A 114,931-nucleotide genomic window follows, 5' to 3' on the forward strand; every position below is an offset into this window, starting at 1 on the left:
GCCCGCGGCCGACCTCTTCGACCGCGTCCGGGCGCTGATCGCCGACGGCGACCGCGACGGCGCGGCGGAACTCTTCCTGGTCGAGGGGACGAACACGCCGGCCGAGGTCGTCAAGGGCATGCGGGGCGATGCGTTCTGGGTCTGGTTCGCCGGGCTCGCCCACACATTGCCCTACGACCTCGCCCTGTGCGGGCCCGGCAACGTGCTGCCCGCCGACAGGCTGGCCAAGATCTCCGTCCCCACGCTGGTCATGGACGGCGGGGAGAGCGACGCCTGGATGCGGGCCGGTGCCCGCGCTGTCGCCGACACGATCCCCGGCGCCCGGCACGCCACTGTCGAGGGGCAGGACCACGGCGTCCTTCGTCAGCCGGACGCCCTGCGCGTTCCGCTCACAGAGTTCCTCCGGTAACGACCTTCAGCGGTTCGGCGGGCAGGCCCATCTCGGCGTAGAGGTCCCGTGCGGCACGGGACTGCCCGATCCCGGCCAGCGCGCGGGCTTCCTGCAACCGGTAGCCGATCCGCCTCGCCGTTTCGAGCGCGAGCCGATGCTGCCGCAACCCCTCCGAGGTCTCGCCGAGCGCGAGGCAGGCGGTGCCCAGGCTGTTGGCCGCCATGGCCAGCAGCAGCGGATGGTTCAGCCGGGTGAGGATCTCGCAAGCGCGTTCGGCCTGCTCGCGCGCCTCGCCGGGCCGACGGGCGAGCAGCAGGGCGTCTGCGTGGTCGATCCGGCTCCACGCCTCGCCGAACAGGTAGCCGAGGTCCTGCGAAACGGCGATCGAACGTCCGGTGACCTCGAAGGCCTCCTCGAACCGGCCGAGCCGGGCGAGGACCAGGCCGAGCTGGGCCGAACTCAGGACCATGCCGTGCGGATCCTCGCGCAGCGCCACCGCTTTCCGGGCGGAGACCAGCGCGTCGTCCAGCCTGCCGAGGACCTCCTGAGCGTTGCTGAGATTGGTCCAGAGCGTGGCGGCGGCGGTCTCGTCCGCGACGGCGAGGCCATCGCGATAGAACCGGATCGCCTCGGGATAGTGGCCGAGCATGCCGTGCAGGGCGCCCACCCTGGACAGCGCGATCGCCTCGGCCGCGCGGTCGCCGGAGGCGCGGACGACGTCCAGCCGCTCCAGCGCGCAGTCCATTCCCTCGGTGAGCCGCCCGTTCTCCCAGCAGGCGAGGGTGAGGCTCGCCAGGCTCAGCTGGATCGCGTGCGGGTCGCCGATCCGGCGGGCCGCGGTGATCCCGGTCCGCGCCACGGCGAGCAGTTCGTCGAGGTGCCCGCTTTCCCGGAGGTGGTCCGCGGTGTCCGCGGCGATCCGCCAGGCGTGGTCGTCGCGACCGGTGCCGAGGGCGTGGCGGGTGACCGCGACCAGGTTGGCCCGTTCGGCCGCGTACCAGCCGGAGTCGCCGCCGTCGCGGTAGTGATCGAGCAGCCTGCCCACCGCCGGAACCGATTCTTCGTCGCGTGCGGCGTTGCGGGCGTGCTCGGCGATCAGGTCGTGGAACGAATAGCGGCCGAGCGCGGGCTGCCGGAGCAGGTGGGCATCGAGTAGGTCTTCCAGGAGGCTTTCGGCCTCGTGCTCGCCGATACCGGCCAGCGCCGCCGCGGCGGGCACACCGATGTCGGCACCGGGATTCCGCCCCAGCAAACGGAACATGCGCTGCTGCGCCGCATCGAGTTCCCGATAGGACAGTGCGAACGCCGCGGCCATGTCACGCCCGGCGACCTTGAGCTCGGCCAGCCTGTCGTGTTCGGAACCCAGCCGCTCGACGAGCGTTCGCACGGTCCACTGTGGACGGTTCTGCAGCCGGGCGGCCGCGATCCGGATCGCGAGCGGCAGATTCCCGCACAACGCGGCCACTCCGGAGTCCGGCCTGCCCGACGCCGCCGCGAACAAGGCGCCCGCCTGTTCGTCCGGCAGGACTTCGAGACTGATCGACGCGGCACCGTCGACGGCGGCCAGGCGCCGCCTGCCGGTGACCACGAGGGCGACCGTGGCCGAACCGGGCAGGAGCGGTCGCACCTGTCCGGCGCTCGCGGCGTTGTCGAGAACCACGAGCAGTGAGCGGCCCGCGGTTCTCGTTCGCCAGAGTTCGGCTCGCCGGTCCACACCGCCGGGGAGCCTGCTCGCCGGGATGTCCAGCTGTCCGAGCAGGGCTTCGAGCGCGGCTTCGGGCGTGAGCGGCTCGCGGGCCGGGGAATGGCCGTGCAGGTCCAGGAACAGTTGCCCGTCGGGGAAATCGGCGGCGAGCCGATGCGCGGCGTGGACGGCGAGCGAGGTCTTGCCGACGCCGGCCATCCCGTCGACAGTCACCGGGCGCCCGAGCCGGACGGCGTCGAGGAGACGGCGGATCTCGTCCTCCCGGCCGGTGAAATCCGGGACGTCGTAGGGGAGGAAGCAACGGACCTTGCCGTACTCCGGCTCGTCGCGGAGGATGCGCTCGTACAGTTCGCGCGACTTCGGGCCGGGGTCGATCCCGAGTTCGTCCACCAGCCGCGTCCGCGCCTGCCGGTAGACGTTCAGCGCGTCGGCCTGTCTGCCCTGCTGATGCAGCGCGCGCATGAGCAGTCCGGTGAACGCCTCGCGGAACGGATGCTCGGCGACCAGGGCCGTCAGCTCGGCGACCGGATCCTCCCCGGCGGCGATCTCCTCGTCGAGGCAACGTTCCACAATGGATAGACGGCGCTCGTCGAGTTCGTCGGCCTCGCCGCGCAGAGCCATACTGTCCACACCGGACAGAGCGGGTCCGCGCCAGCATCCGAGCGCCTCGCGGAACTCGCCGCGCGAGACGTGCTCCTCGAACGAACGAAGGTCGAAAATGCCCGGGCGCAGGACGAAACCGGGCCCCTCGGCGGTCAAGACATCCTCGGTGGCGCCCTCGGCGAGGAGGGCGCGCTTCAGCGCCGTGGTGAGGTTGCGGATCTGGCGAATGGCCGTGGCGGGCGGGTCCTCGTCCCAGACGACGTCCACCAGCCGTGACACCGAGACGACGCGATCGGCGCCGAGCAGCAGGGCGGCCAGGATGCGCTCCTGCCGCGAGCCCGCCAGCTTCAGTGGCCGTGCACCGTTCCGGCATTGCACCGGGCCCAAGATCCGGAACTCCATCGCACCCCCTCCCGCGAGGTTAACCGGCCCGGCGCCCGCGCCGGTGCGGAAGTGATGCAGCTGTGATGCGCCGCCCGGGGACTCTTCCGGTGGACGAAGTACGGGACGTGATGAGGAGAACCCTATGCGCAAGCGGTATTACGCGGCGTTGGCCGGGCTGGTCGTGGCGGCGGCGGGAATCGGCGTCCCTGCGGCGGCGGCCGCCGGCGACCAAGGGGCCGAAAACGAGCGCCAGTCCTGCCGGCGCGCGTTCGACCGTGCTGTGTGGGAGGACATGGACAGCTACAACAAACGTGACGAGGCGCGCTACCGGGCGATCATCCACCAGAACATGGTGACCATCGGCCGCAAGGGGCAGCTGTTCATCGGCTACGAGGCCAACGTGGAGCCGGTGGTCGACGTGCAGTTCAAGCTTCCGTACGAGTACAGCATGCCGTGGACGGTGACCCACACCGTCGTCGAGAACTGCGCGATGGGCTACGCGATCCTCGACGCCTACTACAAGGTGCCGTCGCAGAACATCGACAGGCACTACACGATCAGCCTGACGCTGGTGCGCGAGCACGGCAGGTGGCAGGTCATCAAGGACACCGTCACCGACGTGCTGCCCTGATCCCCGGGGGGTGTCATGAAAGGGTCGTTCAGGACGAAATGTGTCCTGAACGACCCTTTCATGACATCCGGGGGAGGGGGCTCAGGGCTTCCGGCCCACCCCGGCGTACGGCAGTGAGTTGATCTCCGGATCGTTGGACATGTCGCCCGCCCCTTGGGGGTTCCACATCGCGCAGCCGACGACGCCGGGCTCGACGACGTCGAAGCCCTCGAAGAACGAAAGCACCTGGTCGTGGGTCCGGGGGATGGGGTCGTTCTGGGTGCTTTTGTACGCCTCGATGGCTTCGTCGAGGCCGATCGAGTCCGCGTCGGCGGCGACGTGCGAGAGGGCGAGGAAGCTGCCGGGGGCGATGCGCTCCCGGTAGCGGGCCAGGATCGAGTGCGGATCCCAGGAGTCGGGCACGAAATGCAGCAGCAGCAACATGAACAGCCCGATCGGCTGGTCGAGGTCCAGCAGTTCCCTGGTTTCGGGCGCGTCGAGGATGTCGTTGGCGTCGCGGAGGTCGGCCTGGATCGCCGCGCACCGGTCGTTGCCGCGCAGCAGCAGTTTGGCGTGCGCCACGGCGACCGATTCGCGGTCGACGTAGACCACCCGGCACGCCGGGTCGATCTGCTGGACGATCTCGTGGAGGTTGCCGACCGTCGGGATCCCGGAGCCGATGTCGAGGAACTGCCGCACCCCCGCCTCCACCATGTGCAGCGCGGCACGCCGCAGGAAGGCGCGGTTGAGCCGGGCCGCGTCGCGGATCCCCGGCATGATCTTCAGGATCTGTTCGCCAAGGTCGCGGTCGGCCTGGAAGTTGTGGTCGCCGTTGAGCCAGTAGTCGTAGACCCGGGCGGGATTCGGCACGGTCGTGTCGACCTCGGGGGGTACCCAGCTCAGGTTCGAAGTCACCGTCGTCGCCGCCGTTCGGTTGGGGGATCCCTTGGGGCACAGGAGTCTAGCGGGCGCTCGGGACCGGGCTGCCATCGTCCGATCGTGTGGATGTGCGGCGACGGAACCCCGTCCGCGGCCCGGTGGTCCTAAGGTGACCGGGTTCAGCGGCCTAGGACCACCGGGAGACGAGCACGATGGCACCAATTCCGGAGGTCGCCGTCGCACCGGGCCGGTGGCCGGTGCTGGGGCACACCGTGCCGATGCTCCGCGACCCGGTGAAACTGCTGTCGTCACTGCGATCGCACGGCGACGTCGTCCGCCTCGACTTCGGCCCGATGCCGGTGTACCTCGTCACCACACCGGAACTGGCCTGGCGGCTGCTCGCCGTCGAGGCGGGGAAGTTCGACAAAGGCATCGTGTTCGACAAGATGCGGCCGCTGTTCGGCGACGGGCTCGCGACCTCCAACGGCGCCTTCAACCAGCGGCAACGGCGGATGATGCTGCCCGCCTTCCAGCGAAGCCGCATCGCGCTCTACGCCGAGACGACGATGACGACGCTCGCCGTGGACCTCGCCGACTCGTGGCTACCGGGCGAGGTGGTCGAATTCGACCGGCGGATGCAGGATCTCGCGCTGACCATCTCCGGGCGCACGCTGTTCTCCACCGAACTCGGCGACGAAGCGCTCGCCGAAATCCAGCGGTCGATCCCGATCATGCTGAAGTACGTCATGGTCCGGGCCTTCTCGCCGAAGTTCGTGGAGCGGCTGCCGATCCCGGCGAACCGCGAGTTCGACGCCGCAGCCGCGCGGCTGCGGCGGGTTATCGGCGACGCCGTCCTCAGAGCGCGTGAGAAGGGCGGCGACCAGGGCGATCTGCTGTCGATGTTGTTGCTGGCCAAGGATGACGAGACCGGCGAGAAGATGACCGACCGTCAGGTGGCGGACGAGGTCATCACGATCCTCACCACCGGCGCCGAGACCACCGCCGTCGCGCTGGCGTGGTTCTTCCACGAGATCGGGGCGCGGCCGGACATCGAACGCAGGTTCCACGCCGAGGTCGACGAGGTGCTGGACGGCGGGCCCGCGCGGTTCGAACACCTGCCGCGCCTGGTCTACACGCAGCGGATCATCAACGAGGTCGTCCGCCGGACCCCGCCGGTGATCCTGATGCGGCGCGCGCGGGAGGACGTCGAACTCGGCGGTGTGCGGATTCCCGCCGGTACCGAAGTCGCGGTCAGTCAGCACACGCTGCATCGCGATCCGCGCTGGTTCCCCGAACCCGAACGGTTCGACCCGGATCGCTGGGAACCGGAGCGCGCCGCCGAGCTGCCGAAAGGCGCCTTCATCCCGTTCGGTGCCGGCGCCCGGCTGTGCCCGGGTCACCAGTTCGCCCCGACGGAGATCGCCTTGGTCGCGGCGACGATCGGTGCGCGGTGGCGGCTGGAACCGCTACCAGGGGTGAAGGTCTTTCCCAAGATCAAAGCGACGATGCAGCCGAACCGATTGCCGATGACCGTGCTGCCGCGAACCCCGGGCGGACGGTGAGCGTTCGGTTACCAGGTGTAGGGTTCGTGCTCCTTCCGAGCGTCCCGATTCCGGAGAGGGTTCTGTGAGAATGCCGCTCAAACTGGCCACCGCGGTGGCCGCCTGCTGCGCGCTCCTCGGTGGTTTCCTGGTCGCCGCCCCGGCGGCGGCCGTCGAGATCCGTTGTTCCGACCTGGATCTGCCGGTCACCGGCGCGCTCGGCGAACCGGCCACGGTGCACGGCCGGTTCTGCCTGCCCGACGGCCCGACACCCGAGGCGATCCAGCTGCTGGTGCACGGCGGCACCTACAACAGCGCCTACTGGGATCTGCCCTACGACCCGGATCGCTACTCGTACCAGCGCGACATGGCCAAGCACGGTTACGCGACGTTCGCCGCGGATCAGCTCGGTTCGGGCGGGAGCAGCAAACCGCTCAGCCTCCCGCTCCTGTTGCCGGTGCTGGCGCGCTCGATGCACGAGGTGATCGGCCATCTGCGCGCGGGCCGGGTCGGTGGCACGCCGTTCGGGAAGGTCGTGATCGTCGGGCATTCGGTCGGTTCGGGCATCGTCGCGGCCGAGGCGTCGACCTATCAGGACGTCGACGGCGTGATCCTCAGCGGGATGACGCATCTGCCGTCGGTGCCCGCCTTGACCCTCGGCGTGCTTTTCGGCCTGCAGCCCGCGTTCGCGGACGACAGGCTCGGCTCGCTCGGCAGTGATCCGCTTTATTTCACGACGAAACCGGGGGCGCGCGCCGGACTGTTCTACGCGACGGAAGATTCCGACCCGCAGGTCATTGCCGCCGACGAGGCGACCAAGGATCAGGTTTCGGTCCCGGGAATGGGGACCGTCGCCGTGTTCGGCATCGTGCTGCCCGCGACGAAAGCGATCCGGGTGCCGGTTTTCCAGGCTGTCGGGGAAAAAGACATCCTGTTCTGCGGTTTGTTCGCGCTCCGGGACTGCTCGAGCGGGGCGGCGCTGCGTCCGGCGGAAGCGCCGTACTACCGGCCCGAGGCCGAACTTTCCACGTATGTTCTGCCCGGTGCCGGACATTCGTTGGCACTACACCGCAACGCGTCCCTGTACCGGGACGCCACGCGCGATTGGCTGAGGGATAAGATCGGTGTTGCAGTACCTTAGGGTTACCACCCGATTGGGTGACCGGTAAACCGTGAGTATGGCCAGAGAATCGTGGAGGATGTTTCTCCACCACGGAATACGAAAACGACCCCAGGACCGGCGGACGTGACTGCCCCACTTCCGAACGGCGATGAGTTCTCGGTATCGCCGGACGCCCCGAAGAGAACTTCATCCTCCGCGTCGCCGAAGCGGAAGAACGCCGCCCCGACCCGGGCCACGCTCGCTCGCAAGTGGGCGTACCTGGTCACCGGTACGGCGTATCTTCCGTATACCCATGCCCAGATCGAAGAGCATTTCTCGGCTCTGCTGGACGAGGTCTTCGCGGCGATGCTGAGTGACGATGCCGAGCCCGTGCAGGCCACCGAGGCCGGCGCGCGGCTCGTCGCGCTCAGGTGCGTCGGGCCGGACAGTCTGCGTCGCACGATGGAGGTACTCGGCAAGGGGCTCTTGCACGAGCCGGAGTTGCGGAGCGTGAAGTCGCTCCCCGAACGGGTGTTGCAGGTGCTCGGCGCGCTCGCGTCCGGCTACGGCGAGGCCTTGCGGGAGAGCATCCAGACGCAGCAAGAGGATCTGAGCCGCACCCTGGTCACCCTCGAACGCGAGACCCGGCGTGAACTGGTGCTCACGCAGGCGCGTTTCGAGCAGCTGTTCACCGGATCGGCGACAGGGGTGGCCGTCACCAGGGTGGACGGCCGCGTCCAGCGGGTGAACCCGGCGTTCGCCGACATGCTCAACCGGCCCGTCGCCGATCTGATCGGGCTCAACCTCTACGAACTCGTTCATCCGGACGACGCCGAAGGCCTGCGCGAGGGCTACCGGAAGCTCCTCGAAGGCAAGAGCCCGCGGCTGGAGATGTCACGAAGACTCGTCACCGACGACGAGGAACCGACGTGGGCCGGGTTCACCGGCGCCGTCATCCGCGATCCGGCGGGCGAAGCCCAGCAGCTGATCACCCTGGTCGACGGCGACACCGACGTCTCCCTGCTCTAGCGGCAACTGAGCCGCCAGGCCCTGCACGATCCGCTGACCGGCCTGCCGAACAGGCAGTTCTTCGGCACCCGCATGGAGCGGGCGCTGCGGCACGCCGACCCGGCCTTCGGCGTCACGGTCTACCACCTCGACCTCGACGGCTTCTCCCTGATCGCCGGCGGTCTCGGCCAGAAGCAGAGCGACGACCTGCTGAAGAACGTCGCCGCGAAACTGCGGGTCGTCGTCGGCGGCGAGGACGCGCTCGTCGCCAGGATCGGCGGCGACGAATTCGGCATCCTCATCCAGAACACCGCCACCAGCCCGGACGTCGCCACCGTCATCGGCATGATCAACCAGGAGCTGTCCGAACCGGTCTACCTCGAAGGCGGCAGCGGGGTCGCGGTCTCGGCGTGCGTCGGGGTCGTGCACCGGCCGCCGAGGGACATCGCGCCGAACGAACTGCTGCGCGTCTCCGACATGACGCTGCGCCGGGCGCAGGCCAACGGCTACCGGCAGTGGGCGCTGTCCGATTCCGCCCTCGACACCAGGGAACGGCACGAGTTCAGCCTGGCCGTCTCCATGGCGGGTGCCTGGGAGACCGGCGAGATCGAGGTCAGCTTCCGGCCGCTGACGTGGCTGGCGGACAGCAGGCCCGCGGGTATCGAGGCGCGGCTCGCGTGGAACCATCCCCGGCACGGCCGGATCGGTCATGACACCTGCGTCCGCTTCGCCAACGAGACCGGTCTCATCGTGCCGCTCGGCGAATGGCTCATCCGCACCGCGTGCGAGGAGTCGGACGACAGGCTCCCGATGGTCGTGGGCCTGAGCCCGCATCAGGCCGCGGATCCCGATCTCGTCGGGTCGGTGCGGAACGTGCTCGCCGCCACCGGCCTCGGGCCGTCCCGGCTGCGGCTGGGCTTCCCCGCCGGCGCGGTGCTCGCCGAACTGGGGGAGACCGTCGACAACCTGCATCTCCTCGCCGAGATCGGGGTGGACGCCGAGCTGCAGGACTTCGGGGTCGCCGGTGACGTCGTCTGTCTCGTGGACGTGCCCGTGCGGATGGTCCGGATCGCTCCCCGGCTGGCCGAGCGGCGGACGGAACCGCTGGCGGAACGTTCGCTGCGGAACCTCATCGAGACCGCGAACATCGCGGGCGCGACGGTGATCGCGGACGGGATCGATTCGACAGGCGACGCCGGCTGGTGGCAGTCGGCCGGTGCCCACATCGGGGCGGGGCGGTACTTCGGTTAGGCCGTTTGCCGTAGCGAGGCGCGCTAAGTTACCCGAGGGTTGACGTGCGCGGGCGGATTGGGCAACATCCCAGGTCCTCACCCCGCACCTCGGAGGCAGGCACATGCAGGTTGGCCCGAGGCGTGGAGGGCGTTTCACCGCGCCCGTCGTCGTCTTGAGCCTGTTGCTGGTGATCGCGCTCGGTGCCTGGTGGGGCGTCGACTATCTCCGGGCCCGGTTGGCCGGCAACGGTTGTGACGCGCTGACGCCGGTCGAGATCACCGCCGCGCCCGACGTGGCGCCGGTGCTCACCCGGCTCGCGGCGACCGTGCCGCAGGAAGAATGCTTCAGTGTCAACGTGACCGCGAGCGAGTCGGCCAAGACCGCCGACCTGCTCGGGACCACCACCTCCGGCGGGCCCGACGTCTGGATCCCCGAGTCGAGCACGATGTTGTCGCAGGCCAGGGACGCGGGTGCGTGGAACCTCCCGGAATCCGGTCAATCGGTGGCGAATTCCCCGGTGGTGCTGGGACTTCCCGACGAGACCGCGCGTCGGTTCGGCTGGCCGGGGAAAACTCCGGCTTGGCAAGAGATCCTCGACGAGTCCCCGGTCGGGATGCCGGACCCGGCCCGGGATCCGCTGGGCATCGCCACGCTGCTCGGCCTCCGGAAGCTGACCGAGAAGGCGCCCGATCCGGCCGCCGCCTTCACCGCCGCCCTGCGGAAGCTGAACCCGGCGCCCGGCCAATTCCCGGCCGCTTTCCCCGCCGCCGAACAGTCCGTCCTCGCCCGGAATCTCGTGGCGGCGTACCCGGGCGTCCCGGTGCAGGGGTTCGACTACCCGTATGTCGTGCTGCCCAAGGCCTCGGAGGCGTCGAGGACAGCGGCGGAACTTTTTCTGCGACTGCTGCTCGACCCGCTCGCCGCCGGGACCTTCGCCGACGCGGGATTCCGCGCGCCCAACGGTCACTTCGCCGTTCCGAGGGCGCAGGACAGCCGGACCGACCCGGCGCCGCATCCGCCCGGTGCCCCGCCCGTGACGGATCTGTACGCCGCTTTGCAGGCTTGGGCGGGGACGAACCTGAGCGCCCGGGTCCAGGTGCTGCTCGACGTCTCCGGCTCGATGGCCGCCGCCGTACCAGGCACGGGGAAGAGCCGGATGGAACTCACCCTGCAGGCCGCGACGCAGGGCCTCGGGCTGTTCAAACCCACCACGGAACTGGGGTTGTGGCTGTTCTCGACCAAATTGGACGGTGACAAGGACTACCGGGTCCTGCTGCCGATGAAGACGATCGCCGAACAGACGACTTCGGGCGGCGTGGAGCAACTGCAGGCGGTGCGGCCGAAACCCGGCGGGGCGACAGGGCTCTACGATTCGATCCTCGCCGCGTACCAGAACGCCAGGCAGAACTGGAAACCCGGCCGGATCAACCTGGTCGTCGTCCTCACCGACGGCCGCAACGAGGACAGCGACACGATCGGGCTGCCGCGGCTGCTGGAAGAGCTGGGCAAGCTCCAGGACCCGAGGAAACCGTTGCCCGTCATCGGGATCGGCATCGGGCCGGACATCGACGCGTCCGAGCTGCGCCAGGTCTCCACCGCCACCGGCGGGGATTCGTTCACCACCCCCGATCCGCGGAAGATCTCGGACGTCTTCTACCAGGCGCTGAGCAAGATCATGTGCCAGCCGCCGACCTGCAAGAATTGAGGAAAGACGTGGTTGTCCGGGGGAAGAGACCTTCGCCGGTCACGATCGCCGCGATCGTCGCCGGCGTGATCCCGTTCGTCCTGCACGCTTGGGCCGCGCTGCGCGGCAGCCTCGCGCAAGACGACTTCGTCATCACCTACCACGCCGCGAAGGCGGGCCCGTTCGACTTCGGCTACTTCTTCCAGGACTACCACGGCCATCTCGCGCCGGGCGGATTCCTGCTCGCCGACCTGCTGACAGCGTGGGCTCCGCTGAACTTCGCCGTGCTGATGGCACCGGTCCTGGCGATGCAGGCGGCGGCCTCGGCGCTGCTGTGGGCGGTCCTGGTGCGCTGTTTCGGGCGCCGTTGGGGGATTCTCGTCCCGTTCACGATGTTCACCACGTCGACGTTGCTGCTCGTCCCGACGTTGTGGTGGGCGTACGCCATCCAGATCGCGCCCGTGCTCCTGGCGGCCACCGCCGCCCTGCACGCGCACGTCCGGTATCTCGCCGACGGTGGTCGCTGGGCGATCGCCACCGTGGCCTGGACCGTCTTCGGGCTCGCCTTCTACGAGAAGGCGGTCTTCATCCCGGTGCTGGTCGCCGGGATCACCGTGCTGCTCGGGGTTTCCCTGCGCCGTCACGCCGTGCTCATGGGTGTCTTCGCCGTCGTCCTCGCGGGCTACGCCGCCGTTTTCCTGGCCTTGACTACGAGCCAGGTCGGGCAGGGCGGCGGTCCGGTCACCGTCGGCACGGTCGCGGACATGACCGGGCGGATGCTCGGCGACACCTTGGTGCCGGGGCTGGCCGGTGGGCCTTGGTCGGGGCCGGGGCCTGGCGCGACTTTCGCGGCTTCCCCTGTCGTGGTGCGGATCCTGCTGCTGCTCGTGGCCGTCGCGGTGCTGGTCGCCGGGGTCCGCGTCGGCGGTCTCCGGGCGAAGAAGGCGTGGGTCCTGCTGGGCCTGGTGTTCGTGGCGGACATCGGGCTTTCCGCGGCCACCCGGCTCACCGAGGTCGGCCCCGAACTGGGCAGCGACCCTCGCTACGTCGCCGATCTGACGCTCGTCGTCGTGCTGTGTCTCGCTTTCGCCTTCCTGGAACCCAAACCGTTCGACAGGCTTTCGGATCCCGTGCCGTCCCCGGCGAAACGCCCGGTGGCGCTGGTGTTGTGTCTCGCTTTGATCGCGAGTTCCGCCGTGGGCTTTTCCCGGCTGGCGCCGGGATTGCGGTTCGAACATTCCCGGGAGTTCCTCGCCAACGCGCGCGCTTCGATCGAGCGGGACCCCGATCTCGTCCTGTACGACACGACGGTGCCGAACGACATCCTGCACGGCTGGTTCGGTGAGAACGCCCGTGCCTCACGGGTGGTGGGCCTGATCCCGGGGTTCCAGTTCGACCAGCCGACCAGCCGGATGTCCCTTTTGGACGATTCGGGCACCGCGAAGACGATCACCGGTGTGGAAACGATTTCCCGCGGCTTGCCCGGCCCGGTGGCGGGCTGCGGGTACACCATTGGCGAGCAGCTGGTCCGGGTTCCGTTGGACACGCCCGTTCTCGGCCGTCACCTGCTGCGGCTCGACTACTTCACCTCGGACGGCGGCGAAGGTGTCGTGGACCGCGACGGGGTGCGCGTGCCGGTGTGGTTCCAGCCCGGCCTGCACACGATGTACCTGCCGATCGAGGGTCTGTTCGACAAGATCGGTTTCCAGCTGTCGGCCAAGGGTTCTCCCGTCTGTCTCGCGAAGGTCGACGTCGGCAGGCCGCTCACTCAGTAAGGGTCGTACGGGCTGTCGTGCCCGAAGATCTTCGCCACGGGCGCCAACCGCAGCCGCAGCAGGATCTTGATCCCGACGTTGCGCAGGAACCACGGCAACTGGGCGATCACGCGCAGTCTGTCCTTCGCCGACGGCGGCGTGAGCCGGAACCGGGCCATCGACGTCGCGCGGTCGAGATAGGTGTAGCGCCGTCCGAAGAGGACTTTCGCGATCGTGCCCAAGGTGACACCGATCGAGGAAAAGCAGTCGTGGACCAGGATTTCCTTACCGTCGTCCAAGTTCGTGGACCAGCGCAGGTCGTCGGTGTAGGTCCAATAGTCGTGCTTGCCGTCGATGTAGAGCAGCTGGATCGGACGGTCCCAGCGCGGCCGGAGCTTCGTGCTGTACTCGGCCACGAGTTCCACGACGTCTTCGACGCCCGCCTTTCTGAGGTTCGCCTCGAACCGTTGGCGTGTCGGGGATCCACCGAACAGCCGCCCGTCGACGAACGGGTCGACCGCGACCACCCGCGCGCCGACCGTGCGGGCGGCACTGGCGAGCACGATCGTCGAACGTCCCTGGTGGCTGCCGATTTCGACGATGAGGTCACCCTTGTCCAGGCGGGACGCCGCGTTCCACAAGGCCAGGCCCTGATCCCGCGTCATCCAGCCTTTGACGGGCTCGGCGTGCGACCACGCTTCTTCGAAACCGTCTGTCATGGGCGCATAGTAGCCACGTTTCCGCCTAGTATCTACCGGATGGTAACCCCCGGCGCGCTCGTGAAGAGGCCGAGCACGTGGATCGTGCTGGCCTTCACCGTGCTGTCCTTTCTGCAGCGTCCGGGCAGGACGACCTTCGACACCAAACTCGACCTGGCCGTGGATCCGCTGGCCTTCCTCGGCCGGGCGCTGCACCTGTGGAATCCCCAGGCGACGGCGGGGGAACTGCAGAACCAGGCGTACGGCTACCTGTTCCCGATGGGACCGTTCTTCGCGGTGTGCCAGGCCGTCGGGATACCCGTGTGGATCGCGCAGCGATTGTGGTGCGCGATCCTGCTCTCGGTCGCCTTCGGGGGCGCGCTGCTGGTGGCCCGCGCGCTCAAGATGGGGAACGAACGGACTCGGCTGATCGGAGCAGCCGGTTACGCCCTCGCGCCGCGGATGGTCACCGAGATCGGTTCGCTGTCCTCGGAAATGCTGCCCGCCGTCCTGCTGCCGTGGGTGCTGCTGCCGCTGATCCTCGCCGATCGCATCGGTTCCCCACGTCGTGCTGCCGGGCTGTCCGCGCTCGCCGTGCTGTGCATGGGCGGGATCAACGGCGCGATGGTCGTGATGGCGCTCGTCCTGCCCGGTTTGTGGTTGCTGACCCGGAAATGGCGGAGCACGCACGTCGAACTCGTCATCTGGTGGTTCGTCTTCGTCGCCGGCGTGATGCTGTGGTGGATCCTGCCGCTGGTGCTGCTCGGCCAGTACAGCCTGCCGTTCCTGGACTACATCGAATCCGCGACGAACACCACGGCGCCGATGTCGCTGTTCGAGGTGCTGCGCGGCACGAACCAGTGGGTCGCCTACGTCGTGCAGGGCACGCCGTGGTGGCCGTCGGGCTGGGCACTGATCGACAATCCCGTGCTGATGGCGGCCACCGGGCTGGTGGCCGCGGTCGGGTTGTTCGGCCTCGCGCGGCGCGGGCTGCCCGAGCGGCGGTTCCTGATGCTCGGTGTCCTGACCGGGCTGACGCTGCTGACCGTCGGCTACGTCGGAACGCTCGACAGCCCGCTGGCGGAGACCGTCCGGCATCTGCTCGACGGCCCGCTCGCGCCACTGCGCAACGTGCACAAGTTCGAGCCGGTGCTGCGGCTGCCGTTGATGCTGGCCTTCGTGCACGGCATCACGAGTGCCGCGCCCGCGGTGCGGCGAAATCTGCGGCCCGCGCTGGGCGTGTTGCTGGTCTTGGTGATGGCGGCGCCGGTCTGGCTGCTGACACTGCGGCCGGGGCCGGGCTGGGACGAGGTGCCGGGATACTGGTACGACGCGATGGGCTACGTCACCAAGACCGACGCGACGGCGCGCACGCTGCTGCTGCCCGCGACCGGGTTCGGCGAGTACGACTGGGGCCGCACGGTGGACGAACCGGCGCAGGCCATCGCGGACAGTCCGTGGGCCGTGCGCAACCAGGTCCCGCTGGGCTCGGAGGGCAACACCCGCCTGATGGACTCAGTCGACGCGGCCCTGGCCGATGGCAGAGGGGATCCCGGGCTCGCCGCATTGCTCGCGCGCTCGGGCTACCGGTTCCTGATGCTGCGTGGCGACATCGACCGCGCCAAGGTCGGCGCCCCCGACTTCACGACGTTGCGCGCCGGGCTGGCGGGATCGCCGGGGATCGAGAAGTCGGCCCAGTTCGGGCCGCTGGAGATCTTCGAGGTGAAGCGTCCGGTTCCGCTGGTCACGGCGACGTCCTCGAAGGATGTCCCGACGGTGAGCGGCGGCCCGGAAAACCTGCTGCCGCTGATGAACTCCGGGCAACTCGACCCCGGCACGCCGACAGTGCTGACCGGGGACGGCGGTTCGCCGACCGGGCCGAGGCTGGTCACCGACGGGCTGCGTCGCGCCGAGCGCAATGTCGGTGGGGTGCGCGATAACCTGAGTCAGACGTTGACCGCGGGGGAATCGCCGAGACAGCAACGTGCCGCGCTGGACGTCCTGCCGTTCCCCGGCGAACAGCACCAGACCGTGGCCGCGTACCGGGGGATCCGTTCGGTGACCGCGTCGACGGCGGCGTCGTTCGCGGACGCTTTCGGCGGTTCGGACCCGAGCCACCAGCCGTTCGCCGCGCTGGACGGGGATCCGCGCACCGCTTGGCATTCCTCGAGTTTCACCGGTCCGATCGGGGAATGGCTCGAAGTCGAACTGGACACCCCGAGGCTGGTGAACACGGTCGATCTCGCGATGGTCGACGACATCCGCGTCGGCTGGCCGCCGACCAGGATCCGGATCACCACGGACAACGGTTCCGTCGATCACCAGGTCGTCCGGGGCGAAGGGGCGCACACCTACCCGGCGCCGGCGGGGGTGACGCGCAAGGTGCGGATCACGCTGCTTTCGCTCGTGGTCGGCAGGCAGGACGGGAACGTCGGCATCTCGGACCTGAAGATCCCCGGCGCGGAACCGCAACGCGCGCTGGAAGTCCCGGCCGATCTGGGGGCCGGCACCGCGCCGGGATTCGCGTTCACGCGGGGCCAGCAGCCGAGGTACGCGTGCGTGCCGGACGGCGGGCGCGTCCGCTGCGACGCTTCCGCCGGACGCGACGGTGAAGAACCGGACGGGATCCGGCGGCTGTTCTCGACGACGTCGCAGAGCGCCTACGAGTTCGGCGGGACCGCGCTGCCGGCCGGGGGCGGCCGTGCCCCGGTGGCGTTGCCGGGGGTGCGGGTGTCGGCGACCTCGCAACTGGGCGGTGATCCGGCGGCGAGCGCGTTCGCCGCGGTGGACGGGAATCCCGCGACCGCCTGGCTGCCCGACGTCACCGATCTGCGGCCGACGTTGACCCTGGACTGGGAAAAACCGCGGACGATCTCCGGGCTCCGCGTCGCCGCCGACCCGGGCGGGACCGCTCGGGCGCCGGCGCGGCTGGAACTGACGACACCGACGTCGAGCCGCTCCGTCGAACTCGACGCGTCCGGCGCGGCGACGTTCCCACCCCTGGACACGTCGCAGCTGAAGATCGCGTTCGCCGGCCTCGACGACGACCAGCGGACCCGGAACTCACTGGGAATCGGGAGCCTGTCCCTGACCGGCGCCGACCTTCCCGCTCCGGCCGCGGAGTTCACGGTGCCCTGCGGATCGGGCCCGAACGTCCACCTGAACGGTCTCGACTACGACACCTCCGTGCGCGGCACGCTCGCCGACTTCACCGCGCACCGGCCGCTGACGCTGGCCGCGTGCCCCGATTCCCAGGGCGGTGTCGACCTGGCGGCGGGCGGGCACGAACTGCGGACGGACCGGTCCGAGTCCTTTGTGGTCCAAGATCTGTGGCTCAAGCCTGTCGGGCAGCCTGCTTCGGCTGCCGGACATCGCGCCGTCTCCGTGGACTCCTGGGACGCGACGTCCCGATCGGTCACCGTCGGGGGCGGCGACGAGTCCATTCTGGCCGTCCCGGAGAACGCCAACGCGGGCTGGACCGCTTCGCTGAACGGGACTCCGCTGGTGAAGACGCGCGTCGACGGCTGGCAGCAGGCCTGGATCCTGCCCGCGGGTTCCGGCGGTTCCGTCCAGCTGGAGTTCACTCCGGACTGGAAGTACCGATCCGGCCTGCTGATCGGCGCTGTCGCGATCCTGGCGGTACTGATCGGCGTGCTGTGGCCGGTCCGCCGTCGTCACGTGTCCGTGGGGGCGGGCTCCGGGCGTGTGGTCCCGGTGGTGCTCATCGGGCTGCTGGCCGTACTGGGCGGAATGCTGCCGATCGTGCTGCTGATCGCCGTCCTGCTGGCCCGCCAGTTCACTGAACGCGCGCCGCGGTACCTCGCTTTCGGCGGGATGGTCGTGGGGACGCTCGTCGCGGTGGCGGGGCGGCTGCTGGGGCACGGTCAGGAGTGGGCTTACGGGCCGGTGACGCAGGCTTCGCTGCTGCTGGCCGCGGCGGCGATGGTGGCGATGTGTGTGCCCTGGTTCGCGGGGCGCGAGGCGGCAGGTGACAGGGAGTGATCGGTGTGTGGAAATAGGGACAGTCAACGTCCCTATTTCCACACACCCCCTCCTGAGCGGACCTGTCACGACGTGGATTCGCGGTTTCTGTCGGTGGCCAGGCTCAAGCTGGTCAGGTGCGAAGAGGGGAGTGGGCGCAGCACCCACTGTTGACGAAGGGCCCGGTCGTGGTCGGGGTCAAGCGACTCGAAGAGCTCGGCGTGCCCAGGAGAACGATCTGGCGCCGTTGCGGGCCCGGCGGTGTCTGGCGGATGCTGCTGCCCGGCGTCGTGTTGCTCGGGGCCGGAGAACCGACCGATGAGCAGCGGATCGAAGCGGGTTTGCTCCATGCCCGTGAGGGCTCGGTGCTCACGGGTGTGTCCGCACTCCGGCGCTACGGCCTGAGAAATCTTCCGGCTTCCGATGACGTGCACCTCCTCGTGCCCGCCGGACGGGCGATCGCCAGTACCGGGTTCGTCCATATCGAACGGACGCGGCGCGTGCCCGTGCCCAGGCTCAGAGCGGGTGTGCCCACCGCTCCCGTACCGCGAGCGGTGATCGACGCGGCACGCCGAACGTCCGACCCGGACGCGATCGTGGCGATGATGGCCGAAGCGGTGCAAACGCGGCATTGCCTGCCGTGGGCGCTCGCCGTCGAAATCGACGAGCGCTCTCGAAGCGACGGGAGGCTGCTGCGGGCGTTGGCACCGATCTCGGGTGGTGCGCATTCAGTCGCCGAGGCCGACGCGTGGAACCTGTGGGCGCGTTCAGGACTGCCGGAGTTCCACTGGAATGTGAAGGTCTTCGATGCGGCGGGCCGGTTCGTCGCGAAGCCGGACGGCTGGTGCGACGAGGTGGCGCTCGCCTGGGAAATCGATTCCCGCGGCTATCACGCCGAAGGTGACCACTTCCGCGCGACCCTCGCGCGAAACGCTCGCTACGCCGCTTCCGGGATCGTGGTCCTCCAGACGTTGCCGTCCCGGCTTCGGTCGGAACCGGACGCCGTCTTGGCCGAACTCAGAGCGGCGTTCGCGAGCGCGCGGCGGCGTCCGCGACCCGGCGTGTCCACACAGTCACCTGCGTGACCGCAGTTCCAGTACGGCACCGGAGAGAGCCAGCGCCCCAGCGCAACAAGCAGCGACAGTGACCACCTGAGCGGCCGACGAGTGCAGCCAAGCAGTCACCAGCACCGTCTCCACGACCACGGTCGCCCACATCAGCACGGTCACCCGCCGGTCGCCGGCGGCGAGGCGGGAGAACAGCAGGATCTGCACCAGCGCGAGCATCGACCCGGCGAGCGCGAACGGCCAGACCGGCATGGTGCTGGCGGCGTAGCCGGAGCCGCCGATGAAGGCGAGCAGACGCGGGCCGACGACAACGGAGACGAGGAGGACGACGGCGTCGAGGGCGGCGCAGACGGCGAGGGCGGCGGGCAGGATGCGGCGGCGGTCGTCGCCGTTCGCGAACCGGGGAAGCACGAGGACACCGACGGCTTGGGGGAGCCAGTAGGCGATTTTCGTGACGATGGCACCGAGCGCGTATTCGCCCGCCTCGTTCGCGGGGAGGGTGTGGCGTGCCAGGACCAGGTCGAGGTTCACCAGCAGGACGAGTGCCAGCATCGCCTGCGCCGCGTGCAGGACGTCGCCCGCTTGCCTGCCCGCTTTCCGCGGTCGCGGCCGTCCACAGAGGATCCATCCGCAGAAGATCACCAGGTACGAGCCGATCGCGGTCCCGGTCAGCGCGCCGGTGGCGTCGCCGCCGATGACGAGTCCGAGCAGCGAGCCGCCGACCTTGCCCACGCCTTCCAGCGCCATGAGCCCGGCCAGCAGCGCGAACCGGCCGCTGCCCTGCAACAGTCCATGGAAGAGGCCGAGCAGCGTCAGCGGGCCGAGGGTGACGGCGAGCAGCAGCGCGGGCACCACGGAGCCGAGGTGCAGCACGAAAACCAGTACCGGCGCCAGGATCAGGCCGATGGCCGCGACGATGGCGCTCGTGGTGAGGCCGAGCGCCAAGAGTGTCCCGCTGTCTTGTGGCTCTTTTGATGAACGCTGCCGCGCGACGCGCAGCGCGACCACGGTCTGCAGGCCCATCGCGGGCACGACGCCGATCACCAGCACCGCCAGCAGTGAGCTCAGCTCACCGAACGCGCCGGGCGCGAGCAGCCGGGCGGCGACGATGCTCAGCGCGTAGGCGCCGGCGTTGTTCGCCGCCAGCGCGAGCGAAACGAGGATCGCCGCGACACGCTTGTCCGTTCTGGCCTGGTCGGCCTCGACGTCTACGCTCAAAGGCGCTCCAAGATTACCGGCGAGTAATCGAGCGACCATAACCGCGATCGAGGCGGAAAGGGAAGAAGCATTTGGACACACGGCGCGAACGTCTCGTCCTGGCCGCGGTGTCGGCGGGACTGGCGTTGCTGGTGTTCCTGCCGGTGCTGGGACGCGGTTTCGTCCTGAGCTACGACATGGTGTTCGCCCAGCGTCAGTCGCTCGTCCCGGACGCGCTCGGCCTCGGCTCGGCCCTGCCGCGTTCGGTCCCCGCCGACGCCGTGATCGCGCTCGCGACAGCGGTCGTTCCCGGTGATGTCGTCCAGAAAATCGTCTTGTTCCTCTCGCTTTTCGGAGCGGCATACGGCGCAGCGCGGCTGGTCCCGACGGAGCAACTCGGTACGCGGATCGTCGCTGCCACCGCCTACGCGTGGACGTCCTACTTCGCGGAGCGGTTGTTCATCGGGCATTGGCCGCTCTTGCTCACCTACGCCTGCCTCCCGTGGATCGTGCGCGCCGCGCTTTCCCTGCGCGGAAGCGAGCCGAGGGCGCTCGCGCGACTGGTGCTCGCCTGCGCCCCCGCGGTGCTCACCCCGCCGGGCGGAGTGCTGGCCGCGCTCACCGCGATCGTCCTGGCCGGACCCCGAAAACTCGGCCATACCGTCGGTATCGCCGTGGTGCTCAACCTGCCGTGGCTCGTGCCGACGCTCCTGCACGACGGCGGCACGCTGTCCGATCCCGCCGGGGTGGCCGCGTTCAGCGCTCGCGCGGAAAGCTGGGGCCCGGCGATCCTGAGCGTGCTGGGGCTCGGCGGCATCTGGAACGGCGACGTCGTCCCCGGCAGCCGCGGCGCGCCGATGGCACCGGTGCTGATCCTCGTCACGGTCGCCGTCGGGCTGGCCGGGCTTCGGCCCCTGGCGCGAAGGTGGGGGACACCTCCGGCGAGAGCGTTGCTGGTGCTGGGAGTTCTCGGTGTCGTGCTCGCCGCGCTGGCGACGATGCCGTTCGGCGAACCCGCGCTGTCCTGGGCGATGGAGCACGTTCCCGGCGCGGGACTGCTGCGCGACGCGCAGAAATGGGTGGCCTGGTGGGCGCTTCCGGTCGCGCTCGGGTTCGCGCTGGCGGTCGAGGCCGCCGCCGCACGACTGCGGACCGGGGCGGCGCGCGGGGCGCTCGTCGTGGCCGCCGCGCTCTTTCCCTTGCTCACCATGCCCGATCTCGCCTGGGGCGGCTGGGGAAGAATCGAGGCGGTGCGTTACCCGGAGGACTGGAACGCCGTCCATCGGGTGCTCGCGGAGGACGACAGACCCGGCGACGTCGTCGCGCTGCCGCTGTCCACGTTCCGCAGGTTCGCCTGGAACGACCATCGGACCCAGTTGGACCCGGCGCCGCGAGCGCTGCCCGAGACCGTCCTCGTCGACGACACGTTGCGGGTCGGCGGCGAGGTGATCGGCGGCGAGGATTCCAGAATGGACCGTGTCCGCGCCGCGAAGTCGCCCCAAGACCTTTCTGCGGCGGGAATCGGGTGGATCCTGGTCGAACACGGGACGCCGGGGCGGGTCGATCAGCGGTTGCTGACCGGCGCGGTACCGGTGTGGTCCGGTGACTGGCTCACGCTTTACCGCACTCCCGGTGCACCTGTCGTGACGGGAAAGCGATCACCGATCCCCGTGGTGCTGGCAAACGGAGTAGCGCTGGTGTCGATCGCGGCCGCACTGTTGTGCCTTAAGTTACCGGTGCGTACATTGAGCCGACGCAGGAATTCCCTGTCGCGGAAGGAGTAGGTCTTGGGCACCCTCATCGGCGCGGCCGCAGCCGTCATCATCGGGCTCGCAACGGCCGCAGGGGGGAGTTACGCGCTGACGAACTCCGCCGATCCGGACGCCGCACCCCAGGTGCAGGCGAAGATCAAGGAACAGTTCAACCCGAACTCCAGCCCCGAGAACGTCATTTACGGCAACCGCTGAGCCGGTGTCCCAGCTCGCCTCCGACCACGCGAGCCGTGTCGTCGGGCTCTACGGCGACCCCACCGTTTCCTGGAGCATCCTGCTGGAAGCGCGGCTGTCTTCGGTCCTGACGCCGGAGAAGGCACGGATGCGGCTGGCGGTCGCGGCCGGGGAACGGCCTTGGCTCGGGGCCGCTCCCGACGTCGAAGCCGTTCCCGGCAAGGAACTTCCGGCGATCCGTGATCGCTTCGCCGAGGCGGCGTACGAACGCGGTGCGCCGCTGCTTCGCGTCGCCGTCGGCACCGACGAACCTGTCGTGCTGATCGCCGCGCATCACGGCGCGCTCGACGGTCTCGGCCTGCTCGCCGTCCTCGGGCTCGCGCTCGACGTCCCGATCTCGTCCGCCGCCAAAGGGATCGGCGCACGGACGGCGGATCGTTCCTTTCTCACGTCTGCGTTCCACAGGCTCGCGGAAGCACTTTTCGCGCCTCCGGCGAGGATCACCCCGGAACGCGCCGAAAGTGGCCCTGGGGACGTGTTCAGCGCCAGGATCCTCCCTCGCTCACGGCTCGGGTCGTCGGCTTTCGCGGCAGCGGCCGCCCGCCTGACCGAAACATGGAACGCCCGGCACGGCAGGAAAACCGCCCGGGTCGTGGCCGCGGTGGGGGCCTCCTGGCGGGGCGGCGCCGCGCCGGAACCCGAGCACGACAGCGCGTTCTTCCGCTTGCGGCTCAGCAGGAATCCCGCCGTGGCCGAAGTCGGCGAGCTGCTGGCCACGCAACCGCCGGAACCCGACTTCCCCGCCCGCAGCAGCAGGATCGCCCGGTGGGGCACGCGGCTGCTGGCGGGCAGGCTCGGTTCGACCTACCTGGTTTCCAATCTCGGCGTCGTTTCGGCGGCGGACGCGGTCACCTCGATCGCGTTCTATCCCGCCGCCAGCGGCCGCTCAGGCGTGGCGTTCGGCGCGGCGACCGTCGGGGAGACGAGCACCGTCACCGTGCGCGCACGCCGCAAGGACTTCGACGACGCCGCCACGGCCGGGCTGGCCGACGGCATCGTCGAAGCCTTGCGGCGTCAGGACCCGGGGGTGGGGGATGGCCACCCCGGCCACGTCGCGCACGAGTGATTCGAAGCGGTTCACGCTGTGCTCCCAGTCGAACAGGCTCGACCAGGTGACGCCGGCCCGGCCCATCTCATTCCGGCGCGTCCGGTCGGCGAGCAGGCCGTCCACCTGGGCGGTGAAATCGGCGAAGTCGTCGGCCAGCAGCCCGGTCCTGCCCTCCACAATGGATTCCGCCACGCCGCCGGCCGCCCGGTAGGCCACCGACGGCACGCCGTGCGCGGCGGCCTCCATGATGACGATTCCCCAGCCCTCCTTGACCGACGGGCACAGGTGCAGCCAGGACCGTTCCAGGATCTCGTGTTTCCCGGCCTCGTCCACCCAGCCGTGCAGCCGGACCCGGTCCTCGACGCCGCGGTCACGGGCGTGCCGGCGCAGGACCTCTTCCCACGGGCCCTGGCCGACCACTTCGAGCCGCAGTGTCGGCCAGCGCCGCGCCAGTTCCGCGACGACGTCGATGGCGTGTTCGATCCGCTTGTGCGGCACCAGCCTGCTGACCGCGACCAGGGTCGGCTCGTTCTCCCGGACGGCCTTGCCGCGCGGGGGCGTGTCCAAACCGTTGGGTACCACGGTGATCCGTGACCCCTCGATACCGAGGCCGGTGAGTTCGCCCTTGGTGATCTCGGAGACCGTGACGTAGCGGCAGTGCCGGAACAGCCACGGCGCCAGCCGGGACTCGATCCACCAGCCGATCCGGCCCAGTGTCTCGCCGAGCGCGCTGATCCACTGTTCACGGTGGACGTGGTGCACCAGCACCAGCACCGGGCAGCCCGCCGCCAGTCTGGCGAAGAACGGCATCCCGTTCTGCACGTCGACCACGAGGTCGGCGTGGGCCTTGCGGATCGCCCGGAGCGCGTGGACGTAGACGCCGAACTTGTTGCCGCGACGGCGATAGCGGACACCGTCGCGCCATTCCCCGGCGTTCGCGCCCGGATAGGCCGCGCACTGGATCTCGACCCGGTACCCGGCCTTGGCGAGTCCCTCGGCCATCCGTTCGACGTATCGCTCGGATCCGCCGCCTTCCGGATGTCCGGTGTCGCGCCAGTTGACGAGCAGCACACGTGGCCGTTCCATCGTGGTTCTCCCAACCTGTTAGCGACAATGCTAGGTTACCGGTGCGTACACGGTAGATGAATCATTCTCGGAAAGCGATGGTTCGATGGTCGGTAATCGGTCGGTGACCCCTGAAACGATCCCGCATCACGCCGGCTTGCGCCGATCGGTGACGTTGTTCCGGGCTTTTCTCACCGAGCAGACGGATCCGGACGGTTTCTATTCGGTGCTGGCCGAGGACTCCGTCCGGCAATTGGCGCAGCACACTCCGTTGAACGGCCGAACCATCGTCGACGTCGGCGGCGGGCCCGGCTATTTCTCCGACGCCTTCCGCGCCGCGGGTGCCGCCTACCTGGGCATAGATCCCGACGTCGGAGAGCTGACGGCGCGGGGCGAGGCCGGGGAGAACATGGTCCGCGGCAGCGGGACGAAACTGCCGGTGCGCACCGGATCCGTGGACGTCTGCTATTCGTCGAACGTCCTCGAACACGTTTCCGAACCCGAGGTGATGCTGGCCGAGATGTGCCGGGTGACCAAACCCGGCGGGACGATTTTCGCCTCGTTCACCCCGTGGTATTCACCGTGGGGCGGGCACGAGACGGCGCCGTGGCATTTCCTCGGCGGTCACTACGCCCGGCGGCGCTATCTCGAAAAGAACGGGAAGGAACCGAAGAACAAATTCGGCGAGAGCCTTTTCGCCTTTTCGGCCGGCGCGGCCATCCGGTGGGGGAAGGCCACGCCGCTCGCCGATCTCCAGGAGGTCTACCCGCGCTACCACCCCTCCTGGGCCCAGTGGATCGTGCGTGTCCCCGGCGTCCGGGAAGTGGCGTCGTGGAACCTGGTGATGGTGCTGCGCAAGCGTTAGTGCCGCGAGGGGGTGGGGCGCCGCTTCACCAGGAGGAAGACGCCGAGCGCGAGGAAGGCCGCGCCGCCGATCCCGAGCACGATCGGCCCGGTGCTCCCGATGAAGTCCAGCTTGCCCTTGTTCTCGTCGACCTGTTTGACCATCTTGTCCACGGTCGCGTCCGTGAAAGCCAGCTTGCCGTCGAAGACCACAGTGGGCGTGGGATTCGCGGCCGACCGGAGTTCCTGGTGCGACTGCTGTTCCTGCTTGACCTGGATCCCGGTCACCGGCTCGATCCAGCTGGTGATGATGCCCTCGTAGAACTGGCCCGCCTCGACCGAGTCCCCGGTGGCGCCGATGAGTGAACCGGGCACCTTCTTCATCGCGATCTTCGTGGCGGGGATCTCCTGGACGAACTTGTAGACCTCGACACCCTTGATCTCGTCGACACCCTTGAACCGGGCCTGGACCGCGCGGCCGGTGTTGTCGTCGTAGACCTGGTAGTCCTTCTGCTCGGTGCCGAAGGGGAACTTGAAGTTCAGGCCTGGCTGCGGCTTGTACTCCTGGATCTCCTCGGGCTTTTCGTTCTCCTTCTCGGCCTTTTCCTTGAGCTTGGTGACGAAGCTGCTGTTGTCGGAGCACTTCGACTCCTGGTCGCCGCCCGGCGGCACGTACCCTTCCGCGGTGCGGCGGTCGAAGCAGACCTGGCGTTTGCTCGCGCTGACCACGGTGTCGTCCTTGGTGTCGACGACCGAGACGGCCATCAGCCACACGGCGACGTCCGTGCCCTCCTGCATCTCCGGCGGCGCGAAGTTCGCCACCACGCGGGCGGTGGCCTTCAGTTTGGCGTCGTCACGGATCTCGGTGACGGTCTTGCCGCCCTCGGTCTTCACCGCGAGGACCTTGGACGCGGTGCCTTCGAGGATCGACGTCGATTCCTGGTTCAGTGGCACCTTGGCGAGTTCGGGTTTCACGTAGGTCGGCAGCAACACCGCGCCGGCGACGGCGAACACCCCTAGGGCCAAGAAGATCAGGCTCAACGCACGTCGCAACGGTCCTCCTGGTGAGACCACGGGAAAATCCACATTACCCATCGGTAATCAGTCGCCAGATACTGGCCTGCGGACCAGTCAGCGTCAAAGGTGTGACCGGCGGTCACAGGCACGCTGTGCGACCGGAAGGCGGTACGGGCGCCGCCATTCGGCGCAAGCAGCCAAACATGTTTGTTCCCGGGAACAACGTGAGCGGGCCCACCATCGGACGACTTCCGGTGCGTGGAAAGGAACTTTGTGCCGCAGGACCCGATCGATCCCCGTGCGCTGGACATCGGCGCCTACTCGGATTCCATCACCGACGTCGAACTCCGTGACGCCGTCGCGGACGTCGCCGCGTTGCTTTCGTTGCACGGCAACGTAATCCGCGACCTGGACGCCAGGAGATCACGGTGGCGCCCCGGACGACGGTCCCCGCACCCCGACATCGTCCTGTCCGCGGCCGGTCGGCGTCCACAGTGGACGAGGTCCGCGAACCCCGAGGTGACCCTGCCGGTCGCCACGACCGCTCGCGGCCGCACGCTCGCGGTGCGGCTCACCGCGCGGCCCGGTCTCGGGCACACCTTGCTGGACCTCGCGAGGATCATCGACGCCGACATGGCGCCGGACAGACGCTCTTAAGTCCTGTCGTCCGCCAGCCGGACCGCCTCCAGCGCGACGTAGAGCTCGCCGACGTCGACCGGGTCGGACAGGTCGCGCCTGGTCAGTTCCTGCACCCGGCGCAGCCGGTACCGGACGGTGTTCGGGTGGACGATCAGCCGGTCCGCGGCCTCCTTCGCCGAGCCGTGCCCGGCGAACCACGCGATCAGCGTGTCGAGCAGGACCCGCCGCTCGGCCTTGGGGAGCACCAGGAGCCCGGTGAGCACCGAGCGCACGACGTCCCGCGACATCGCCGGCGCGCTCGCGACCAGCGTGGTGACCGGGGAGTCGCCGAAGACGGCGACCCCGGCGGTGCCGGTGGCCAGCGAACGGCGGGCGATCCTCGCCCGGTGCACCGCGTCCGGTGCCTCGAGGAATCCGTTGAACGGCCTGCTCATCCCCACTGCCAGCGGCAGCGTGCCCAGGACGTCGCGCAGCCGCCGGAGGTCCTCGACGCGGTCGATCACGACCAGCCCGATCTCGGCGCCCGGCCGCCAGGCCGACTTCCAGCGCCGCGCCCGCAGCAGCGCCTCGACGCCGGGGCGTTCGTCCGGCTGGACGGCTTCGGTCACGACGGCGACGAAGGTGCCCGCCGCCGGGAGGTCGAGTTCCTTCGCGGCGTTTTCGAGCTCCGCCTGGGTGGCGAACCTGCCCTGCAGCAGGCCGTCCAGCAGGGCGAGCTTCTCGTGGGAGAGTTCGGCGGCGACCTCGCTGTAGGCGGTGGTCAGCGCGTCGGAGTAGAGGTCGATGGTCTTCCACACGTTGGAATTGATCTCCACCGTGCGCGCCGGGTTGATGAAGCCGGGGCCTGCCAGCTCCAGCAGGCGTTCGTAGACGAAGATCCCGCCGATCCGGAAAGCGCGGAGCACGGACGGCAGCGGGATACCCTGCCGAGCCTGCGCCAGCCCGGTCTTGCGGGCGGCGTCGAGCGGGAGCCCCCGGCCCTCGACGAGCGCTGTCAACGCCCGTTCGAGATTCGCGCGGCAGACCTTGCGCAACTCGTCCGGCGCGGTGCTGTCCACCTGGTGATAGAACTCGTCCTCGGCGCTGAGCAACTGGGCGAGGCGGTCGCTGAACTCGGGCAGCCGGGTGAGCATCGCCTGCATGAGCGCACGCTGCTCCCGGGGTACGGGAGTAGCGAGAGCTTCGGTGCCCATCCGTCAACTCTAACCCGATCGAGTGGCCGCTTTTTATCACGATGCGACGAAAGGGCACTTTCAAGTGCTGAGCGCGGCTGACAAACGGGAGGGACGCTGCCGGACGAGGACCCCCGTCGTCCGGCAGCGCCCGAGGTGGCCCGAGATCAGTGGTTGATCTTGAACCACGGCTGCGACCAGCCGAGATAGGTGTAGTTCCACGCGCTCTTGATCTCCGAGATCGTGGTCTCGGTGAAGCTGCCCTTGCCGTGGATGTCGTTCGACAGGAACTTGCCGCCGCCGATGGAGATCATCGTGTGCCCGGTGCCGCCGTTGCTGAAGAAGGCGAGCCCGCCCGCGGGGACCTGGGTGTCACCGGGGTGCTTGTACGAACCGGGGAGCTGGGTCCAGTGGACGTAGGCCGTCTCCGAGCCGCTGGCGGTCCAGCCGTAGGCCCACGAGTTGATCCGGTCACACCAGCGGTAGTAGTCCGGGTCGTTGTTGGTGTGCACGTGTGCCTTGGCCCACGCGACGGCTTCGGCGCAGCTCCTCGGGTTGCCGGTGCCCGCGGTGGAGCAGGAGAGGGTGCTGCCGGCGCAGTCCGGGGCGACCCGGCCGTCCGAGCCGGTGTAGACGTAGGCGTCGCTGATGTAGCCGCCCTTCGACGGCACGTAGTCCCAGATGTCGGTGGTGCCGTACTTGCCGGTCACCGTCGAGCCGTTCGCCTGGCAGTCGATCGTGACGGCGGTGCCGCTCGCGACCGTGCCGACCGAACTCGCGCCGGTGCTCGGGCTCGACCGCACGGTCACCGCGACCCCGGAGTCGGTGTTCACCGTGCCGGACGCCGCCAGTGCCTCGCCCGCGCCACCGAGCATGATCGCCCCGGCCAGCGCGACCGTGCCCACGGCACCTCTGACGATCCTGGATCGGATCTTCATCTCTGTCCTCCAGTGGTTTCCCCGAATAGGAGGACAGGATGGAGGACCCTCGTACAAGCGCCGTACAAGAACTCGATCGTCCGAAGTGGACGGTTCTATACCGGGACGAGCTCCGGCGCGGCGGGCTGTTCGATGATCGGGACATCGGTCGCGTAACGGACGTTCCGTTCGGTGAGCAGGGCTCGCAACCGTGCCAGCGCCCGGAACTGGGCCGCGCGGACCGCTCCGGCGCTCGGCAGGCCGAGCCGTTCGGCCGTCTCCTCGGCCGAGAGGCCGAACACGAACCGGAGGGCGAGCACCTGCCGGTGCGGCATCGGCAAGCGGGCCAGCAGCACCCCGGCCTGCATCCGGTGCTCCAGCCGTTCGATCTCGTCCGGGTCGCGGCGGGCCCAGAGGGTCAGGCCGTCGCCGACCTCCGCGACGCAGGCGACAGGCTCGCGCGAGCGGCGCCGGTGGAAGTCGGCCACCTTGTGTCCCGCGATGCCGAGGACGAACGCGAGGAACCGGTCGGGGCGGTACCGGTAGCGGGGCAACGCGATCAAGACCGCCTGCAGCACCTCCTGCGCGCAGTCCTGGGCGTCGCAAGCGCCCGTTCCCGCGCTCCCGAGTCTGCTGCCGCAGTAACGGAAAACGTGCGGGGAAAGGAAACGAGTCAATTCCCGGATGGCGTCCGGATCACCCGCGACGGCCGCCCGGACGAGTCGGCTGTCCGGGTTGGGCAGCCCTCTCGCCGTGGCATCGGCACGGGAGTCCGCGGGTACCGTCGAAGGCGCTACCTCGTCCAAGTCTGCGCTCCTGGGTCGGGGGAACTGGCCGCCAAGGTGCGCCCGCAATCGGGGACTCGGACTTCGTGCGCGGTTTTCCACCTTGCCCCGCCGTGCAAGGGATGTCCACACATGGGGCGGTAAGTCATCCGAACCGCGCAATGTCTACTGTGGACGTCAGGGCAGTGATCCCTTGAGGCAGGACAGCACCGGAGGGTAGGCGGTGGTGTCGGTGCTGAGGAAATCCGAAGTCCAGACCAGGCAATGCGCCAGAACCCGGATCCGCTGGTCGAGATCGGCGTTCTCGCAGGCCTCGCCGATCTGGTCGGCGCAGGTGGCCCGGTCGTCGCGGACGCTGGCGGCGATGGCGCGGACGATCGCGGCCACCCCCGGGTCGAGTTTGTCGGGCCGGACCGTCAGTCCGGCGGGGTCCCGCAGGCGCAGGGTGAACGGTTCACGGATCCGCAGCGAACGTCGGCGATCCTTGGCAGCCAAGGAGAAAGTGTCGACCAGGCGGCCGACGACGTCGCCGAGCGCCGGTCCCTGCCTGCGGGACGAAGCGATGGACACCAGCGCGGTGGCCAGCCGGTCGGCCTCGCCCGATCTGGTGAGTGAAAGAAGATCGCGGGCGATGGTGTGCGCGCGTCTGGCAGTGGGTTGCATGTCGTGCCCCTCGTCTGTCGTGCCGTCAACCGATACCCCGCAGGACTCGGGCTAAACATGAAGGTCTGTCGGATTGGCGCGGGTGGGGGCGAGAGTTGCGCCGTTCGGCTCAGTTCGGAGGATGGGAGCCGTTCTGTAACGGCGAGCGACCGGAGGACGACGCCTGGTGCGACGGTCGTCGGCGGGCGGAGGGCCATGCTGTCGAGTCTTCTCCCAGGGCTACGGGAACTCCGGGCACCGCTCGCCTCGGGGTACGTCTGGCTGCTCGGACTCTGGCTGGCCTTCCGGCCCGGCCTGCCACCCGCGGCTCAGGCCTCCGGCGTCTACAAAGACGTCCTCGATCTGGGCACATGGGCGGGCAAGGCCGCGATCTTCGCCGCCGTCACCTTCGCCGCGTACCTCCTCGGCACGATGTCCCTCGCCGTCACGCACTGGCTGGACACGATCGTGACCCCGTTGTTCCGCCGGTCGAAACTGCGGGGGATCGCCTGGATGGAGCCGAAATACCGCGGCAGGCGCCGGATCTTGCGCGCTCTGCGGGACGCCGTGCTCAACAAGTTGTCCGACCGCTTCCTCACGGACGAGACCTTCCGTGACAGGGTGCTGTCCCACGTCACCGGTCTCCAGGATTTCGCCCGGCGGGTGGGGCAGGAACTACCGGAGATCGTCGCCGGTGTCCGAAGCGGCGACCACCGGCGCCGGGCCATGGACGACTACCTCCACCGATGGCATCTCCTCGGAACCGTCGTCCGGCTCGAGGTCTATGTCGAATCGGCCAAGGAGGACCTGGACTACGTCGGGCCCAGGCTGCTGGGGAAAGAGGACCAGCTCTACGGGGAATACGACCGGCAGAACGCCGAAGGATCGTTGCGCATCGGTATTTTCCTGCCGCTCGTATTCCTCGTCGCCGTCCTGGCCTGGCGGGTGAGCCCCTGGTGCCTGGTTTCCCTGGCCGTGCCCGTGAAGCTGCTCTACCTCGGCTCGTCGTCGTGGGCGGCGGCCGAGCAGAACCTCGCGGTGGCGCTCGCCGCGGAACGGGTCGAAAGCCCGACGCTGGAACGGCTCAAGTCGGCCGACGTCGAGTTCGTCCCCTTCGAAGAGCTGGTGGTCGGACGGGTCGTGCCCGGCTACTACGCCGGTTACCCGAACGCCCGGGCGCCGGTCGAGACGCAAGGACGCATCGCGACCGTCGCACCGAACAGGTCCATGCCGAAACCCAAGTTCTAGCGCGCGAGCAGGTCCCGCAGCGCCTTAACCACCTCCGACGGCGATTCCTCGGCCATGAAGTGGCCCGACGTGACGGTCCGGTGGTCCAGGTCCTCCGCCCACGCCTGCCAGAGCGAGACGGCGTCGTAGCCGAGCGCGGCGCCCCAGTCCTGCTGCAGCACGGTGAGCGGCATGGCGAGCCGGTGGCCCGCTTCCCGGTCGGCCTTGTCGTGCTCGACGTCGATGCCCGCCGAGGCGCGGTAGTCCGCGACGATCGAGGTCACCGCGTTCCGTGACGCCTCCAGGTACGCGGCCCGGACGTCGGCGGGGATCGCGTCGTCCCGCTGGGTCCACGCGTCGAGGAAGTGACCGAAGAACGCGTCGGGCGCGCCGGCGATCAGCTGTTCGGGCAACCCCGGCGGCTGGGCCATCAAGTAGAGGTGGAAGCCGACGGCGGCGCTGGTGCCCCGCATGACGTCCCACATGTCCAGCGTCGGCAGCACGTCGAGGATCGCGAGGTGGCTCACCTTGTCCGCGTGGTCGAGCCCGGCTCGCAGCGCCACCAGCGCGCCCCGGTCGTGCCCGGCGAGGGCGAACCGGTCGTGGCCGAACGCCTTGGCGACGGCGACGACGTCGGCCGCCATCGAGCGCTTCGAGTAGGTCTCGCCGGTGTCGGCGGGCTTGTCGCTTTCGCCGTATCCCCGCAGGTCAGGGCAGAGGACGGTGTGGTCGGCCGCCAGATCTGCCGCGACGTGCCGCCACATGAAGTGGGTCTCGGGGAAGCCGTGCAGCAGCACGATCGGGCTGCCGGTCCCGGCGACGGCGACGTCGAGCGCCACCCCGTCCGCCACGGGCACGCGCTGGTAGTCGAATCCGGTGATACGCATGATTGCCTTCCTGGTCGTTCCTGGTGATCGCCAGCGTCCCCGGCGCCAATCAGCACCCGGTCAGCGACGAACGAGCGGCCGGGGCACGATGATCACCGTCGGTGAAGGAGGTGGCGATGCGGTTCGGGGTGCTCGGCCCGCTCGTGGCCGAGGACGCGCGGGGCGACGTCGGGCTCAAGGGCCCGCGCCACCGGGCGGTGCTGGCCAGGCTGCTGATCGCCCGCGGCCGGGTCGTGCCGGTGGAACGCCTGGTCGACGACCTGTGGGAGCGGCCGCCCGAAGGCGCTGTCGGCGCCGTTCAGACCTTCGTCGGTGCCCTGCGCCGCGCGCTGGAGCCGGACCGCGCGCCCCGTGAGCCCGCGCGGCTGCTCGTCACGGTCGCCCGTGGTTACGCCTTGCGCACGGACTCCGTCGACGCCTGGGACTTCGAGGCGGCCGTCACCGCGACCCGCGAGCTGCTCGACTCCCGCCGGGCGGACGCCGCACTGTCGCAAGTGGACATCGCGCTCGCGTTGTGGCGCGGGCCCGCGTACGCCGAATTCGCCGAGGAGGGCTGGGCGCGCGGTGAGGTCTCCCGCCTGACCGAACTCCGGCTGCTGGCCGGGGAACTCCGCGCCGAAGCCCTCCTCTCGCTCGGGCGGGCCGCCGAGGTGATCCCCGGGCTGGAACCGCGAGTGCGTGAACACCCGTTGCGGGAGAACGGTTCCCGGCTGCTGGCGCTCGCGCTCTACCGATCGGGGCGGCAGGGCGACGCGCTGGCCGTGTTGCGCACCGCGCGTGAACTGCTCGCCGACGAACTCGGCATCGACCCGGGCGCGGGCCTGCGCGAGCTGGAGGCCGACATCCTGGCGCAAGCACCCCGGTTGAAGCCGTCCGCGCCGAAGATCGTCGAGCGGCCACTGATCGGGCGCGACGCGGAACTCGCCAGACTCGAAGAAGCCGTGACACGGTCGCGGCTGGTACTCGTCTCCGGCGATGCCGGGGTGGGCAAGACCGCGCTCACCGAGGCGTTCTCCGCCCGTCTCGCCGCACGGGGCTGGACCACGGCCTGGGGGAGTAATCCCGACGACGAGGGCGTGCCGCCCGCCTTCGCGTGGAGCCGGATCTTGGCCACGCTCGCCGGAGCCGGGTACGGCGCCGCGCCGTCGGCGGACCCGGCGACCGAAGATCCCGTGACAGCGCGCTGGCGATGGCATCGGGCGGTCGCGTCCTATCTGGCCGGTGCCGCGCCGCTGCTGCTCGTCCTCGACGACCTGCACTGGGCGGGCGAGGAGACGTTGGCGTTGCTGGCAGCGGTGCTGACCGAGCCGGTGCTGGTCGTCGCGACCTATCGCGGCATCGACCCGCCCGACCGCTTGACGGAATTCCTCGGCCGTGCCGCGAGATTCGAGCCGACGCGGATCTATCTCGGCGGCCTGCCCGAGACCGAAGTCGCCGGCCTGGTCCGGGTCACGACGGGGGAGGAGATCGATCCGGAAACCGCCGCGGTGATCCACCGTCGCAGCGGCGGGAACGCCTTCTTCGTCCGTGAACTCGCCCGCCTGCTGGCCGCCGAGGGCCCTGCCGCCCTGGACGCGGTGCCGCCGGGCGTCCGCGACGTCGTCCGGCACCGGGTGGAGGCGTTGCCGGACGAAGCTCGCGGTGTGGTGCGCCGGGCCGCGGTGATCGGCACGGACGTCGACCTGGCCGTCCTCGAGGCCCTGGCCGGGGAAGCCGCGCTCGACGCGGTCGAAATCGCTGTCCGGCACGGATTCCTGACCGAACGGGCGCCGCATCGCTTCCGGTTCGCGCACGCTCTCGTGCGGGACACGCTCTACCACGATCTCTCCCGTTCGCGGCGGGCCCGCGAGCACGGCAAGATCGCCGAGGCGCTGGAAGACCTCCGCCCCGACGACGTCGACGCCTTGGCGCACCATTTCCTTCTGTCGGAAGCGCATGCCGAGCGCGCCGCGCATTATGCCCAGGCCGCCGCCGAACGGGCGGAAAGCCGTTTCGCGCAGGCGGAAGCGGCGAGACTTTGGGACGCCGCGCTCACCGCGTACGACCGGTCCGGCGCCACCGACGCGGAGAAGCGGCTGGAGCTGATCATGGGCAAGGCCCGCGCTTCGGCCGTGGCAGGTGGCCTCGGCCAGTCCCGGCGGCATCGCGCCGAAGCGCTGGAACTGGCGGAAAAGCTGGCCGACCCGCTGCTGACCGCGCGGGTGATCGGCGCCTTCGACGTCCCCGCCAGCTGGACCGAAAGCGACGACCCGGAACTGGCGACCCGGATCGCGGACGCCGTCGAGCGGACCCTCGCCGCGCTGCCCGCCGAACGCGTGGCCGAGCGGTGCCGTCTGCTGGCCACCCTCGCCGTCGAACTGCGGAACGCGGGCGGGCAGCGGGCCCGCGAGGCCGCGCGAGAAGCCGAAGCGCTCGCCCGGCGCCTTGACGACCCGGCGTTGCTGGCGTTCGCGCTCAATGCCCGGTTCCTGCAGGCTTTCGACCGCGCTGGGCTCGCACCGCGGCGCGCCGAGATCGGCACGGAACTGGTCGACCTCGCCACGCGGCACGGGCTGGTGACGTTCGAGGTGCTCGGGCATCTCGTACTCGTGCAGGCGAAGAGCGCGCTCGCGGATTTCGCGGCCGCTGACCGGCATGCCGCTTCGGCGGACGGGCTCGCGGAGAAGTACGGCCTTCCGCTCGTCGGCGTGTTCACCCGGTGGTATCACGCGATGCGGGCCGCGATGACGGGCGAAGGCGGGGAAGCCGCCTACCGTGCCGCGGCGTCGGGGCTCGCCGGAACGGCCATGTCCGGAGTGGACAACGGGATCCTCGCGCTCGCCCTGTACTGCGACCGGCTCCAGCGAGGCTTGCCGCCCGAACCGCGCGAAAGCGGTTACGGCACTTACGAAAGCTGGTGCCGCCCGGTCCCGCCGATCCCGGATTCGCCCCGGGACCTGCTGTACGAAGCCCGCACCTGCCTGCACGCCGTCGTCGCGATCGAACTCGGCGACCGCGCGGCGATGGAACGCCTGTACGCCGCACTTCTCCCCGCCGACGGCGAGATCGCGGGAGCCGGGAGCGGGATGCTGACCCTCCGCCCGGTCGCGTACTACCTCGGTGAGCTGGCTACCGCCCTCGACCTGCGAGAAGCGGCCGCCGAGCATTACCGGACGGCGCGGGCCATCGCGGCGAAGGCCGGTTCACCGCACTGGGCCTAGCTCACTGCTCCCGCATCGCGCGGCGGATCTCGGCCAGCTTGTCCTTGGCGGCCTTGTCGCGGTCGGCGATCTTCTTGTCCAGCGAGGCCACGTCTTCCTTGCCGCCGAGGCCGGCGAGTTCGGTCGAGCCCAGCGACGTCGTGTACCGCTGCTCGATCCGGTCCCGCACATGGTCGAACGAGGGCACCCCGGTCTCGCTGTAGTCCGGTTCCGGGACCTCGACCGGCGGCGTGGGTACTTCTTCGACGATCTCGGCGTCGAGGATTTCCGGCTTCTTCTCCGGGCTGTTCTCGGTCATCGTGCACTCCGTCCTGCGTGCCATGGCACGGCTTCGGTCATCAACCCGAGCATGCCCGAAACCAGCCGCATCTGGTCGACCGTGCGGATGTCGGCCTCGACCAGCCGGGGCGAGCAGACCACGATCGCGAGCGCCTGCGCCCGCGAGAGCGCCACGTTCAGCCGGTTGCGGGAGAGCAGGAAGTCCAGGCCACGCGGCAGATCGACCGCCGACGACGAGGTCATGGTGGTGATCACCACCGGCGCCTCCTGCCCCTGGAACCGGTCCACGGTGCCCACCCGCACGCCGGGATACCCGGCCTGGTCCAGCGCGCGGGCCACGACGCGGGCCTGGAGGTTGTACGGCGCCACGACCAGGATGTCCTCGTCACCGAGCGGCCGGGGCTCGCCGTGATCGGTCCAGGCACGCCCGTGGAGTTCGGCGACGAGGGCGGTGACCGCCTCGGCCTCTTCGACCGACCGCGTCGTGTTGCCGTGATGGTCGACTTCGGCGAGGTACAGGCCAGACTCGACACCCGTGATCGCCCGCTCGGCCGCCGAGGGATGCGAGTGCAGGCGGCCCGCGTAGGACAGCCGCGAGACCGGCGCGCAGACGGCCGGATGCATCCGGCGGGTCTCGTCGAGGAAGTAACCGAGTTCCGCCGGGATGATGTCGGCCTCGCCGATCAGGTGTCCGAGCGCGGAGGCCTCGGCGCCCGCGGGATGCGTGCCCTGCACGACCTGCGGCAGCTGCTGAGGATCGCCCAGCAGCAGGAGGTTCTTGGCGCACATCGACACCGCGAGCGCGTCGGCGAGGGCGAACTGCCCCGCCTCGTCGATGATCAGCAGGTCGAACGGCTCTTCGCGGATCGCGGCGTTCGCGAACGTCCACGCCGTCCCGCCGACGAGATGGCCGGTGTCGTGCTCCTCGCGCCATTTCACCAGCGCGGGGTTGGTCTTCGGCTGTTCCCAGGGCGCGGCCGGATCCGGGGTCCGTTTGGCGCGTTTGGCGCACGGCAGATCCGGCGCGTTCTTCAGCGCGGCGGAAAGCACGTTCTCCACGGCCTTGTGGCTGGTCGAGGTGACGGCGATGGTCTTGCCCGCGCGCACCAGCTTCGCGATCAGCCTGCCCGCCAGATAGGTCTTGCCCGCGCCCGGCGGGCCCTGGACGGCGAGCGCGGAGCCGTCGAGGCCCTCGACGGCCTCGATGACCGTGTTCACGAGATCCGGCCCGGGTTCGGGCAGGGTCCGGTCGTCGCGCAGCCGGGGCGTCGTGCGCCGGAGCAGGTCGACGCCGGGATGGGCGGGCAGCACCGGCAGCGCGTCGACGACGAGGCGGGCGAGATCCGCGACCGCGTCGTCCTTGGGGGAGGGCCGCACCGGACTGCCCGGCAGCACCGCGACCGGCCGGTCGGCGGTGGTCTCGTCGGGCGGGCAGCTTTCTTCGAGGGTCAGTTCGACGGCGGTGGCCGAGACGACCTTGGCGTCCCGCGCGGCCGCGCCGTAGCGCAGGCGGACGTCGTCGCCGGGAGCGAAGGGATGCGGCCGATCCGGATCGCAGCGCAGGCTCAGCGAACGCTTCGCCTTGCGGACCCGGCCCGACGGCGGCACCCATTCACCGGCCTCCATGGCCACCGGGACGGTGCAGGCGTTGTCGGTCTCCAGGTCGCCGAGCGGGGCGGCCAGCTGACGGAAGTACTCCCACCACGCCGGATTCGTCTCGCGGCGGTGGTAGCCGACGGACGCGGCCAGCAGCGCGCGGGCCCGGTCCTCGCCGGTGAACTCGGCCGGATCGTCGGGCAGCCCGTCCAGCAGCGGATCGACCAGCGCGGCCAGCTGTGCCGCGCGCTCGGCGCGTTTCTGAGCGGCGACGTCCTCTTCGGTCTGGCGGAGCAGAGCGTCCACATCGGACTCTTCCGGCGGCTCGGCGAGCGCGATCCCTTCCTCCACACGGACCTTGTGGAGGAATTCGAACAGCCGGAGGGTGGAGACGCAGTCGTATTCGTTGTAGTCGCTGATCCCGCGCAGCACTTCGGCCGCGTGCTCGGTCTCGCCGGAGGCGGTGAGCGTCAGGTACTCCTCGTACGCCTCGATGCTCGAAACCGCCGTCTTGACGTCGCCGTCGCGGGCCTCGGGCATGTAGAGCGGTTCGAGGTACTTGATGGAGTACGACCGCTGCGAGACCCGGAGTGCCTTGCGCACCACGGAATACAGGTCCACCAGCCCGCCGCTGCGCAACAGGTGGTCGACGGCGTCCTCGCGGGTCCCGTGCACGGCGGCGAGCCGCTTGATCGCGGTGACCTCGTACGGGGCGTAGTGGTAGACGTGCGAACCGGGATGTTCGGTGAGCCTCGCGGTGGCGAAGTCGACGAACTCCTCGAAGGCCCGCTTCTCCTGAGACCGGTTGTGCGCCCAGAACGGCGTGAACTTCGTGCCGTCTTCTTCCGTCACCGCGCCGAAGAGGTATTCGAGCCCTTCACCGGCTAGGGCGTAGGGGTCGCCTTCCATATCGAAGAAGACGTCGCCGGGCGCGGGCGGCGGCAGCTCGGCCAGCGCGTCCGGGGCGATGATCTCGTAGGCGATCTGCCCGGTGGCGTCCTGCCGGACCTGGATCGCGGCCTGGGCGCGCAGCGTCGTGAACGACGTCGTCGAGATGTCGCGCGGCCGGTCTTCCGGCGCGGCCGCCGCGAGCTCGTCGATGGTGCCGAGGCCCGAGGCGACGAGCTCGCGCCGCTGGTCACCGCGCATCCCCGCGACCAGCGAAAGATCGCGGTCGGCTTCGCGGGCGCTCGCGCAGTGCGCGGAGAAGGAGCAGCCGCCACAGGCAGGCCGTTCGTCGGCCCACACCGGGACAGGCAGGGTCGGCGGCCGGTGCCGCAACCGGGCGCGGAGCCGGTCCACCAGTGGGAGGAAGTCGTCGACGCGGAACGAACGGGTGCTGTGGTCTCCCAGCAGCAGATGCATTTGCGGACCGGCGGGCCAGCCCGCCCGGCGCAAGGCGTCGGCGTACGCGGTCAGCTGGACCACCGCGGCGGGCTTCGCGTGCCTGGCCAGCTTCGTGTCGTAGACCTCGTAGCGGCCTTCGTCGTCCCGCATCAGGAAGTCGGCGCGGCCGGAGAACTCGCCGTCGTGGAAGACTGCCTGGTAGATCACCGGAGCACCGGCCCGCAGGGCCTCTTCGGTGGCTTTCGCGGCGACGACAGGGTCACGCTCGTCGATCTCGACGACGGCGCTCCGCTCGCCGCGCAGCTTGTCCAGCGTCGCGGCTTCGTGCGCGCGCCCGTGCGTGACCGCCAGCTGATCCGGCCCGGAGCCCGGCCGCGGCGCTCCCGGGAGGCCGGCGGCCAGTGCCTGGTTCAGGACGCTGCGGTGCTCGCATTCGAGCAGGTCGGCGAGATCGGACGGGGTGTACATCGCCCGGGAGTCTTACATGGACGCTCCGGCGGGTGGACCCGGCACGCCGGAGTCAGCCGGAGGTGTGGTCGAACTTCAGGTGCGAGGTGATCCGGTAGCGGTCGCCCCGGTAGATCGAGCGGGTGTACTCGATCACCCGGTCGGCGGCGTCGCGGGTGGTGCGCTCGAACAGCAGCGCGGGGGAGTGCAGCGGGACACCGAGCAGACCGGACTCGTCCGCGTCGGTGACGGTGGGCTCGATGACCTGCACGGCCGTCGCGGGAACGACCTCATACCGCGTGCGGAGCAGTTCGTAGAATGAGCCGGATTCGAAGCCGGCGGACGTGATGTCCGGCACGAGGACCCGCGGGACCCGGATCCGCTCGATCGCCATCGTCGCCTCTTCGACGACGCGCACCCGCGTGACGGCCACCAGAGCGTGGCCGGGGGAGACCTCGAGCCGTTTGCCGAGCCGGGCACCCGCCGGGGTGACGGAGAAGTCGATCACCCGGCTGCTCCAGTGGCCCTCGGCGGGCGGGGCGAACTGCTCGCCGCCGGTGGCGGACACGAGATCCTGGGAGATCTTGCGCGGCGCGGTGAACGTGCCCCGGCCGTGCTCGCGGACCACGAGACCGTCACGCTCCAGCTCGTCGATCGCGGCCCGCAGCGTGGGGCGCGAGACGCCGATTTCTGTGCTCAGCGCGCGTTCGGAAGGCAGGACCTCACCCGGTTGCCGCCGCGCGATGAGCTGACGTAGCCGTTCCTTGACCTCTGTTCGCCGCACGACCACAGCCTACCCAGTGGTCGCGGGGAATTGGCTGGTGGACAAGTTGTCTAGACCTATTGACTTTACCACTTTGTCCAGAGACCTTGAGAGAAGCTGACCAGTGGTAAAGGAGACAACGATGTCGAACTCAGGGAAGCTCCGATTTGTCGCCGTCGCCGCCTTGTCGGTGGCCGCACTCGGGCTGGCGCCGGGTACCACGGCCGGAGCGGCCGCCTGCGGGGCGTTGTTCGACGATTTCCACTACACCTCGCACACCGACGGGCTCCTCGCCCAGCACGGCTGGCAGGTGCGTTCCGGTGCCGGTGGCCCCGGCGTCGGTGGTGCGCGATGGGCCCCGGAAGGCATCACGTTCCCGACGTCCGATGGGGACAAGGTGCTGCAGCTCGCCTCCAGCACCGACGGCACGCCCGCGGGCACGACACAGACCGAGATCATGCAGCCCGACCGGCGGTTCTTCGAAGGGACCTACGCGGCGCGGATCCGCTTCTCCGACGCGCCGGCGTCCGGCCCCGACGGCGACCGGATCAACCAGACGTTCTTCACGATCAGCCCGCTCCGCTACGACAACGACCCGATCTACAGCGAGCTGGACTTCTCCGAGTACCTGCCCAACGGTGGCTGGGGCGAGGCGGGACCGGTCAACTTCCAGACCAGCTGGCACACCTACACACCGGACCCGTGGTACGCCGAGAACAAGAGCGACAGTCAACGCCGCAGCATCGACGGCTGGCACTCCGTGGCGGCGACCGTGTCCGACGGTCACGTGCGGTACTACATCGACGGTGCCCTGGTGGCCGACCACGACCGCGGCGGGCCGTTCGACGTGTACCCGCGGCAGGACATGTCCCTGAACGTGAACCAGTGGTTCATCGACCTCACGCAGCACTCCGGCGGCACCAGCACGTACCTCGAACAGGTGGACTGGGTCTACTACGCGAAGAACGAGGTCCTCACGCCGGCGGTGGCCGCCGAACGGGCCGCTGCCTACCGGTCTTCGGGCGTGCGGTTCACCGACGATCTCGCTGGTTGTTAAATGTGAGCGGGGTTCTGCGGGAACGAGGAGTGCGGTGGATCGGCTGACGGAACTTTTCGAGGAACACCGTGTCAGGCTGCGGGCGGTGGCGTACCGGATGCTGGGCTCGGCCAGTGAGGCCGAAGACGCCGTCCAGGACACGTGGCTGCGGCTCAACCGGACCGATGCGGCGGAGATCGAGAACCTCGGCGGCTGGCTGACCACCGTGATGGCGCGGGTGTGCCTGAACGTGTTGCGCTCGCGCGATCATCGGCGGGAAGAACCGCTCGACGAAGCATCGTCCGAGCCCGCCGACTCCTCGGTCGATCCCGCCGGCGACGCGGTGCTGGCCGACTCGGTCGGGCTCGCGATGCTGGTGGTCCTGGAAACGCTGGCCCCCGCGGAACGGCTCGCGTTCGTCCTGCACGACATGTTCGCGGTGCCCTTCGACGAGATCGCCCCGCTGATCGACCGCACCCCGGCCGCCGCGAGGCAACTCGCGAGCCGCGCCCGGCGCCGCGTCCAGGGCCGTTCCGCCGCCGCCGAACCGGACCTCGCGCGACGGCGCCAGGTCGTCGACGCGTACCTGGCCGCCGCCCGCGGCGGGGACTTCGAAGCGCTCCTCGAACTGCTCCACCCCGACGTCGTCCTCCGCGCAGACAAGGCGGCAGGGCCCTCGCGCACGCCGGTCTTCCTGCAGGGCGCCGCCATGGTGGCTCGGGGTGCGGCGGCCGCGTCGGTGCGGGCGGCCGTCACGCAGCTCGCGCTCGTGAACGGCGGCGTCGGCCTCGTGATGGCCGACGAAGGACGGCCTTCGGTGGTGCTCGCTTTCACGGTCGCCGACGGGAAGATCACCGAGATCGACGTCATCGCGGACCGCGACCGGCTGCAGGGCCTGGACCTGGTGATGGTGGACTGATCCGGGTTGCGGTTCGGTCGCGAACCAGTACCGATGACGCGGCCCCTCCGATATGGACGTTAACGGTTCCAAGCCGTTCCGCGCCTCCTTTTCAAGGCTCCAGGAGCTAAGAAGAGGAGGCGACCATGTCGGAGGGGACGTTCGGAAAGGCTCGACGCCATCCGGTGAGGGAACAGGACACGGCGTATCGGGACGACTATCAGCGGGATCGGGACCGGGTTCTCTATTCGTCCGCGTTCCGGCGGCTCGCCGGAGTGGCCCAGGTCGCCGCGGTCAATGAGCAGTTGGTGTTGCACAACCGGCTCACGCACAGTCTGAAGGTCGCGCAGATGGGCCGAAGACTCGTGCAGCACCTGCGCTATCAAGCGAGTCTCGCGGAGTCGGGCTTTCCGGAGGGATCGGATCTGAACGAGGACGTCGTCGAGACGGCGGGACTCGTGCACGACATCGGACACCCGCCGTTCGGCCACATCGCCGAGGAGGTCCTGGACCAGCGGCTGGCCCAGGTCGACGGGCTGGAAGGTTTCGAGGGGAACGCGCAGTCCTTCCGAGTGGTGACGAAACTCGCCCGGCGAAAGACGGAGCACGCGGGTCTCAACCTGACCCAGGCGACGCTGAACGCGATCCTCAAGTATCCGCGCCTCAAGCCGCGTGATTCGGCCAAGCCGACGGCTTTGTGGACCGACCGTGGCTACGGCGACAAATGGGGTGCGTACCAGACCGAAAAAGTGGATTTCGATTGGGCGCGGGAAGGCAGCCGCGGGGACTTGAGATCCGCGAACGCGGTCTTGATGGACTGGGCCGACGATATCAGCTACGCGACCCATGACCTCGAGGACTACTTCCGCGCCGGACTGATCCCTTTGCATGGTTTGTCGGTGGACAAGGAACGAATAGTCAAGCACGGCCTCAGTCGGTTGAAGGAACACAAGGGATTCGACGAGTTCCGCTTTCGGAACGAGCTCGACACGATCATCGCCGAGTTCGGCGGACGCCTGCACTCCCAGTGCTGGGAGACCCGTAAGAACCGAGTGCAGATGAACAAGATCGGCAGCGGCCATCTCACCCGGTTCGTGAAGGCGGTCCGGCTTCTCGGCGAACCGCCCTATGTCGAGGTCGAACAAAGCAGCCAGTACCGGGTCGCCGCGCTGAAGGAACTCACGTGGTTCTACGTGATCGACAGACCGCCGCTGGCGATCCACCAGGAAGGCCAGAAGAGGATCATCGGCTCGCTCTTCGATCGGTTGCTCGCGTGTCTGGAGAAGTCGCCGAGCAGTCCGAAGATCCCCATTCAGCTGAGGGGGATCTATCGCGATATCACGCATGATCACACGGCTGAGGGAATATCCGAGAGGAACAAGGAGGCTCGGTGTGCTCGGGCCGTCACCGACTACATCTGCCTGCTCACCGAGGCGCAGGCGGTCGATCTCGGGGAGCGGCTGGCGGGCCGGTCGCAGAGTTCGATGTTCGGGACCTGGTTCAACTGAACGTGGGCATGCCGAGGGGCCCGTCGCCGGTGGTGGTGGCGGGCTCGTCGGGGTCAGCGATGGTTGTGGCGCGGCTTCTGCAGCGGGTCCAGGTATTGCGGTGGGATGAACTCGGGTTTGCCGTCGGCGGCCGTGTGGACTTGCCAGCCGGATTGTCCGTGGATGACCAGGTGGTGGTAGCGGCAAACGAGGCAGAGATTGTTCAAGTCGGTGTCGCCGAGGTGGCCCCACGGGAGAACGTGGTGGGCTTCGCAGTGTTTGGGTTTCCGATGGCAGCCTGGGAAGGCGCAGCCTCGGTCTCGCAGGTTCAGGGCCCGTCGTTGTCCGGGGGTGACGGTGCGGGCCGCGCGGCCGATGTCGAGCGGTTCGCTCTCGGAGCCGAGGACGGCGGGGATGATCTTGGCGTCGCAGGCGAGCATGCGGGCGTGGCGTGCGGTGATCTGGGAGACCCCGTCCACGCACGCCATCCCCAGTCCTGACGTCAAGGTGTCCAGCGGGATGGTGACGACGATGGTGGTGCGGTCCCCGGACAGGGTGGGGGCTTTGTCGTTGGTCATGGCGTAGTGGATGGCGTCGAAGAGTGCGTCCCCGTTGCGTTCGCCGGGGGTGCGGGGGTCGCGGTTGCCGTCTTCGTCGATGGGTCTTCGTTGTCCCCAGGTCTCGAACAGCGCGTTCGCGCGTGCCCCGAGTTCCGGATCCAGCAGCCCGGTGAGCCGCCACCACCCGTCGTCACGTTTCCGCAGGTGTACTTCGCGTGACGGTGGTGTCAGGTCGTCGTCTTTCGGCTCGTTGCCGTCGGGGTCGAGATGGGCCAGGAGATCCGCTCCGGCGTTGGTGATCTCCTGAGGACCGGCGTGGCGGGCCAGGTCCACCAGGATCTGTTCCGCCCCTGACCGCTCGTCCCCGGTGGCCCCGGCGGGCATCTTCTTCAGTACCGCGAGGATCGGGTCCAGTTGCTGATGGCCGAGTTCGCCGTCGGCCGCGGCGGTACCGGCGATGGGCGCGAAAGCGGGCACGGGGGTGCCGTCCAGGTTCCGGCCCTCGTTCACCGCCACGGCCCGTGCCACGGTGTCGCGTGCTTCCTTAGGAGTGATCCGGGCGGTCTCGGCGAACCAGCCCGCCGTCGAGCCATGCCCGAACAACTCCATCGGACCCCGGGACTCGATCTCCACCAGAATCTGCCCGACCTCGGCCAAAGCCTGACGCGCCACCGACATACGCTCGACCACACCGTGCGCGAGCTCCCGCGCACCAGCACGCCACAACTCCTGCGGCGGCTCGAGGATTCGCTGGCTGGACACCCCGCAAGAATACCAACAATCGAACAAGTGTGCGAATATGAAAAGGCTTCTTGAATGCATTTCGCATTACTGTGGCGACCGGCGCGATAGTCGGTATATTCCGGCGGTCGGACATCGAGATCACCTGCTCGTTGTGCCTTCGATCGAGCGAATGCTCTCGAAAGCGGGCGAGCGCTGCGATGACAGTGACGCAGCGGCCAGCCTTCCGAACTGGCACGTCGCCTGTCTAGCCCAGGCGCAGGATGGTTTCTTCGATCTCAGCATCCCGACCGGACGCATAAGCGACCTCAGTTCCAACGATCGCAAAACCTGCCTTCTGAAGCACCCGAAGCGACCCAACGTTGTCACTGGCAGCGCGAGCGAACAAGGGCCGCGCTTCAACAATGTCGAGGAGCAGCGCGAGCGCTCGGCTGGCGATCCCTCGCCCCCAAGCCGAACGGTCGATCCAGTAAGTGACTTCAGCGTCGCCTTCCACGAAGAAACTGCCGACGGTGCCAAGGAAATGCCCGTCGACGGTCACCGCACGCAGGATGATGTCTTGAGAAGCCCTCAACTTCGCCACGTGGACGTCGAACGCGTCGCGATCGTCGGGGTCCCTGGCGATGAACGCGGCCATCCGGACCGATTCGGGGTCACGCATCTGGTCGAACAGGGCGTCGAGGTCGGAATCCCCGACCGGCCGCAGTGCCACCTCTGCCACTGACGTTCTCCTCACTTCGTCCGAACCCGCGGCGCAACGTAGCAGCGACGTCCGACAATCTCGGCTTGCTCGACTGTCGGACCATCCGCCTAAGGTGACCGAGACGCCGCAGTCACTTCCGGGAGGCACGCATGTCGTTGTTGGCCCAGCTGAACACCGCGATCACCAACGGCGCGATCGAGGTCGTCGACCTCACCGCCCCGCTGAGCGAGAGCACGCCGATCCTCCAGTTGCCGGAGCCGTTCGCGAACACGATCCCGTTCGGCCTGGAGGAGATCAGCCGCTACGACGAGCGCGGGCCGCGCTGGTACTGGAACAACATCCACACCGGCGAGCACACCGGGACCCACCTCGACGTCCCCGTGCACTGGGTGTCGGGAAAGGACGGACACGACGTCTCCCAGGTGCCGTTGCGCACGCTGGTCGCCCCGGCCGTGGTGCTCGACGCGTCGGCCCGCGCGGCCGAAGACCCGGACTACCTGCTCTCCACGGAGGACATCCGTGAGTGGGAGCGCGAGAACGGGCCGCTGCCCGACGGTGGCTGGCTGCTCTACCGCACGGGATGGGACGCTCGATCCCACGACCAGGAGGCCTTCCTCAACAACTACGAGAGCGGTCCGCATACGCCGGGTGTCTCGGGGGAGTGTGCCCGCTGGCTGGCGGATGAGGCGCCGATCGCCGGGTTCGGCGTGGAGACCGTGGGCACCGACGCGGGACAGGCGCTGGCCCTCGAGCCGGCCTTCCCTTGCCACGAACTCCTGCTGGGCGCGGGAAAACACGGGCTGACCCAGTTGCGGAACCTGGCGAGCCTGCCGGCCACCGGCTCCCTGCTGGTCGTCAGTCCGCTGCCGATCGTCGGGGGTTCCGGCAGTCCCGCCCGGGTGTACGCGCTGGTCGAGCGGGTATGAACGTCGCGGAATTGGTCGGCCGCACACTGGCGGAACTCGGCGCGGGGGCCGCGTTCGGGGTCGTCGGCAGCGGTAACTTCGAGGCCACCAACGGGTTGCGGGCGGGCGGGGTGCGGTTCGTCGCCGCGCGGCACGAGGGCGGCGCGGCGAGCATGGCGGACGCGTACGCGCGGATGAGCGGCCGCGTGTCGGTGCTGAGTCTCCACCAGGGTTGCGGGCTGACCAACGCGCTCACCGGGATCACCGAGGCGGCCAAGAGCCGGACTCCGATGATCGTCCTGGCCGGTGACACAGCGGCGTCGTCGGTGCTGTCGAACTTCCGGATCGGCCAGGACGCGCTCGCGGCCGCCGTCGGCGCCGTGCCGGATCGCGTCCACAGCGCGCCGACCGCGGTCGCCGACACCGTCCGCGCCTATCGGACGGCCGTGCAGCAACGCCGGACCGTCCTGCTCAACCTCCCGCTCGACGTCCAAGCCCAGGAAGCGCCCGAAGCGATCCCGGTTCCGGAAGTCCCCGGTCCGGCGCCGATCCGGCCGAACGCCGAGGCGGTCGCGAAACTGGCCGACCTGCTCGCCGAAGCGCGGCGGCCGGTTTTCATCGCCGGCCGCGGCGCGCGGGCGAGCGCCGCACCTCTCAAGGAACTCGCGGAGATCTCCGGCGCGCTACTGGCGACTTCGGCGGTGGCACACGGCCTCTTCCACGACGATCCCTTCTCGCTCGGGATCTCGGGCGGTTTTTCGTCACCACGGACGGCGGAGCTCATCAGCAATGCCGACCTCGTGATCGGCTGGGGTTGCGCGCTGAACATGTGGACCACCCGGCACGGCACGCTCCTCGGCCCGGATGCCCGGCTGGTCCAGGTCGACGTCGACCAGGCCGCGCTCGGCGCGCACCGCCCGATCGCCCTCGGTGTCGTCGGCGACGTCACCAGCACCGCCGACGACGTCCGCGCGGAACTCGACAGGCATGGCCACCGAAGGAGCCGCGAAGTCCCCACATACACCCGATGGAACGACGTCCCGTATAACGACCTATCCGGCGGCGGGAAAATTGATCCGCGCACGCTCAGCCGCCGTCTCGACGAGATCCTGCCCGCCGAACGCGTGGTCTCGATCGACTCCGGCAACTTCATGGGCTACCCGAGCGCGTACCTGTCCGTCCCCGACGAGAACGGCTTCTGCTTCACACAGGCGTTCCAGAGCATCGGGCTCGGTCTCGGAACGGCGATCGGCGCGGCGCTGGCCCAGCCGGAGCGGCTACCGGTGCTCGGCGTCGGTGACGGCGGGTTCCACATGGCGGTCTCCGAGCTGGAAACCGCCGCCCGCCTGCGGATCCCACTTGTGGTCATCGTCTACAACGACGCCGCGTACGGCGCCGAGATCCATCACTTCGGCGCCGCGGACATGACCACGGTCCGGTTCCCCGACACCGACATCGCGGCGATCGGGCGCGGTTTCGGCTGCGACGGCGCCACCGTGCGGTCGGTCGAGGACTTGGCCGCCGTCACGGAATGGCTCGGCGGACCACGCGCCGCGCCGCTCGTCGTCGACGCCAAGATCGCCGACGACGGCGGCTCGTGGTGGCTCGCCGAAGCCTTCCGCCACTGAAAGCTAAACGCCCCAGTCCGGCCGTAGCGGCATTCCCGCGTCACCGTCCTCGCCGACCTTCACCCCGAGCACCTGGTGCAGTTCGATCTCCCGGCGCTCGAAGGCGAGACGGCACGCGGCCATGTACAGCGCCCAAACCCGGCTCCGTCCGGCGCCCGCTTCGGCGACGGCCTCGTCCCAGTTCGCGTCGAGGTTGGCGCACCAGGCGCCGAGGGTGGTGGCGTAGTGCTCGCGCAGGTTCTCCGAGTGCCGCACCTCCAGCCCGCTGTCGTGCATCGCGGTGGCGATCTCGCCGACGGACTCCAGTTCACCGTCGGGGAAGACGTACCGGTCGATGAACCCACGCGAACGATGCGCCACCGAGGTGTCCGGGTTGGTGATGCAGTGGTTCAGCAGGCGCCCGTGCGGCTTCAGTTTCCCGGCGAGGAAACGGAAGTACGACGGCAGGTTGCGCGCGCCGATGTGCTCGGTGAGCCCGATCGACGACACCGCGTCGAAGTCCGTTTCGACGACGTCGCGGTAGTCGAGGTGCCGCACCTCGGCCCGGTCCGCGAGCCCCTTGGTCACGATGTCCTTCTGCGCCCACTGCGCCTGCTCGCGCGAAAGGGTGACACCCAGCGCCTCGACGCCGTAGTGCGCGACGGCGTGCTCGACCATCCCGCCCCAACCGCAGCCGACGTCCAGCAGCCGCATCCCGGGCTGGAGGCCGAGCTTCCGGCACACCAGGTCGAACTTGTGCTCCTGTGCCTCCTCCAGCGACGCGTCGGCGGACGGATACGCGGCACACGTGTAGGCCATCGACGGGCCGAGCACCAGTTCGTAGAACCGGTTCGAGACGTCGTAATGGTTCGAAATCGCGTTGCTGTCACGCGCTTTCGAGTGTCGCAACCCGTCGACTGTGCGCCTGAAGCGGTTCGGCAGCTCCTCGGCGGGCGGCGCGACGCGACGCAGATGCGTGGGGCCGAGTTTGCGCAGCAGCCACACCCGGTCCGCGGGGCTGAGCTGATCGACCTGCGCCACGAGCGCGCGCAACGCCGAGTAGAGATCGCCGTCCACATCGAGCGCCCCGGCGACGTAGGCGCGCGCCAGCCCGAGGTCGCCAGGGGACGACATCAGGTACGTCAGCGCCAGCGGTGACCGTACGCGGATCGACACCGGCGCGTCCGCCGGACCGCTCGTGCTGCCGTCGTAGGCGGTGATGGACACTTCGGCGTTCGGGCCGAGCAACCGCTCGAAGATCTTCCCGACGGTCGTCGTCTCAGCCATGCTCGTCTCTCTTCCCTGCCCGGGTCACCGCCGCCGCACACATTTCGAGTACAGGTCGAGCAAGCGGCCGTCCGGGTCGTAGGCCGTCTTCAGTTTCCGGTAGGCGTCACCGTTGTACAGCCGCCAGAACTCGTCTTCGGCATAGAAACTGTCGGAATACAGCGATTTCCGCCCGCCGAGTCGGGTCACTTCGGCCTCGATCAGCCGATTGTGCGTATCCGGCTCCTCGCCGGGGTCCAGCGGTACCGCGGACCAGAACCCGAAGTTGACGTACAGCGTCTCGGGGTCCATTTCGTACAGCGGCGAGTTCACGCCACCCGGCCGCTGCTTCAGCGGGCAGATCCACACCGGGCTGATCGGGATCTCGCGGCGGAAGAAGTCCAGGAACTCCGCGGCCCGCGAAAGCGGCACCTCGATGTCCTGGACGACGGTCTCTTCGGGCGGGAGCCCGCGCAGCTTGAGCAGTTTCGCGGCGATCCCGAACCGGCGGTCCAGCGCCACCGCTTTCCAGTAGACCGAAGACCGCAGCAGTCGCCTGCCCAGCAGCAGCCGGGGGAGTCGGTGCTGCACGCCGAACGCCCGTGAGCACCAGAACCAGTCCGTGTCCCAGCGCCACAGGTAGTCCCGGACGCTCAGGTGGTCCGTACCGCGTTCGCGGATCGACTTGTAGTAGATGTCGAGCCAGGTGTAGTCGCTGGTCGCGGGCGCCGAGGAGGTGAACGTGCCCAGCGTCAGGTACTGCTCGCCCGGCCCGAAGACCGTTCCGTCCACGAAGTCCGCCGACCCGCTACGGCAAGCCTCGTCGAGCGCCGCGAAGTACTCCTCGGTGTCTTCGTACCGGACGTGGTCGAGCCGCACGTAGGGTTTGACAGGCTCCAGCTCGATCTTCAGCCGCAGCGCGTAGCCGAGGGTCCCGTACGAGTTCGGGAAGCCGTGGAACAGGTCGCTGTGCTCGTTGTCCGGCCGGGCGACGACGATCCGGCCGTCGCCGGTGAGCAATTCCATCTCCAGCACCGACTCGTGCACGAGTCCGTTGCGGAACGAAGAGGACTCGATGCCGAGGCCGGTGACCGCGCCGCCGAGCGTGATCGTCTTGAGCTGCGGGACCACCAGCGGCATCAACCCGTGGGGCAGGGTCGCGTCCACCAGCTGCTCGTAGGTGACCATGCCCTCGACGTCGGCCGTGCGCGCCAAGGGATCGACGTCGAGCACCTGCGTGAACTCCGACACGTCCAGACCAGGGGTACTGGTCGCCGTCCGCGCCCGGAACAGGTTCGACGTCCGCTTCGCCAGCCGGATCGTGCCGCGGAGATCCGCGAGCTGTGCCCGGAGCGTGTCCGCGCGCGCCTCGTGTTCGGCGAACCGGACCAACCGCGCCGTCTCCCGGATCCCGCTGTCGCCGCTAGCCATTCCTGATCGCCATCAGCTCATCGTGCCCCACGAAACCGCCTGGCGCAGCCCCTGATCGCTACCTCAATCGCTGCAGCGGGACGGCGTCCGCCATGACGGTGAAGCCCTTGTCCCCGGGGTGGAGGTGATCGCCGGAGTCGTACTCCGGTTTGATCCGCTGCGGATCGGCGGGATCGCGGATCACCGCGTCGAAGTCGATGTAGCCGTCGAAGAGCCGGTTGGTCCGGATGAACCGGTTCACCGCCTGCCTGGTCTCCTCGAGCTGGGGCGTGTACGAAACCCAGCCCTTCCACGGCGTGATCGTCGCGCCGAGCACCCGAAGACCGCGGTCGTGCGCCCGGACGGCGATCTGCTTCAGCGCCGAGATGATCTTGGCCGGGTCGGCCTGATGCGGTTTCTGCTGGATGTCGTTGATGCCCTCGAACACGATCGCGGTCCGCGCGCCGGACTGGCTCAGCACGTCCCGGTCGAGCCGGGCCAGCGCGTTGACGCCGTAGTCGCCGCCGTCGAGCAGCAGCCGGTTCCCGCTGATCCCGGCGTTGAGCACGCCCATCCGGGTGCTGATCTTGTCGGCGAGCTGATCGGGCCAGCGCAGGTTCGCGCCCCAGGTCGAGATCGCCCCGTCGGTGATCGAGTCGCCGATCGCCACGACACTGCCCCGCAGCCCCGTGCCGCGGACGTCCACTCCGGACACGTAGTGCCAGACCTGGGTCTTTTCCGGGAACGCCGCCGCCGACTCGTCGGCCGCTTTGTCGCCGTCACGGGTGAAGTACGAGTCCTGCATGGCCAGCGGGTGGTAGGTGACCGGGCCGGACGGTGTCGGCGTGTACGTGGTCACCAGGAGATCGCCGTCCCTCGGCACGGCCAGCGCCGCGCCGTCGCTGAGGGCGTCGGCGCCCGGTGGCACGGTGATCTGGCTGTCGCCGCCGAAGGTCAGCGTGCGCATCGTGCCGGGAACGGCCTGCGCGGTGTCGGGTCCGGCGGCGACCGCGACGGTCACCTTGCCGAACAGCACCGGCGTCCGGCCGAAGGCGTTGGACAGCCGCACGCGTACCTCGTGCCCGCCGGCGCTGGTGTGCACGATGTTGCGGATCGAGAAGTTCGGGTAGCCGTTGTCGGTCCCGGCGACCCCGGCCGCGGGCGCCGCCGCCCAGGTACCCACCCAGCCGTTCGTGGCCGTGCTTTCGACTTGGCTCTGACTTTCCGGGGTCGCCGCGGCGACCCCGGGGACGACGCCCAGCAGCAGGATCCCCGCCACCGCGAGATGCTTCACACGCATTTGTTCCGCCTCCACCCAGTCGGCTCCACTCATCGTCAGTGAATCACCGACGGCCGGTCAATGCGCACGACAGGACAGGTTTCTGTCGGTGGGGCCGCCTAGGCTGAATGCCATGACCCCTGCAGCTCTCCGGAAGCTCTGCCTCGGCTTCCCCGGTGCCCGTGAGGAGTTCCCGTTCGACGAGAGCTCCAGCGTGTTCAAGGTCGCGGGCAAGATGTTCGCGCTCACCCCGCTCAAGGCGAAACCGCTGCGGATCAACCTCAAATGCGAGCCCGACGTCGCGGTCCGGCTGCGCGCCGGACATCCGGCGATCATCCCCGGCTACCACATGAACAAGCAGCACTGGAACACCGTCCAGCTGGACGGTTCGCTGTCCGACGACTTCGTCCGGGAGATGGTCGAGGACTCCTACGACCTCGTCGTCTCGGGCCTGCCGAAACGGGAGCAGGAGAAACTGAAGTGGGTGGCGCTCAGCCAGGAGTGAGCGCTTTTCGTTTTCATCCGGATTTCATCGGCCTCGCACTCTCGGCCTCCTACCGTGGGCGGAGACGGGTGCCGACCGCCGCACGATGACGCGCCTCGCGGCACTTCCTAGTCTTAAGGCGTGCTGGCGATCTTGCGGGACCGTTTCCGGGCACGGGTGCAGGTCAGTCTCACCCGGGCCGGACTGAGCCTGCCCTGGTGGGGAGCGTTGTGCGCCAGCGCGGTGAGCTTCGTGTTCACGACGGTCGCGTTGATCCAGCGGGACGCCCTGCTGCCGCCCGGACCGATCGCGCTGGCCGGTCTGCTCGTGATCGCGCCGTCGGTGATCTGGGTGGCCACCGACTGGATCATGCCGTGGGTGCGGATGGCGGCGCTGATCACCGCCACCTCGATCCTGCTCATCGAACCCGTGCTCCCGGATTTCGCACCGTTGCTGCTGCTGGTCGCGGCGACCGAAGCGGCGAGTGTCCTGCGGACGACGTGGGGGATCGTCGTCGTCACCGTCGTAGCCGAGCTGGTGCTGATCGTGGCGGGGATCTGGGGCGGGCTGATCGGCGGGCCGGTGTACATGGTCGCGATCCTGCTCGGCCTCAGCGGCGGGCTCATGGTCCGCTGGTACACCAGGGTCCTCGACGCCGAACGCGACAACCGGGACGCCTCCCGGGAGAAGGCCCTGCTGGCCGAACGGCAGCGGATCGCGCGCGAGGTGCACGACGTCGTCGGCCATTCGCTCAGCATCACACTGCTGCACCTGACCGGGGCGAGGCGCGCGCTGCAGCAGGACCGCGACGTCGACGAGGCGATCGAAGCGCTCACCGAGGCCGAGCAGGTGGGACGGGCCGCGATGGCCGACATCCGCCGCACGGTCGGCCTGCTCGCCGACACCCCCTCGGGCAGCGCTCCGCTGCCGGGCGTGGAGGACATCGCGACGCTGGTGGAACGCACGCGGTCCGCCGGACTGGACGTGCGCTATACACAGGAAGGCGACCTCGACCGGGTAGGCGCCTCGGAAGGATTGGGTCTCTACCGGATCGTGCAGGAATCACTGGTCAACGTCGTCAAGCACGCCCCCGGCGCGAACGCGGAGGTCCGGCTGAACGCCGGCCGGTCGGACGTGCGGCTCATCGTCAGCAACACCCTCTCCGGGGCCGCCCGGCGCCCGGCCGAAGACGGTTCGGGACTGGCGGGGATGGCCGTCCGCGCGGCCCAGCTCGGCGCCGACCTCAGCGCCGGGCCGCAAGGCAGGCAGTGGATCGTGCAGGTCACCGTGCCGGGAGCCAAGCCGTGACCGCCGCCGAGATCCAGGTGCTGCTGGTCGACGATCAGGAGCTCGTCCGGTCCGGGCTCCGGCGCATCCTGCGGCGTCGCGACGGGTTCGTCATCGCGGGGGAATGCGGCGACGGCTCGGAGGTGCCCGCGGCGCTGGCCGCGCACGAGGTCGACGTCATCGTGATGGACCTGCGGATGAAGAACGTCGGCGGGGTCGAGGCGACCAGGCGGCTGCGGCGGTCCGCCGGCCATCCGCCCGTGCTCGCGCTGACCACTTTCGACGACGACAACCTCTTGGCCGACGCGCTGCGGGCGGGGGCCGCGGGCTACGTCCTCAAGGATTCCCCCGCCGAAGACCTGATCCGGGCCGTGCGGGCGGTCGCCGGGGGCGCCGCCTGGCTCGACCCCGGGGTCACCGGCCGGGTGCTCGCCGCCTACCGGCAGGCCGCCGGGAACGGCAGCGGCGGACTTTCACCCGATCTGCTGACACCGAGGGAGCAGGACGTGCTTCGCGCCATCGGCCGCGGGCTGACCAACGCGGAGATCGCCACGACACTCGTCATTTCGGAGGTGACCGTGAAAAGCCATATCGGCCGGATCTTCACCAAACTCCAGTTGCGGGACAGGGCCGCGGCGATCGTCTACGCGTTCGATCACGGGATCGTGGTGCCGGGCTGATGATCGACGATGGGGGGATCGTGTCCGACTCGCGGCTTCGGTTCGAGGTACTCGGCCCGTTGCGGGCCTGGCAAGGGGAGACACGGCTGGACCTCGGTCCGGTCCGGCAGCAGGCCGTGCTGGCCGCGTTGCTGCTGCGCCCGGACGTGACCGTCAGCCATTACGAACTCACCGACGGGCTCTGGGAAAAGCCGCCGGAGTCGAATGTGCTGCCGGTGTACGTCCGGCGGCTGCGGCACTGCCTCGACACCTCCGGGGAGAAGCCCCGTGATTCGGTGATCGTGTCCGACCGCGGTGGCTACCGGTTCGCCAGCGGCGGCGTGCGGCTGGACGTGGCGCGACTGGAGGAGGTCGCGGTCGTCGCGGCGGCCGCCGAGGAGGCGGGTGATCTCGTCGCCGCGGTGAACACCTTCGCCGACGCGCTCCGGCTGTTCCACGGTGAGCCGCTGACGGGGCTGCCCGGCGCGTTCGTCCAGGGCGAGCGGCGACGGCTGGAGGAGCGCAGGCTTCTGCTGTTACGCCGGAAACTGCGGGCACAGCTGAAACTCGGCCGGTTCGACGAGGTGATCGGCGAGCTGTCGGCCCTGGTTTCGGCCGATCCGCCGAGCGAGCCGCTGGCCGCCCTGCTGATGCGCGCGCTCTACGGCGGCGGGCGGCAGGCGGAGGCGCTGGAGGTGTTCACCGACGTCCGCGAAAGGCTGGTGGAGCAACTCGGCGTCGAGCCGGGCGAGGAACTGCGGCAGGTTCAGGAAGCGGTGCTGCGCGGGGACGACGCGCTGCTCGGAGTCACGCAACGCCGGGAGGCGCCGCGCCGGATCCGCAACGAACTGCCCGCCGGCGGCGGCGAACTCGTCGGCAGGGACCGGGAACTCGCGCTGCTGGTCGAGGACGGCGATCCGGACGCTGTCGCGGTCGACGCCGTCGACGGCGTTCCCGGCGCCGGGAAGACCACGCTCGCGGTGTGCGCGGCCCACCGGCTCCGCGAGTCCTGTCCGGACGGTGCGTTGTTCGTGGATCTGCACGGCTACACCGAAGGCCGCGAGCCCGTGACGCCGGAGCGCGCGTTGCGTCGGTTGCTGCGCGCCGTCGGTGTCGAAGACATCGCCATGCCGGACGATCTCGACGAACTGGCCGCGTCGTGGCGGGCTGCGACCGCGAGCCTGCGGTTGCTGCTGGTGCTCGACAACGCCGAGTCCGCCGGGCAGGTGCGGCCACTGCTGCCGTCCGGACCGGGGAGCCGTGTGCTGGTCACCAGCCGCCGCCGGCTGTCCGGTTTGGACGCCGATCGCCGCGTCTCCCTTGGCGCGCTGGGTCTCGAAGCGGCGGAAAAGCTGCTCGGCCGGATCGTGGGGGCGCCGAGGGCAGAGGGGGAGCGGTTCGCCGTGCGCGCGCTCGCCGGGTTGTGCGGGCGGCTGCCGCTCGCGCTGCGGATCGCGGGTGCCCGCTTGCAGAACCGTCCGATGTGGACGTTCAAGGATCTGGTGGACCGGATGTCGGACGACGAGCGACGGCTTGGCGAACTGACCGCGGAGGATCGCAGCGTCGAGGTGGCGCTGAGCCTGTCGTACGAGCAGCTGAGGCCCGCCGAGCAGAACGCTTTCGGCGTGCTCGGCCTGTCGCCGACTCCCGAATTCGACAGCCTCTCTGTCGCCGCCCTGCTGGACTGCTCGCCCGCCGAAGCCGAGCGACGGCTGGAAAGTCTCGTCGACGCGAGCCTCGTGCAGGAACCGGCGAGCGGCCGTTACCGGCTGCACGACCTGGTGGCGGTCTACGCCAGGAGACTTGCCGGGCAGATGCCCGAGGACGTCGCCGACGCGGCGCGGAAACGGGTGTACGGGCTGTACCTCGGTGCCGCTCGCCAGGCGAGCGAATGGGGCGTCGCGCGGTTCCCGCTCGAAGCCGCCGGTGGGTCGTTCACCGGGCAACGGGACGCGTCCGCCTGGCTGGACGCCGTCGGTGACTTGCCCGACGTGGTCGCCCGAGCGGCGGAAGCCGGGCTGGACGACCTCGCGTGCTCGATCGCCGAGGGGCTGGTCGACTACCTCGCACGCCAGCAGCGGTATCACGAAAGCCGGACCGCGCTGCAGATCGCGCTGCCGCTCGCCGAACAGGCCGAGGACGAGCGGCTGGTCTCCTCGCTGCGGTTCTGCCTCGGCTACGCCTACGCCATGCAAGGGCAGCTGGCCAGGGCGAGAGGCTGGTTCGACGACGCGCTGCGGGCGGGCCAGGCCTCCGGCGACCGCGGGGTGGAGGCGCGGGCGCTGGGCGGGCTCACCATGGCGGACCTGATCGAGGGCCACCACGACCTCGCGATCCCCGGGATGCGGCGGGTGATGGTCATGGCGGACGAGGTGGGTGACAGCTGGCTCGCCGAACGGGCGCTGTCCGCGCTCGGCTACCTCGCCTACCTGCGGGGCGAGCACGAGGACGCGCTCGTCCATCTCGGCCGCGCCCGCGACCTCGGCGAGGAGATCGGCAGCCCCGGGATGCTGGCGAGGGTGCTTTGCCACAGCGGCACCGTCCGCCTCGAAATCGGCAGGTTCGCCGAGGCCGCGCTCGACCTCCGGCGGTCCGTCGAACTCGCGGAGGAGACCACCGACGGCCTGCTGACCGCGACCGGTCTGGCCCGGCTCGGCGCGGCGGAACTGGAACTCGGGAATCTCGAAAAGGCGTTCGAACTCCAGCGGCGGGCGCTGACGGCGGTCACCGAGGAGACCATCGTCGGCATGGAGTCCGAGATCCGCAACCGGCTCGGCCGCACGCATCTCGCCGCGGGCGATCCGGTGGCCGCACGGGAGCATTTCGAATGGGTGCTCACCACCATCGGCCCCGAAGGCGATTCCGTGCAGCGCACCCTCGCGCTGGAAGGCCTGGACCTCACCAGACAGTCGGTACGCCGGCGTTGATGATGGTGAAGCGGTGTCCGGTCATGTCTCTGCGCCGGCGCGCGAAGTAGGCGTCGGCCGCGTCGGCCAGGTGCGTCCCGGCGCGGACTTCGTGGACGACGTACGCCCATTCCGCGGCGTCGCACAGCACCAGTTCCCGCGGCGCCCCGCGCGTTCGGAGGACGGACGCGCACAGGGCGCCGCGCCTGCCGATGCTGCCGTCGTCGAGACAGCGGCGGAGGTCTTCGACGGCGTGGGCGGCGGTGTCGAACAGCGTCCACCGGTATCTGGGCGACGGGCGGCCGTCGGCCCACGGCGTGAAGAACGAGGCCCAGCTCCAGCCCGGTCCGACGAGCCCGTCCCGTTCCCCGGGACTCGGCGCGTCGTCCTGGGGCATCACCATGTTGTACGGGGTCCGGCTCGCCGGGCTCATGCACGTCTCCTCGGGGGACTTCCGGTCCGCCGGTGCGGATCCGTGCCGGAACCGTAGGTCGGAGCCATGAAATCCCGATGAAACGGCGTGCGGTGCCTCAGGCTCGCGCGGGGACGATGAGGGAGGCCATCACCTTGGGGATCAGCTCGCTGACGAACCGGCCGTCGGCGGGGAGTTCGCTGCCGTCCAGCAGGTAGTTCTGCAATCCCTGCTCGTAGAGGGCGATCAGCACGAGCACCGCGTCGTCCGGCGAGATCGTCAGTTCCCGGCCCATCCGGTCGAGCGCGCCGACGAGGACCTTGCCGAGTTCGGCGTGGAAGTACCGGAACGCGGCGGCGATCCGGTCGCGGATCTCCGGCTGCCGCAGGCCCTGGGTGCGGAATTCCGCGCACAGCAGGTACCAGTTCTTGTCCGCGCTGAGCGCGACCATGAACAGGTCCGCGATGCGCCCGAGGGTGGGGGAGAGGTCTTCGTCCGCGCGGACGACCACCTCGCCGAGCACGCTTTCCGTGGCGTCGCGGAAGCGCCTGAGCCGGACCTCGGTCTCTTCCTGGAACAGGGCGAGGAAGAGGTCTTCCTTCGAGCTGAAGTTCGAGTAGAAGGCGCCGCGGGTGAAGCCGGCGCGCTCGCAGATCAGCTCGACCGGGGTGTCCCGGATGCCGCGTTCGGAGAAGGCCTCGTACGCCGCGTCGATCAGCCGTCGGCGGGTGTCCGCCCGGCGCCTGGTCATGGTGGCGCCCCGCTCCTCGGTCATCTCGCCATTCTTTCGTATGCGCCCGGTTCACCCGGCTGTGGGACAGGATACATCGTGAATCGGATACAGAGTGCATTACGATACGCGTTGTATCCAACGAGTGCCGGGAGTCGATCGTGTCGTCATTCCTCTACCGCCTCGGCAGGCTGGCCGCTCGCGGACGTGTCCTGGTCACCGCGTTGTGGCTGGTGGTGCTGTGCGTCGCGGGCGGGGCGGCGCTGCTGTTCGGCCAGGGCACCGACGACACGTTCGCGATACCCGGCTCGGAGTCGCAGGAGGCGCTCGACCACCTCGGCCGCGTCTTCCCGCAGGTGAGCGGGACTTCGGCGCAGCTGGTCGTGCTCGTCCCCGAAGGACAGCGGGCCGACTCGGCCGTCGTGCGCGACGCCGTCACCGCGGTGGCGCCCGAGCTGACCGGAGCGCCGCAGGTCTCGGCCGTGGTGAATCCCTTCGACGCGGCCGTGCACGACGCGGTGTCCAAGGACGGCCGCGCCGCGCTGGTCACCGTGCAGCTCGACGTCGGGCTGGCCGACATCCAGCCCTCGGCCCGGACCGCGCTCGCCGGGATCGCGCAGGACCTGGAGAACCGGATCGGCCACGGCAGCGAGGTGCTCACCGGCGGCGACGCGTTCTCGGACAAGGTGCCGAAGCTCAGTCCCACCGAGGGGATCGGCCTCGTCATCGCGCTCGTGGTGCTGCTGATGGTGTTCGGTTCGTTCATCGCGGCGGGGATGCCGTTGCTGACGGCGATCCTCGGCGTCGGGGTCTCGGTGGCGCTGGTCTACGCGGCGACGTCGGTGGCGACGGTGTCCTCCACGGCGCCGATGCTCGCGGTCATGCTCGGCCTCGCCGTCGGCATCGACTACGCGCTCTTCCTGCTTTCCCGTCACCGCGACCAGCTCGCCGACGGGCTCGAAGTCGAGGAGTCCATCGCCAGGGCGACAGCGACCGCGGGATCCGCGGTCATCTTCGCCGGGCTCACCGTGGTGATCGCCCTGCTGGGCCTGTTCGTCGCCGGGATCCCGTTCCTGACCGTGATGGGTGTCGCGGCGGCGGGCGGGGTCGCCGTCGCGGTGATCGTCGCCATCACCCTCATCCCCGCGCTGCTGGCGTTCGCCGGTGAGCGGCTGCGGCCCAAGAAACCGCGCAAGGTCAAGCGCGAGAAGAAGGCGCGCTTCAGCCTGCGCTGGGTGCGGCTCGCCACCAAGTCGCCGTGGGTGACGATCGCGCTGATCGTCGGGGTGCTCGCGGTGGCGTCGGTGCCCGCGCTGGATCTGCGGCTCGCCTTGCCGGACAACGGAACCGACGAGGACGGGACCCCGGCCCGCGTCGCCTACGACGTCGTCGCCGAGCATTTCGGGCCCGGCTTCAACGGCCCGCTGGTCGTCACCGCGGACATCCTGTCGACCACCGACCCGGTCGGGATCACCAACGGCATAGCCGACGAAATCCGCCGGGTGCCCGGCGTCGCCGTCGTCCCGCTCGCCACGCCGAACCCCAAGGGCGACACCGCGATCATCCAGGTCGTGCCCACGACCGGCGCCTACGACGAGGCGACCGACGAACTCGTCGAACGGCTGCGGTCGATGGAAGGGCAGTTCGAGGACCGCTACGGCGTGCAGACCGCTGTCACCGGGTTCACCGCCGTCGGCATCGACGTGTCCTCGAAGCTCGGCGACGCGCTGCTGCCGTTCGGCGTCCTGGTCGTCGGGCTTTCCTTGGTGCTGCTGGCGATGGTGTTCCGCTCGGTGCTGGTACCGCTCAAGGCCACCTTCGGTTACCTGCTCTCGATCGGCGCCGCTTTCGGGGCCACGTCGTTCGTGTTCGGACAGGGGCATCTGGCCGACGCGCTGGGCGTGACCCGCACCGGCAGCGTGATCAGCTTCCTGCCGATCATCCTGATGGGTGTCCTTTTCGGACTCGCCATGGACTACGAGGTGTTCCTCGTGTCCCGGATCCGGGAGGACTACGTCCATCACGGCGACGCGCACAAGGCTGTCGAGACGGGCTTCGTGTCCGCGTCGAGAGTCGTGACAGCGGCGGCGGTGATCATGCTCGGCGTGTTCGCCGCTTTCGTGCCCGACGGCAGCGCCACGATCAAACCGATCGCGTTCAGCCTCGCCGTCGGCGTGTTCGTGGATGCCTTCCTCGTGCGCATGACGCTCGTCCCGGCGATCCTCGCGCTGCTGGGCCCGCGCGCCTGGGGCCTGCCGCCGTGGCTGGACCGCAAGCTGCCGGTCTTCGACGCCGAGGGCGACGGTCTCGTCCACGAACTCCGGCTCGCCGACTGGCCCGCGCCCGGCTCGTCCGAAGTGATCAGCGCCGCCGGTCTCCGCGTCGACGACGATCGCGGCCGCACCGTCTTCCGCGACATCGAACTGCACCTTGGCCCCGGCGAGATCCTCGCCGTGCACGGTTCCGGCCCGGCGGGCAAGAGTGCCCTGCTCTACGCGCTCGCCGGTCGTGTCCCGCACGTCCGGGGCGATCTGAAGGTCCTCGGCCGGGTGCTGCCCCAGCACGCGCACGCGGTCCGCCGGAACGCCGCCTTCGTCGCCTGCAAGGAAACCGACGATCCCGCCGGTGAGGTCCGCCGCGCGCTCGAAGACGGCGTCGGGCTCGTCTTCCTCGACGACCTGGACACCGTCGTCGCCACCGCTCAGCGCGCCGGGTTGAGAGAGGCGTTCGCGAGCAGGGCCGCGACGTTCGCCGTGTCCTGCCAGAGTCTCGCCATCGTGCGGGATCTGCTGCCCACCACCGCCGTCGCGGGCCTCGCCATGGCGCCCGCGCCCGTCCCCGCCGAGGTCCGCTGATGTCCCGCTTCTTCACCGGCTCCGCCCGAGCGACCGCCTTCGGCCCGCTGAGCTGGAAGACCTGGCTCGGGATCGTGCTCGTCCCGGTGATCGTCGCGCTCGGGCTGGCGTGGGCGTTCTTCTCGCCCGAAGACAACCACGGCGCGGCCAAGGCCGCCGTGGTCAACGCCGACGAACCGGTCACGGTGAACGGGCAGCTGATCCCGCTCGGCCGTGAACTGGCCGGGAACCTCGTGCACGGCGAGGATTCCGCGTACACCTGGGTGCTCACCGATGCCGAGGATGCGAAGAAAGGCATCTCCGACGGGACGTATTCGACGGTCGTCACCATCCCGCCGAACTTCTCCGCGCGGGCCACCTCGACGTCGGGGAAGGCGCTCGACGCGAAGCAGGCGATCATGCGCGTCGAGACCTCGCAGCGCACCGGTCTCGTCGACCCGGTGGCGAGCCGGGAGGTCGCGAACGCGACGCTCACCGCGCTGAACCGGCAGATCGTCGAGACCTATGTGGACAATCTGTATCTCGGGTTCTCCTCGATCCACCAGCAGCTGGTGACCGCGGCCGACGGCAGCGACCAGCTCGTCGTCGGACTGCGAGGGCTGTCCGACGGGACGGGGAAACTGGCCTCCGGCGCCGGAGAACTCGCTGGTGGGGCGGGAAAACTCAGCGGCGCCGCCGGACAGCTGGCGGATGGTGCTCGTAAGCTCGCGAACGGCACCGGGCAGCTCGCCACCGGGTCCGGGCAACTCTCGTCGGGGCTGACCCAGGCCGAGAAGGACACCGCCCAGCTGCCTCGGCTGACCAGGGAACTGGCCGACGGGGCGCAGCAGATCGCGAACGGCAACAAGCAGCTGGCCGACAAGATCTCGCCGCTGGCGGACAAGGTCGTCCGGATCATCGACGCCCTGCCCACGGCGGGCGATTCGGCGCGGAAGTTCGCCGAACTCGCACAGAAGTGCAGTGGTGACACCAAGTTCTGTGCCGATCTGAAAGCCGCCTCGGAGAAGTTCACGGCCGATGCCGCGATCCTCGACGGCAAACGCGCCGAAATCCGCGACGCCGTCGTACAGACGAAGAAGGCCGTACAAGACCTTTCGGCCGGTTCCCAGAAGGTCGCCGACGGCAACAAGCAACTCGCGGACAAGTCGAAGGACCTGGCGGGAGGCATCGGCACGGCGGCCGACGGCGCGCGGAAACTCAACGCCGGGGTCAAGGAAGCCGATTCCGGTGCGCGGCGACTCGCCGACGGTTCCGGCCAACTCGCCGGCGGCGCGACCACCCTGTCCACCGGCGCGGGCGATCTCGCCACCGGCGCCCGCGCCGCCGCCGATGGCAGCCAGCGCGCCGAATCGGGCGCCTCGGAACTGGCCAAGGGCCTCAACGACGGCCGGGGCAAGGTGCCCGACTACACCCAGACCGAACGCGACCACCTGAAGCAGGTCGCCGCCACCCCCGCGATCGCCGACACGGCGGGCTCGGGCACGTTCGGCGAAGGCGCGGTGGCGCTGATCCTCGTACTGGCCCTGTGGGTGTGCGCGCTGGCGACGTACCAGGTGATCCAGGCGGTGCCGTCGAGTGTGCTCACCACCCGTGAACCGAGCTGGCGGATCATCCTCGCCGCGGCTGTCCCCGGCGCGACGCTGGCGGTGCTGACCGCCCTGATCCTGACCGGGGTGTTCTGGGCGTTCCTCGGGTTGAGTTTCGGCAAGGCGGCGACCCTGCTGGTGGTGCTCGTCCTCGCGGCCGGGACGTTCACCGTGGTCAACCAAGCACTGGTGGCGATCTTCAAACGCCCCGGCCGCTTCGCCGCCCTGGCGATTCTCGTGCTCACTGTCGCCGCTTCGCTGGTCTCGACCGTGCCTGGCTTCTTCGGGACCGTGCTGGGGATTCTGCCGACCAATGGTGCTCTGGTCGCCTTGCGGTCACTGCTGACGGGGACCGACGGGCTGACGTCGGGGATCGTGCAACTGGTGGTGTGGCTGGGGATCGGGACACTGGCGATGATCCTGGTGACGGACCGGCGACGCTCCTTGCCCGGACGGGAACTGCGGTTGGCCTGAGCGGCGTCAGCCTTGGCGAGTTCGGGTGCGGTTGTCACGAGTGCGATTCGGTTCAGGACCAGGCTTCCTGCCGGGTTCTGGCTGCGGTCGATCGCAGGTCCGGTCCGTGAAGGCCCCCTTCCCTCGGCTCAGCCGAGGAAACTCGACCTTCGCGCCTTCCCAAGTACATGAAGGCCCCCTTCACTGCGCCTAGCGCAATGAAGGGGGCCTTCATGTACTGCAGGCGAGCGGCCGGAACAGCCGATCGCGTCACCAGAGCGTCAGTCCGCGGCGAGCGAACCCCGCCCCGCCCGCCGGGCAGGAACCAAAGCCGCCAACGGAGCCGCGGCGAGAGCCGCCGCCACCAAAACCCCCAACCGTCCCCAAGGCGGCGCGAACACGATCGGCTCGCCGCCGCCCGACGCCACCTCCGTGATCAGCCAAGCGGACGCGATCCCCACGAACAGCCCACAAGCGGCGCCGAGGACCGCGACGAACACCGACTCCGTGGTCAGTGCGGCGCCGAGCCCGCCGCGGGTGAGACCGAGTGCGCGCAGCAGCGCCGATTCCCGCGTCCGTTCCAGAACGGACAGCGAAAGCGTGTTCGCGATCCCGGCGAAAGCGATCAGCACCGCCAGCGCGGTCAGCGCCCACATGAGGTTCAGCGTGTCCCGCAGCGGCGCAGCCGCCTCTTCCTTGAGTTCCTGGAAACTGCTCAGTTTCGCGAGCGGCGCGCCGGACAGCGCCTGCTCCAGTGAAGACCGGGCCTGATCGGGATCGGTGACCTTGACGAGCACGCTCCCGTCGTAGCTTTCGCCGTTCATGGCGAGCTTCCCCTGTTCCGCGAGATCGACCATCGCGAAGCCCAGGTCGACACCCGGCGCGTCGACGCTGTCGTAGATCGCCACCACGCGCAGGGAGCGCACGGTGCCGCCGACGGCGAGCCCGGTCTGCTCGGCGAGGTCCTTGCTGATGGCGATCTCGCCGGGGCCGAGCCGGTCGAGGCGGCCGGAGAGCACCGTCGGGCGCAGGAGGTCGCCGCTGACGGCGGTCAATTGATACGTGCCGTACTCGCCGAGGTCACCCGAGAACGACCGCCGGGCCGCGGTCGCGGTCACGCCGGGCACCGCCGCGAGGGTGTCCGCGAGGGTGGCGGGGAGAGGCTGGGTCGCGACCACCGAGGTGACGGTGAAGTCGGCGGCGACCTGCCCGTCCAGTCCTTGGCTCCGGCCCGCTTCGACACCGGCGGCCACGGTGGTCGCGAGCGCGACGACGGCGAGGCCGATGGTGAGTGCGGCGGCGCTGGCGGCGGTGCGTTTGGGGTTGCGGTCGGCGTTGAGCGCGGCCAGGTCGGCTGGCTGCCCCGGCACGAGCGAGCCGAGCGCCCGCACGACCGGTCCCGCCACCAGGGGGCCGGCGGCCAGTGTCGCGCCGAGCAGCGCGACCATCGCCACCATGGCGAGCGCGGCGCCGTCCTCCACCGAGGACTGAAAGGCCAGCACGCCCGCACCGACGCCGACGGCGAGCAGGATCAGCGCGACGATCGCGCGCGGCCGTCCGGCGCGCTTGGCTTCGGTGGGCGTCCGGAGCGCTTCGATCGGCGCGACCCTGGTCGCGGACCACGCCGGGATCGCCGCCGCGAGCGCGGTCACCAGGATCCCGATGGCCACGGCGGCGAGCACGGTCCGAGTGGTCAGCGGGAGGTACACGGTCTCCTGACCCGCGACGGTCTGCAGCACCGCGGCGACACCCAGCCCCCCGAACAGCCCGACCGCGGACGCGACCGCCCCCACCACGGCCGCCTCGATGAGCACACTGCCGAAGATCTGCCGTTTGCCGGCGCCGACGCAGCGCAGCAACGCCAGTTCGCGTGCTCGCTGGGCCACGAGGATGGTGAAGGAGTTGGTGATCACCATCGCCGCCACCACCATGGCGAGGACAGCGAAGGCGGTGAAGAACTTCGCCAGGCCGGCCGTGTCCGGCGCGGTCTCCCGCAGCAGCCGGGCCGCGGCCTCCTTGCCGGTGACCACCGAGACACCCGGTGTCTTCTTCAGATCCGTGACGAGCCGTGCCTTGTCGACGCCGGGGGAAGCACGCACGACGATCTCGCCGAACGTCGCCGCCGGACTGATCTGCCGCAGCGTTTCCAGCGGTACCACCAGAGTCGCCCCGCCCAGACCCGCATCGGTCGGGCGGCTGAACGTGCCGACCAGCGTCAGCGGGTGACGGCCACCGGTTTCGTCCAGCACGGTCACGGGACCGTCCAGCGCGAAGCCTTCGGCGCTGTTCCGTTCGATCGCGACTTCCCCCATGCCTTGGGGAAAACGGCCTTCGGCGAGGTCGTAGGGGCGCATCTTCTCGTCGGTGCTCAACGCGGTCGCGGCGGCGTCTCGCGGACGTCCGTCAGGGCCGAGCACCGGCGCGCTGACGCCGCCCCGGCCCTCCGCGGCGGCGACACCCGGTACCTGCCGGACCTTCGCCAGCGTCGCGTCGTCGAGGTCGAGGCCCCGTTTGGCGTCGATCGACGCGTCCACGCCGCGCGTCTCGTAGGCGACCGCGTCCCGCAGTCCCGCGCCGACGGCGTCCGTGAGCACGAAGGATCCGGCCACGAAGGTGACGCCCAGCGTGACGGCGACGGCCGACAGCAGCAGCCGCAGCGGCCGGGCCTTGAGCCCGGCGAGCACGGTTCGCAGCATCACGCCCCCAGCCCGGTGAGCGCGCCGAGCACGGCGTCGGCGGTCGGCCGGGGGATCCGCGCGGCGATCCGGCCGTCGGCCAGCAGCACCCCGTGATCGGTGTACGAGGCCGCCACCGGGTCGTGGGTCACCATCACCACCGTCTGGCCGAGTTCGCGGACCGAGGTGCGCAGGAAGTCGAGTACCTCGGCGCCGGACCGCGAGTCGAGGCTGCCGGTGGGCTCGTCGGCGAACACGACGTCCGGCCTGCCGACGAGCGCGCGGGCACACGCCACCCGCTGCTGCTGGCCGCCGGAGAGTTCACCCGGTTTGTGCTTCAGACGCCGCTGGAGCCCCAGAGTGCCGACGACGGTGTCGAACCACGCCGGATCCGGGCGCCTGCCCGCGAGCCGGAGCCCGAGCAGGATGTTCTCCTCGGCGTTCATGGTCGGCAGGAGGTTGAACGACTGGAACACGAACCCGACCCGGTCCCGGCGGAGCCTGGTCAGCTGGGCGTCGGACAGGCCGGTGAGGTCTGTCCGTCCGATATGGATCCGTCCACTGTCGACGGTGTCCAATCCGGCGAGGCAGTGCATGAGTGTCGATTTGCCCGAACCCGACGGTCCCATGATCGCGGTGAACCGGCCTCGGGGGAAGTCGAGCGACACGCGGTCCAGCGCCCGGACAGCCGTGTCGCCCCGGCCGTAGACCTTCGAGACATCGGTCGCGCCCGCGGCGGGACCGTCCATTGTGTTCATTCCACGATCCTGGCAAGAAGCACCTGAACGGTTCCTGAAACAACCTGAAGAACGCTTCAGGAACGCTGACGGCGATCTGGGAGGATCGAGTCATGCGCGTGCTCGTGGTGGAAGACGAAATGCGGTTGGCCGAGACCCTCCAATGGGGACTCGAGGCCGACGGCTACGCGGTCGACCTGGCCCACGACGGTCTCGAAGGCCTCGAACTCGCGCAGCTGTACCCGTATCAGGTGATCGTGCTGGACATCATGCTCCCGAAGCTCAACGGCTACCGGGTCTGCGCGGCGCTGCGGGAACGCGGGGTGACCACCCCGATCCTCATGCTGACGGCGAAGAACGGAGAGTACGACGAGGCCGAGGCGCTCGACACCGGCGCCGACGACTACCTGAGCAAGCCGTTCTCGTACGTCGTGCTCACCGCCCGGCTGCGGGCCCTCACCCGCCGGGGCGCGGCGGGGTCGGCGGGCGTGCTGGAGTTCGGCGACCTCGTGCTCGACCCGGCGAAGCGGACGTGCCGTCGTGCCGGGACACCGGTGTCGTTGACCACCAAGGAGTTCGCGGTCCTCGAATGCCTGCTGCGCCACGGCGGGCAGCTGGTGACGAAGCGCGAGATCCTCGAACAGGTCTGGGATCTGGCCTACCGTGGCGACCCCAACATCGTCGAGGTCTACGTGAGCGCGCTGCGGCGCAAACTGGACGCGCCGTTCGGACGGCACACGATCGCGACCGTGCGCGGCGCCGGCTACCGGCTGGTGACCGAATGAGCGGCTGGTGGCCCTCGTCGGTGCGGCGGGGCACCGCGCTCTCGGCGGCGCTGCTCTGCGCGATCGTGTTCATCCTCGGCTGGCTGGGTACCCGTGAGCTGCTGAGCAGGCAGCTGTCGGGCAGCGCCATCAGCACATCACGTGCCCAACTGGACGGGCTGGCCGAGACCTACCGGACCGGGCGACCGATGTCACCCGCCGGCGACGCCCTGTTCGAGGTGGTCGACGAGGCCGGACGGCCGGTGGTGAGCAGCGAGAACCTGCGCCGCTGGGATCCCGCGTGGACGCCGTTGCCGCCCGCGCCCGCCGGGGCGTCCGCGGACTGGACGATCACCACCAAGGCCACGCTGAAGCCCGGCGACCATCCACAGTGGCGCGAATATCGCGAATACACCGTGGTGGGCAAGGTGATCGACAGCGGCGCGCAACGGCACACCGTGTACCTCTTCGTGCTGCCGTGGGACACGCTCCGGACGCTGGGCACCTTCGACGACACCCTGCGCTTCTTCGTCCCGCTCGCGGTACTGATCACCGCGCTGGCCGCGTGGCTCGCGGCGGGGCGGGCGCTGCGGCCGGTGGAGGCGATCCGCCGGGAACTGGCCGAAGTCAGTGGGAGCAGGCTCGACCGCCGGGTACCGGTGCCGCCGTCCCGTGACGAGGTCGCTCGGCTGGCCACCACCACGAACGCGACCCTCGACAGGCTTCAGCAGGCCTATGACCAGCAGGAACGGTTCGTCGCCGACGCCAGTCACGAACTGCGCAGCCCGCTGGCGAACCTCCGCACCGGGCTGGAGGTCGCGCTCACCCACGCCGATCGCGCGGATTGGCCCGCCGTCGCCCGGCAGTCGCTGCTCGACGTCCAGCGGCTGCAACGCATCACGGCCGATCTTCTCCAGCTGGCCGTCGACCCGGCCGAAGTCCCCGCGCCGGAAGGCGTCGTCGACCTCGCCGACGTGGTGGGGGAGCAGGTCGCCGAACGCGCGCTCGAATCCGGGCCCGTCGTCGTGTCCGATGTGGACGGTCCGGCGCCGGTGTCCGGCGAACCCGTCCAGCTGGAACGGCTGCTGCGGAACCTGCTCGACAACGCCGTGCGGCACGCGCACTCGACCGTCACCGTGCGGCTCCGGCGGGAGGCGGGGGAGGCTGTCCTCGAAGTGCTCGACGACGGCCCCGGCATCCCCGTCGCCGATCGCGAGCGCGTCTTCGATCGTTTCGCCCGGCTCGACGACGCTCGCGCGCGGGACGCGGGAGGCACCGGTCTCGGTCTCACGCTCGCCCGGGACATCGCTGTCCGGCATGGCGGATCGCTGCGGGTGGCGGACGGCGATCCGGGTGCCCGGCTGATCGTGCGGCTACCCCTCAGGGGTATGTGACGCGCGTCGCTCCGTGATACCCCGCTGGGGTACCTTCAGGCTATTGCGGTACCCCCCTGGGGTATGTACGTTGAGTCCATGAGCGAAACGACTTACACCGTCACCGGGATGACCTGCGGCCACTGCGCGACCTCGGTCACCGAAGAGGTCTCCAAGATCGACGGCGTCACCGACGTCCGGGTCGATCTGCCCACCGGCGCCGTGACCGTCACCGGTTCCCACGAGCCCGCGGCCGCGGACATCCGCGCCGCCGTCGAAGAAGCCGGATATCAACTGACCGCCTGAGCGGCTCCACGATCGCGGGTGGCCCCCGCACTAAGGACTGCACGATGAACACAGCAGCGAAGCTCTCCGCCTACGGTGTGGTACTCGCCCTGGTCGCCGGTGGCGGCTGGGTGGCAGGCACCGCTGTCGGTCCGTTCGCCGGCGCCGCCGGCGTGCCCGGTGGTGAGGACACCGGGCACTCGGACACCCACGGCGGCACCGTCACGGAAGCGGCGCACGGCAAGCAGGACCACGAACCCGCCGGTCTCGCGTCGACCAGGGGCGGCTACACCCTCACGCCCACCACCACGACGCTCGTTCCCGGCACGACGGCCCCCTTCACCTTCCGGATCCTCGGCGCCGACGGCGCGCCGGTGACCGCCTACGAGGTCGAACACGAAAAGCGGATGCACCTCATCGTCGTCCGCCGCGACACCGCGGGTTTCCAGCACATCCATCCCGAACTCGGCGAGGACGGCACTTGGTCGGTTCCGCTGACCGTCGGCGACGCGGGGGTCTACCGCGTCTTCGCCGACTTCAAGCCCAGTGGCGGCGAGGCGACGACCTTGGGGGCCGACGTCTTCGCCGGAGGTGACTTCCGGCCCGTCGAACACCGGCCCTCGCACGTCGCGGAGGTCGACGGCTACCGGGTCGAGCTCGACGGCGAACTCGCGCCGGGCACGTCGTCGAAGGTGACGCTGACGGTCACCAAGAACGGCCGTGCGATCACCGATCTCCAGCCGTACCTGGGTGCTTACGGGCACTTGGTCGCGCTTCGCGGCGGCGACCTCGCGTACCTGCACGTTCACCCGGACGGCGAACCCGGTGACGGCCGGACCGCGGCCGGTCCCGCGGTCACGTTCTTCGCCGAGGTCCCGACGGGCGGCACCTACCGGCTGTTCCTGGACTTCCGGCACGAGGACAAGGTCCGCACCGCAGAATTCACCGTCACGACAAGGGAAGGGAGCCACCGATGAGCACGGAAACCGCGCGGGTGGCCGACGCCGAAGTCGAACTCGCGATCACCGGGATGACCTGCGCCTCGTGCGCCATGCGCATCGAGCGGAAGCTGAACAAGCTCGACGGTGTCACCGCGACGGTCAACTACGCCACGGAGAAGGCGAAGGTCAGCTACCCGGCCGACGTCGAACCTCGGCTGCTGATCGAACAGGTCGAGGCGGCCGGGTACTCGGCCGCGTTGCCCGCTGTGGAGAAGCAAGAGCCCGCCGAAGAGACCGATTCCACCGCTCCGTTGCGGCAGCGGCTGATCGGTTCCGCTGTGCTGTCGGTGCCGGTGATCCTGCTCGCGATGGTGCCGGCGTGGCAGTTCACCTACTGGCAGTGGATCTCGCTGACACTGGCCGCGCCGGTGCTGGTGTGGGCGGCGTGGCCGTTCCACAAGGCGGCGTGGGCGAATCTGCGCCACGGCGCGGCCACCATGGACACCCTGATCTCGATGGGCACGCTCGCCGCGTTCCTGTGGTCGTTGTACGCCTTGCTGTTCGGCACCGCAGGGACGCCGGGGATGACGCATCCCTTCGAGCTCACCGTCCAGCGGATGGCGGGCGACGGCAATATCTATCTCGAGGTCGCCGCCGGTGTCACGACGTTCATCCTCGCCGGACGCTATTTCGAAGCGCGGTCCAAGCGGCGGGCGGGCGCGGCGCTGCGTGCCCTGCTCGAACTCGGCGCGAAGGACGTCGCGGTGCTCCGGGACGGCAAGGAAGTCCGTATCCCGATCGGTGAACTCGCGGCGGGCGAGGAATTCGTGGTGCGGCCGGGGGAGAAGATCGCGACCGACGGCGTGATCGCCGAAGGCGCGTCGGCGGTCGACGCGAGCATGCTCACCGGTGAAAGCGTTCCGGTGGAGGTCGTCGCCGGCGACACGGTGGCGGGGGCGACGGTCAACGCGGGCGGCAGGCTCGTCGTCCGCGCGACCCGGGTCGGCGCCGACACGCAGCTCGCGCAGATGGCGAAGCTCGTCGAGGCGGCCCAGACCGGGAAAGCGCAGGTCCAGCGGCTCGCGGACCGGGTTTCGGCGGTGTTCGTGCCGATCGTGATCGCGCTCGCCGTCGGCACGCTGATGTTCTGGCTCGGCACCGGCGGTTCGGTCGCGGCCGCGTTCACCGCGGCGGTCGCCGTGCTGATCATCGCCTGCCCGTGCGCACTGGGCCTGGCCACGCCGACCGCGCTGCTCGTGGGCACCGGCCGGGGCGCGCAGCTCGGGATCCTCATCAAGGGCCCGGAAGTGCTGGAATCGACCCGGGCCGTCGACACGGTCGTCCTCGACAAGACCGGCACCGTGACCACGGGGCAGATGTCTCTGGTGGCGGTCCACCTCGCCGACGGCGTCGACGAGGAGACGACGCTGCGGCTGGCGGGCGCGCTGGAAAACGCGTCGGAGCACCCGATCGCGCAGGCCATCGCCCGCGCGGCACGGGAACGCACCGGGGAACTCCCGGCCGTCGAGGAGTTCACCAGTCTCGAAGGCCTTGGTGTGCAAGGGATCGTCGACGGTTCGGCGGTCCTGGTCGGCCGGAGTGCCTTGCTGGAACAGTGGAGTCACCACCTGACGGCCGAGCTGGCGGAAGCCAAAGCCGCTGAGGAGAAGCTTGGCCGCACGGCGGTCGTGGTCGGCTGGGACGGCGAGGCCAGGGCGGTCCTGGTCGTCGCGGACACCGTGAAGCCGTCGTCCGCCGAGGCGATCTCCCGGCTGCGGGAGCTGGGGCTGACCCCGGTGCTGCTCACCGGCGACAACGAGGCCGTCGCCCGCGCGGTGGCCGCGGAGGTCGGGATCGAGACCGTGATCGCCGAGGTGCTGCCGAAGGACAAGGTCGACGTCGTCAAGCGGCTTCAAAGCGAGGGCAAGGTCGTCGCGATGGTCGGCGACGGCGTCAACGACGCGGCCGCGCTGGCCCAGGCCGATCTCGGCCTGGCGATGGGCACCGGCACCGACGTCGCCATCGAGGCCGGTGACCTGACCCTGGTCCGCGGTGACCTGCGGGCGGCGGTGGACGCGATCCGGCTTTCCCGGCGGACCCTGCGCACCATCAAGGGCAACCTGTTCTGGGCCTTCGCCTACAACGTCGGCGCGCTTCCGCTGGCGGCGGCGGGCCTGCTCAACCCGATGATCGCCGGTGCCGCGATGGCCTTCAGCTCGGTCTTCGTGGTGTTCAACAGCCTGCGCCTGCGCGGGTTCCGGAGCATCGCGCCCTGAGGGCCTTGGTTGATCAGCGGGCGTTCTGGGTAACCCGATCGTGCGACTTCAGCAGCGAGGCCGCGTAACGGGGAAGGGTGGCTCCATGATCAGTATCGCGGAGCATCCGGTGCCGGGAACCTGGGTGCTTGACCTGCGAGCCACGACGCCAAAGGCGTTGCCGGACATGCGCGCCTGGGTGGTCAGATGCCTGCCGGATCTCGGCGAGGGCCATCGTGACGACGTCCTGCTGGCGGCGACGGAACTGGTCGCCAACGCCTACGTGCACGGTGGTGGGGCACGCCACATCCAGCTGTGGCGCGGCGTCACCCCGTGCGCGGTCCGCATCGAAGTGGCGGACGTCAGCATCGAGCAACCCCGTGCGCGCTGTTCGCAGATCGAGGACCCGCGCGGACGCGGCCTGCTCGTCGTCGACGGGGTCGCGGTGCAATGGGGTGTCCGGCGCGAGCGGGTGCGCGGCGGGAAGATCGTCTGGGCGCACATCCGCTGCGACGGCGGCTGCCCGGAAGCGCCCCCGCGCGTGCGCGGGAAGCGCTCCCGGACCTGACCGGACTCAGACGGCGCGGCGCGCGGTGAGCAGGCCGAGTGCCGAGACGGCGGCGAAGCCGAACAACAGCCACCGCCAGGCGAGAACCACCGGCAGCGACGGCTGTTCGGTCTGCAGCAGACCCAGCAGGACGAACCCGGTGGCGAGGCAGGCGGGACCGGCGAGGACGAGCCGGCCGAAGCGCTGACGAGCTGGCTCACGGACCAGCCCAAGGACAGCGCGGCGGCGAAGAATCCCGCCGCCGCGGGCGGGAGCCCGCCCAGCCGCTGGCCGAACAGCGGCAGGAACGTCTTGCCCGATGCTCACGCGCTTCTCCTCGTCGTCGATGGGATTGCGCTTCGCATCCTGTCGGCGCGGGGAGCCCCGGCAATCGGACAAATCAGACGTGAATCACGTCACATTTTCGCTCGGCCTTCGACGGCGGCGCGAGCGGCCTCGACCGATTTCCGGACGACGACTTCGGTGGTATAGCCCTGTTTCTTGAAGACTCCGTCGAGGTAGAACGTGCCGTAGCCGTGTGCCTGGGTGAACAACTGCTCCATCAGTTCGAGCCCGTCCTGCGGCCGGTCGGCGACGGTGAGGCAGAGCATGACGAACTGGTCGGTCAGGCGACGGGTCTGCTCGTGCAGCGCGGAGTGCTCCGGGCCCTGAACGCCGTCCGAGTAGATGATGTTCATCCCGGCCCGGCGCTCGATCAGGTAACCCGTGTAGGCCCCGGCGGCGGCGGCGAGCGCGGAGACAGGGTCGCTTTCGGCCTCGATGGCGTCGTGCACCCTGTCGGCCAACTGGCAGGCGACGACGGCCGCGATCGCGGCGAGCAGGCTCTCCTTGTCCGGGAAATGCCGGTAGGGCGCGCCGGGGCTCACTTTCGCGCGCCTGGCGACCTCGGCGACGGAGAAGGCGCCCAATCCCTGCTCGGCGATCAGGTCGAGCGAGACCCGCACGAGTTCCGCGCGGAGGTCGCCGTGGTGGTACTTGCCGCCCATGTCGTGGATCACACCGTCCCGGTCGCGGAATATGTAAGAGACCTCTTACGCTAGTTGTAAGTGACCTCTTACATGGTCTCACTGTTTTCACGGAGGGTTTCATGACGACGACCACGCACGCCATCGCCGCGCCGTCCCCGGGCGCCGCCCTGTCGCCGACGACGATCGAGCGTCGCGACCTGCGTCCGGACGACGTGTTGATCGACATCGCGTACGCGGGGATCTGCCACAGCGACATCCACCAGGTGAAGGAGGACTGGGGCAGCGCGATCTTCCCGATGGTGCCCGGTCACGAGATCGCCGGCGTCGTCGCCGCGGTCGGCTCCGACGTGACGAAGTACCAGGTCGGGGACCGTGTCGGCGTCGGCTGCATGGTCGATTCCTGTGGTGAGTGCGAGTACTGCCTCGCGGGCAGTGAGCAGTTCTGCGTCAAGGGCAACATCCAGACATACAACGGCGTCGGCTTCGACGGCGAGAACACCTACGGCGGCTACAGCCGTCAGATCGTCGTGAAGGACGGCTTCGTCTGCCGGATCCCGGAGGGCATCGGCCTCGACATCGCCGCGCCGCTGCTGTGCGCGGGCATCACCACCTACTCCCCGCTGAACCGCTGGGGTGCCGGACCGGGCAAGAAGGTCGCCGTCGTCGGCCTCGGCGGGCTCGGCCACATGGCGGTCAAGATCGCGGTCGCCATGGGCGCCGAGGTCACCGTGCTCAGCCAGAGCCTGAAGAAGCAGGAGGACGGGCTGAAGCTGGGCGCGAAGGACTACTTCGCGACCGGTGACGCCTCGACGTTCCAGACCCTGCGCGGCCGTTTCGACCTGATCCTCAACACCGTTTCGGCGACCTTGCCCGTCGACTCCTACCTCGGCATGCTGCGCGTCGGCGGGGCGATGGTGAACGTCGGCGCCCCCGGCGAACCGCTGTCCTACAACGCCTTCTCGCTGCTCGGCGGGAACAAGGTGCTCGCCGGTTCGATGATCGGCGGCATCGCCGAGACCCAGGAGATGCTCGACTTCTGCGCCGAGCACGGGATCGGCGCGGAGATCGAGACGATCTCGGCCGACCAGGTGAACGTGGCCTACGACCGGGTCGAGAACAGCGACGTGCGCTACCGGTTCGTCATCGACGCGGCGACCATCGGCGCGTAGTGGGTCGGGTTGGTCGTGAGTGGCGTTTCGGGTCAGAACACGAATCGCCACTCACGACCGGCCGGAGGCTCACATCAGCAGTAGGGGCAGGGTGTTCATGGCGGTGTGCGCGGCGATCGGTGCCCACAGGTTGCGGTAGCGCGACCACAGGTAGCCGGTGAACAGCCCGAAGAACCCTTGGAAGGCCACGATCGCGCCCAAGGTCAGGGGAAGCGATCCCTGTCCGTGCGTCGGCAGGTGCAGCCAGGCGAACAGCAGCGACGCCAGCAGGATTCCGGGCCAGCGCCCGAAAAGCGCCTCCAGGCGGGTCTGCAGCATGCCGCGGAAGAAGACCTCTTCGAGGACGTTCGCGGTGAAGAAGGTCAGGGTCGCGCCCACCGCGAGGTACACCGGATCGGGATAGTCCTCGGCGCTGGGGAGTGGCGGGGCGAGCGGTCCCAGGACGTACAGCCAGCCGAACACGAGCACCACGGGAATCGGCGCGAGCCATTGCCAGGTCTGGCGAGGCCGCCACGTGAGCCGGAACGGATCCGGTTCCTCCTGTGGTCGAAAGGTTCGCAGGAGCACCAAGGGCAGCGCCAGGAACACGAGCGGCTTCGCGAGCGCCCAGGTGTCGCGGACCAGCGCGTGCTGCCCCGCCTCGGACACCAGGAACAACGCCAGTGGCCACAGGAAGGCGATCAGCGCCAAGGCCGCCGCCTGCCTGCTCAGCGCGCGGCGGTCGGTCACCTCGGGTAGCAGCCTGGGCGCGTGGAGCGGGATCCCGTGGATCAGCAGGATCCCGGCCAGTGCGGGAATCAGCGCGCCCGCCAGGGAAAGCTCCTTGGCCGAATCCGCGGACGGCTTGATCGTGTCGTGCCCGGTCGCCAGCAGCAGCGCGGGAGCGGCCACGAACACCGCTAGCCCGCCGAAGAGGATTCCCCAGGCGGCACCCGTGCGGGTGCCGGTTTTTTCCATCACCGGGCAAGGATCATCGATGCGGCGCGAGTACGCGTCATCACTTCGGAGGACATAGGTCTTCCCTTACGGACGGACCTTTTGGCTCTTGCTCCGGTTTCCCGATCTCGCGAAGCTTCTGGAATGGTCGGTATGAAGCTCCGGAATTCGCTGGGGATGAGCATGCTGTGCGCCGTCGGGATCGCGGTGGGATCGGCCCCGCCCGCCGGTGCCGCGGCCGAGGCGAGCTACACGTGGCTGGACCTGATCACCGGGCGAGGCTACAGCGGTACCACCGCCCGGCTGTCCGGGACCGAAGCCGAAGTGCCGCCACGCGGCCCGTCGCTGGACTGCCGGGATCCGTACCTTTCCGGCTCGGGTTACGCGCTTTCCTGCTCGGGAACGGATTTCCACGTCTTCGTCGACTGCTCGACCGGCGACCGGTACGCCTACGGCCGGGGCGCGGGGGAGTACCGGATCCTTTTCACCTGTTTTCCAGGCTGAAGAGGTGCGGCGGGCTCTCGGTGAAGTCCGGCTGAGCGACAAGGTCGCCGCCCTCGACGACGGCCTGGACACCCCGCTTTCCTCGACCTCGGTGTCCGCCGGGGAACGCCAGCGGATCGCGCTGGCCAGGGCGATCCTGCGCACGCCGGACGTCGTGCTGCTCGACGAGGCGCACCGGCTGTCCACGGTGATCGACGCGGACAGCATCGTGGTGATGGAAGACGGCCGGGTGCGGGCGAGCGGCAGCCATGAGCGACTGCTGGCCACCGACACGCTTTACCGGGAACTGGTGGAGGCGCTGCGGATCGCGGGGGAGGATGCCCCTGTCCCAGGCTGATCCGCTCAGGCGGGGATGGCGCGGACGCCCGGCGGCATCTCGCGGTTGACCTCGTCGAGCCGGCCGGCGACGGTCCGGCAGGGTTCGCAGTCCGCCAGATGCGCGGCGATCAGGTCCGCCCGGCGGCCCGGCACCCCGCCGCGGAGCCAGGCGCCCATCCGGCGCCGGGCTTCCTGGCAGCACGGCGTTCCCGTTGGGGGGACCTGCGCCTGAAGGAAGGCCTGGCGCAGTCCTTCGCGGGCCCGCAAGGCCAGGACCGAGGCGCCGTTGGGGGACACCCCCAGCAGCGGGGCGACCACTTTCGGCGAATCGCCTTCGGCCTCTGTCCGCCACAGCACGGTCCGCCAGCGGCCGGGGAGCGCGCAATAGGCGGTCCACGCCAGCCGGGCGTTCGAGCGGAGGATCAAGAGTTCTTCCGCGCCCGCGGCCCCGGCGGCCACCTCGATCGCCGGGGTCGTGCCGTACAACTCGACCCGTTTGTGGTGGTGGCTCCATTTGGCCACGAGGTTCCGCATGGTGACCGCGAGATAGGGACGGAGGTTCTCCCGGGGGCCGCCCCCGGATCGGATCACGCTCAGCACGCGCACGAAGGCCTCGGCCACGAGGTCGTCCCGTTCGGCGGGTTCGGCGACCCAGCCCGCCGCGATCCGGCGGAGCGGTTCGGCGTGCCGCCGGAACAGCGCTTCGCCGGCGGCGATGTCACCGGCGCGGAAGGCGTCGAGCAGCGCGGCGTCCGCTGGGTCCGGCTCGGCGTCTTCCCTCATCACGGGTCACCGTAACCCGGACGGTGCCGGATCGCGATGACCACGGTGTCGTCGGCGTGCAGGACGATGTCGAGCATCTCGGTGGCCAGGACGTCCGGGATGTCCGCGGTCGGCCGTCCGGCGTTGCGTCGCGCGGCCGCCAGCAGTCGTTCTTCTCCTTCCTGGAAGTCTTTGCGGCTTTCGACGAGCCCGTCGGTGTAGAGGACGACCAGGTCGCCGTCGGCGAGGGTGCGGTGGATGAGGCTTTTGCTGCCAGGGTCCGGGAAACCGACGCCCCGGCCCGACGTCGGGGCGGCGAGCAGTTCGGTGACACCGGCCGAAGTGACCAGTACCGGACGCGGATGGCTGCCGTTGGCGAAGGTGACTTCGCCGGTCGCCGGATCCAGCCGGGCCAGCAGCACCGTCGCCATCAGATCGGGCTCGATCGTCGCGAGCGCGCGGGCGGTGCGGCCGATCAGGTCGCGGAACGGATGGCCCTCCAGCGCCAGGGTGCGGATGGCGTGGGTGACGGTCAGGGCGTGCCGGGTGGAGGTGACGCCGTGCCCGACAGCGTCGACGAGGGTGATGTGGACGCATCCGTCGGGCAGCACGAACCAGTCGTAGAGATCCCCGCCGGTCGGGGAATCCTGCTGGCTCGGCGCGTAGTGCACGGCCAGTTCGAACGGCCCGGCGGGCGGTGGCGGCGGGCGCAGCGCGTCTTCCAGCTCGCGGAAGATCACCGCGTGCGCCTTCCGGAGCTGCTCGTCCCGTTCCTCCAGCTCGACGTACATCGCGAGCACGCCGCTGTTCGTCTCGGCCAGTTCGTGTTTGAGCTCGCGCTGGTCCTTGGTGACCGCGTCCGCGCGGGCGACCAGCGCCAGCATCTCGTCCCTGGTGGCCTCTTCGTCGTCCGCCGCCACCGGGACCGCGTCGATGCCCGCGTCGAGATGCCAGGTCAGGCTCGCGCCGTCGCCCGCGGCGGGAAGCAGGGGCAGGGTGTTGCGCTGACCTTGTCCGACGGGCCGGTGCGATTCGAGCGTGACGGAAAGCCTGCCGCCGGCCGTGGCTGTCGAAAGCTCCGGCGCGGGGCCGCTTTCGGCGAGCAGGCTCACCGCGAGCACCAGCCGCGCGCGTTGTTCGGCCGGGACACCGGCGGCCGCGCACGCCTCGCGCACGCGGCGGCGCAACCGGACGGTGTCTGTCACGAAAGTCCCTTCCCCGGGCCGAAAGCGATCAACGCGGCGTCGTCGCGAAGGTCGCGGTGGCGGTGAGCCAGATCCGCGGCGAAGAGCGCCGTGGCCGGAAGCGGCCCGAGCGCGGCCGGACCGCGCCAGGCGGTGCCGATGCCGTCGGTGTGCAGGACGAGAAGTTCGTGGCCGGTCAAGGGAAGCGTCCGTACCCGGACCGGCGGCAGGGTGAAGCCGACGACACCCGGGACGCTCAGCAACGGCCGCGTCTGCCCCGGCGTCAGCACGAGACCGCTGATGTTGCCGACACCGCAGAACTCGAGCTCGCCTTCGGAAAGCCGGGCGAGCGCGACCGCCGCGCCGCGGGTCTGCCGCAGCGTCCGGTGCATGGCGTTCAGGTGCTCGGGCAGCGGCCGGTCCGGATCGCGGCGGAACACGCCGATCGCGGCTTCCGCGGCGTCGCTCGCTTCGGGGCCGTGGCCGAGCCCGTCGACGAGGATCGCCGTCCGGACACCGGGCATCGCCGAGACCGCCAACGCGTCGCCGCACCGCTCTTCGCCTTCTCGGGGGAGCCGGACGTGTGCGAGATCGACGCCCTGGTGCCCGGGCGCGAGGATCCTGGCGGCGGCGACGGTGCCGATGCCCGCCTCGGACCGGATACGGAACTCGGTCGCGAGCCTGCCGACGGCGCCGAGGCCGGTGCCGAGTGTTTCCGTGGTCGTGTTGCCGTCGACGCGCCAGTGCGCCAGATCGGCCATCCCCGGGCCGGTGTCCACGGCGTGGATCTCCACCCCCGGACCGGCCAGCGAGCGCTGGACGAAGACCGCGCCGCCGCCGGCGTGCTTGTCGAGATTGCTTGCCAGCTCCGAGGTGACGACGGCGGTGCGTTCGGCGAGGACTTCGGAAAGACCCGCTTCGGCCGCGACCTCGCGAGCGGCCCGTGTCGCGGCGTAGACCGCGCTGATGTGATCGATGTGGATCAGGCGGGTGAGCGCCGCGTCGGCGACGGTCATGGCTTCCAGCGGACGACGGTGACCGTGGTGCCCTTGCCGGGCGCGGTGTCGATGGTGAACTCGTCGACCAGCCGCCGGGTGCCGCCGAGGCCGTGCCCGAGCCCGGCGCCGGTGCTGAACCCGTCGGTCATGGCCTGCTCGACGTCCCCGATGCCGGGGCCTTCGTCGCGGACGGACAGGGCGATCCCCACCCGCCCCCGCAGGTCCCGCGCCACGGCGATGGTCATCGTGCCTCCTCCGCCGTGGATGTAGGCGTTGCGCACGAGTTCGCTGGCGGCGGTCACGATCTTCGTCTGGTCGACGATCGAGAAGCCGGCCGCGACCGCGTCGGCCCGGACCGCGTGCCGGGCGGTGAGCAGATCCTCTTCGGCGCGCACGGCGTGCTCGCGCGCTTCGGGGGCGGTTAGCTCGTCAGGAAGCACGAGGCGCCTCTCCGGCGACCTCGGCGGGACGTCTCCATCCCAGGAGTTCCATGGCTTGTTCCGCGTTGAGCGCGGTCTGGACGCCGGTGAGCCGCAAACCCAGTTCGGACAGCGTGATCGCGACGGCGGGGCGCATCCCGGCGACGATCATCCTGGCGCCGAGCAGCCGTCCGGTGGCGGCCAGTTCCATCAGCACCCGTGCGACGAACGAGTCGATGATCTCCAGCCGGGAGACGTCGAGGATGACCCCGCGGATCCCCTCGTCGGAGAGCCGGGCGGTGAGTTCGTCGGTGAGCTGGAGCGCGGTCGTGTCGTCGAGGTCGCTCAACAGCCCACTGATCAGGATGTCCCCGAGCCGCAGGATCGGCAGGCCCGCGCGCGCGGTCACCCGGTCACCGCGCCGGGCCGGGTGTGGTCGTCGATCAGCCGCATCGCCGTGGCCAGCGCGTCGGCGAGCGAACCGCGGGTTTCGATATGCGACAGGTCGATGCCGAGTTGGGTGACGGTCTGCGCGATCGACGGCCGGATCCCGCTGATCAGGCATTCCGCGCCCATCAGCCGGACCGCGCTGACGGTCTGCAGGAGGTGCTGCGCCACCGCTGTGTCCACTGTGGACACGCCGGTGATGTCGATGATCGCCACCCTGGCCTCGTGGGCCTGGATCGCCTCCAGGAGGCTGGTCATCACCACCTGCGTGCGGGCGCTGTCGAGAGTGCCGATCAGGGGCACCCCCAGTACCTGGCGCCACAGCCGCACCACCGGGGTGGACAGTTCCAGCATCTGCTGGTGCTGCCGCCGGATGATCTCTTCCCGGCCTTCGACGTACACCGAGAACGTGAGCAGGCTCGCGGCGTCGAGGAACCGGTTGACCTGAAGCGAAGCCTGGTAGCGGACGTCGGGGTCTTCGGTGTGGATTTCGAGGGCGGCCAGCGTGGTGCGCTTCAGCGAGAAGATCGCCATGGCGGTGGAGGTCGGCGCGGCACCGGCGCGGGCCCGTCGCTCGGACAGGCCCCGCAGCGCGGCGCGGACGGCTTCGTCGCGGTCGACGATCCGTTCCAGGCGCAGTTCGGTGCCGAGCGCTCCGCGGAGCGCGCCGAGCAGTTCCTTGGCCTCGCGCCGCAGTTCCTGCTCGCCGGTCCAGGCGGGCGAATCGGTCAGCTGACGGCGGACCCAGTCCTCGACCAGGTCTTCCTGACCGGCGTCGAAGATCCGCGACAGCAGGTCCCGGACGGCGGTGTCGTCGGTCCCCAGCACCCACACCTCCAGGGTGTTCAACAATTGTCATATGACAACAGTGACCCTACTCCAGTGACGGCGAGCGCACCCTCTGGGCGTCAGAACTCCGCCGCGGCCTCGCGGAACTCGCGGAGTCCGGCGGCGAGCGCCGTCCTGGCCTCCGGGGTGAGCTTCCCCAGCACCGAGTCCAGGCTTTCGCGGCGGCGTGCCCGCAGGTCACGCAGGTAGGCGCGGCCCCGGTCGCTGAGCCGCAAGGTGACCTCGCGACGGCTTTGCGTGCCGGGCAGCCTGTCGACGAACCCGACGGCTTCCAGCCTGTCGCACAGGCGGCTCACCAGCGGCGGGGTCGAGCCGAGCAGCTCGGCGAGCGCGCGCAGGTTCAAGCCGTCGTGGTGGTCGAGTGCCACGACGGCGCGTACTTGGGACGTCGACAGCGGACGCGGTGACGCCTCGCGAGCGCGTTCGAACATGATCTCGAGCAGCTCCGCCGTCTCGGTCACCGCCGCCGCCACCGTTTCGGTACCGGGCGGCTCCGAGGACCGATTCACGACACCCACTCTCGCATCCTTATGCTGAACTTGTCAGCTCAGCTCGTCGCGGTAGGCCCAACGGCGGGTCCGCCTGCGCGATGCGGACTGCTTCGCCGGTGTCCGAGTGCGACCCCGGTTTCCCGGCGTGCGGAGGCGACGAAGTGGACAAGTCCCTGGCTGTCGAGCGGATTCTGAGAGACGTCCAGCCACATTATTTGCTCGACGGCCTGCGTTCGGCGCTCAAGGAGCATTTCGGCGCCGTGGCCGTCGACCTGCTGATGGCCGACTACAGCCTCGCCGAACTGCGGCGGGTGACCGTGCTGCCCTACACCACCGATCCTGTTCCGGTGGCGGACACGGCGGCGGGCGAAGCCTTCACCACGCAGTGCGCGACGTTCGAGACCGTCGAGGACGGCATCCGTGCCCACCTCCCGGTCTCCGTGCGCGGAGACCGGCTCGGCATCCTCGTCGTCACGCTCCCCGAAGAGCAGGAACCGCCCGTCTGGGCCGAACTCGGCCGGTTCGCCGAGGCGCTCGCGCACGAGGTCTTCGTCGCCGACCGCGACACCGACCTCTACGTGCAGGCGCGCCGGTCGTCCCGGCTCACCCTCGCCGCCGAGATGCAGTGGCAGCTGCTTCCCGGTCGCGCGTGCGCCCGTCCGGAATTCGCCCTCGGCGGGCAGCTCGAACCCGCGTACGCCATCTACGGCGACTGCTTCGACTGGTCGGCCTCGGCGCGCAAGCTGTCGGTCACGCTGGTCAACGGCATGGGGGACGGCGCGAGCGCGGCGCTGCTGACCAACCTCGCCGTCAACGCGCTCCGCAACGCCCGGCGGGCCGGGATCCCGCTCGACGCCCAGGCCGAACTGGCCGATCAGGCCCTCTACGCCCAGTACCGTGGCCAAGAACACGTCGCGACCCTTCTGCTGGAGTTCGACCTCGCGACCGGCGCGATCGACGCCGTCGACGCCGGATCGCCCCGTCTGTGGCGGTTTCGCGACGGCAAGACCGAGCGGGTCGCCTTCGACGAGCAACTGCCGCTCGGCACCTTCGAAGACACCTCGTACACCGTCGAACGCCTGCAGGCGCTGCCCGGCGACCGCTTCGTGTTCGTCAGCGACGGCGTCTACGACGTGGCCGGCCCGCACGGCGAGCTCTACGGGGACCGTGAACTGGCCGAGGCCGTCATCGCGACCGCGGACCTGGCCGCGGCCCACGTGCCGAGGGCGGTTCTCGCCGAGCTGGGCGAGCACCGAGGCGGCGGGCCTGCCGCCGACGACGCGATGGTCGTCTGCCTCGACTGGTTCGGGCCGAACCCCGGCGGGGACTTCGCGGTGACCGCCGGATCCTGACCGGCCGTGCCCAGGATGCGGGAGCGGGAATGAAAGCCCGCCCGCCGGTGTCGCAGCCGTCATGGTCACTCCTCTCGACGATCCGGTCTGGGCATCACTGACCGGTCCGCACGCCCGCTTCGCCGAACGCTCGGGCCAGGTCCTGCGCTATCAGGTCGACGTCGCTCCCTTCTTCGCCCTGCCGCCCGAGCCGGACGACGGTGTCTGGGCCGACGTCGCCGCACTGGCGAGCCCGGGCGAGACGGTCACCGTCCACAACGACCTGCCCGTCCCGGCGGACTGGGAAGTCCTCGACAGGATCGCCGGTGTCCGGCTGGTCGACGTCGCGCTCGAAGCCGCCGAAGACCCCGAAGCCGTCCGGCTGGGGCCGGACGACGTCCCGGAGATGCTGGACCTCGTCGAGCGGACCAAACCCGGGCCGTTCCGGAAGCGGACCGTCGAGCTGGGGACATACCTGGGAATCCGGCGTGGCGGCGCCCTGATCGCGATGGCCGGGGAGCGGCTGCACCCGCCCGGCTGGACCGAGATCAGCGCCGTCTGCACCGACCCCGCGTATCGCGGTCAAGGCCTGGCGACCCGGCTCGTCCGCGCGGTGGCGGCGGGAATCCGGGCCCGGGGCGAGCGGCCGATGATGCACGCGGCGGCGGGGAACACCTCGGCCATCCGCCTGTATCAGTCGATCGGGTTCGAACTGGTACCGCGGCCGGACTTCGTGGTGGTCCGCGTGCCAGGGGTTCCCGCCGTTCCGGCCACTCTTGTGAAGGCACGCTAACGAGGGATTTCAGAAACTCGCGATGGACTGAACAGCGCTCCCCGCGCCAGACTTCGCGCCATGAAGGCATTGGTCAAAGCCGACCGAGCACCAGGGCTTGAACTCACCGACGTGCCGGACCCGGTCGTCGGCCCCGGCGACGTCGCGGTCCGCGTGCTGCGCGCCGGGATCTGCGGTACCGATCTGCACATCGACTCCTGGGACGACTGGGCGGCGCGCACCATCGCCGCGCCGCTGGTCATCGGGCACGAGTTCGTCGGCGAGGTGGTCGAGATCGGCCGGTCGGTGACGACGGTCAAGATCGGTGACCTGGTCAGCGGCGAAGGGCATCTGGTCTGCGGCAGCTGCCGCAACTGCAAGGCGGGGCGCCGTCACCTGTGCGCCCGGACCAAGGGCCTCGGCGTGCACACCGACGGCGCTTTCGCGCAGTACGCAGTCCTGCCCGAGATGAACGCCTGGGTGCACCGCACCAAGGTCGACCTCGACATCGCCGCGATCTTCGACCCGCTGGGCAACGCCGTGCACACCGCGCTGTCCTTCCCCGTCATCGGGGAGGACGTGCTGGTCACCGGCGCCGGCCCGATCGGCATCATGGCCGCCGCCATCGCGCGCCACGCCGGGGCACGCAACGTCGTCGTCACCGACGTCAGCGAGCACCGCCTGGAACTGGCCCGCAAGGTCGGCGTCGACCTCGCGCTGGACGTCTCCTCCTCGACCATCGCCGAAGCGCAGGAACGGCTCGGCATGGCCGAGGGCTTCGACGTCGGCATGGAGATGAGCGGACGGCCCGAGGCGCTGCGCGACATGATCTCGAACATGTCGCACGGCGGCCGCGTCGCGCTGCTCGGCCTGCCCGCCTCCGACGTGTCGGTCGACATCGCGTCCGTGGTGCTGAAGATGATCCAGATCAAGGGGATCTACGGGCGCGAGATGTTCGAGACGTGGTACTCGATGTCCGTGCTGCTGCAGGCCGGGCTGGACATCTCGCCGGTGATCACCCACCGGTTCGGCTACACCGAGTACGAGAAGGCGTTCGCGACGGCCAGGGAAGGCCGCTGCGGCAAGGTCATTCTGGATTGGACGGAGAACTGATGTACGGCGCGATGCGCGACGACCTCAAGGCCGGGCTCGCCGAGATCCGGGAAGCCGGGCTGTACAAGGGCGAGCGGGTGATCCAGGGGCCGCAACGGGCTTCGGTCAGTGTCGCCGAGGGCGACGTCCTCAACTTCTGCGCCAACAACTACCTCGGCCTCGCCGACCACCCCACGCTGGTCAAGGCCGCGCAGGAGGCGCTGGACCGCTGGGGCTTCGGCATGGCGTCGGTGCGGTTCATCTGCGGGACGCAGCAGCCGCACAAGGAACTCGAGGCGAAGCTCTCGGGGTTTCTCGGCACCGAGGACACGATCCTCTACAGCTCGTGTTTCGACGCCAATGCCGGGCTCTTCGAGACGTTGCTGACCGACCAGGACGTCATCATCTCCGACGAGCTCAACCACGCGTCGATCATCGACGGTGTCCGGCTGTGCAAGGCGAAGCGGATGCGTTACCGCAACCGCGACGTCGCGGATCTGGAAGCCCGGCTCAAGGAGGCTTCCGGTGCGCGGTACCGGATGATCGCCACCGACGGCGTGTTCTCCATGGACGGCTACCTCGCGCCGCTCGACGAGATCTGCGAGCTGGCCGAGCGCTACGACGCGCTGGTGATGGTGGACGACTCGCACGCCGTCGGCTTCACCGGCCCGACCGGGCGCGGCACGCCGGAGCTGTTCGGCGTGCAGGACAAGGTCGACGTCCTCACCGGCACCCTCGGCAAGGCGCTCGGCGGGGCGAGCGGCGGCTATACCTCGGGCCGCGCGGAGATCGTCGAGATGCTGCGGCAGCGTTCGCGGCCGTACCTGTTCTCGAACTCGCTCGCGCCGTCGATCACCGCGGCCGCGCTCGCCACACTGGAACTGCTGGACTCCTCGGGTGAGCTGCTGACCAAGCTGCGGGCGAACACCGAGCTGTTCAGGCGCCGGATGACCGAGGCGGGTTTCGACCTGCTCCCGGGTGAGCACCCCATCATCCCGGTGATGATCGGCGACGCCGCCAAGGCGGGCAAGATGGCGGATCTGCTGCTCGACCAGGGCATCTACGTGGTCGGCTTCTCGTACCCGGTGGTGCCGCACGGCAAGGCCCGGATCCGGACCCAGATGTCGGCCGCGCATTCGACGGACGACGTGAACCGTGCGGTGGACGCGTTCGTGACGGCAAGGTCCATGATGGGTGAATGATCGATCCGCGACGGCTGCGGGTACTGCGCGCACTCGCCGACCACGGCACCGTGACGGCGGCGGGCCAGGCGCTGCACCTGACGCCGTCCGCGGTCTCCCAGCAGCTGGCCGCCCTCGAAGCCGAGTGCGGCCAGCAGCTGCTCCGCCGATGGGGCCGCCGGGTTTCGCTGACCCCCGCCGGTGAGCTGATGGTGGTGCACGCCAACGCCGTCGCCGCCGAACTGGAACGGGCGCGGGCCACGCTGGCCGCGCTCGATTCCGGGCTGCGGGGGATGGTGCGGCTGGCGAGCTTCGCCTCCGCGATCACGATGGTCGTCGCGCCGGCCATCGCCTCCCTGCGCGCCGGTTCGCCCGGGGTCTCCATCCAGGTGCAGGACGTCGAGGGGCACGCGAGCATCCCGCTGCTGCTCGACGGCGAGGTCGACCTGGCGATCACCGAGGAGTACCGGCTCTCGCCACGAACGGATGAAAGCAGGCTCACCCGGTTCCCGTTGTACGTGGAGCCGTTCGACGTCGTGCTGCCCACCGCGCACCGGCTCGCGGAAGCGTCCGAAGTGGACATCGACGAACTCGCCGACGACGACTGGATCGCCCCGAAACCCGGGAATCCCTGCCGTGACGTGCTGATGATCGCTTGCGCCAACCCGGAGATCCGGCACGTCTCCGACGACTTCCACGCGATCACCACCCTGGTCGCCGCGGGTGAGGGCGTGGCTTTGGTGCCGCGCAACGCTTTCACCGGCGTTCCCGGCGCCGTCGCCGTCCCGTTGCGCGGCGAACCGCCGCTGCGCCGCGTGTTCGCCGCCGTCCGGCGGGGGAGCGCGGATCATCCTCTGCTCAAGACCGTGCTCGCCGCGCTACTGGACGCGGCGCCGGGTCATGCGAATGCGGACCGGGGGAGTCGCACTTAGGATCTGGGCACCTCCGCCGAACGAAAGACAGGGTCCGGATGCTCCAGATCGATGGCCTCACCTGGACTCTGACGATCGGGTTGGTGCTCGGGCTCCTGGCACTCGACCTCATCCTCGCGGCCGTGCGGCCGCACAAGGTCGGTTTCGGCGAAGCGGTGGCCTGGTCCATCGGCTACATCCTGGTCGCCGTGGCGTTCGGTGTCTGGCTGACGCTGGCGCACGGCGGCGACTTCGGGCAGCAGTACTTCGCGGGTTACATCGTGGAGAAGAGCCTGTCCGTCGACAACCTCTTCGTCTTCGTGATCATCATGAGCACCTTCGCGGTGCCCGAAGAACATCAGCACAAGGTACTCACGTTCGGCATCGTCGTCGCGCTGATCATGCGCGGGATCTTCATCGCGCTCGGCGCCACCCTGCTTTCGCTGTTCTCCTTCATGTTCCTGCTGTTCGGGTTGCTGCTGATCTACACCGGGGTCCAACTGTTCCGGCACCGGGACGAGGATCCGGACGTCGAAAACAACGTCGTGGTGCGGACCGCGCGCCGCCTGCTGCCGCTGTCCACCGAGTACGACGGCGGGAAGCTGTTCACCCGGCTCGAAGGGAAGCGGGTGGGCACGCCGCTGGTGGTGGTGCTGCTCGCGATCGGCGGGATCGACCTGCTGTTCGCGCTGGACTCGATCCCCGCGGTCTTCGGCGTCACCGACGAGCCGTACTTGGTTTTCGCCGCCAACGCCTTCGCCCTGCTGGGCCTGCGCGCGCTGTACTTCCTGGTGAAGGGCCTGCTCGATCGCCTGGTGTACCTGTCGGCCGGGCTCGCGGTGATCCTCGGGTTCATCGGGATCAAGCTGATCCTGCACTGGGCCCACGTGGACATCAGCGAGAGCGTTCCGGAGATCTCGACGCCGGTCAGTCTCGCGGTGATCATCGGCATTCTCGTCGTGGTGACGGTGGCGAGCCTGCTCAAGACCCGCAACGATCCGGCCGCCAAGGCACATCCGGGCTCGCTGCGCGGCTCCCGTCCGTCCGAAGAGGACTAGCGCCAGCCGTGGGCGAGGAGGTCGAAGATCTCCTCGACGGCCTTCCTGGGGTCTTCCTTGCCGCGAGTGAGCGCGGGGATGTCCAGGACGAACCGCGCCAGCGCACGGGAAGCGGTGTCGCCTGGATCGACGCAGGCGTCTTCGGCGATGGCGGCGCCGAGGGCCGCGGCGTGCCGGGTCCACATGCGCTCGCCGTACTCCTGGAGCGCGGGAGTGCCGCTCACCAGCGCGGTGAACTCGGGGTACTGGGGATGGGCCGTGAGCGGGAGCCACGTGGCGAGCACGTACTGACGTAGCGCCTCGACGACGCTCTGGCCTGCTTCGCGCTCCCGTACGGTGGCGATCAGGTTCGCTTCGCGGTCCTGGGACTCGTCGAAGACCAGCGCTTCCTTGCCGGGGAAGTGCTTGAACAGCGTCGTCGTCGACACGTCGGCCGCCTCGGCGATGTCGCGGATGCTCACCTGGTCGTAGCCCCGCTCCAGGAACAACTTCAAGGCGGCGTCCGCCAGCGCCTGGCGAGTGGCCGCCTTCTTGCGTTCACGCCGTCCCGGTGTCTCCATGAGCGCACTCTACCCCATGAGTTGCCACAGTCACTAAGTTGACTCATTGCACTTTTCAACTCGTTCTGCTTTTCTGGAGACATGACGATCAGCATCATCGGAGCGGGCCCCGGCGGCCTGACCTGCGCCCGCATCCTGCAGAAGCACGGCGTCCCCGTGACGGTCTACGACCGCGACCCGCATCCCCAGGCCCGTAACCAGGGCGGCACCCTCGACCTGCACGCGGAGGACGGGCAACTGGCCCTGCGCGAAGCCGGCCTGCTCGACGAGTTCTTCGCGCTCTGCCGCCCGGAGGGGCAGGAGATGCGGAAGCTGGACCCCGCGGGCACGCTTTTGGAACACCACGTCCCGTCCGAAGGGGAGCTGTTCAAACCGGAAATCGACCGAGGCCAGCTCCGCGGTCTGCTGCTGGACTCGCTTGAGCCGGGCACCGTGCGGTGGGGTTCCGTTCTGGAGAGTGTCGAGCTTCCGGGTCGCCTGCGGTTCACCGACGGGACGACCGTCGAGACGGATCTGGTCATCGGCGCAGACGGCGCGTGGTCACGGGTGCGCCCGGCGGTGTCGGCGGCGGTGCCCGAATACGCCGGGGTCACCTTCCTGGAGGCCTGGTTCGACGACGTCGAGAACGCGCACCCCGAACTCGCCGCGCTCATCGGCCAGGGCGGCGCGATGGCGGCCGACGGCGACCGCTGCCTGTTCGCCCAGCGCAACAGCGGCGACCACATCCGGGTCTACATCATCCAGCGCCTGCCCGCGGACTGGGTCGGGTCTCGTGACACCTCGGAGATCCGTAGTCGGCTGCTCGACGCGTTTTCCGGCTGGTCGCCTTCGATGTTACGGATGATCACCGACAACGACGGGCCCTATGTGGACCGTCCGCTGTTCGTCCTGCCGGTTCCGCACACGTGGGAGCACACGCCGTCGGTGACCTTGCTCGGCGATGCCGCCCACCTGATGCCGCCGCTCGGCGTCGGTGTCAATCTGGCCATGCTCGACGCTTGCGAGCTCGCTCTCGCACTGGCCGGTTCTGTGAGTGTCGGTGAAGCTGTTGCGGCTTATGAGAAAACCATGCTTCCCCGGTCGGAAAAGTACGCGCGGCAGCTGGAAAACGGTGCTGAGGGTTTGCTCGAACTGGATTGACCGTTGCCGGAAATCGGCGACCTTCTTCAAGGCCGAAATTGTCGGTGGGGCGTTGTACGGTTCTGCACGTGGACACAAACACAGCCTTTTCGGCCTCCCTCAAGGAAAACATTGATGCTCGCGCGCTCGATGACGAGGCGTGCGTGGCACTGGCGCAGGCGGCGTCGGCGGATATCGCACGGTTGGAGGCGATCCGGTTCCGTGCGATCGCGCAGCTGTCTCGTCATCGCGATGGCGCCTCCAGTGTGGTGCAGGAGGTGGCGTTCGCGTTGTCTGTTGTGGACGGTCATGCCGCGGCGCTGGTGTCCACGGCGGAGGCGTTGACCACCCGCCTTCCTCGGACGCTGGGGTTGATGGACCGGGGGTTGGTGAGTGGCGCGGGGGCGGCGAAGGTCGCCGCGGCGACCGCGTGGCTCTCGGACGAGAACGCCCGCGCCGTGGATGCGTTGCTGGAGGATCGGTTGGAGGGGAGGAACACCGAGCAGATCCGGAAAGCGGCGAGTCACGCGGCGGGGATCGTGGACAAGGAAGGGGCGGCGCGGCGTACCGAACACCATCGCCAGGGCCGCCGTCTGACGGTGCGCCACGGCGAGCCCGGGGTGGCGTCGATCGAGGTCGAGGACGGTCCGGTGGAGAAGGTGGCCGCCGCGTACACCCGCATCGACCGGGAGGCACGGGCGCTCCGGGCCGGTGGTGAGACCCGCACCCTCGAGCAACTCCGCGCCGATGTCGCGCTCGACCTCCTCCTCGGTGGTCAGGGCGGGAAGGCGGAACGGCCGGAGGTGTTCCTGTACATGGACCTGACTACCTATCTCGGGTTGAACGAGGATCCGGCGGAGCTGGCCGGGCATGGTCATATTCCGGCCGCATTGGCCCGTGAGATCGCCACCGGGGCGGGTACGGTGCTGCGGCGGATCATCACCGACCCGTTGTCCGGGCAGGTGCTTGATCTGGGGCGGGAGCGGTATCGGCCTACTGCTGGGTTGGGTGAGTTTGTGCGGGTGCGGGACCGGGAGTGCCGAAGACCCGGCTGTCACCGTGTCGCCCAGGCCTGCGATCTCGATCATGCGGTGCCGTGGCAGCACGGCGGGCATACCGACGCCGCCGATCTTGTCGATCTCTGCCGCCGCGACCATCGCCTCAAAGACGAACCCGGCTGGATCTATCACCTCGACCCCGACGGCACCCTCACCATCACCACCCCGACCGGGCAGCGCTACGACAGCGAACCACCGCCCCTGCACGAGCCTCGCCCGGCAGCGTCTCCGGACGACGTGCCGCCACCGTTCTGAGCCGTTGCCGGAAATCGGCTACGGGAACGCTGGTTCGACACCACTCCGATTGCCGTGCTCGCGGTGCTGCGCCTCTTCGTCGCGAAGCCGTTGCCGAAAAACGACCATGCTGCCTCCGCTAGTAGCCGTGTCGATGAACTGCCGGTGTTGTGGGCTGTTGTCGGAAATCGGCTACGGGAGTGTTGTCAGACGGGACTCTGGTCGCCGTGCCCATGGCGCGGCGTCGCTCTTGTTGTGAAGCCGTTGCCGAAATTCGACCACGACCACGCTGCCTCCGCCAGCAGCCGTGGCGACGAACTGCCGCTGTTGCCGGAAATCGGCCACGGCAGCACTGGTCCGACACGACCCGATAACTCTTGGGCCAAAGGCAGATGTGGCATGTAGCGAAAGCCACTTTCGCGACATGCCCAGCCATGCGTCACCGTGGTGCCCCGAATGTGGCGTTGGGGATGCTGGATGTCCCCAACGCCACATTGGAGACAGCATTCCTGCCAGGACCTTTCGGCCAATACATCCACGGTGCAGCGCCGTTCGTCACGAAGCCGTTGCCGAAAAACGACCACAGCCCACCCCTCAACAACCTCACCCGGCAACAGAGTCCCGAGCAGGCAAAGCCGAGACCTCCAAAGCGGACTCCCGCGAAGGTTCCCGCACCACCAAAGTCGCCACGAACGTCAGCGCGATACAACCTGTCACCCACCAGAAGAACACGCTCTCGTGCCCAGCCTGCTTGAGCGCCAAGGCGATCGGCTCCGAGAGTCCGCCGAAGACGGCGGTCGCCAGGGCGTGCGGGAGGCCGACGCCGAGGGCGCGGACGTTGGTGGGGAACATTTCCGCTTTGATGATCGCCGAAAGAGCCGTGTAGCCGCTGAGGAACACCAGCGCCGTGATCATGAGCAGGAAGGCGATCCACGGGTTCCCGGTCTTGCCCACCAAGGTCATGATCGGCACGGTCAGCAGCATTCCGCCGATGGAGAAGGCGAACATGACCGGGCGGCGGCCCCAGCGGTCGGAGAGGGCGCCGGCGACGGGTTGCATGAAGATGAACAGGAACAGGGCGGCGAAACCGATGAGCGAAGCGGTCGGTTTGGGGATTCCCGCCGTGTTCACCATGTACTTCTGGAGGTAGCTGGTGAAGGTGTAGAACGCCACCGTCCCGCCGATGGCGAGACCGAGGACGGCGAGGACCTGGCGGCGGTGCGAGCGCAGCAGGACCCGCAGGCCGCCGCGGGCAGGCGAACCGGCGGCCAGAGAGCGTCGGAAGTGTTCCGACTCCATCATGCTGCGGCGGAGGTACATCACCACGAGTCCGGCGGCCGCGCCGAGCACGAACGGGATCCGCCAGCCCCAGGCGTACATCTGCGCTTCGGTCAGCAGCGACTGCATCACGATCATCACCAGCAGGGCCGCGAGCTGGCCGACGGTGATCGAGACGTACTGGAAGCTCGAGTAGAAGCCGCGTCGCCCCGGAGTGGCGATCTCGGACAGGTACGTCGCGCTCGAACCGAACTCGCCGCAGACAGAGAGGCCTTGCGCGAGCCTGGCGACGACGAGGATCACGGGTGCGAGGATGCCGATCGACGCGTAGCCGGGCGTGATGGCGATGGTCAGCGAACCGAAACTCATCAACGTCACGGACAGCGTCAGCGCCGCCCGCCGGCCGAATTTGTCCGCGTAGAGGCCCAGGAGCCAGCCGCCGAGCGGGCGCATCAGGAAGCCGACCGCGAACACGACGGCCGTGGACAGCAGCTGGGCCGTCTGGTTTCCCTGGGGGAAGAAACTCGCCGCGAAGTAGATGCTGAACGAGGCGTAGACGAACCAGTCGTACCACTCGACCAGGTTGCCGAGGCAGCCGCGGACCACGTTCGCCACGACGCCGGGTTTCTTGTGCGGCAAGGGAAGCTCCTTCGCTCCGGGATTGCCGACCATCATGAGCTGTGATCCCTGCGGTTGAGAAAGAGAAATCCGCGATGGGTACATGTCCGGTCGGCATGGAGCGGGGAGCTAGTCCAGGAAGTCGCTCACCAGGTCACTCGCCTCGGGGCGGCACTCGTCGAAGTAGGCGTGCCGCGCACCGGCGAAGAGGTGCATGCGCGCGTCCGGGATCCGCTCCGTCAGCAGGGGCGCGTTCGCCGGCGGCGCCAGCAGATCGTCGTCGCCGTGGAGGACCAGGGTGGGGGCGGTGATCGTCGGAAGTGCGTCCCAGGCGTCGTGGGTGTTGCTCGCGACGAGGTGCCCCCGGACAGCGTGTGGCGGCATGCCGTGCGCCCCCAGCACTCGGTATGGCCCGGGATTCAGCGAACGCCAGGCGGGTGTGTACATCAGGTCTTCCAAGGTTTCCCGCGCCTGCACCGAGGACCGCCGGGCGAGTGCCAGCCGCACGTCGTTCGACCGCTCGACACCGTGCGTGCCGCCCGGCGAGGTACAGCCGAGGACGAGCCGTCGCACCCGGCCGGGATACCGCGCGGCGACCCACTGTGCGACGCGGCCGCCCATCGAAGTGCCGTAGACGTCGGCCTCGGCGATCTCGAGCTCGTCGAGGACAGCGATCACGTCCTCCGCGAAACCCGTTGTGGAATAGGGAGTGTCGGGCGCGTCGCTGGCCCCGGTGCCGCGGTAGTCCAGGGTGATCGTGCTCGGGAAGTCCCCGCGTGTGCGGTCCCACCACGTGTGGTCGTTCGCCTGCCCGGCCAGCAGCACGAGCGGCCTGTCCGTGCCGTGCCACTGGTACGCCAGCCGGGTGCCGTCCGCGGCGACGGCGTGGCCGGTGCGGGGGAGCGTGGTCATCCTTCTCCTGTTCGGTCGTCCCAGAGCCGCGCCGAGGGCCACTCGCCCTCGTGCACGGTCCGGTGGATCTGCTGGACCAGCGCCCGCGCGACGGCGTCGACGGCGGGCGTGACCCGGCCGGTCCTAGGCATGCCGAGGACGACGGTGCGCCAGACCTCCGGTTCGCTGACCGGCGCCGCGCTCAAGATGCCGTCGGCGACGTCCGCGGCGATGCCGATGCCGGGCAGGATTGTCCAGCCGTGCCCGCCGAGCACCAGGCGTTTCTGCAGCGTCATCGCGTTGGTCTGCACGGTGACGTCGGTCTCGGCGCCCGCCTCGCGGGCCGCGCCGTCGATGAGCGTGCGCAGCGCGTGCCCCTCGGATGGCATCACCAGCGGATTCGCGGCCACCTCGGCGAACGGGACGGGCCGCGCGGGATCCAGCCCGGCGGACGGGGGAGCGACCGCCCACAGCCGTTCGCGGACCAGCGGACGGACGTTGAGCGACGGCGTGCTGGTCAGGTTGTAGAGCAGGCTCAGGTCGACGTCGCCGTCGTCTATCCACCGTTGAAGATGTCCCGAGTACGCGGTGAGCAGCCGCAGTTCTATCCCCGGATGGTCGCGCAGCACGGCCGTGGTCAGCGGCGCGGCGAGCCGTTCGGCGGCGCTTTCCAGCAGGCCGACCGTGACGATCCCGGTGACCACCCCGGGTTTCGGGGCCAGTTCGGCCCGGGCCCGGTCGAGTTCGGTGAGGGCCCGCCGGGCGCGTTCGACGAGCGTCGCGCCCGCCTCGGTCGGGCGCATCCCGTGGCGGGTCCGCTCGAACAACGAAACGCCCAGCTCCTGCTCCAAGATGCGGATCTGGCGGGTGACCGCGGGCTGGACCAGGTGCAGCAGTTCGGCCGCGCGGGTCACGCTGCCGACCTCGGCGACCGTCACCAACGCCTTGAGCTGCTTGAAGTCCACCGTCGTCCCTTTCGCATCGCGGTCCGGCATGTAGCGATCACTATTCGGTATTTCACTTAAGCTGCCATCATCGCTCATGATAGTCCCATGACCGAGGAAGAGACCGCGATCGTCGCGCTCGTGGCCGAGTTCGTGGATCGCGAAGTGCGGCCCGTCGCGCAGGAGCTCGACCACACGAACACCTACCCCGAGAAGCTCATCGACCAGATGAAGGCGATGGGTGTCTTCGGGCTGGCCGTGCCCGAGCCCTGGGGCGAGACCCAGGTCTCCGCCCAGTGCTACGCGCTGGTGACCGAAGAACTCTCGCGCGGCTGGATGAGCCTCGCCGGCGCGATGGGCGGTCACAGCGTCGTCGCGAAGCTGCTCGCCACCTATGGCACGCAGGAGCAGAAGGACGCCTATCTGCCGAAGATGGCGACAGGCGAGATCCGCGCGACGATGGCGCTCACCGAACCCGGTGGCGGCTCGGACCTTCAGGCTCTCCGCACCACGGCGCGGCGCGAGGGCGACGAGTACGTCGTCAACGGCGGCAAGACGTGGATCACCAACGCGCGCCGGTCCCAGCTGGTCGCGTTGCTGTGCAAGACCGACCCCGTCGCCGAACCGGCGCACCGTGGGATCTCCATCCTGCTGGTGGAGAAAGGGCCCGGTTTCGAGGTCTCACGGGATCTGCCCAAGCTCGGTTACAAGGGCGTCGAGAGCTGCGAGCTCTCCTTCGACAACTTCCGTGCTCCGGCCACGGCGCTGCTCGGTGGCGTGGAAGGGCGCGGCTTCGCCCAGATGATGCGAGGACTGGAGATCGGCCGGATCCAGGTCGCCTGCCGGGCGCTCGGCGTCGGACGGGCCGCGCTGGAAGACTCCCTGCGCTACGCCCAGGAAAGGGAGAGTTTCGGCAAGCCGATCTGGCAGCACCAGTCGATCGGCAACTATCTTGCGGACATGGCGACCAAGCTCGAGGCCGCGCGCCAGCTGGTGCACCACGCGGCGCGGCGTTACGACTCGGGCGAGCGCGCGGACCTGGAGGCGGGGATGGCGAAACTGTTCGCCTCCGAGGCCGCGATGGAGATCGCGCTCGACGCCGTCCGGATCCACGGTGGCTACGGCTACTCGACCGAGTTCGACGTCGAGCGGTACTTCCGTGACGCGCCGCTGATGATCGTCGGTGAGGGCACCAACGAGATCCAGCGCGGCGTGATCGCGCGTCAGCTGATCGAACGGCACCGCATCCCGTCCTGAACAGCGAGGAAGGCAGTATGCGCCACCCACTCAAGGGAATCACCGTCGTCGCGCTGGAGCAGGCCGTCGCCGCGCCGTTCGCGTCGCGTCAGCTCGCCGACCTCGGCGCCCGGGTCATCAAGATCGAACGCCGCGGCGTCGGCGACTTCGCCCGCGACTACGACCGGACCGTCCACGGGCAGTCGAGTTACTTCGTCTGGCTCAACCGCGGCAAGGAAAGCGTCGAGCTCGACATCAAGGATCCGGCCGATCGGGCGCTGCTCGACGCGATGATCGACCGGGCGGACGTGTTCGTGCAGAACCTCGTGCCCGGAGCGGTGGAACGGCTCGGACTCGACGCCGGGACGCTGCGTGCGGAGCGCCCGGAGCTGATCCACTGCTCGATCTCGGGCTACGGGCCCGAAGGTCCATACCGGACGAAGAAGGCCTACGACCTGCTGGTGCAGTGTGAAACCGGGCTCGTGATGTCCACCGGCACCCCGGAAACCCCGGCCAAGGCGGGGATCTCGATCGCCGACATCGCCACCGGGATGTACGCCTACACCGGCATCCTCACCGCGTTGTACGACCGCGAGCGCACCGGTGAGGGCGCGAGCCTGCACGTCGCGATGATCGACTCGCTCGGCGAGTGGATGAGCCAGCCCGCCTATTTCTCCCGCTACGGGCAGGAACCGCCACGACGCACGGCCGCGGCGCATCCGTCGATCTCGCCGTACGGGCCGTACAGCACCAGGGACGACAAGGTCTTCCTGAGTGTCCAAAGTGAACGGGAATGGGTCGTACTCTGCCGGGATGTCCTGGCGCGCCCCGAACTCGTCGAAGATCCGCGCTTCCGGACCAACGACGACCGCGTCGGCAACGACGACGAACTCACCGCGATCCTGGAGGAAACCTTCGAAGGCCGGACCGCGGACGAGGTCGGAGACCTGTTGGAGCGCGCCGGGATCGCCAACGCCCGGCTGCGGACACCCGAGCAGTTCACCCGGCATCCACAGCTGGCCGCGCGAAACCGCTGGCGCGCGGTGGAAACCCCGGCCGGCCCGCTGGAGGCGTTGCTGCCGCCGGTCGAGGTGGACGGCAGGGAACCGGTCATGGGGCCGGTCCCCGCGCTGGGAGCGCACAACGAGTCGATCCGGGCCGAGTTCGGCCCCGGTGGAGAGGATCGGACGTGAAGGAAATCCTGCAGCCTGGCCCGGCGGAGGCGCTGGCCGCGCTGCTCGACGTCGAGATGCCGGATCTGGACCGCGACGGCCTGCCCTTGCTGTGGCACTGGTTCTACTTGCTGGACCGGCCCGCGCAGGCCGATCTGGGGCCGGACGGACATCCGTTCCGCGCCACGATCCCCGCGCCGCCGGAGCCCGGTCGCCGTCGCATGTGGGCGGGTGGGCGGGTGCGGACGCTCGGGCCGCTGCGGTGCGGGCTGCCCGCCACCCGGCACACGGAAGTGCTTTCCGTCCAGGAGAAACAGGGCCGCACCGGACGGCTGACCTTCGTCGTCACCGGCCACAAGATCGTCCAAGGCGGCGAAGTCGTGGTCGAGGAGGAACAGGACCTCGTCTACCGCGACGCCGCTTCCGGGCAGGCAGAGGCGGCCATCGAGGAGCCGGAGGTCCCGGTGAGCGAGGGCGAATGGGCGATCGACGTCTCGCCGACGCTGCTGTTCCGGTTCTCGGCGCTGACCTACAACGCGCACCGCATCCACTACGACCGCGACTACGCGCGGGATGTCGAAGGCTATCCGGGGCTGCTCACCCACGGGCCGTTGCAGGCGCTCGCGATGGCCGAGGCCGCACGGCGACAGGGGATCGGCGGGGAACTGGCCTTCGACTACCGTCTCGTCTCACCGTTGTTCGACCATCAGGGCATGGTCGTCCGGGCCGAAGCCGGAGCGGAAGGGGCCGCCACCACTGTCCGCGATCGCCACGGACGGCGGACCGCGACCGGAACGGTGCGCCGATGAGCGATTTCCTGACCAGTGCGAAGACCTTCCTGTTCGTCCCGGGGTACCGGCCGGACCGGTTCGCCAAAGCCGCGGCCAGCGGCGCCGACGTCGTGATCCTCGACCTGGAAGACGCCGTCGCGCCCGATCGAAAAGAGGCCGCGCGCGAGCACGTCCGGGCCTGGTTGGCGGAAGGGCATCAGGCCGTTGTCCGGATCAACGCGGCCGGAACTCCTTGGTACCACGAGGATGTCGCGAGTGTCGGACGCGCGCTCGCGGTGATGGTGCCCAAGGCCGAAGACCGTGCCGAGATCGACGCCCTCGCCGGACGGCTGCCCGGTGTGCCGATTCTGCCGCTGGTGGAAACGGCGGCCGGGATCGCCAGGGCGGTGGCGGTCTGCGGCGCGGACGCGGTGGTGCGGCCCGCTTTCGGCAGTGTCGACCTGGCCGCGCAGCTCGGCGTCGACCCTCGGTCGCACGAGGCGTTGCGGTACGCGCGATCCGCGCTCGTCGTCGCCGCGGCGGCCGCGGGCAGGGCGGCCCCGATCGACGGCGTGACCACGGCTCTCGACGACGAGGCTGCGCTCGTCGCGGACCTCGGTCACGCCAAGACCCTGGGTTTCACCGGGAAACTCTGCGTGCACCCATGCCAAGTCGCCGTCGCCGATCGGGAACTGGCGCCGTCGGCAGGCGAGATCGAGTGGGCGAGGGGAGTGGTCGCGCTGGTGGGTGACGGTTCGGTCGCCGTGGCGGACGGCCAGATGGTGGACAGGCCGGTCGAACTGCGCGCCAGGGCGATCCTCGACCGCGCGAAGGAGCCATTCCGACCAGCCGGATGACCCCGATGCGGCCTGGTAGTGCCCGCCGAGTGGCGGTAGCGTTCCGGCGGGTGGACTTTTCGTTACGGTGAACGGAAAGGAGGCGTGGCCCGGTGCATGAACCGTTGGTGACCGAATTCGCGACCACCGATCCGGAGCAGGCGCGGGCCCTGATCGCGGAGGCCTACCGCGACAACCGGCTGCGAGTGCGGGGGACTGTCGAAAACTATCTTTTCGAGCACAACCGCTGTGATATCGGGGACGTGCATTTCGACTTCATGCACAACACGCTGACCACGGAGGTCGTCGTCCAGCCGCTGGGCAGGATGGTGCTGTTGCGGGTGCTGAACGGTGTGCTGGAGATCGACGACGGTCTCAGCGACCGCCGGTTCGGCCCCGGTGACGTGTTCGCCGGCCCGCATCCCGGTCACGACTACCGGACGGGCCTGCACGGTGCGCGGCTGCAAGTCACGGGTATCGACCTGCCCCTGTTCGTCGGGATCGACCCGGCGCAGGACGGCGAGGCGGTCGAGCGGTTGAGTTACAAGCCGGTGAGCCTGATCAAGGCACAGCGATGGTGCAGGACGGTCGAATACGTCACCGGGTTGTTCTCCGAACCGGGGGTGGAGAACGGCCCGCTGGTGCTCGGGGCGGCAGGGCGGCTGATGGCCGCCATGGCTCTGGACACCTTCACCGAGGGCACGGGCGAGGACCGGCCTTGCGACCGGACGGACGCCGTCCCGGAAACGGTGCGCCGCGGGATCGCCTTCCTGGAGGCGAATCCCGATCTCGACCTCGGCGTCGCCGACATCGCCCGCGCCTGCCGGGTGTCGGTGCGTGCCCTGCAGCTGGCGTTCCGGCGGCATTTGGACACCACGCCGATGGCCTATCTGCGTCAGGTCCGGATGGACCGGGCCCGTGCGGAGCTCAGCAATGCCGCCGAAGGGACGACGGTCACCCGGGTCGCGGCGAAATGGGGCTTCCTGGACGGCAGCCGGTTCAGCGTGCAGTACCGCGCTGCCTTCGGCGAGTCACCCAGTCAGACCCTGCGCGGATCCTGACCTTCGTTTTCGTCGGTGCCGGTCTGCGTTTTCGCTGCTAGACCCACGCCCCGAAAACCGGTTTCATGGACCTTGTCCGCCAGTATCGCCCAGCCCCCGCCTACTGGTGCGTCGCAACCCGGACCGGCCGGCCGGTTCTTCAGCGGGGTGCCGCGATTCCGTCGTACATGACACGACGGACCGCCCGGCTCATCGCCGCCTGCCTTTCCGGCGACGGGTCGCGCAGCTCGGAGAGCACCGACGCGAGGATCATCCCGTTGATCGCGCGGGCGGTGGAGTCCACGTCCAGGTCCTCGTGCAGATACCCGAGGCGGACACCGTGGTGCAGATAGCCCGCGGTCAGCTCGGCGGTGGTCTCGTAGAAGTCCATCACCCGTTCCCGCATCTCGGCGTCGATGCCGGCCGCTTCGAGTAGGAGGAACCGGGCCATCCGGGGGTCGCTGCCGAAGATCCGGGCGAGCGCGTCACCGATCCGGGCGCTCTGCCTGCGGTATTCGGCCAGGCTGTGGACCGCGTCCGGCGCGTTGTCCGCGGCCAGCGCGGCGACCACCTTCTCGACCAGGTCCGTGATCACGTGGTCGACGATGTCCCGCTTGTTCTGGAAGTACCGGTAGAAGGTGCCGTGCCCGATGCCCAGCCGCGCGGCGATGTCGGCGATGCCGGTCGCGTGGTAGCCGCGTTCGGCGAAGCAGTCGAACGCGGTCTCCACGATCTCGCGCCGTAGTTCCTGCTTCTTCCGTGCGGCCCTGCTGACCGGGGTCTCCGTCGTCATTCCGTCAGCTTATTGCCTCGGGCGTTCAAATGACATACCGTTCCGAAAATGACACGTCATTCCGCAAGGGCACTGGTGCTCGGCTGCGGCGGAACCCTGGGCTTCGCCTGGACCGCCGCGGTCCTCGACGCGCTGCACACCCGGGCAGGCTGGGACCCGCGTGAGGCGGACGTCCTGGTCGGGACCTCGGCGGGGGCCGAGACGGTGGCCATGCTCGGGGCGGGAATCCCGGCGAAGGCGATCCTCGACGCGGTGGCCGGCGCTCCCGGCGGCGATGCCGTCGTCGCCGCGCACGTCCGCCGGGTTCCGCACCGGCTCCCTCCGGTGCCGTCCCCGCGGTGGCCCGCGGCCGGGCTGGTCCGGGCCGCGCTGAGCCGGGACGTCGACACGCTCGCCGGTCTCGCGGGACTCCTGCCCCGGGGCAGGGGAGACGCAAGCTGGCTCCGCGAACTCGGGGACGCGCTGGCGCCCGGCGGCTGGGTCCCGCATCCCGCGACCTGGCTCATGGCCGCGGACCTGACGGGGAAGCGGATCGCGCTCGGCTCGCCAGACGCGCCGGCCGCCCGCCTCGGCGAGGCCATCGCCGCGTCGTGGGCGATCCCCGGCTGGTTCCCTCCGTCCGTTGTGGACGGACGCCCGCTGCTCGACGGCGGGACGATCTCCCCGACCTCGGCCGATCTCCTGCTCACCCGCGACATCGGCGAAGTCGTGCTGATCGCGCCGATGAGCAGCGAGGGCGGGGCTCCGGCACGCGGTCCGGTCCGGCTGGAACGCCTGCTGCGGACGGCGATGACCAGGCGCGTCGACGACGAGGCGCGGCGGCTGCGCGCGGCCGGTGTCCGGGTGGTCCGGATCGAACCGGGACCGGCCGATCTCGCCGCCATGGGCGCCAACCTCATGGACGGACGGCGGCGGGAGCACGTGCTCGCCGCCGCATCGCGGACGGCGCCCGGCCTGGTCGCCGATGCTTTCGAACGAGAGGGAGTGCGCGCATGAGCAAGTACCCGGACCTTGACCTCGACGGTGCGCACGTGGCGATCACCGGCGCGGGACAGGGCATCGGCCGAGCGACCGCGGAACGCTTCGCCGCGCTCGGCGCACGCGTGTCCATCGGCGATCTCGACCTCGAAGCCGCGAAGCGCACCGCCGCCGACATCGGCGGGACAGCGCATCACCTCGACGTCGCCGACGCGGCCTCGTTCGCCGCCTTCCTCGGCGACGCCGAGCAGGCGAACGGACCGCTCACGGTGCTCGTCAACAACGCCGGGATCATGCCCAACGGCGGGTTCCTCGACCTCCCCGACGCGCTGAACCGGGCGACCATGGAGGTCAACGTCTTCGGCGTCGTCCACGGGATGCGGCTGGCCCTGCCCGGCATGCTGGAACGCGGCCGCGGGCACATCGTCAACGTCGCTTCGCTGGCCGGGAAGTTCCCCGTCAAGGGGCTGGCGATCTACAACGCCAGCAAGTTCGCCGTCGTCGGGCTGACCGCGGCGACCCGGCTGGAGTACGCGCCGCACGGCATCAGTATCTCCGCCGTGCTGCCGTCGGCGGTCGACACCGCGCTCGCTTCCGGGCTCGACATGCGGCCGATCCCGAAGGTCAAACCGGGCCGGATCGCCGACGCCGTCGTGGATTCCGTCCGCAGCCGGGTCGCCGAGATCGCCGTGCCCGGCTACGTCGGCGCGCTCGCCACCCTCGCGGCCGTGACACCCGAACCGGCGCTCAACGCCTTCCGGCGGCTGATCCGGGACGACCGGGCCCTGCGCGCCGATTCGCCGGAGCGGGACGGCTACCGCGCCCGCCTCCACCAGGACACCCAGCGGGAGGAAAACGCATGACCACGCAGTACGACGCCGTCGTCGTCGGGGCCGGTTTCGGCGGGATGGGCGCGGCGATCCAGCTCAACCGGCTCGGCTACGGCAACCTGCTCATCCTGGAACGCGAGTCCGATCTCGGCGGCACCTGGCACGTGAACCGCTATCCCGGGCTGGCCGTCGACATCCCGTCGGCCACCTACTCGTACTCGTTCGAGCCGAACCCGCACTGGTCGCGCCTTTTCGCGCCGGGCGCGGAACTCAAGCGGTACGCCGAGCACGTCGCGGACAAGTACCGGCTGCGGCGCTACATGCGCTTCGGCTCGGTGGTCACCGGCGCCGTCTGGGACGAGGCGAACGCGCACTGGGCGGTCTCCTTGGCCGACGGCAAGCCGGTCACCGCGAAGTACCTCCTCACCGCGACAGGATTCCTTTCCCAGCCCAAGAAACCCGACATCGCCGGGATCGACACCTTCGGCGGCAAGGTCATCCACACCACCGCCTGGGACGACGGCTACGACCTCGCGGGCAAACGCGTCGCGGTGATCGGTACCGGCGCGACCGCGGTCCAGCTGATCCCCGAGATCACGAAGGTCGCGCGGGAACTCACCGTGTACCAGCGGACCCCGATCTGGGTGAGCCCCAAACTGGACTTCCCGGTGCCCAAGGCCGTCCGGCGCGCTTTCGCCGCTGTCCCGTTCACCCAGCGGGTCGCCCGGCTGACCGGGACCGCGCTGCTGGAACTGATGATGGTCTCCGGTGTGCTGCACTACAAGCAGCTGCCGGCGGCGAACCGGCTCGGCAAGCTGTGGTGCCAGGCGCACTTGCGTCGTCAGGTGCGGGATCCGGGGCTGCGCGCGGAACTGACGCCGCGCTATTCGTTCGGCTGCAAGCGCCCGACGTTCTCCAACGAGTACTACCCGGCCTTCACCAAGGATCACGTGCACCTGGAGACCTCGTCGATCGCGAAGATCGACGAGACCGGGATCGAGACCGCGGACGGGAAGCGCCGTGACATCGACGTCCTGGTGCTGGCGACCGGATTCGACCTGTGGGAGGCGAACTTCCCGGCGGTCGAGATCATCGGCCGCGGTGGCCGGGATCTCGGGAAGTGGTGGCGGGAGAACCGGTTCCAGGCCTACGAGGGTGTCGCGATCCCGAAGTTCCCCAACTTCGTTTCGCTCAACAGCCCGTATTCCTACTCGGGACTGTCCTATTTCACCACCATCGAGACGCAGATGCGGCATATGGACCGGCTCTTCGGCGCGATGCGGCAGCGGGGCGCGACCGAGTTCGAGGTCACGCAGGAGGCCAACGACGCGTTCCTCGACCGGATGACCGAGCGCCTCGGCGACTCGATCTTCACCCTCGGGAACTGCGCCCCGGCGAACAGCTACTACTTCAACCCGCACGGGGAAGCGACCCTGCTGCGGCCGTCCTCGACGCTGAACGCCATCAAGGAGGCGCAGAACTTCCCCGTCGAGGACTACACCTTCGCCTAGCGGGCAGGGTGCCGGGATCGAGCGATCCCGGCACCCTGGCGCTCACTGCTTGCGGAGCCGGAGCGTGACGGCCGCGCCCGCCGCGGCGAGGAAGACCGCGCTGAGGGCGTACGGCCACCACGGCACCGAGGTGTCGCCCACCGGGGCGGCACCGTAACCACCGGCGGCACCGGTGCGGTCGTAGGTCGAGCCGGGCATCTTGTCGCCGTAGCGGCTCTGCAGGGCCTCGCGGTAGGCGGCGAGTGTCAGCTTCTCGCCGGTCTTCGCCACCGATGAGCCGTCGAGGACGGTCACGGTGTCCCCGTCGACGGCGTACCAGGCGCCCGCCTGAGGTTCGCTCAGGAGGTAGCCCTTGCCGGCCTGCGCCGCGAGGCGCTTTTCGACGTCACCCGAGGCGACGTTGTAGACCGACCAGCCCGAGCCCTCACGCTGCGACCACACGGTCGCCGCGTCGCCGTTGCCCAGGGTGGCGGGGGTGGCGACGTAGGCGAGTTCGGCGGGGACGGCCGAGGTTCCGGCGATGAAGGCCGCTGTCGGCTGGTAGACCGCCACCGGAGCCCGCGTGTCGGCCTTGGCGGTTCTGGCCGCGAGCGCCGTGTCCGCCTTGGCCGCGCCGGGGAACACCGCCTTGGCGAGCCGCTGGGTGGTCGCGTCACTGGTGACCACTGTGGACACCGCAGCGAGGTCGGCGGCGGTGGGCGCGCCGCTGGGGGCGTCGGCGGCGGACGCCTGGCCACCCAGTGCCAGTGACAGTCCGAGGGCGAGGATCGTGGCGCCGAGGAAGGTTCGCTTCATGGTTTCAGTCCTTGATCCCGTAGACGGTGTGGGTCCAGGTGAACGAGTTGTTGGACCGATAAGCGTTGTAGCTCATCTGGTTGTACCGGGGGCTCGAGCCCCACGGGTCGCCGTAGTAGACCGTCGTCGCGCCATTGGTGTTGTCGTAGCCGTAGAGCACGTGCATGTGCCCGCCGCCGTTGTTCCAGCCGATCCGGGTGCCGATCGGCTGCCGCGCGTCGACCTGGCTCTTGATGGAGGCGAAGCTCAGCGTCTGGCCGGAGGAGCTGTAGCTGCCGACGTTGCTGAACCCGAGCCAGCGGAACACGCGCTGCTGATCGCTCAGGTAGCCCTGGTTGTTCGCACAGTCCGAACCGGACTCGTTGTGCGCGACCTGGCAGAACTTCGTCTGGGAGATCGAGTGCCCGAAGTACGCGGCGATGGTGTTGCCACTGGCGTCCCAGCACCAGTTGCTCTTCTCCTGAGCCTGCATCTTGATCGGGATCGTGCTCGCCGCCGTGATCGCGGGAGCCGCGGAGGCGGGCGCCTGCAGGGCGACCAGCGCGGCGACACCGGCGCAGGCCGTGGCCAGCCCGCGCCTGAATGAGGTCTTCACCGTCGGGACACTCCTAACTGGATGGTCGAACGTGAAGCACGCGCGGGCGGCTGCCCGGAAGAGACTGGTGGGGACTTCGGCTACCCGACTGGGTGGCCGACCGGCGCGAGCAGGGGACTTGCGCTGTGACGCGGTAACAGAGGGGTACTGCGAACAGACTGAGATTCACCCTCCGGGGGTACCCGTGGCAAGGTTCGCGGCAATACCTAAGGGTCCGTATTGCCGATGCGGGGATCGCGTAGCGCAGGTCGGCGTCGCCCGATCGAGTTAACGCCGTAACTCCGGTGGTGTGGACCAGCGGAAAGCGTGCGGCCCGTGGTCACTGTTCGTGTTCCCGCCTTTCGGCGGGTGTCCTATCGGTATGGTCCCGAGCATGCCGACGATCGGTGCGGCACCGGTGTTCGTGGCCCGCGACACCGAATTGGCCGAACTGGTGCGCGTCGCTTCGAGCCCGCCGTCGGTCGCCGTCGTCGAGGGCGAACCGGGTGTGGGCCGGAGCCGTCTGCTCGAGGAACTGGCCGCCCATCCCGGGATCGCGTCGCGCGTGGTCTGGTCCGCCCGCTGCGGTTCCTTCGCACGGCCGTGCCGGCTCGCGCCGTTGGTCGACGCGCTGCTCGGGAAGAGCGATGTGGCCGCCGCCCACGCGGCGGGCTTCTCCCCGGTGACCGGTGTCCTGCGACGGCTGATCCCCGAATGGTCGCCGTGGCTGCCGCCGTTCCCGGAGAACGCGGACGCCGACACCGTCCGGCAGCAGGAGTTCCGTGCCGTGCGCGAAGTCCTGACCGGCTGCGGTCCGGCGGTGCTGGTACTCGACGACGTCCACTCCGCCGACGACGACACGTGGGAGTTCCTGCGCGGGCTCGCGGCGTCCCCCGCGTCGCCGCTGAGCGTGGTGGTCAGCGCGGAGACGGGCGGCCCCCGGCGATTCCCGCCGCTGCGTGAAACCGCCGCGCGGCTCTCGCTCCCGGCGTTCACCGCGGCCCAGGTGCGGACGTTGCTGGACGCGTCCTTCGGCCGCTGCGCGCCGGATTTCGCCGAAGCGGCGCACCAGCGGACGTCCGGGCTCGCCGTCGACCTGACGGCCTTGGTCCAGAGCGTCGGCGACACGGCCGAGGCGCTTTCGGCGGACAGGCTGGCGTCGGCGACCGTGCCGCCGATCGTGCGGAGCCGGGTCGCCGGACTGATGGCGGCGCTCGACCCGGCCGCGCGGGACGTCGTCCGCGCGGCCGCGGTGCTGGGATCGCCCGCCGGGGAACCGGATCTGGGCGCTGTCGCGGCATCGTCGTCCGGGGAGATCTCCGGCGCGGTCACCGAAGCCGTGGAAGCGGGACTGCTGCGGGACCTCGGCCGAGGCCGGTACGTCTCGGGGAGCCCGCTGATCGCCGAAGCGGTCTACGCGTTGCTGCCCGGTCCGCAACGGTGCGCGATGCACGGACGCGCGTCCGCCCGTCTCGCCGCTGGCGCCGAACCCTTCGCGTCGCTCATCGCCCGTCACGCGCGGCTGGCGGGTGATCTCGCCGCGTGGACACAGTGGACCGGCGTCGCGGTCGACAACGCCATCGAAGACGGCCGGACAGAGGAGGCTAGCCGTCTGCTCGAAGCGGCCTTGCGGGACACGGACCTGCCGCGGACCGCGCGCGAATCGTTCGCCGTCCGGCTCGGCAGGGAACTGCCGCGCAGCATCGCCCACGCCGGCACGGTCCGGCTGCTGCGGGAGATCCTGCGCGAATGGCCGCTGAGCAAGGCCGCGCGGGGCGAGATCCGGGTCCACCTCGGTCAGGTGCTGATCAACCAGGTGGGCAAGGTCGAAGCGGGCAGGCTGGAAATCGAGCTGGGCGCGGCCGACCTCGGCAGGCGACAGGCCCTGCTCGCCAGGGGGCTGGTCACGCTGGCGCTGCCGCATATCGGGACGGTCCCGGTGGAGGAGAACCTCCGCTGGCTCGACGAGGCCGAACAGGTGAGCAAGGGGGAGCACGACGCCGGGCTGCTCGCCGCGATCGCCGCCAACCGGCTCTCGGCGCGGATGCAGATCGCCGATCCGGAGGCCTGGGACGGCATCGCCGACCTGCCACGGGCGCCGGAATCGGCCGAGGTCTGCCGTCAGGTGGCCCGCACCTACATCAACCTGGCCGACGCTGTGGCGTGGAACGGGCACTATCCGGTCGCGCGGGCCTATCTCGCGACCGCGCGGCGGCTGATCCGCGACGACCACCAGCCCTACCTCGACGCGCTGGCCGACGGCACGGAACTGCGGCTGGACCTCGCGATGGGGGAATGGTCGACCGTCGCCGAGAAGGCGCGGGCGATGCTGACGCGGGTCGACAAGGACAGTTCACTCGCCGCCGAGCCGCTGCTCGTGCTCGGCTGGTACGAGTACGGGCAGCACCGGCCGACGGCGGCACTGCGCAGTTTCGACGCGGCGTTCGCGCTTTCCGCGGGCAGTGTCCCGGTGCAGGCGTCGGCGTACGCGGGCCGCGTCGCGGTCCACCAGGCGGGCAAGGATCTGCAGGCCGCCCGGCGCCTGGCCGAGTACGGCCTGGAAACCGTGCGCCGCAAGAACAACTGGGTCTGGGCGGCCGAACTCATGCCGTTCGCCGTGCGCACCATGCTCGGGCTGGGACAGCACGTCGAGGCCAGGGAACTGCTCGCGGAGTACCGGCAGGGCATCGACGGCAAGGACACGCCGGTCGCCAACGCGGCGGCGTTGCTGTGCCGGGGGATGCTCACCCAGGCGCGCGGTGAGACGCTCGCCGCCGGCGACCTGCTGCTCGGCGCCGCGCGGGCCTACCGCGCGCTGCCTTTCCCGTATTTCGCCGCCTACGCCGACGAACTCGCGGCCGGATGCTTCTCCGAAGCCGGGGAGCGGGAACGTGCCGTCGCCTCCTTCACCACGGCTGAGACGGCGTACGCGAGTCTCGGCGCCGCCGTCGACGCGCTCCGCTGCCGCCGGTCACTGCGGCAATGCGATCCGGAGATGCCCCGGCGCGGCCGCAAGGGCTACGGCGAAGCGCTGTCGCCGAGGGAACTCGAAGTCGCCCGGCTGGCCGCCCGGAACCTCACCAACCGGGAGATCGGCGAGCGGCTGTTCCTCTCGCCGCGGACGGTCGAGATCCACATCGGACGGGCGCTGCGCAAACTGGGGCTGCCTTCGCGCACCGTCCTGACCGATGACCTGCTCCGTGACGCGACCGGTGAAGGGTCCAAAACCGCCTGACGCCATTCCCTAGGGGGCCGTACTCGGCGATTCGCTGGGTACATCGCGAGAAACCGCAGGTGAGAGGCGGTTTCTTTAAATAGTGGAATGATCGCCGCGCTCCACTATTGTTCCGTTTCCGTCGCCGACCGACAGTTGTCTGGCATTCGCGATTTCCCGGAAAGGAATCACTTCCCGAACCGTCACTTGACATCAAGGTAAGCCCACCCTTAGTTTCCCCCTATAACTTTCCTGGGGCGAAGGGGTGAGATGCCGAACATCGGGGGCCGTCCGGCCATGATCGCGAAGGACGACATCCTCCGGGCCGGTCGTGAGCTCGGGATGCGCCGGCTCAGCGTGAAGGCGGTCGCGGTCCGGCTGGGGGTGACCGCGACCGCCCTCTACCGGCATGTCGACTCCCGTTGGGGGCTCGAGCGGCTGGTGGGCGAGAGCATCCTGGCCGAGCTCGAACTCCGGGACGATCCCGGACACGACCTCGAACAGCATCTGCTGTCCTTCGGCCTGCAGATGCGGGCCTTCGTGCTGGAGCATCCGGGCCTGGTCACCTACCTGCAGCTGCTCTTCCCGCGTGGTGACGGCGGGCAGCGCCTGCTGAACACCGAGGTCGACGCGCTCGTCCGCCGCGGTTACGAGCCCGGCGCGGCGATCGTGCTCAGCGGGGCCGTCGCGTCGCTGACCATCGCGATGACCGCGTCCGAGGAACACAGCACGGCGGCCGAGGAGGCCGACGGCGACGGGCTGGACCAGGAGCGGCAGGCGGTCCGGGACCGGTTGTCGCGGGACGACCGGCTCGCCGGGCCGTCCGCCGCGTTGCCGGAGGTGCCGCGGCCCGAGTACGTGCGGCTGGTGCTGACAGCGTCGATTCGCGGGCTCATCGGGTCCTGCCCGCCGGGCAGGCCGGTCGCCGAGATGGTGGCCGATCTGGCGGAGACAGGGGAGGGGCTGTGATGGCGCGCGGGTTCCAAGGCGCGGTGATGCGGGGCTTCGGGGCCCGAGACCACGAAGCGACCGTCGTCGAAACTCAAGAGATAACCCCGCTGTTCGTGCGGATTCGGTTCGTCTCGCCGACGTTGTTCGAGGACGTCGTCGTGGAGCCGACGGCCTGGCTCCGGTTCTGGTTCCCGGATCCGGAAGGCGGCCCGACGGAGTTCCAGCGCGCGTACACGCTCACCGAAGCCGATCCGGAGGCAGGCACGTTCACGATCGACGTCGTCCTGCACGAGCCTGCCGGTCCCGCGTCGCGGTGGTTGCGTGAGGCGCGGCCCGGAGCGACGGTTCCGGTGATGTCGCTGGGTTCCACATCGTTCTCGGTCCCCGCCGAACCGCCCGCCGGGTACCTGCTGATCGGCGACTCCGCCTCGATCCCCGCGATCAACGCGATCCTCGAAGTGGTCCCGGCCGACCTCCCCGTCGAGTTGTACCTCGAAGAGCACGACGAGACCGACAGGCTGATCCCGCTGGGCGAGCACGCGAGGCTGGCCGTGCACTGGGTGCCGCGCCAGGACGCGACCTCGCTGGCTGCGGCGATCGAGACGCGCGACTGGTCGGACTGGCAGGCATGGATCGCGACGGAAGCCGGGTCGTTCAAGCAGCTGAAGACGCGTTTGCGCGACACGTTCGGCTTCCCCAAGTCCGAGGTGCACGGCCGGGCGTACTGGTACTACGGCCGGGCCATGGGCTCTTTCCGCGGGGAGAAGGAAGAACAGGCCCCCGAAGCCCCGAAGCCGGTCAAGGATGCGCCCAAGGGAGCTTGGCGCGCACAGGCCGCCGGACGGCTGCTCGCGCCGGTGCGGCGGACACTGGTCTTCGCCGGGATCCTGCAGGCCGTCGTGACGCTGATCCGCCTCGCGCCGTTCGTGCTGCTGGTGGAACTGGTCCGGCGGCTGATCGAGGGCGGCGGATCGCTGTGGCCGCTCGGTATCTCGGCGCTGGTCCTGCTCGGCGCGGGAACCCTGCTCGAATCCGCTGTCGTGCTCTGGCTGCACGCGGCCGACGCGCGGTTCGCCCGTGACCTGCGGCAGCGGCTGCTGGGCAAACTCGCGAGGCTGCCGCTGGGCTGGTTCACCGCCCGCGGTTCGGGCACGGTCGCGAAACTCGTCCAGGGCGACACGCTTTCGCTTCACTACCTGGTCACCCACGCCGTTCCCGACGCGGTCGCGGCCGTCGTCGCGCCGGTCGCGGTGCTGGCGTACCTGTTCGCCGTGGACTGGCGGCTCGCCCTCGTCCTGCTCGTCCCGATTCTCGTCTACCTCGTCACCACGTCGATCATGGTCGTCCAATCGGGACCCAAGACCGGCCAGGCGATGCGCTGGTCGGAACGGATGGCGGGGGAGGCGGGCGCGTACCTGGAGGGCCAGCCGGTGATCCGGGTGTTCGGCGGTGCCGCGGCATCGTCGTTCCGGCGGCGGCTCGACGAGTACATCGGTTTCCTCGGCGACTGGCAGCGCCCGTTCACCGGCAAGAAGACCATGCTCGACTTCGCCACCCGGCCCGCCACGTTCCTGCTCCTGATCACCGGCGCCGGTACTCCGATGGTGGTCGGCGGCGGCATGGAACCGGTGACGCTGATCCCGTTCCTCCTGCTGGGCACGACGTTCGGCGCCCGGCTGCTGGGTATCGGGTACGGGCTCGGCGGTGTGCGGGAAGGGATACTCGCCGCCCGCCGGATCCAGGTCGTCCTCGACGAACCCGAACTGTCCACAGTGGAGCTCGGAGCCCAGGATGGTGTCGAGCCGGGCACGGTGGAACTGGACAGGGTGGGCTTCGCCTACCGCACCGGGGTTCCCGTGCTGGAGGACGTCTCCCTGACCTTGCGGCCCGGCACGGTGACAGCGCTGGTCGGCCCGTCGGGAGCGGGGAAGTCGACCCTCGCCGCCTTGGTCGCGAGGTTCCACGACGTGACCGAGGGAGCGATCCGGGTCGGCGGGCGCGACATCCGGACCTTCGCCGCCGACGAACTCTACGGCCGGGTGGGATTCGTGCTGCAGGATCCTCAACTCGTCCAGGGAACAGTGCGGGAGAACATCGCCCTCGCCGTCTCCGGCGCCACCGAAGACCAGGTCGTCGCCGCGGCCCGTGACGCGCGGATCCACGAGCGGATCCTGCGGCTGCCCCAGGGGTACGACACCGTCCTCGGCGCCGGTTCCCAGCTGTCCGGCGGGGAACGCCAGCGGGTGGCCATCGCCCGCGCGATCCTCGCCGACGTCCCGGTCCTCGTCCTCGACGAGGCGACGGCCTTCGCCGATCCCGAGTCGGAGTACCTCGTGCAACAAGCACTCGACAGGCTCACCGCGGGCCGGACAGTCCTGGTCATCGCCCATCGCCTGCACACCGTCACCGGCGCCGACCGGATCGTGGTCCTCGACCACGGGCGGATCGCCGAAAGCGGGACCCACGAAGAACTGCTGGCTTCGGGCGGCCGCTACACCCGGCTGTGGCAGGCCGGAACCGGTGCGGAGGTGACCGCGTGATCCGCACACTGCTGGGGATCGTCCCCGCGACGAAACGCCGGGCTTTCCGGCGTTACGTCGTCCTCGCTGTGCTTTCGGTGCTGTTGCGCGCCATCGGTGTCGTTCTGCTCGTGCCGCTGGTGGGCGCCCTGTTCGGCACCGATCCGGCGCGAGCACTGCCCTGGCTGGGCGCGCTCGCCGCCGTCACCGCGGCGGGCTGGGCCCTCGACGCCGTCGTGGGACGGCTCGGATTCGACCTCGGTTTCGGTGTGCTGAACCACGCCCAGCACGACGTCGCCGAGCATCTGACGAACGTGCGACTGTCCTGGTTGGACAGTGAGCACACCCGGACCGCCCGACAGGCCATCGCCGCGACCGGTCCCGACCTCGTCGGCCTGGTCGGCTACCTGCTCACCCCGCTCATCGGCGCGGTCCTGCTGCCGATCGCGATCGCGCTGGCCCTGCTGCCGATCGCCTGGCCGCTCGGGGTCGCCGCGCTGGCCGGGGTCCCGGTGCTGCTGGGCGCGTTGTGGGCGACCGGGCGGATCACCCGGCGCGCAGACAGGGCGGCGGCCGAAGCGAACACCACGCTGACCGAGCGGATCGTCGAGTTCGCCCGCACCCAGCAGACGTTGCGCGCCGCCCGCCGCGTGGAACCCGCGCGCAGTCACGCCGGTGCCGCGCTCGCCGCGCACCACGGCGCGACAGTGCGGTTGCTGCGCCTGCAGATCCCGGGTCAGGTGCTGTTCGGCGTCGCCGGTCAGCTGGCGCTGGTCCTGCTCGCCGGAACGGCCGTTGCCCTGGCCACGCAAGGAAGCCTGACCGTTCCCGAGGCGATCGCCCTGATCGTCGTGATCGCCCGGTACCTGGAGCCGTTCAGCGCGCTCGGCGATCTCGCCCCCGGCATCGAGACCGCCACCACCACGCTCGGCCGCATCCGCACCGTGCTCACCGCGCCCGTCGCCCCGGCGGGTGAGGCTGCCCCGCCGGGCAAGCAAGCGCCGCGGATCCGGTTCGAGGACGTCGGTTTCCGGTACGCGCCCGGCACCGAGGCCGTGCTGGAGAACTTCGCCCTCACGCTGGAACCGGGGACGACGACCGCGATCGTCGGACCGTCCGGCTCGGGCAAGAGCACCGTCCTCGCCTTGCTCGCCGGCCTGTACCAGCCCACCGGCGGACGGGTGCTCGCCGACGGGACGGATCTCGCCGAGCTGTCCGCGGCCGACCGCCGGGATCTCGTCACCGTCGTCTTCCAGCAGCCGTACCTGTTCGACGGTTCGGTGCGCGACAACGTCCTCGCCGGGGATCCTTCGGCGAGTGAGGAAAGGGTCGCCGAGGTCATCGCCCTCGCCCGCGCGGGCGAGTTGCTCGGCGATGGGCGTGCGGCCGTCGGCGAGGCGGGCGGCGCGCTTTCCGGCGGCGAGCGGCAACGCGTGTCGATCGCCCGCGCGCTGCTCAAACCGGCGCCGGTGCTGCTGGTCGACGAGGCCACCAGCGCGCTGGACACCGAGAACGAGGACGCCGTCGTCCGTTCGCTCAGCGCCGATCCCGTGCCGAGGACACGGGTGATCGTCACCCACCGGATCGCCGGGATCCGGCACGCCGACAGGGTCCTCTTCCTGGAGGACGGGCAGATCGCCGAGGACGGCACCGTCGAAGAACTCCTTGCCCGGCAAGGACGTTTCGCCGAGTTCTGGCGGCGGCAGATCGACGCCACCGGCTGGAGGATCACCGCGCGATGACCCATACACAGGGTGAGCCGGAATGGGTCGTCACCCGCGACGGCAGACGGCTCTACGCGATGGTGCTTCCCGGCCCCGAAGGCTTCACCGGGCCGACGGTCGTGTTCGAAGCCGGTGCCGCCGCCACCCGGTCGTCCTGGGCGGCGGTCCAACCGGAGGTCGGCCGCTACGCCCGCGCTATCGCCTACGACCGCTCCGGGCTCGGCCGCAGCGCCCCCGACCCGGGCGGCCGGACACTGCGCCGGATGGCCGACGACCTCAACGACGTCCTCGACCACTTCGGGCCGGGGCCGTATGTCCTGGCCGGGCACAGCGCCGGTGGCCCGATCGTGCGCCAGGCCGCCGCTCGCCGTCCCGAGCGGATCGCCGGCCTGGTGCTGGTCGACCCGACCGACGAGGTGGCGGAGGTGCTCTTCGGCCGCGTCTTCCGCACCGGTGAACGCGTCGCGCTCAAGGCCGGCGCCGTGCTCGCGCGGCTGGGCCTGCTCAAAGTCCTCTTCCGCGGTCTGCTGCGGGGCATCCCGGACGACGTCCGCCGCGACCTCGAACGGGAGGCGTTCACCGTCGGGACGATGCGGACCCATCGGGAACAGGCCCGCACCTTCCTCGACGAACTGGCCGTCTGGCGGCAGGATCCGCCGGTGCTCGGGGACATCCCGGTCACCGTGGTGTCCGGCGGGCTCGGCGGGAGCGGGTTGTCCGCCGCGATGCGGAGGCAGGCGAACGCGTCCCACGCCCACCGGGTGGCGCTCTCGCCCGGTGGCAGGCAGGTGATCGCGGAGCGGTCCGGGCACTACATCCCGAAGACCGAGCCCGAGGTGATCGTGCGCGAGATCGTCAGGATGACGTGAGGGCCCGCCGGAGTTCTTCGTAGGTCGGGGCCAGTGTCCGGAGCGTCTCGGCGGCGCGCGCGTCGTCCTCGACGACGAGGTCGTACTGCAGTGAGCCGACCAGCCGTGCCTGCGTGGTGAGAACGGTGGCCGCTTCGCCGTGGCCGACCCGGCGCACGCACACAGCCGCGTCGGAGAGCCTCCGGGCGCCGACGCGGACCGCGAAGTGCATGAGCAGCCCGCGCAGTTCCGGGTCGCACCCGGCCTCGATCCGGGCGGCCAGCGCGAGCGCCGCGTCGGCGTTGCCGAGGCTGCCTGGAGGGAGTCCCGCGCCGTGCTCGCCGCTCAGCCGCTTGATCGCCCGGGGGAGTGACGCGACGATCGCGGCCTCCTCGTCGACGACGGTGTGCCGGACGAAGTTCGTCCGCATCGTGTGGGGCTTGCCGTAGTCGACGGTCTCGGCACGCCA

The 114,931-nt window shown here is 69.7% G+C and carries 98 protein-coding genes (2 of these 98 only partly in view); 57 read left to right on the forward strand and 41 right to left on the reverse strand.

The window, feature by feature from the left end; all coding sequences use genetic code 11:
* Positions 1–409, forward strand: partial view of an alpha/beta fold hydrolase gene (locus ACZ6YV_RS13180; RefSeq protein WP_465509788.1) — the 3' portion only. The gene continues 389 nt to the left of window position 1, outside the view; the window shows 409 of its 798 coding nt (coding positions 390–798); its start codon lies off the left edge, out of view; its stop codon occupies positions 407–409.
* Here the strand turns inward: ACZ6YV_RS13180 and ACZ6YV_RS13185 are convergent.
* Positions 390–3,101 (reverse strand): AfsR/SARP family transcriptional regulator, encoded by a 2,712-nt coding sequence (locus tag ACZ6YV_RS13185; protein ID WP_465509789.1) that lies wholly within the window; start codon positions 3,099–3,101, stop codon positions 390–392. The genes ACZ6YV_RS13180 and ACZ6YV_RS13185 overlap by 20 nt on opposite strands.
* A gap of 124 nt (positions 3,102–3,225) precedes the next feature.
* On the opposite strand from ACZ6YV_RS13185, the gene ACZ6YV_RS13190 reads away from it, so the two are divergent.
* A complete protein-coding gene (locus ACZ6YV_RS13190) occupies positions 3,226–3,714 on the forward strand; it encodes a hypothetical protein (protein WP_465509790.1) in 489 nt (162 codons plus the stop codon).
* Positions 3,715–3,795: 81 nt separating this feature from the next.
* Here the strand turns inward: ACZ6YV_RS13190 and ACZ6YV_RS13195 are convergent, their stop codons facing one another.
* A complete protein-coding gene (locus ACZ6YV_RS13195; RefSeq protein WP_465509791.1) occupies positions 3,796–4,608 on the reverse strand; it encodes an SAM-dependent methyltransferase in 813 nt (270 codons plus the stop codon).
* Between the two features lie 176 nt (positions 4,609–4,784).
* Between ACZ6YV_RS13195 and ACZ6YV_RS13200 the strand changes: the two genes are divergently transcribed.
* From ACZ6YV_RS13200 to ACZ6YV_RS13225, 6 genes are all read left to right on the forward strand, one after another.
* Positions 4,785–6,134, forward strand: coding sequence for a cytochrome P450 (locus ACZ6YV_RS13200; RefSeq protein ID WP_465509792.1), 1,350 nt, complete (start codon positions 4,785–4,787; stop codon positions 6,132–6,134).
* 70 nt (positions 6,135–6,204) lie between these two features.
* Entirely contained in the window at positions 6,205–7,254 is a 1,050-nt protein-coding gene (locus ACZ6YV_RS13205) for an alpha/beta hydrolase (protein ID WP_465509793.1), read from the forward strand.
* Between the two features lie 105 nt (positions 7,255–7,359).
* The gene (locus ACZ6YV_RS13210; RefSeq protein WP_465509794.1) at positions 7,360–8,244 is read left to right on the forward strand and encodes a PAS domain-containing protein; all 885 of its coding nucleotides are present in this window, start codon (positions 7,360–7,362) and stop codon (positions 8,242–8,244) included.
* A gap of 42 nt (positions 8,245–8,286) precedes the next feature.
* Positions 8,287–9,474: an EAL domain-containing protein gene (locus tag ACZ6YV_RS13215; RefSeq protein ID WP_465510177.1), complete on the forward strand. Its 1,188-nt coding sequence runs from the start codon at positions 8,287–8,289 to the stop codon at positions 9,472–9,474.
* Positions 9,475–9,577: 103 nt separating this feature from the next.
* Positions 9,578–11,161 (forward strand): substrate-binding domain-containing protein, encoded by a 1,584-nt coding sequence (locus ACZ6YV_RS13220; protein ID WP_465509795.1) that lies wholly within the window; start codon positions 9,578–9,580, stop codon positions 11,159–11,161.
* A gap of 8 nt (positions 11,162–11,169) precedes the next feature.
* A complete protein-coding gene (locus tag ACZ6YV_RS13225; protein WP_465509796.1) occupies positions 11,170–12,915 on the forward strand; it encodes a hypothetical protein in 1,746 nt (581 codons plus the stop codon).
* Here ACZ6YV_RS13225 and ACZ6YV_RS13230 read toward each other — a convergent pair.
* Entirely contained in the window at positions 12,909–13,613 is a 705-nt protein-coding gene (locus tag ACZ6YV_RS13230; RefSeq protein ID WP_465509797.1) for a class I SAM-dependent methyltransferase, read from the reverse strand. The two genes, ACZ6YV_RS13225 and ACZ6YV_RS13230, sit on opposite strands and share 7 nt — an antisense overlap.
* Before the next feature lie 39 nt (positions 13,614–13,652).
* Between ACZ6YV_RS13230 and ACZ6YV_RS13235 the strand changes: the two genes are divergently transcribed.
* Both ACZ6YV_RS13235 and ACZ6YV_RS13240 read left to right on the forward strand, forming a co-directional pair.
* Positions 13,653–17,594 (forward strand): alpha-(1->3)-arabinofuranosyltransferase, encoded by a 3,942-nt coding sequence (locus ACZ6YV_RS13235; protein WP_465509798.1) that lies wholly within the window; start codon positions 13,653–13,655, stop codon positions 17,592–17,594.
* 116 nt (positions 17,595–17,710) lie between these two features.
* On the forward strand, positions 17,711–18,658 hold the full coding sequence (locus ACZ6YV_RS13240; RefSeq protein WP_465509799.1) for a hypothetical protein: 948 nt from the start codon (positions 17,711–17,713) through the stop codon (positions 18,656–18,658).
* On the opposite strand, the gene ACZ6YV_RS13245 is transcribed toward ACZ6YV_RS13240, so the two are convergent.
* Positions 18,647–19,858, reverse strand: a complete 1,212-nt coding sequence (locus ACZ6YV_RS13245; protein ID WP_465509800.1) for a lipopolysaccharide biosynthesis protein — start codon at positions 19,856–19,858, stop codon at positions 18,647–18,649. The two genes, ACZ6YV_RS13240 and ACZ6YV_RS13245, sit on opposite strands and share 12 nt — an antisense overlap.
* A 71-nt stretch (positions 19,859–19,929) precedes the next feature.
* Between ACZ6YV_RS13245 and ACZ6YV_RS13250 the strand changes: the two genes are divergently transcribed.
* Positions 19,930–21,621, forward strand: coding sequence for an MmpA family trehalose lipid delivery protein (locus ACZ6YV_RS13250; protein ID WP_465509801.1), 1,692 nt, complete (start codon positions 19,930–19,932; stop codon positions 21,619–21,621).
* Positions 21,622–21,624: 3 nt separating this feature from the next.
* Positions 21,625–21,804 (forward strand): hypothetical protein, encoded by a 180-nt coding sequence (locus ACZ6YV_RS13255; protein ID WP_378245216.1) that lies wholly within the window; start codon positions 21,625–21,627, stop codon positions 21,802–21,804.
* A gap of 925 nt (positions 21,805–22,729) precedes the next feature.
* On the opposite strand, the gene ACZ6YV_RS13260 is transcribed toward ACZ6YV_RS13255, so the two are convergent.
* Complete coding sequence (locus ACZ6YV_RS13260; RefSeq protein ID WP_465510178.1) at positions 22,730–23,962, reverse strand: glycosyltransferase family 4 protein; 1,233 nt, start codon at positions 23,960–23,962, stop codon at positions 22,730–22,732.
* Positions 23,963–24,125: 163 nt separating this feature from the next.
* On the opposite strand from ACZ6YV_RS13260, the gene ACZ6YV_RS13265 reads away from it, so the two are divergent.
* Positions 24,126–24,821: a class I SAM-dependent methyltransferase gene (locus ACZ6YV_RS13265; protein ID WP_465510179.1), complete on the forward strand. Its 696-nt coding sequence runs from the start codon at positions 24,126–24,128 to the stop codon at positions 24,819–24,821.
* On the opposite strand, the gene pgfA is transcribed toward ACZ6YV_RS13265, so the two are convergent.
* Positions 24,818–25,852, reverse strand: a complete 1,035-nt coding sequence (gene pgfA / locus ACZ6YV_RS13270; RefSeq protein WP_465509802.1) for a cell envelope lipid trafficking protein PgfA — start codon at positions 25,850–25,852, stop codon at positions 24,818–24,820. The genes ACZ6YV_RS13265 and pgfA overlap by 4 nt on opposite strands.
* A 237-nt stretch (positions 25,853–26,089) precedes the next feature.
* Between pgfA and ACZ6YV_RS13275 the strand changes: the two genes are divergently transcribed.
* Positions 26,090–26,473, forward strand: coding sequence for a hypothetical protein (locus tag ACZ6YV_RS13275; protein WP_465509803.1), 384 nt, complete (start codon positions 26,090–26,092; stop codon positions 26,471–26,473).
* Here the strand turns inward: ACZ6YV_RS13275 and ACZ6YV_RS13280 are convergent.
* From ACZ6YV_RS13280 to ACZ6YV_RS13295, 4 genes are all read right to left on the reverse strand, one after another.
* Positions 26,470–27,648, reverse strand: a complete 1,179-nt coding sequence (locus ACZ6YV_RS13280; protein WP_465509804.1) for a PucR family transcriptional regulator — start codon at positions 27,646–27,648, stop codon at positions 26,470–26,472. The genes ACZ6YV_RS13275 and ACZ6YV_RS13280 overlap by 4 nt on opposite strands.
* 146 nt (positions 27,649–27,794) lie before the next feature.
* The gene (locus ACZ6YV_RS13285) at positions 27,795–28,565 is read right to left on the reverse strand and encodes a hypothetical protein (protein ID WP_465509805.1); all 771 of its coding nucleotides are present in this window, start codon (positions 28,563–28,565) and stop codon (positions 27,795–27,797) included.
* 95 nt (positions 28,566–28,660) lie between these two features.
* On the reverse strand, positions 28,661–29,350 hold the full coding sequence (locus tag ACZ6YV_RS13290) for a sigma-70 family RNA polymerase sigma factor (RefSeq protein ID WP_465509806.1): 690 nt from the start codon (positions 29,348–29,350) through the stop codon (positions 28,661–28,663).
* 156 nt (positions 29,351–29,506) lie between these two features.
* Positions 29,507–29,992: a hypothetical protein gene (locus ACZ6YV_RS13295; protein WP_465509807.1), complete on the reverse strand. Its 486-nt coding sequence runs from the start codon at positions 29,990–29,992 to the stop codon at positions 29,507–29,509.
* A 195-nt stretch (positions 29,993–30,187) separates the two neighbouring features.
* On the opposite strand from ACZ6YV_RS13295, the gene ACZ6YV_RS13300 reads away from it, so the two are divergent.
* Positions 30,188–31,219, forward strand: a complete 1,032-nt coding sequence (locus ACZ6YV_RS13300; RefSeq protein WP_465509808.1) for a hypothetical protein — start codon at positions 30,188–30,190, stop codon at positions 31,217–31,219.
* Here the strand turns inward: ACZ6YV_RS13300 and ACZ6YV_RS13305 are convergent.
* A complete protein-coding gene (locus ACZ6YV_RS13305; RefSeq protein WP_465509809.1) occupies positions 31,216–32,085 on the reverse strand; it encodes an alpha/beta fold hydrolase in 870 nt (289 codons plus the stop codon). The genes ACZ6YV_RS13300 and ACZ6YV_RS13305 overlap by 4 nt on opposite strands.
* 116 nt (positions 32,086–32,201) lie before the next feature.
* On the opposite strand from ACZ6YV_RS13305, the gene ACZ6YV_RS13310 reads away from it, so the two are divergent.
* Positions 32,202–35,285 carry a BTAD domain-containing putative transcriptional regulator gene (locus ACZ6YV_RS13310; protein ID WP_465509810.1) on the forward strand — a complete coding sequence of 1,028 codons (3,084 nt, stop codon included), beginning with the start codon at positions 32,202–32,204 and terminating at the stop codon, positions 35,283–35,285.
* A gap of 1 nt (position 35,286) precedes the next feature.
* On the opposite strand, the gene ACZ6YV_RS13315 is transcribed toward ACZ6YV_RS13310, so the two are convergent.
* Genes ACZ6YV_RS13315 through ACZ6YV_RS13325 form a run of 3 tightly spaced genes read right to left on the reverse strand, consistent with a single transcriptional unit; the run spans position 35,287 to position 39,738 of the window.
* Entirely contained in the window at positions 35,287–35,583 is a 297-nt protein-coding gene (locus ACZ6YV_RS13315) for a hypothetical protein (protein WP_465509811.1), read from the reverse strand.
* Positions 35,580–38,975 (reverse strand): TM0106 family RecB-like putative nuclease, encoded by a 3,396-nt coding sequence (locus ACZ6YV_RS13320; protein ID WP_465509812.1) that lies wholly within the window; start codon positions 38,973–38,975, stop codon positions 35,580–35,582. Before ACZ6YV_RS13320 ends, ACZ6YV_RS13315 begins: the two co-directional genes overlap by 4 nt.
* A 52-nt stretch (positions 38,976–39,027) precedes the next feature.
* Entirely contained in the window at positions 39,028–39,738 is a 711-nt protein-coding gene (locus ACZ6YV_RS13325; protein ID WP_465509813.1) for a GntR family transcriptional regulator, read from the reverse strand.
* 121 nt (positions 39,739–39,859) lie between these two features.
* On the opposite strand from ACZ6YV_RS13325, the gene ACZ6YV_RS13330 reads away from it, so the two are divergent.
* The 3 genes from ACZ6YV_RS13330 (at position 39,860) to ACZ6YV_RS13340 (ending at position 43,159) form a co-directional block, all read left to right on the forward strand.
* Entirely contained in the window at positions 39,860–40,774 is a 915-nt protein-coding gene (locus ACZ6YV_RS13330; protein WP_465509814.1) for a glycoside hydrolase family 16 protein, read from the forward strand.
* A gap of 34 nt (positions 40,775–40,808) precedes the next feature.
* On the forward strand, positions 40,809–41,672 hold the full coding sequence (locus ACZ6YV_RS13335) for a sigma-70 family RNA polymerase sigma factor (protein ID WP_465509815.1): 864 nt from the start codon (positions 40,809–40,811) through the stop codon (positions 41,670–41,672).
* Between the two features lie 125 nt (positions 41,673–41,797).
* Entirely contained in the window at positions 41,798–43,159 is a 1,362-nt protein-coding gene (locus ACZ6YV_RS13340) for a deoxyguanosinetriphosphate triphosphohydrolase family protein (RefSeq protein WP_465509816.1), read from the forward strand.
* A 53-nt stretch (positions 43,160–43,212) separates the two neighbouring features.
* On the opposite strand, the gene ACZ6YV_RS13345 is transcribed toward ACZ6YV_RS13340, so the two are convergent.
* Together ACZ6YV_RS13345 and ACZ6YV_RS13350 are read right to left on the reverse strand one after the other, a co-directional pair.
* Positions 43,213–44,460, reverse strand: coding sequence for an HNH endonuclease signature motif containing protein (locus ACZ6YV_RS13345; RefSeq protein ID WP_465509817.1), 1,248 nt, complete (start codon positions 44,458–44,460; stop codon positions 43,213–43,215).
* Positions 44,461–44,686: 226 nt separating this feature from the next.
* Positions 44,687–45,160: a GNAT family N-acetyltransferase gene (locus ACZ6YV_RS13350; RefSeq protein WP_465509818.1), complete on the reverse strand. Its 474-nt coding sequence runs from the start codon at positions 45,158–45,160 to the stop codon at positions 44,687–44,689.
* 131 nt (positions 45,161–45,291) lie between these two features.
* Here ACZ6YV_RS13350 and ACZ6YV_RS13355 point away from each other — a divergent pair, with 131 nt between their 5' ends.
* Together ACZ6YV_RS13355 and ACZ6YV_RS13360 are read left to right on the forward strand one after the other, a co-directional pair.
* The gene (locus ACZ6YV_RS13355; protein WP_465509819.1) at positions 45,292–46,068 is read left to right on the forward strand and encodes a cyclase family protein; all 777 of its coding nucleotides are present in this window, start codon (positions 45,292–45,294) and stop codon (positions 46,066–46,068) included.
* Complete coding sequence (locus ACZ6YV_RS13360) at positions 46,065–47,675, forward strand: thiamine pyrophosphate-binding protein (protein WP_465509820.1); 1,611 nt, start codon at positions 46,065–46,067, stop codon at positions 47,673–47,675. Before ACZ6YV_RS13355 ends, ACZ6YV_RS13360 begins: the two co-directional genes overlap by 4 nt.
* Before the next feature lie 3 nt (positions 47,676–47,678).
* Here the strand turns inward: ACZ6YV_RS13360 and ACZ6YV_RS13365 are convergent, their stop codons facing one another.
* From ACZ6YV_RS13365 to ACZ6YV_RS13375, 3 genes are read right to left on the reverse strand one after another with little or no spacing between them, the layout of a single operon-like run.
* Entirely contained in the window at positions 47,679–48,941 is a 1,263-nt protein-coding gene (locus ACZ6YV_RS13365) for a class I SAM-dependent methyltransferase (RefSeq protein WP_465509821.1), read from the reverse strand.
* A 24-nt stretch (positions 48,942–48,965) separates the two neighbouring features.
* The gene (locus ACZ6YV_RS13370; RefSeq protein WP_465509822.1) at positions 48,966–50,351 is read right to left on the reverse strand and encodes an FAD-binding oxidoreductase; all 1,386 of its coding nucleotides are present in this window, start codon (positions 50,349–50,351) and stop codon (positions 48,966–48,968) included.
* A gap of 58 nt (positions 50,352–50,409) precedes the next feature.
* Positions 50,410–51,630, reverse strand: coding sequence for an SGNH/GDSL hydrolase family protein (locus ACZ6YV_RS13375; protein ID WP_465509823.1), 1,221 nt, complete (start codon positions 51,628–51,630; stop codon positions 50,410–50,412).
* Positions 51,631–51,742: 112 nt separating this feature from the next.
* Between ACZ6YV_RS13375 and ACZ6YV_RS13380 the strand changes: the two genes are divergently transcribed.
* From ACZ6YV_RS13380 to ACZ6YV_RS13395, 4 genes are all read left to right on the forward strand, one after another.
* Entirely contained in the window at positions 51,743–52,114 is a 372-nt protein-coding gene (locus ACZ6YV_RS13380; RefSeq protein WP_465509824.1) for an MmcQ/YjbR family DNA-binding protein, read from the forward strand.
* 120 nt (positions 52,115–52,234) lie between these two features.
* Entirely contained in the window at positions 52,235–53,401 is a 1,167-nt protein-coding gene (locus ACZ6YV_RS13385; protein ID WP_465509825.1) for a sensor histidine kinase, read from the forward strand.
* Complete coding sequence (locus ACZ6YV_RS13390) at positions 53,398–54,060, forward strand: response regulator transcription factor (protein WP_465509826.1); 663 nt, start codon at positions 53,398–53,400, stop codon at positions 54,058–54,060. Before ACZ6YV_RS13385 ends, ACZ6YV_RS13390 begins: the two co-directional genes overlap by 4 nt.
* A complete protein-coding gene (locus ACZ6YV_RS13395; RefSeq protein ID WP_465509827.1) occupies positions 54,060–56,966 on the forward strand; it encodes an AfsR/SARP family transcriptional regulator in 2,907 nt (968 codons plus the stop codon). Before ACZ6YV_RS13390 ends, ACZ6YV_RS13395 begins: the two co-directional genes overlap by 1 nt.
* Here ACZ6YV_RS13395 and ACZ6YV_RS13400 read toward each other — a convergent pair.
* The gene (locus tag ACZ6YV_RS13400) at positions 56,938–57,378 is read right to left on the reverse strand and encodes a hypothetical protein (RefSeq protein ID WP_465509828.1); all 441 of its coding nucleotides are present in this window, start codon (positions 57,376–57,378) and stop codon (positions 56,938–56,940) included. The genes ACZ6YV_RS13395 and ACZ6YV_RS13400 overlap by 29 nt on opposite strands.
* A 97-nt stretch (positions 57,379–57,475) precedes the next feature.
* Positions 57,476–58,132, reverse strand: a complete 657-nt coding sequence (locus ACZ6YV_RS13405; protein ID WP_465509829.1) for a TetR/AcrR family transcriptional regulator — start codon at positions 58,130–58,132, stop codon at positions 57,476–57,478.
* A 116-nt stretch (positions 58,133–58,248) separates the two neighbouring features.
* Between ACZ6YV_RS13405 and ACZ6YV_RS13410 the strand changes: the two genes are divergently transcribed.
* Positions 58,249–60,942, forward strand: a complete 2,694-nt coding sequence (locus tag ACZ6YV_RS13410) for an MMPL family transporter (RefSeq protein WP_465509830.1) — start codon at positions 58,249–58,251, stop codon at positions 60,940–60,942.
* Positions 60,942–63,002, forward strand: a complete 2,061-nt coding sequence (locus tag ACZ6YV_RS13415; protein ID WP_465509831.1) for a YhgE/Pip family protein — start codon at positions 60,942–60,944, stop codon at positions 63,000–63,002. Before ACZ6YV_RS13410 ends, ACZ6YV_RS13415 begins: the two co-directional genes overlap by 1 nt.
* Before the next feature lie 260 nt (positions 63,003–63,262).
* Here the strand turns inward: ACZ6YV_RS13415 and ACZ6YV_RS13420 are convergent, their stop codons facing one another.
* A complete protein-coding gene (locus tag ACZ6YV_RS13420; protein ID WP_465509832.1) occupies positions 63,263–65,677 on the reverse strand; it encodes an ABC transporter permease in 2,415 nt (804 codons plus the stop codon).
* Positions 65,677–66,405 carry an ABC transporter ATP-binding protein gene (locus ACZ6YV_RS13425; protein ID WP_465510180.1) on the reverse strand — a complete coding sequence of 243 codons (729 nt, stop codon included), beginning with the start codon at positions 66,403–66,405 and terminating at the stop codon, positions 65,677–65,679. Before ACZ6YV_RS13425 ends, ACZ6YV_RS13420 begins: the two co-directional genes overlap by 1 nt.
* Positions 66,406–66,506: 101 nt before the next feature.
* Here ACZ6YV_RS13425 and ACZ6YV_RS13430 point away from each other — a divergent pair, with 101 nt between their 5' ends.
* The 6 genes from ACZ6YV_RS13430 to ACZ6YV_RS13455 all read left to right on the forward strand — a co-directional run bounded on the left by ACZ6YV_RS13430 (position 66,507) and on the right by ACZ6YV_RS13455 (position 72,579).
* On the forward strand, positions 66,507–67,178 hold the full coding sequence (locus tag ACZ6YV_RS13430; RefSeq protein ID WP_465509833.1) for a response regulator transcription factor: 672 nt from the start codon (positions 66,507–66,509) through the stop codon (positions 67,176–67,178).
* Positions 67,175–68,551: a sensor histidine kinase gene (locus tag ACZ6YV_RS13435; RefSeq protein ID WP_465509834.1), complete on the forward strand. Its 1,377-nt coding sequence runs from the start codon at positions 67,175–67,177 to the stop codon at positions 68,549–68,551. Before ACZ6YV_RS13430 ends, ACZ6YV_RS13435 begins: the two co-directional genes overlap by 4 nt.
* 78 nt (positions 68,552–68,629) lie before the next feature.
* A complete protein-coding gene (locus ACZ6YV_RS13440) occupies positions 68,630–68,836 on the forward strand; it encodes a heavy-metal-associated domain-containing protein (protein WP_465509835.1) in 207 nt (68 codons plus the stop codon).
* 44 nt (positions 68,837–68,880) lie between these two features.
* The gene (locus ACZ6YV_RS13445) at positions 68,881–69,792 is read left to right on the forward strand and encodes a hypothetical protein (protein WP_465509836.1); all 912 of its coding nucleotides are present in this window, start codon (positions 68,881–68,883) and stop codon (positions 69,790–69,792) included.
* A complete protein-coding gene (locus tag ACZ6YV_RS13450; protein WP_465509837.1) occupies positions 69,789–72,032 on the forward strand; it encodes a heavy metal translocating P-type ATPase in 2,244 nt (747 codons plus the stop codon). The genes ACZ6YV_RS13445 and ACZ6YV_RS13450 overlap by 4 nt, the downstream gene beginning before the upstream one ends.
* An 85-nt stretch (positions 72,033–72,117) precedes the next feature.
* Complete coding sequence (locus ACZ6YV_RS13455; RefSeq protein ID WP_465509838.1) at positions 72,118–72,579, forward strand: ATP-binding protein; 462 nt, start codon at positions 72,118–72,120, stop codon at positions 72,577–72,579.
* 6 nt (positions 72,580–72,585) lie between these two features.
* On the opposite strand, the gene ACZ6YV_RS13460 is transcribed toward ACZ6YV_RS13455, so the two are convergent.
* Together ACZ6YV_RS13460 and ACZ6YV_RS13465 are read right to left on the reverse strand one after the other, a co-directional pair.
* Positions 72,586–72,885, reverse strand: a complete 300-nt coding sequence (locus tag ACZ6YV_RS13460) for a hypothetical protein (RefSeq protein WP_465509839.1) — start codon at positions 72,883–72,885, stop codon at positions 72,586–72,588.
* 89 nt (positions 72,886–72,974) lie between these two features.
* On the reverse strand, positions 72,975–73,577 hold the full coding sequence (locus ACZ6YV_RS13465) for a TetR/AcrR family transcriptional regulator (RefSeq protein ID WP_465509840.1): 603 nt from the start codon (positions 73,575–73,577) through the stop codon (positions 72,975–72,977).
* Between the two features lie 89 nt (positions 73,578–73,666).
* Between ACZ6YV_RS13465 and ACZ6YV_RS13470 the strand changes: the two genes are divergently transcribed.
* Entirely contained in the window at positions 73,667–74,716 is a 1,050-nt protein-coding gene (locus tag ACZ6YV_RS13470) for an NAD(P)-dependent alcohol dehydrogenase (RefSeq protein ID WP_465509841.1), read from the forward strand.
* Positions 74,717–74,785: 69 nt separating this feature from the next.
* On the opposite strand, the gene ACZ6YV_RS13475 is transcribed toward ACZ6YV_RS13470, so the two are convergent.
* A complete protein-coding gene (locus ACZ6YV_RS13475) occupies positions 74,786–75,673 on the reverse strand; it encodes a lysostaphin resistance A-like protein (protein ID WP_465510181.1) in 888 nt (295 codons plus the stop codon).
* 132 nt (positions 75,674–75,805) lie between these two features.
* Between ACZ6YV_RS13475 and ACZ6YV_RS13480 the strand changes: the two genes are divergently transcribed.
* Both ACZ6YV_RS13480 and ACZ6YV_RS13485 read left to right on the forward strand, forming a co-directional pair.
* Entirely contained in the window at positions 75,806–76,156 is a 351-nt protein-coding gene (locus ACZ6YV_RS13480; RefSeq protein WP_465509842.1) for a hypothetical protein, read from the forward strand.
* 4 nt (positions 76,157–76,160) lie between these two features.
* Positions 76,161–76,493: an ATP-binding cassette domain-containing protein gene (locus ACZ6YV_RS13485; protein ID WP_465509843.1), complete on the forward strand. Its 333-nt coding sequence runs from the start codon at positions 76,161–76,163 to the stop codon at positions 76,491–76,493.
* A 5-nt stretch (positions 76,494–76,498) separates the two neighbouring features.
* Here ACZ6YV_RS13485 and ACZ6YV_RS13490 read toward each other — a convergent pair whose 3' ends face one another.
* The 7 genes from ACZ6YV_RS13490 to ACZ6YV_RS13520 all read right to left on the reverse strand — a co-directional run bounded on the left by ACZ6YV_RS13490 (position 76,499) and on the right by ACZ6YV_RS13520 (position 81,651).
* Positions 76,499–77,257, reverse strand: a complete 759-nt coding sequence (locus tag ACZ6YV_RS13490; protein ID WP_465509844.1) for a zf-HC2 domain-containing protein — start codon at positions 77,255–77,257, stop codon at positions 76,499–76,501.
* Complete coding sequence (locus ACZ6YV_RS13495; protein WP_465509845.1) at positions 77,257–78,441, reverse strand: PP2C family protein-serine/threonine phosphatase; 1,185 nt, start codon at positions 78,439–78,441, stop codon at positions 77,257–77,259. The genes ACZ6YV_RS13490 and ACZ6YV_RS13495 overlap by 1 nt, the downstream gene beginning before the upstream one ends.
* Complete coding sequence (locus tag ACZ6YV_RS13500; protein ID WP_465509846.1) at positions 78,438–79,436, reverse strand: ATP-binding protein; 999 nt, start codon at positions 79,434–79,436, stop codon at positions 78,438–78,440. Before ACZ6YV_RS13500 ends, ACZ6YV_RS13495 begins: the two co-directional genes overlap by 4 nt.
* Entirely contained in the window at positions 79,433–79,858 is a 426-nt protein-coding gene (locus tag ACZ6YV_RS13505; RefSeq protein WP_465509847.1) for an ATP-binding protein, read from the reverse strand. The genes ACZ6YV_RS13500 and ACZ6YV_RS13505 overlap by 4 nt, the downstream gene beginning before the upstream one ends.
* Complete coding sequence (locus ACZ6YV_RS13510) at positions 79,848–80,246, reverse strand: STAS domain-containing protein (protein WP_465509848.1); 399 nt, start codon at positions 80,244–80,246, stop codon at positions 79,848–79,850. Before ACZ6YV_RS13510 ends, ACZ6YV_RS13505 begins: the two co-directional genes overlap by 11 nt.
* The gene (locus tag ACZ6YV_RS13515; RefSeq protein ID WP_465510182.1) at positions 80,243–81,112 is read right to left on the reverse strand and encodes an STAS domain-containing protein; all 870 of its coding nucleotides are present in this window, start codon (positions 81,110–81,112) and stop codon (positions 80,243–80,245) included. Before ACZ6YV_RS13515 ends, ACZ6YV_RS13510 begins: the two co-directional genes overlap by 4 nt.
* 80 nt (positions 81,113–81,192) lie before the next feature.
* Entirely contained in the window at positions 81,193–81,651 is a 459-nt protein-coding gene (locus tag ACZ6YV_RS13520) for a MarR family transcriptional regulator (protein WP_465509849.1), read from the reverse strand.
* Between the two features lie 134 nt (positions 81,652–81,785).
* Here ACZ6YV_RS13520 and ACZ6YV_RS13525 point away from each other — a divergent pair, with 134 nt between their 5' ends.
* From ACZ6YV_RS13525 to ACZ6YV_RS13550, 6 genes are all read left to right on the forward strand, one after another.
* A complete protein-coding gene (locus ACZ6YV_RS13525; RefSeq protein ID WP_465509850.1) occupies positions 81,786–82,976 on the forward strand; it encodes a PP2C family protein-serine/threonine phosphatase in 1,191 nt (396 codons plus the stop codon).
* A 61-nt stretch (positions 82,977–83,037) separates the two neighbouring features.
* The gene (locus ACZ6YV_RS13530) at positions 83,038–83,748 is read left to right on the forward strand and encodes a GNAT family N-acetyltransferase (RefSeq protein ID WP_465509851.1); all 711 of its coding nucleotides are present in this window, start codon (positions 83,038–83,040) and stop codon (positions 83,746–83,748) included.
* Between the two features lie 60 nt (positions 83,749–83,808).
* Positions 83,809–84,840, forward strand: coding sequence for an L-threonine 3-dehydrogenase (gene tdh / locus ACZ6YV_RS13535; protein ID WP_465509852.1), 1,032 nt, complete (start codon positions 83,809–83,811; stop codon positions 84,838–84,840).
* Positions 84,840–86,021, forward strand: coding sequence for a glycine C-acetyltransferase (locus ACZ6YV_RS13540; protein WP_465510183.1), 1,182 nt, complete (start codon positions 84,840–84,842; stop codon positions 86,019–86,021). Before tdh ends, ACZ6YV_RS13540 begins: the two co-directional genes overlap by 1 nt.
* A complete protein-coding gene (locus ACZ6YV_RS13545) occupies positions 86,018–86,932 on the forward strand; it encodes a LysR family transcriptional regulator (RefSeq protein WP_465509853.1) in 915 nt (304 codons plus the stop codon). The genes ACZ6YV_RS13540 and ACZ6YV_RS13545 overlap by 4 nt, the downstream gene beginning before the upstream one ends.
* Before the next feature lie 38 nt (positions 86,933–86,970).
* Complete coding sequence (locus ACZ6YV_RS13550) at positions 86,971–87,969, forward strand: TerC/Alx family metal homeostasis membrane protein (protein ID WP_465509854.1); 999 nt, start codon at positions 86,971–86,973, stop codon at positions 87,967–87,969.
* Here ACZ6YV_RS13550 and ACZ6YV_RS13555 read toward each other — a convergent pair.
* The gene (locus tag ACZ6YV_RS13555) at positions 87,966–88,529 is read right to left on the reverse strand and encodes a TetR/AcrR family transcriptional regulator (protein ID WP_465509855.1); all 564 of its coding nucleotides are present in this window, start codon (positions 88,527–88,529) and stop codon (positions 87,966–87,968) included. The genes ACZ6YV_RS13550 and ACZ6YV_RS13555 overlap by 4 nt on opposite strands.
* Positions 88,530–88,610: 81 nt before the next feature.
* Here ACZ6YV_RS13555 and ACZ6YV_RS13560 point away from each other — a divergent pair, with 81 nt between their 5' ends.
* Both ACZ6YV_RS13560 and ACZ6YV_RS13565 read left to right on the forward strand, forming a co-directional pair.
* A complete protein-coding gene (locus tag ACZ6YV_RS13560; protein ID WP_465509856.1) occupies positions 88,611–89,669 on the forward strand; it encodes an FAD-dependent oxidoreductase in 1,059 nt (352 codons plus the stop codon).
* A 68-nt stretch (positions 89,670–89,737) separates the two neighbouring features.
* Entirely contained in the window at positions 89,738–90,961 is a 1,224-nt protein-coding gene (locus ACZ6YV_RS13565; protein ID WP_465510184.1) for an HNH endonuclease signature motif containing protein, read from the forward strand.
* A gap of 582 nt (positions 90,962–91,543) precedes the next feature.
* Here the strand turns inward: ACZ6YV_RS13565 and ACZ6YV_RS13570 are convergent.
* The 3 genes from ACZ6YV_RS13570 to ACZ6YV_RS13580 all read right to left on the reverse strand — a co-directional run bounded on the left by ACZ6YV_RS13570 (position 91,544) and on the right by ACZ6YV_RS13580 (position 94,692).
* A complete protein-coding gene (locus ACZ6YV_RS13570) occupies positions 91,544–92,893 on the reverse strand; it encodes an MFS transporter (RefSeq protein WP_465509857.1) in 1,350 nt (449 codons plus the stop codon).
* A 72-nt stretch (positions 92,894–92,965) separates the two neighbouring features.
* On the reverse strand, positions 92,966–93,748 hold the full coding sequence (locus ACZ6YV_RS13575) for an alpha/beta fold hydrolase (protein WP_465509858.1): 783 nt from the start codon (positions 93,746–93,748) through the stop codon (positions 92,966–92,968).
* Complete coding sequence (locus tag ACZ6YV_RS13580) at positions 93,745–94,692, reverse strand: LysR family transcriptional regulator (protein ID WP_465510185.1); 948 nt, start codon at positions 94,690–94,692, stop codon at positions 93,745–93,747. The genes ACZ6YV_RS13575 and ACZ6YV_RS13580 overlap by 4 nt, the downstream gene beginning before the upstream one ends.
* Positions 94,693–94,779: 87 nt before the next feature.
* Here ACZ6YV_RS13580 and ACZ6YV_RS13585 point away from each other — a divergent pair, with 87 nt between their 5' ends.
* The 5 genes from ACZ6YV_RS13585 (at position 94,780) to ACZ6YV_RS13605 (ending at position 99,746) form a co-directional block, all read left to right on the forward strand.
* Positions 94,780–95,928: an acyl-CoA dehydrogenase family protein gene (locus ACZ6YV_RS13585; RefSeq protein WP_465509859.1), complete on the forward strand. Its 1,149-nt coding sequence runs from the start codon at positions 94,780–94,782 to the stop codon at positions 95,926–95,928.
* Positions 95,929–95,945: 17 nt separating this feature from the next.
* Positions 95,946–97,100 carry a CaiB/BaiF CoA transferase family protein gene (locus ACZ6YV_RS13590; RefSeq protein ID WP_465509860.1) on the forward strand — a complete coding sequence of 385 codons (1,155 nt, stop codon included), beginning with the start codon at positions 95,946–95,948 and terminating at the stop codon, positions 97,098–97,100.
* On the forward strand, positions 97,097–97,888 hold the full coding sequence (locus ACZ6YV_RS13595; RefSeq protein ID WP_465509861.1) for an HTD2 family dehydratase: 792 nt from the start codon (positions 97,097–97,099) through the stop codon (positions 97,886–97,888). The genes ACZ6YV_RS13590 and ACZ6YV_RS13595 overlap by 4 nt, the downstream gene beginning before the upstream one ends.
* Positions 97,885–98,706: an HpcH/HpaI aldolase/citrate lyase family protein gene (locus ACZ6YV_RS13600; RefSeq protein ID WP_465509862.1), complete on the forward strand. Its 822-nt coding sequence runs from the start codon at positions 97,885–97,887 to the stop codon at positions 98,704–98,706. Before ACZ6YV_RS13595 ends, ACZ6YV_RS13600 begins: the two co-directional genes overlap by 4 nt.
* 92 nt (positions 98,707–98,798) lie before the next feature.
* Positions 98,799–99,746: a helix-turn-helix transcriptional regulator gene (locus ACZ6YV_RS13605; RefSeq protein ID WP_465509863.1), complete on the forward strand. Its 948-nt coding sequence runs from the start codon at positions 98,799–98,801 to the stop codon at positions 99,744–99,746.
* Positions 99,747–99,885: 139 nt separating this feature from the next.
* Here the strand turns inward: ACZ6YV_RS13605 and ACZ6YV_RS13610 are convergent, their stop codons facing one another.
* Entirely contained in the window at positions 99,886–100,518 is a 633-nt protein-coding gene (locus ACZ6YV_RS13610; RefSeq protein ID WP_465509864.1) for a TetR/AcrR family transcriptional regulator, read from the reverse strand.
* A gap of 48 nt (positions 100,519–100,566) precedes the next feature.
* Between ACZ6YV_RS13610 and ACZ6YV_RS13615 the strand changes: the two genes are divergently transcribed.
* Genes ACZ6YV_RS13615 through ACZ6YV_RS13625 form a run of 3 tightly spaced genes read left to right on the forward strand, consistent with a single transcriptional unit; the run spans position 100,567 to position 103,837 of the window.
* Positions 100,567–101,514, forward strand: a complete 948-nt coding sequence (locus tag ACZ6YV_RS13615; RefSeq protein WP_465509865.1) for a patatin-like phospholipase family protein — start codon at positions 100,567–100,569, stop codon at positions 101,512–101,514.
* Positions 101,511–102,359: an SDR family oxidoreductase gene (locus tag ACZ6YV_RS13620; protein ID WP_465509866.1), complete on the forward strand. Its 849-nt coding sequence runs from the start codon at positions 101,511–101,513 to the stop codon at positions 102,357–102,359. Before ACZ6YV_RS13615 ends, ACZ6YV_RS13620 begins: the two co-directional genes overlap by 4 nt.
* Positions 102,356–103,837 carry a flavin-containing monooxygenase gene (locus ACZ6YV_RS13625; RefSeq protein ID WP_465509867.1) on the forward strand — a complete coding sequence of 494 codons (1,482 nt, stop codon included), beginning with the start codon at positions 102,356–102,358 and terminating at the stop codon, positions 103,835–103,837. Before ACZ6YV_RS13620 ends, ACZ6YV_RS13625 begins: the two co-directional genes overlap by 4 nt.
* A 42-nt stretch (positions 103,838–103,879) precedes the next feature.
* Here the strand turns inward: ACZ6YV_RS13625 and ACZ6YV_RS13630 are convergent, their stop codons facing one another.
* Entirely contained in the window at positions 103,880–104,632 is a 753-nt protein-coding gene (locus tag ACZ6YV_RS13630) for a hypothetical protein (RefSeq protein WP_465509868.1), read from the reverse strand.
* 4 nt (positions 104,633–104,636) lie between these two features.
* The gene (locus tag ACZ6YV_RS13635) at positions 104,637–105,227 is read right to left on the reverse strand and encodes a papain-like cysteine protease family protein (protein ID WP_378238882.1); all 591 of its coding nucleotides are present in this window, start codon (positions 105,225–105,227) and stop codon (positions 104,637–104,639) included.
* 373 nt (positions 105,228–105,600) lie between these two features.
* Here ACZ6YV_RS13635 and ACZ6YV_RS13640 point away from each other — a divergent pair, with 373 nt between their 5' ends.
* The 5 genes from ACZ6YV_RS13640 (at position 105,601) to ACZ6YV_RS13660 (ending at position 114,483) form a co-directional block, all read left to right on the forward strand.
* Entirely contained in the window at positions 105,601–108,441 is a 2,841-nt protein-coding gene (locus tag ACZ6YV_RS13640) for a helix-turn-helix transcriptional regulator (RefSeq protein ID WP_465509869.1), read from the forward strand.
* A gap of 249 nt (positions 108,442–108,690) precedes the next feature.
* A complete protein-coding gene (locus tag ACZ6YV_RS13645; RefSeq protein WP_465509870.1) occupies positions 108,691–109,389 on the forward strand; it encodes a TetR/AcrR family transcriptional regulator in 699 nt (232 codons plus the stop codon).
* Positions 109,389–111,911, forward strand: a complete 2,523-nt coding sequence (locus ACZ6YV_RS13650) for an ABC transporter ATP-binding protein/permease (protein ID WP_465509871.1) — start codon at positions 109,389–109,391, stop codon at positions 111,909–111,911. The genes ACZ6YV_RS13645 and ACZ6YV_RS13650 overlap by 1 nt, the downstream gene beginning before the upstream one ends.
* Positions 111,908–113,632 (forward strand): ABC transporter ATP-binding protein, encoded by a 1,725-nt coding sequence (locus ACZ6YV_RS13655; protein ID WP_465509872.1) that lies wholly within the window; start codon positions 111,908–111,910, stop codon positions 113,630–113,632. Before ACZ6YV_RS13650 ends, ACZ6YV_RS13655 begins: the two co-directional genes overlap by 4 nt.
* Positions 113,629–114,483, forward strand: a complete 855-nt coding sequence (locus ACZ6YV_RS13660) for an alpha/beta fold hydrolase (protein WP_465509873.1) — start codon at positions 113,629–113,631, stop codon at positions 114,481–114,483. The genes ACZ6YV_RS13655 and ACZ6YV_RS13660 overlap by 4 nt, the downstream gene beginning before the upstream one ends.
* Here the strand turns inward: ACZ6YV_RS13660 and ACZ6YV_RS13665 are convergent.
* Positions 114,470–114,931 carry the final stretch of a hypothetical protein gene (locus tag ACZ6YV_RS13665; protein WP_465509874.1) on the reverse strand. 465 nt of this gene lie beyond the right edge of the window, so only the last 462 of its 927 coding nucleotides appear in the window; the start codon falls outside the window, past its right edge — the gene reads right to left on this strand; it ends in the stop codon at positions 114,470–114,472. The genes ACZ6YV_RS13660 and ACZ6YV_RS13665 overlap by 14 nt on opposite strands.

It is taken from the genome of Amycolatopsis sp. NPDC102522, from assembly GCF_055584485.1.

Bases quoted from the DNA above. Each gene is read 5' to 3' on its own strand.
- ACZ6YV_RS13430 (WP_465509833.1), top strand. From the start codon at position 66,507: ATGCGCGTGCTCGTGGTGGAAGACGAAATGCGGTTGGCCGAGACCCTC.
- ACZ6YV_RS13530 (WP_465509851.1), top strand. From the start codon at position 83,038: ATGGTCACTCCTCTCGACGATCCGGTCTGGGCATCACTGACCGGTCCG.
- ACZ6YV_RS13330 (WP_465509814.1), top strand. From the start codon at position 39,860: ATGTCGAACTCAGGGAAGCTCCGATTTGTCGCCGTCGCCGCCTTGTCG.
- ACZ6YV_RS13235 (WP_465509798.1), top strand. From the start codon at position 13,653: ATGGTAACCCCCGGCGCGCTCGTGAAGAGGCCGAGCACGTGGATCGTG.
- ACZ6YV_RS13315 (WP_465509811.1), bottom strand. From the start codon at position 35,583: ATGACCGAGAACAGCCCGGAGAAGAAGCCGGAAATCCTCGACGCCGAG.
- ACZ6YV_RS13650 (WP_465509871.1), top strand. From the start codon at position 109,389: ATGGCGCGCGGGTTCCAAGGCGCGGTGATGCGGGGCTTCGGGGCCCGA.
- ACZ6YV_RS13185 (WP_465509789.1), bottom strand. From the start codon at position 3,101: ATGGAGTTCCGGATCTTGGGCCCGGTGCAATGCCGGAACGGTGCACGG.
- ACZ6YV_RS13585 (WP_465509859.1), top strand. From the start codon at position 94,780: ATGACCGAGGAAGAGACCGCGATCGTCGCGCTCGTGGCCGAGTTCGTG.
- ACZ6YV_RS13380 (WP_465509824.1), top strand. From the start codon at position 51,743: ATGACCCCTGCAGCTCTCCGGAAGCTCTGCCTCGGCTTCCCCGGTGCC.
- ACZ6YV_RS13320 (WP_465509812.1), bottom strand. From the start codon at position 38,975: ATGTACACCCCGTCCGATCTCGCCGACCTGCTCGAATGCGAGCACCGC.
- ACZ6YV_RS13355 (WP_465509819.1), top strand. From the start codon at position 45,292: ATGTCGTTGTTGGCCCAGCTGAACACCGCGATCACCAACGGCGCGATC.
- ACZ6YV_RS13230 (WP_465509797.1), bottom strand. From the start codon at position 13,613: ATGACAGACGGTTTCGAAGAAGCGTGGTCGCACGCCGAGCCCGTCAAA.
- ACZ6YV_RS13420 (WP_465509832.1), bottom strand. From the start codon at position 65,677: ATGCTGCGAACCGTGCTCGCCGGGCTCAAGGCCCGGCCGCTGCGGCTG.
- ACZ6YV_RS13295 (WP_465509807.1), bottom strand. From the start codon at position 29,992: ATGCAACCCACTGCCAGACGCGCGCACACCATCGCCCGCGATCTTCTT.
- ACZ6YV_RS13480 (WP_465509842.1), top strand. From the start codon at position 75,806: ATGAAGCTCCGGAATTCGCTGGGGATGAGCATGCTGTGCGCCGTCGGG.
- ACZ6YV_RS13415 (WP_465509831.1), top strand. From the start codon at position 60,942: ATGTCCCGCTTCTTCACCGGCTCCGCCCGAGCGACCGCCTTCGGCCCG.
- ACZ6YV_RS13190 (WP_465509790.1), top strand. From the start codon at position 3,226: ATGCGCAAGCGGTATTACGCGGCGTTGGCCGGGCTGGTCGTGGCGGCG.
- ACZ6YV_RS13435 (WP_465509834.1), top strand. From the start codon at position 67,175: ATGAGCGGCTGGTGGCCCTCGTCGGTGCGGCGGGGCACCGCGCTCTCG.
- ACZ6YV_RS13450 (WP_465509837.1), top strand. From the start codon at position 69,789: ATGAGCACGGAAACCGCGCGGGTGGCCGACGCCGAAGTCGAACTCGCG.
- ACZ6YV_RS13455 (WP_465509838.1), top strand. From the start codon at position 72,118: ATGATCAGTATCGCGGAGCATCCGGTGCCGGGAACCTGGGTGCTTGAC.
- ACZ6YV_RS13285 (WP_465509805.1), bottom strand. From the start codon at position 28,565: ATGAAGATCCGATCCAGGATCGTCAGAGGTGCCGTGGGCACGGTCGCG.
- ACZ6YV_RS13575 (WP_465509858.1), bottom strand. From the start codon at position 93,748: ATGACCACGCTCCCCCGCACCGGCCACGCCGTCGCCGCGGACGGCACC.
- ACZ6YV_RS13370 (WP_465509822.1), bottom strand. From the start codon at position 50,351: ATGGCTAGCGGCGACAGCGGGATCCGGGAGACGGCGCGGTTGGTCCGG.
- ACZ6YV_RS13600 (WP_465509862.1), top strand. From the start codon at position 97,885: ATGAGCGATTTCCTGACCAGTGCGAAGACCTTCCTGTTCGTCCCGGGG.
- ACZ6YV_RS13310 (WP_465509810.1), top strand. From the start codon at position 32,202: ATGCGGTTCGGGGTGCTCGGCCCGCTCGTGGCCGAGGACGCGCGGGGC.
- ACZ6YV_RS13425 (WP_465510180.1), bottom strand. From the start codon at position 66,405: ATGGACGGTCCCGCCGCGGGCGCGACCGATGTCTCGAAGGTCTACGGC.
- ACZ6YV_RS13550 (WP_465509854.1), top strand. From the start codon at position 86,971: ATGCTCCAGATCGATGGCCTCACCTGGACTCTGACGATCGGGTTGGTG.
- ACZ6YV_RS13570 (WP_465509857.1), bottom strand. From the start codon at position 92,893: ATGATGGTCGGCAATCCCGGAGCGAAGGAGCTTCCCTTGCCGCACAAG.
- ACZ6YV_RS13365 (WP_465509821.1), bottom strand. From the start codon at position 48,941: ATGGCTGAGACGACGACCGTCGGGAAGATCTTCGAGCGGTTGCTCGGC.
- ACZ6YV_RS13470 (WP_465509841.1), top strand. From the start codon at position 73,667: ATGACGACGACCACGCACGCCATCGCCGCGCCGTCCCCGGGCGCCGCC.
- ACZ6YV_RS13620 (WP_465509866.1), top strand. From the start codon at position 101,511: ATGAGCAAGTACCCGGACCTTGACCTCGACGGTGCGCACGTGGCGATC.
- ACZ6YV_RS13440 (WP_465509835.1), top strand. From the start codon at position 68,630: ATGAGCGAAACGACTTACACCGTCACCGGGATGACCTGCGGCCACTGC.
- tdh (WP_465509852.1), top strand. From the start codon at position 83,809: ATGAAGGCATTGGTCAAAGCCGACCGAGCACCAGGGCTTGAACTCACC.
- ACZ6YV_RS13555 (WP_465509855.1), bottom strand. From the start codon at position 88,529: ATGGAGACACCGGGACGGCGTGAACGCAAGAAGGCGGCCACTCGCCAG.
- ACZ6YV_RS13640 (WP_465509869.1), top strand. From the start codon at position 105,601: ATGCCGACGATCGGTGCGGCACCGGTGTTCGTGGCCCGCGACACCGAA.
- ACZ6YV_RS13400 (WP_465509828.1), bottom strand. From the start codon at position 57,378: ATGAGCCCGGCGAGCCGGACCCCGTACAACATGGTGATGCCCCAGGAC.
- ACZ6YV_RS13475 (WP_465510181.1), bottom strand. From the start codon at position 75,673: ATGGAAAAAACCGGCACCCGCACGGGTGCCGCCTGGGGAATCCTCTTC.
- ACZ6YV_RS13395 (WP_465509827.1), top strand. From the start codon at position 54,060: ATGATCGACGATGGGGGGATCGTGTCCGACTCGCGGCTTCGGTTCGAG.
- ACZ6YV_RS13560 (WP_465509856.1), top strand. From the start codon at position 88,611: ATGACGATCAGCATCATCGGAGCGGGCCCCGGCGGCCTGACCTGCGCC.
- ACZ6YV_RS13540 (WP_465510183.1), top strand. From the start codon at position 84,840: ATGTACGGCGCGATGCGCGACGACCTCAAGGCCGGGCTCGCCGAGATC.
- ACZ6YV_RS13545 (WP_465509853.1), top strand. From the start codon at position 86,018: ATGATCGATCCGCGACGGCTGCGGGTACTGCGCGCACTCGCCGACCAC.
- ACZ6YV_RS13305 (WP_465509809.1), bottom strand. From the start codon at position 32,085: ATGCGTATCACCGGATTCGACTACCAGCGCGTGCCCGTGGCGGACGGG.
- ACZ6YV_RS13340 (WP_465509816.1), top strand. From the start codon at position 41,798: ATGTCGGAGGGGACGTTCGGAAAGGCTCGACGCCATCCGGTGAGGGAA.
- ACZ6YV_RS13490 (WP_465509844.1), bottom strand. From the start codon at position 77,257: ATGAGGGAAGACGCCGAGCCGGACCCAGCGGACGCCGCGCTGCTCGAC.
- ACZ6YV_RS13660 (WP_465509873.1), top strand. From the start codon at position 113,629: ATGACCCATACACAGGGTGAGCCGGAATGGGTCGTCACCCGCGACGGC.
- ACZ6YV_RS13615 (WP_465509865.1), top strand. From the start codon at position 100,567: ATGACACGTCATTCCGCAAGGGCACTGGTGCTCGGCTGCGGCGGAACC.
- ACZ6YV_RS13625 (WP_465509867.1), top strand. From the start codon at position 102,356: ATGACCACGCAGTACGACGCCGTCGTCGTCGGGGCCGGTTTCGGCGGG.
- ACZ6YV_RS13405 (WP_465509829.1), bottom strand. From the start codon at position 58,132: ATGACCGAGGAGCGGGGCGCCACCATGACCAGGCGCCGGGCGGACACC.
- ACZ6YV_RS13375 (WP_465509823.1), bottom strand. From the start codon at position 51,630: ATGCGTGTGAAGCATCTCGCGGTGGCGGGGATCCTGCTGCTGGGCGTC.
- ACZ6YV_RS13280 (WP_465509804.1), bottom strand. From the start codon at position 27,648: ATGGGCACCGAAGCTCTCGCTACTCCCGTACCCCGGGAGCAGCGTGCG.
- ACZ6YV_RS13205 (WP_465509793.1), top strand. From the start codon at position 6,205: ATGCCGCTCAAACTGGCCACCGCGGTGGCCGCCTGCTGCGCGCTCCTC.
- ACZ6YV_RS13300 (WP_465509808.1), top strand. From the start codon at position 30,188: ATGCTGTCGAGTCTTCTCCCAGGGCTACGGGAACTCCGGGCACCGCTC.
- ACZ6YV_RS13610 (WP_465509864.1), bottom strand. From the start codon at position 100,518: ATGACGACGGAGACCCCGGTCAGCAGGGCCGCACGGAAGAAGCAGGAA.
- ACZ6YV_RS13590 (WP_465509860.1), top strand. From the start codon at position 95,946: ATGCGCCACCCACTCAAGGGAATCACCGTCGTCGCGCTGGAGCAGGCC.
- ACZ6YV_RS13445 (WP_465509836.1), top strand. From the start codon at position 68,881: ATGAACACAGCAGCGAAGCTCTCCGCCTACGGTGTGGTACTCGCCCTG.
- ACZ6YV_RS13630 (WP_465509868.1), bottom strand. From the start codon at position 104,632: ATGAAGCGAACCTTCCTCGGCGCCACGATCCTCGCCCTCGGACTGTCA.
- ACZ6YV_RS13360 (WP_465509820.1), top strand. From the start codon at position 46,065: ATGAACGTCGCGGAATTGGTCGGCCGCACACTGGCGGAACTCGGCGCG.
- ACZ6YV_RS13500 (WP_465509846.1), bottom strand. From the start codon at position 79,436: ATGACCGTCGCCGACGCGGCGCTCACCCGCCTGATCCACATCGATCAC.
- ACZ6YV_RS13200 (WP_465509792.1), top strand. From the start codon at position 4,785: ATGGCACCAATTCCGGAGGTCGCCGTCGCACCGGGCCGGTGGCCGGTG.
- ACZ6YV_RS13645 (WP_465509870.1), top strand. From the start codon at position 108,691: ATGCCGAACATCGGGGGCCGTCCGGCCATGATCGCGAAGGACGACATC.
- ACZ6YV_RS13220 (WP_465509795.1), top strand. From the start codon at position 9,578: ATGCAGGTTGGCCCGAGGCGTGGAGGGCGTTTCACCGCGCCCGTCGTC.